General features: G+C 49.4%; 95 protein-coding genes and 1 other RNA gene (2 of these 96 running past the window's edge). 42 read left to right on the plus strand and 54 right to left on the minus strand.

All coding sequences use genetic code 11. From position 1 onward, the window contains the following. Positions 1–150 carry the end of a hypothetical protein gene (locus ACN0S4_RS05805; RefSeq protein ID WP_417656767.1) on the plus strand. The gene continues 318 nt to the left of window position 1, outside the view, so the window shows 150 of its 468 coding nt (coding positions 319–468); its start codon lies off the left edge, out of view; it ends in the stop codon at positions 148–150. A gap of 3 nt (positions 151–153) precedes the next feature. Here the strand turns inward: ACN0S4_RS05805 and ACN0S4_RS05810 are convergent, their stop codons facing one another. The 4 genes from ACN0S4_RS05810 to ACN0S4_RS05825 all read right to left on the minus strand — a co-directional run bounded on the left by ACN0S4_RS05810 (position 154) and on the right by ACN0S4_RS05825 (position 4,213). Then, positions 154–909, minus strand: coding sequence for an SDR family oxidoreductase (locus ACN0S4_RS05810; RefSeq protein WP_417656768.1), 756 nt, complete (start codon positions 907–909; stop codon positions 154–156). Positions 910–912: 3 nt separating this feature from the next. Next, positions 913–1,989: a phosphotransferase family protein gene (locus ACN0S4_RS05815; protein WP_417656769.1), complete on the minus strand. Its 1,077-nt coding sequence runs from the start codon at positions 1,987–1,989 to the stop codon at positions 913–915. Then, positions 1,986–3,218 carry an acyl-CoA dehydrogenase family protein gene (locus ACN0S4_RS05820; protein WP_417656770.1) on the minus strand — a complete coding sequence of 411 codons (1,233 nt, stop codon included), beginning with the start codon at positions 3,216–3,218 and terminating at the stop codon, positions 1,986–1,988. The genes ACN0S4_RS05815 and ACN0S4_RS05820 overlap by 4 nt, the downstream gene beginning before the upstream one ends. Positions 3,219–3,286: 68 nt before the next feature. Next, positions 3,287–4,213: a LysR family transcriptional regulator gene (locus ACN0S4_RS05825; protein ID WP_417656771.1), complete on the minus strand. Its 927-nt coding sequence runs from the start codon at positions 4,211–4,213 to the stop codon at positions 3,287–3,289. A gap of 197 nt (positions 4,214–4,410) precedes the next feature. Here ACN0S4_RS05825 and ACN0S4_RS05830 point away from each other — a divergent pair, with 197 nt between their 5' ends. Then, positions 4,411–4,974 (plus strand): FMN-dependent NADH-azoreductase, encoded by a 564-nt coding sequence (locus ACN0S4_RS05830; protein ID WP_417656772.1) that lies wholly within the window; start codon positions 4,411–4,413, stop codon positions 4,972–4,974. A gap of 18 nt (positions 4,975–4,992) precedes the next feature. Here ACN0S4_RS05830 and ACN0S4_RS05835 read toward each other — a convergent pair whose 3' ends face one another. The 4 genes from ACN0S4_RS05835 to ACN0S4_RS05850 all read right to left on the minus strand — a co-directional run bounded on the left by ACN0S4_RS05835 (position 4,993) and on the right by ACN0S4_RS05850 (position 9,152). Then, entirely contained in the window at positions 4,993–5,943 is a 951-nt protein-coding gene (locus tag ACN0S4_RS05835) for an MBL fold metallo-hydrolase (RefSeq protein WP_417656773.1), read from the minus strand. Between the two features lie 116 nt (positions 5,944–6,059). Beyond that, a complete protein-coding gene (locus ACN0S4_RS05840; RefSeq protein ID WP_417656774.1) occupies positions 6,060–7,319 on the minus strand; it encodes a hypothetical protein in 1,260 nt (419 codons plus the stop codon). Between the two features lie 32 nt (positions 7,320–7,351). After that, complete coding sequence (locus ACN0S4_RS05845; protein ID WP_417656775.1) at positions 7,352–8,230, minus strand: DMT family transporter; 879 nt, start codon at positions 8,228–8,230, stop codon at positions 7,352–7,354. Next, entirely contained in the window at positions 8,223–9,152 is a 930-nt protein-coding gene (locus ACN0S4_RS05850) for a M14 family metallocarboxypeptidase (protein WP_417656776.1), read from the minus strand. Before ACN0S4_RS05850 ends, ACN0S4_RS05845 begins: the two co-directional genes overlap by 8 nt. A gap of 108 nt (positions 9,153–9,260) precedes the next feature. On the opposite strand from ACN0S4_RS05850, the gene ACN0S4_RS05855 reads away from it, so the two are divergent. After that, positions 9,261–10,196, plus strand: coding sequence for an alpha/beta fold hydrolase (locus tag ACN0S4_RS05855; protein ID WP_417656777.1), 936 nt, complete (start codon positions 9,261–9,263; stop codon positions 10,194–10,196). 60 nt (positions 10,197–10,256) lie between these two features. On the opposite strand, the gene sucD is transcribed toward ACN0S4_RS05855, so the two are convergent. The 8 genes from sucD to sdhC form a co-directional block, all read right to left on the minus strand. Beyond that, entirely contained in the window at positions 10,257–11,129 is an 873-nt protein-coding gene (gene sucD / locus ACN0S4_RS05860; RefSeq protein ID WP_169929586.1) for a succinate--CoA ligase subunit alpha, read from the minus strand. Then, positions 11,129–12,295 (minus strand): ADP-forming succinate--CoA ligase subunit beta, encoded by a 1,167-nt coding sequence (gene sucC, locus ACN0S4_RS05865; protein ID WP_417656778.1) that lies wholly within the window; start codon positions 12,293–12,295, stop codon positions 11,129–11,131. The genes sucD and sucC overlap by 1 nt, the downstream gene beginning before the upstream one ends. Before the next feature lie 137 nt (positions 12,296–12,432). Continuing rightward, positions 12,433–14,004, minus strand: coding sequence for a 2-oxoglutarate dehydrogenase complex dihydrolipoyllysine-residue succinyltransferase (odhB, locus tag ACN0S4_RS05870; RefSeq protein ID WP_417656779.1), 1,572 nt, complete (start codon positions 14,002–14,004; stop codon positions 12,433–12,435). 13 nt (positions 14,005–14,017) lie between these two features. Further along, positions 14,018–16,825 carry a 2-oxoglutarate dehydrogenase E1 component gene (locus tag ACN0S4_RS05875; protein ID WP_417656780.1) on the minus strand — a complete coding sequence of 936 codons (2,808 nt, stop codon included), beginning with the start codon at positions 16,823–16,825 and terminating at the stop codon, positions 14,018–14,020. Positions 16,826–16,926: 101 nt separating this feature from the next. Beyond that, the gene (locus ACN0S4_RS05880) at positions 16,927–17,646 is read right to left on the minus strand and encodes a succinate dehydrogenase iron-sulfur subunit (protein WP_417656781.1); all 720 of its coding nucleotides are present in this window, start codon (positions 17,644–17,646) and stop codon (positions 16,927–16,929) included. Positions 17,647–17,661: 15 nt separating this feature from the next. Continuing rightward, entirely contained in the window at positions 17,662–19,428 is a 1,767-nt protein-coding gene (sdhA, locus tag ACN0S4_RS05885) for a succinate dehydrogenase flavoprotein subunit (RefSeq protein WP_417656782.1), read from the minus strand. Further along, complete coding sequence (gene sdhD / locus ACN0S4_RS05890) at positions 19,429–19,785, minus strand: succinate dehydrogenase, hydrophobic membrane anchor protein (protein WP_169929580.1); 357 nt, start codon at positions 19,783–19,785, stop codon at positions 19,429–19,431. After that, positions 19,779–20,153 carry a succinate dehydrogenase, cytochrome b556 subunit gene (gene sdhC / locus ACN0S4_RS05895; protein ID WP_417656783.1) on the minus strand — a complete coding sequence of 125 codons (375 nt, stop codon included), beginning with the start codon at positions 20,151–20,153 and terminating at the stop codon, positions 19,779–19,781. The genes sdhD and sdhC overlap by 7 nt, the downstream gene beginning before the upstream one ends. A 526-nt stretch (positions 20,154–20,679) precedes the next feature. On the opposite strand from sdhC, the gene ACN0S4_RS05900 reads away from it, so the two are divergent. The 4 genes from ACN0S4_RS05900 to ACN0S4_RS05915 all read left to right on the plus strand — a co-directional run bounded on the left by ACN0S4_RS05900 (position 20,680) and on the right by ACN0S4_RS05915 (position 29,647). Continuing rightward, positions 20,680–21,960 carry a citrate synthase gene (locus ACN0S4_RS05900; RefSeq protein ID WP_417656784.1) on the plus strand — a complete coding sequence of 427 codons (1,281 nt, stop codon included), beginning with the start codon at positions 20,680–20,682 and terminating at the stop codon, positions 21,958–21,960. 270 nt (positions 21,961–22,230) lie between these two features. Beyond that, positions 22,231–23,319 (plus strand): efflux RND transporter periplasmic adaptor subunit, encoded by a 1,089-nt coding sequence (locus ACN0S4_RS05905; RefSeq protein ID WP_417656785.1) that lies wholly within the window; start codon positions 22,231–22,233, stop codon positions 23,317–23,319. After that, complete coding sequence (locus tag ACN0S4_RS05910) at positions 23,316–26,582, plus strand: efflux RND transporter permease subunit (protein WP_417656786.1); 3,267 nt, start codon at positions 23,316–23,318, stop codon at positions 26,580–26,582. The genes ACN0S4_RS05905 and ACN0S4_RS05910 overlap by 4 nt, the downstream gene beginning before the upstream one ends. Continuing rightward, complete coding sequence (locus tag ACN0S4_RS05915; protein WP_417656787.1) at positions 26,579–29,647, plus strand: efflux RND transporter permease subunit; 3,069 nt, start codon at positions 26,579–26,581, stop codon at positions 29,645–29,647. The genes ACN0S4_RS05910 and ACN0S4_RS05915 overlap by 4 nt, the downstream gene beginning before the upstream one ends. Here the strand turns inward: ACN0S4_RS05915 and kdsB are convergent. Genes kdsB through ACN0S4_RS05940 form a run of 5 tightly spaced genes read right to left on the minus strand, consistent with a single transcriptional unit; the run spans position 29,625 to position 35,756 of the window. Next, positions 29,625–30,377 carry a 3-deoxy-manno-octulosonate cytidylyltransferase gene (gene kdsB, locus ACN0S4_RS05920; protein WP_417656788.1) on the minus strand — a complete coding sequence of 251 codons (753 nt, stop codon included), beginning with the start codon at positions 30,375–30,377 and terminating at the stop codon, positions 29,625–29,627. The two genes, ACN0S4_RS05915 and kdsB, sit on opposite strands and share 23 nt — an antisense overlap. Before the next feature lie 16 nt (positions 30,378–30,393). Next, complete coding sequence (locus ACN0S4_RS05925) at positions 30,394–30,579, minus strand: Trm112 family protein (protein WP_417656789.1); 186 nt, start codon at positions 30,577–30,579, stop codon at positions 30,394–30,396. A gap of 9 nt (positions 30,580–30,588) precedes the next feature. Then, complete coding sequence (gene lpxK, locus ACN0S4_RS05930; RefSeq protein ID WP_417656790.1) at positions 30,589–31,596, minus strand: tetraacyldisaccharide 4'-kinase; 1,008 nt, start codon at positions 31,594–31,596, stop codon at positions 30,589–30,591. After that, complete coding sequence (gene msbA, locus ACN0S4_RS05935; RefSeq protein ID WP_417656791.1) at positions 31,596–33,359, minus strand: lipid A export permease/ATP-binding protein MsbA; 1,764 nt, start codon at positions 33,357–33,359, stop codon at positions 31,596–31,598. Before msbA ends, lpxK begins: the two co-directional genes overlap by 1 nt. A gap of 60 nt (positions 33,360–33,419) precedes the next feature. Continuing rightward, complete coding sequence (locus ACN0S4_RS05940) at positions 33,420–35,756, minus strand: DNA internalization-related competence protein ComEC/Rec2 (RefSeq protein WP_417656792.1); 2,337 nt, start codon at positions 35,754–35,756, stop codon at positions 33,420–33,422. Between the two features lie 39 nt (positions 35,757–35,795). On the opposite strand from ACN0S4_RS05940, the gene ACN0S4_RS05945 reads away from it, so the two are divergent. Continuing rightward, complete coding sequence (locus tag ACN0S4_RS05945; RefSeq protein ID WP_417656793.1) at positions 35,796–36,365, plus strand: DUF2062 domain-containing protein; 570 nt, start codon at positions 35,796–35,798, stop codon at positions 36,363–36,365. Here the strand turns inward: ACN0S4_RS05945 and ACN0S4_RS05950 are convergent. From ACN0S4_RS05950 to ACN0S4_RS05960, 3 genes are read right to left on the minus strand one after another with little or no spacing between them, the layout of a single operon-like run. Continuing rightward, positions 36,350–37,576 (minus strand): lipoprotein-releasing ABC transporter permease subunit, encoded by a 1,227-nt coding sequence (locus tag ACN0S4_RS05950; protein ID WP_417656794.1) that lies wholly within the window; start codon positions 37,574–37,576, stop codon positions 36,350–36,352. The two genes, ACN0S4_RS05945 and ACN0S4_RS05950, sit on opposite strands and share 16 nt — an antisense overlap. Next, positions 37,576–38,283, minus strand: coding sequence for a lipoprotein-releasing ABC transporter ATP-binding protein LolD (lolD, locus tag ACN0S4_RS05955; RefSeq protein WP_417656795.1), 708 nt, complete (start codon positions 38,281–38,283; stop codon positions 37,576–37,578). The genes ACN0S4_RS05950 and lolD overlap by 1 nt, the downstream gene beginning before the upstream one ends. A gap of 8 nt (positions 38,284–38,291) precedes the next feature. Further along, positions 38,292–39,539 carry a lipoprotein-releasing ABC transporter permease subunit gene (locus ACN0S4_RS05960; protein ID WP_417656796.1) on the minus strand — a complete coding sequence of 416 codons (1,248 nt, stop codon included), beginning with the start codon at positions 39,537–39,539 and terminating at the stop codon, positions 38,292–38,294. 125 nt (positions 39,540–39,664) lie between these two features. On the opposite strand from ACN0S4_RS05960, the gene mfd reads away from it, so the two are divergent. The 7 genes from mfd (at position 39,665) to ACN0S4_RS05995 (ending at position 48,457) form a co-directional block, all read left to right on the plus strand. Further along, the gene (gene mfd, locus ACN0S4_RS05965) at positions 39,665–43,135 is read left to right on the plus strand and encodes a transcription-repair coupling factor (RefSeq protein ID WP_417656797.1); all 3,471 of its coding nucleotides are present in this window, start codon (positions 39,665–39,667) and stop codon (positions 43,133–43,135) included. A 2-nt stretch (positions 43,136–43,137) separates the two neighbouring features. Continuing rightward, on the plus strand, positions 43,138–44,304 hold the full coding sequence (locus ACN0S4_RS05970; protein ID WP_417656798.1) for a CsiV family protein: 1,167 nt from the start codon (positions 43,138–43,140) through the stop codon (positions 44,302–44,304). A 17-nt stretch (positions 44,305–44,321) separates the two neighbouring features. Then, on the plus strand, positions 44,322–44,807 hold the full coding sequence (locus ACN0S4_RS05975) for a MarR family winged helix-turn-helix transcriptional regulator (RefSeq protein WP_417656799.1): 486 nt from the start codon (positions 44,322–44,324) through the stop codon (positions 44,805–44,807). Further along, positions 44,785–46,605, plus strand: a complete 1,821-nt coding sequence (locus tag ACN0S4_RS05980) for an ExeM/NucH family extracellular endonuclease (protein WP_417656800.1) — start codon at positions 44,785–44,787, stop codon at positions 46,603–46,605. Before ACN0S4_RS05975 ends, ACN0S4_RS05980 begins: the two co-directional genes overlap by 23 nt. A 69-nt stretch (positions 46,606–46,674) precedes the next feature. Then, complete coding sequence (locus ACN0S4_RS05985) at positions 46,675–47,217, plus strand: RNA polymerase sigma factor (protein ID WP_417656801.1); 543 nt, start codon at positions 46,675–46,677, stop codon at positions 47,215–47,217. Further along, on the plus strand, positions 47,214–47,597 hold the full coding sequence (locus tag ACN0S4_RS05990) for a hypothetical protein (RefSeq protein ID WP_417656802.1): 384 nt from the start codon (positions 47,214–47,216) through the stop codon (positions 47,595–47,597). The genes ACN0S4_RS05985 and ACN0S4_RS05990 overlap by 4 nt, the downstream gene beginning before the upstream one ends. Further along, positions 47,594–48,457, plus strand: coding sequence for a PDZ domain-containing protein (locus ACN0S4_RS05995; RefSeq protein ID WP_417656803.1), 864 nt, complete (start codon positions 47,594–47,596; stop codon positions 48,455–48,457). Before ACN0S4_RS05990 ends, ACN0S4_RS05995 begins: the two co-directional genes overlap by 4 nt. Positions 48,458–48,501: 44 nt before the next feature. On the opposite strand, the gene ACN0S4_RS06000 is transcribed toward ACN0S4_RS05995, so the two are convergent. Continuing rightward, complete coding sequence (locus ACN0S4_RS06000; protein ID WP_417656804.1) at positions 48,502–48,957, minus strand: Hsp20 family protein; 456 nt, start codon at positions 48,955–48,957, stop codon at positions 48,502–48,504. A 200-nt stretch (positions 48,958–49,157) separates the two neighbouring features. On the opposite strand from ACN0S4_RS06000, the gene ACN0S4_RS06005 reads away from it, so the two are divergent. Further along, positions 49,158–50,510: an alkaline phosphatase gene (locus tag ACN0S4_RS06005; protein WP_417656805.1), complete on the plus strand. Its 1,353-nt coding sequence runs from the start codon at positions 49,158–49,160 to the stop codon at positions 50,508–50,510. Positions 50,511–50,528: 18 nt separating this feature from the next. Here the strand turns inward: ACN0S4_RS06005 and asnB are convergent, their stop codons facing one another. The 4 genes from asnB to ACN0S4_RS06025 form a co-directional block, all read right to left on the minus strand. Further along, a complete protein-coding gene (gene asnB / locus ACN0S4_RS06010; RefSeq protein ID WP_417656806.1) occupies positions 50,529–52,544 on the minus strand; it encodes an asparagine synthase (glutamine-hydrolyzing) in 2,016 nt (671 codons plus the stop codon). Between the two features lie 19 nt (positions 52,545–52,563). Beyond that, positions 52,564–53,628 carry an aspartate/ornithine carbamoyltransferase family protein gene (locus ACN0S4_RS06015; RefSeq protein ID WP_417656807.1) on the minus strand — a complete coding sequence of 355 codons (1,065 nt, stop codon included), beginning with the start codon at positions 53,626–53,628 and terminating at the stop codon, positions 52,564–52,566. A gap of 122 nt (positions 53,629–53,750) precedes the next feature. Next, positions 53,751–55,184, minus strand: a complete 1,434-nt coding sequence (locus ACN0S4_RS06020) for a sodium:solute symporter family protein (RefSeq protein ID WP_417656808.1) — start codon at positions 55,182–55,184, stop codon at positions 53,751–53,753. Then, a complete protein-coding gene (locus ACN0S4_RS06025; protein ID WP_417656809.1) occupies positions 55,177–55,674 on the minus strand; it encodes a hypothetical protein in 498 nt (165 codons plus the stop codon). The genes ACN0S4_RS06020 and ACN0S4_RS06025 overlap by 8 nt, the downstream gene beginning before the upstream one ends. A 176-nt stretch (positions 55,675–55,850) precedes the next feature. Here ACN0S4_RS06025 and ACN0S4_RS06030 point away from each other — a divergent pair, with 176 nt between their 5' ends. From ACN0S4_RS06030 to ACN0S4_RS06040, 3 genes are all read left to right on the plus strand, one after another. Next, positions 55,851–56,261 carry a 2-amino-4-hydroxy-6-hydroxymethyldihydropteridine diphosphokinase gene (locus tag ACN0S4_RS06030; RefSeq protein ID WP_417656810.1) on the plus strand — a complete coding sequence of 137 codons (411 nt, stop codon included), beginning with the start codon at positions 55,851–55,853 and terminating at the stop codon, positions 56,259–56,261. Continuing rightward, entirely contained in the window at positions 56,258–56,968 is a 711-nt protein-coding gene (locus tag ACN0S4_RS06035; protein WP_417656811.1) for an SDR family NAD(P)-dependent oxidoreductase, read from the plus strand. The genes ACN0S4_RS06030 and ACN0S4_RS06035 overlap by 4 nt, the downstream gene beginning before the upstream one ends. A gap of 68 nt (positions 56,969–57,036) precedes the next feature. Then, positions 57,037–60,282, plus strand: coding sequence for a S41 family peptidase (locus tag ACN0S4_RS06040; protein ID WP_417656812.1), 3,246 nt, complete (start codon positions 57,037–57,039; stop codon positions 60,280–60,282). 84 nt (positions 60,283–60,366) lie between these two features. On the opposite strand, the gene acnA is transcribed toward ACN0S4_RS06040, so the two are convergent. Next, on the minus strand, positions 60,367–63,048 hold the full coding sequence (gene acnA, locus ACN0S4_RS06045) for an aconitate hydratase AcnA (protein ID WP_417656813.1): 2,682 nt from the start codon (positions 63,046–63,048) through the stop codon (positions 60,367–60,369). Positions 63,049–63,296: 248 nt separating this feature from the next. Between acnA and ACN0S4_RS06050 the strand changes: the two genes are divergently transcribed. Together ACN0S4_RS06050 and tesB are read left to right on the plus strand one after the other, a co-directional pair. Then, positions 63,297–64,370, plus strand: coding sequence for a diguanylate cyclase domain-containing protein (locus tag ACN0S4_RS06050; RefSeq protein ID WP_417656814.1), 1,074 nt, complete (start codon positions 63,297–63,299; stop codon positions 64,368–64,370). A 9-nt stretch (positions 64,371–64,379) separates the two neighbouring features. Continuing rightward, positions 64,380–65,237, plus strand: a complete 858-nt coding sequence (gene tesB / locus ACN0S4_RS06055; RefSeq protein WP_417656815.1) for an acyl-CoA thioesterase II — start codon at positions 64,380–64,382, stop codon at positions 65,235–65,237. Between the two features lie 57 nt (positions 65,238–65,294). On the opposite strand, the gene ACN0S4_RS06060 is transcribed toward tesB, so the two are convergent. Both ACN0S4_RS06060 and udk read right to left on the minus strand, forming a co-directional pair. Beyond that, on the minus strand, positions 65,295–66,539 hold the full coding sequence (locus ACN0S4_RS06060) for a NupC/NupG family nucleoside CNT transporter (RefSeq protein WP_417656816.1): 1,245 nt from the start codon (positions 66,537–66,539) through the stop codon (positions 65,295–65,297). Between the two features lie 35 nt (positions 66,540–66,574). Further along, complete coding sequence (gene udk, locus ACN0S4_RS06065) at positions 66,575–67,207, minus strand: uridine kinase (RefSeq protein ID WP_417656817.1); 633 nt, start codon at positions 67,205–67,207, stop codon at positions 66,575–66,577. 192 nt (positions 67,208–67,399) lie between these two features. Here udk and ACN0S4_RS06070 point away from each other — a divergent pair, with 192 nt between their 5' ends. From ACN0S4_RS06070 to ACN0S4_RS06090, 5 genes are all read left to right on the plus strand, one after another. Then, complete coding sequence (locus tag ACN0S4_RS06070; RefSeq protein WP_417656818.1) at positions 67,400–70,189, plus strand: M16 family metallopeptidase; 2,790 nt, start codon at positions 67,400–67,402, stop codon at positions 70,187–70,189. 152 nt (positions 70,190–70,341) lie between these two features. Further along, the gene (locus ACN0S4_RS06075; RefSeq protein WP_417656819.1) at positions 70,342–71,466 is read left to right on the plus strand and encodes an S-(hydroxymethyl)glutathione dehydrogenase/class III alcohol dehydrogenase; all 1,125 of its coding nucleotides are present in this window, start codon (positions 70,342–70,344) and stop codon (positions 71,464–71,466) included. Continuing rightward, positions 71,456–72,295, plus strand: coding sequence for an S-formylglutathione hydrolase (fghA, locus tag ACN0S4_RS06080; RefSeq protein ID WP_417656820.1), 840 nt, complete (start codon positions 71,456–71,458; stop codon positions 72,293–72,295). Before ACN0S4_RS06075 ends, fghA begins: the two co-directional genes overlap by 11 nt. A gap of 77 nt (positions 72,296–72,372) precedes the next feature. Continuing rightward, a complete protein-coding gene (locus tag ACN0S4_RS06085) occupies positions 72,373–73,890 on the plus strand; it encodes a putative bifunctional diguanylate cyclase/phosphodiesterase (RefSeq protein ID WP_417656821.1) in 1,518 nt (505 codons plus the stop codon). 20 nt (positions 73,891–73,910) lie between these two features. After that, on the plus strand, positions 73,911–76,826 hold the full coding sequence (locus ACN0S4_RS06090; RefSeq protein WP_417656822.1) for a diguanylate cyclase domain-containing protein: 2,916 nt from the start codon (positions 73,911–73,913) through the stop codon (positions 76,824–76,826). Here the strand turns inward: ACN0S4_RS06090 and ACN0S4_RS06095 are convergent. Then, positions 76,823–77,239 (minus strand): VOC family protein, encoded by a 417-nt coding sequence (locus ACN0S4_RS06095; protein WP_417656823.1) that lies wholly within the window; start codon positions 77,237–77,239, stop codon positions 76,823–76,825. The genes ACN0S4_RS06090 and ACN0S4_RS06095 overlap by 4 nt on opposite strands. Positions 77,240–77,280: 41 nt before the next feature. Between ACN0S4_RS06095 and alkB the strand changes: the two genes are divergently transcribed. Next, entirely contained in the window at positions 77,281–77,949 is a 669-nt protein-coding gene (gene alkB / locus ACN0S4_RS06100; protein WP_417656824.1) for a DNA oxidative demethylase AlkB, read from the plus strand. On the opposite strand, the gene ACN0S4_RS06105 is transcribed toward alkB, so the two are convergent. After that, a complete protein-coding gene (locus tag ACN0S4_RS06105; protein ID WP_417656825.1) occupies positions 77,950–78,465 on the minus strand; it encodes a SixA phosphatase family protein in 516 nt (171 codons plus the stop codon). A gap of 129 nt (positions 78,466–78,594) precedes the next feature. On the opposite strand from ACN0S4_RS06105, the gene ACN0S4_RS06110 reads away from it, so the two are divergent. The 3 genes from ACN0S4_RS06110 (at position 78,595) to ACN0S4_RS06120 (ending at position 83,415) form a co-directional block, all read left to right on the plus strand. Beyond that, positions 78,595–79,002: a thiol-disulfide oxidoreductase DCC family protein gene (locus ACN0S4_RS06110; RefSeq protein ID WP_417656826.1), complete on the plus strand. Its 408-nt coding sequence runs from the start codon at positions 78,595–78,597 to the stop codon at positions 79,000–79,002. Positions 79,003–79,073: 71 nt separating this feature from the next. After that, the gene (locus ACN0S4_RS06115; RefSeq protein WP_417656827.1) at positions 79,074–80,369 is read left to right on the plus strand and encodes a patatin-like phospholipase family protein; all 1,296 of its coding nucleotides are present in this window, start codon (positions 79,074–79,076) and stop codon (positions 80,367–80,369) included. 118 nt (positions 80,370–80,487) lie between these two features. Beyond that, positions 80,488–83,415 carry an EAL domain-containing protein gene (locus ACN0S4_RS06120; RefSeq protein WP_417656828.1) on the plus strand — a complete coding sequence of 976 codons (2,928 nt, stop codon included), beginning with the start codon at positions 80,488–80,490 and terminating at the stop codon, positions 83,413–83,415. A 3-nt stretch (positions 83,416–83,418) separates the two neighbouring features. On the opposite strand, the gene ACN0S4_RS06125 is transcribed toward ACN0S4_RS06120, so the two are convergent. The 3 genes from ACN0S4_RS06125 to ACN0S4_RS06135 all read right to left on the minus strand — a co-directional run bounded on the left by ACN0S4_RS06125 (position 83,419) and on the right by ACN0S4_RS06135 (position 87,182). Beyond that, positions 83,419–84,537: a methyltransferase gene (locus ACN0S4_RS06125; RefSeq protein ID WP_417656829.1), complete on the minus strand. Its 1,119-nt coding sequence runs from the start codon at positions 84,535–84,537 to the stop codon at positions 83,419–83,421. A 134-nt stretch (positions 84,538–84,671) separates the two neighbouring features. Continuing rightward, positions 84,672–86,588: a S8 family serine peptidase gene (locus ACN0S4_RS06130; protein ID WP_417656830.1), complete on the minus strand. Its 1,917-nt coding sequence runs from the start codon at positions 86,586–86,588 to the stop codon at positions 84,672–84,674. 174 nt (positions 86,589–86,762) lie between these two features. Further along, entirely contained in the window at positions 86,763–87,182 is a 420-nt protein-coding gene (locus ACN0S4_RS06135; protein ID WP_417656831.1) for a MerR family transcriptional regulator, read from the minus strand. Positions 87,183–87,246: 64 nt separating this feature from the next. Between ACN0S4_RS06135 and ACN0S4_RS06140 the strand changes: the two genes are divergently transcribed. Together ACN0S4_RS06140 and ACN0S4_RS06145 are read left to right on the plus strand one after the other, a co-directional pair. After that, a complete protein-coding gene (locus tag ACN0S4_RS06140; protein WP_417656832.1) occupies positions 87,247–87,987 on the plus strand; it encodes a glutaredoxin family protein in 741 nt (246 codons plus the stop codon). A gap of 20 nt (positions 87,988–88,007) precedes the next feature. Continuing rightward, positions 88,008–88,151, plus strand: coding sequence for a DUF2256 domain-containing protein (locus ACN0S4_RS06145; RefSeq protein ID WP_169929531.1), 144 nt, complete (start codon positions 88,008–88,010; stop codon positions 88,149–88,151). Between the two features lie 33 nt (positions 88,152–88,184). On the opposite strand, the gene ACN0S4_RS06150 is transcribed toward ACN0S4_RS06145, so the two are convergent. Continuing rightward, complete coding sequence (locus tag ACN0S4_RS06150; RefSeq protein ID WP_417656833.1) at positions 88,185–89,579, minus strand: serine hydrolase domain-containing protein; 1,395 nt, start codon at positions 89,577–89,579, stop codon at positions 88,185–88,187. A gap of 127 nt (positions 89,580–89,706) precedes the next feature. Here ACN0S4_RS06150 and ACN0S4_RS06155 point away from each other — a divergent pair, with 127 nt between their 5' ends. Then, a complete protein-coding gene (locus tag ACN0S4_RS06155) occupies positions 89,707–90,207 on the plus strand; it encodes a GNAT family N-acetyltransferase (protein ID WP_417656834.1) in 501 nt (166 codons plus the stop codon). A 12-nt stretch (positions 90,208–90,219) separates the two neighbouring features. Here the strand turns inward: ACN0S4_RS06155 and ACN0S4_RS06160 are convergent, their stop codons facing one another. The 3 genes from ACN0S4_RS06160 to ACN0S4_RS06170 all read right to left on the minus strand — a co-directional run bounded on the left by ACN0S4_RS06160 (position 90,220) and on the right by ACN0S4_RS06170 (position 92,658). Then, entirely contained in the window at positions 90,220–91,047 is an 828-nt protein-coding gene (locus ACN0S4_RS06160) for a hypothetical protein (protein ID WP_417656835.1), read from the minus strand. Between the two features lie 13 nt (positions 91,048–91,060). After that, positions 91,061–91,963: a pepsin/retropepsin-like aspartic protease family protein gene (locus ACN0S4_RS06165; RefSeq protein ID WP_417656836.1), complete on the minus strand. Its 903-nt coding sequence runs from the start codon at positions 91,961–91,963 to the stop codon at positions 91,061–91,063. Between the two features lie 110 nt (positions 91,964–92,073). Next, a complete protein-coding gene (locus ACN0S4_RS06170; RefSeq protein WP_417656837.1) occupies positions 92,074–92,658 on the minus strand; it encodes a hypothetical protein in 585 nt (194 codons plus the stop codon). A gap of 190 nt (positions 92,659–92,848) precedes the next feature. Between ACN0S4_RS06170 and ACN0S4_RS06175 the strand changes: the two genes are divergently transcribed. Next, a complete protein-coding gene (locus tag ACN0S4_RS06175; protein ID WP_417656838.1) occupies positions 92,849–93,370 on the plus strand; it encodes a hypothetical protein in 522 nt (173 codons plus the stop codon). Between the two features lie 110 nt (positions 93,371–93,480). Beyond that, positions 93,481–93,930: a GNAT family N-acetyltransferase gene (locus ACN0S4_RS06180; RefSeq protein WP_417656839.1), complete on the plus strand. Its 450-nt coding sequence runs from the start codon at positions 93,481–93,483 to the stop codon at positions 93,928–93,930. A 107-nt stretch (positions 93,931–94,037) separates the two neighbouring features. Here the strand turns inward: ACN0S4_RS06180 and ACN0S4_RS06185 are convergent, their stop codons facing one another. The 8 genes from ACN0S4_RS06185 to ACN0S4_RS06220 form a co-directional block, all read right to left on the minus strand. Continuing rightward, positions 94,038–94,343 carry a hypothetical protein gene (locus ACN0S4_RS06185; RefSeq protein ID WP_417656840.1) on the minus strand — a complete coding sequence of 102 codons (306 nt, stop codon included), beginning with the start codon at positions 94,341–94,343 and terminating at the stop codon, positions 94,038–94,040. A gap of 16 nt (positions 94,344–94,359) precedes the next feature. Beyond that, a complete protein-coding gene (locus ACN0S4_RS06190; protein WP_417656999.1) occupies positions 94,360–95,433 on the minus strand; it encodes a tyrosine-type recombinase/integrase in 1,074 nt (357 codons plus the stop codon). Between the two features lie 178 nt (positions 95,434–95,611). Then, on the minus strand, positions 95,612–95,956 hold the full coding sequence (locus ACN0S4_RS06195; protein WP_417656841.1) for a hypothetical protein: 345 nt from the start codon (positions 95,954–95,956) through the stop codon (positions 95,612–95,614). A gap of 80 nt (positions 95,957–96,036) precedes the next feature. Next, the gene (locus ACN0S4_RS06200) at positions 96,037–96,291 is read right to left on the minus strand and encodes a hypothetical protein (protein WP_417656842.1); all 255 of its coding nucleotides are present in this window, start codon (positions 96,289–96,291) and stop codon (positions 96,037–96,039) included. A 236-nt stretch (positions 96,292–96,527) separates the two neighbouring features. Continuing rightward, positions 96,528–98,090, minus strand: a complete 1,563-nt coding sequence (locus ACN0S4_RS06205; RefSeq protein WP_417656843.1) for a replication endonuclease — start codon at positions 98,088–98,090, stop codon at positions 96,528–96,530. A 56-nt stretch (positions 98,091–98,146) separates the two neighbouring features. Further along, positions 98,147–98,506: a transfer-messenger RNA gene (gene ssrA, locus ACN0S4_RS06210) on the minus strand. A 116-nt stretch (positions 98,507–98,622) separates the two neighbouring features. Beyond that, positions 98,623–99,696: an NADH:flavin oxidoreductase gene (locus tag ACN0S4_RS06215; RefSeq protein ID WP_417656844.1), complete on the minus strand. Its 1,074-nt coding sequence runs from the start codon at positions 99,694–99,696 to the stop codon at positions 98,623–98,625. A 68-nt stretch (positions 99,697–99,764) separates the two neighbouring features. Continuing rightward, a complete protein-coding gene (locus ACN0S4_RS06220; protein ID WP_417656845.1) occupies positions 99,765–100,916 on the minus strand; it encodes a peptidase C39 family protein in 1,152 nt (383 codons plus the stop codon). A 197-nt stretch (positions 100,917–101,113) separates the two neighbouring features. On the opposite strand from ACN0S4_RS06220, the gene purM reads away from it, so the two are divergent. Continuing rightward, on the plus strand, positions 101,114–102,160 hold the full coding sequence (gene purM / locus ACN0S4_RS06225; protein ID WP_417656846.1) for a phosphoribosylformylglycinamidine cyclo-ligase: 1,047 nt from the start codon (positions 101,114–101,116) through the stop codon (positions 102,158–102,160). Beyond that, complete coding sequence (gene purN / locus ACN0S4_RS06230) at positions 102,157–102,804, plus strand: phosphoribosylglycinamide formyltransferase (RefSeq protein ID WP_417656847.1); 648 nt, start codon at positions 102,157–102,159, stop codon at positions 102,802–102,804. The genes purM and purN overlap by 4 nt, the downstream gene beginning before the upstream one ends. A 76-nt stretch (positions 102,805–102,880) precedes the next feature. On the opposite strand, the gene ACN0S4_RS06235 is transcribed toward purN, so the two are convergent. Continuing rightward, positions 102,881–103,582: a DUF3108 domain-containing protein gene (locus tag ACN0S4_RS06235; protein ID WP_417656848.1), complete on the minus strand. Its 702-nt coding sequence runs from the start codon at positions 103,580–103,582 to the stop codon at positions 102,881–102,883. A 282-nt stretch (positions 103,583–103,864) separates the two neighbouring features. On the opposite strand from ACN0S4_RS06235, the gene fadE reads away from it, so the two are divergent. Both fadE and ACN0S4_RS06245 read left to right on the plus strand, forming a co-directional pair. Continuing rightward, positions 103,865–106,339: an acyl-CoA dehydrogenase FadE gene (fadE, locus tag ACN0S4_RS06240; protein ID WP_417656849.1), complete on the plus strand. Its 2,475-nt coding sequence runs from the start codon at positions 103,865–103,867 to the stop codon at positions 106,337–106,339. A gap of 112 nt (positions 106,340–106,451) precedes the next feature. Then, complete coding sequence (locus ACN0S4_RS06245) at positions 106,452–108,011, plus strand: AbgT family transporter (RefSeq protein WP_417656850.1); 1,560 nt, start codon at positions 106,452–106,454, stop codon at positions 108,009–108,011. 91 nt (positions 108,012–108,102) lie between these two features. On the opposite strand, the gene ACN0S4_RS06250 is transcribed toward ACN0S4_RS06245, so the two are convergent. The 3 genes from ACN0S4_RS06250 to ACN0S4_RS06260 all read right to left on the minus strand — a co-directional run bounded on the left by ACN0S4_RS06250 (position 108,103) and on the right by ACN0S4_RS06260 (position 112,032). Further along, on the minus strand, positions 108,103–109,302 hold the full coding sequence (locus ACN0S4_RS06250) for a Bcr/CflA family multidrug efflux MFS transporter (RefSeq protein ID WP_417656851.1): 1,200 nt from the start codon (positions 109,300–109,302) through the stop codon (positions 108,103–108,105). After that, the gene (locus ACN0S4_RS06255) at positions 109,299–111,017 is read right to left on the minus strand and encodes a bifunctional metallophosphatase/5'-nucleotidase (protein ID WP_417656852.1); all 1,719 of its coding nucleotides are present in this window, start codon (positions 111,015–111,017) and stop codon (positions 109,299–109,301) included. Before ACN0S4_RS06255 ends, ACN0S4_RS06250 begins: the two co-directional genes overlap by 4 nt. 82 nt (positions 111,018–111,099) lie before the next feature. After that, positions 111,100–112,032 (minus strand): isopenicillin N synthase family dioxygenase, encoded by a 933-nt coding sequence (locus ACN0S4_RS06260; RefSeq protein ID WP_417656853.1) that lies wholly within the window; start codon positions 112,030–112,032, stop codon positions 111,100–111,102. 204 nt (positions 112,033–112,236) lie between these two features. Here ACN0S4_RS06260 and ACN0S4_RS06265 point away from each other — a divergent pair, with 204 nt between their 5' ends. Both ACN0S4_RS06265 and argE read left to right on the plus strand, forming a co-directional pair. Further along, positions 112,237–112,824, plus strand: coding sequence for a porin (locus ACN0S4_RS06265; protein WP_417656854.1), 588 nt, complete (start codon positions 112,237–112,239; stop codon positions 112,822–112,824). 89 nt (positions 112,825–112,913) lie between these two features. Next, positions 112,914–114,068 carry an acetylornithine deacetylase gene (argE, locus tag ACN0S4_RS06270; protein WP_417656855.1) on the plus strand — a complete coding sequence of 385 codons (1,155 nt, stop codon included), beginning with the start codon at positions 112,914–112,916 and terminating at the stop codon, positions 114,066–114,068. Here argE and rnhB read toward each other — a convergent pair. Next, the gene (rnhB, locus tag ACN0S4_RS06275; RefSeq protein WP_417657000.1) at positions 114,043–114,687 is read right to left on the minus strand and encodes a ribonuclease HII; all 645 of its coding nucleotides are present in this window, start codon (positions 114,685–114,687) and stop codon (positions 114,043–114,045) included. The two genes, argE and rnhB, sit on opposite strands and share 26 nt — an antisense overlap. A gap of 47 nt (positions 114,688–114,734) precedes the next feature. Here rnhB and ACN0S4_RS06280 point away from each other — a divergent pair, with 47 nt between their 5' ends. Next, on the plus strand, positions 114,735–115,343 hold the start of the coding sequence (locus ACN0S4_RS06280; protein ID WP_417656856.1) for an AbgT family transporter. 936 nt of this gene lie beyond the right edge of the window; 609 of the gene's 1,545 nt are visible here — the first part of the coding sequence; its start codon is at positions 114,735–114,737; its stop codon lies off the right edge, out of view.

A 115,343-nucleotide genomic window follows, 5' to 3' on the forward strand; every position in this document is an offset into this window, starting at 1 on the left:
GCAGACAATGGCGCGTTAGAGGTGTTTCATAGCGCTGGCCGTGGGCATTTGAACGTAGCTCGAAGTTCTGTCATTTATCGTGATGTCGACGGCAATCCACATACGTTGAGTATCAATACCGAACGTGTTGTGGACTGCCCTCTCGATTAAAAATCAGCCAAGTTTCATCACAATCTTGAGTGGTAGGCGTTTCATTAAAAAGGCTACCAAAGTCCAAGGCCAACCCGGGACATAGGCTTGTACTGGCTCTTTCTCAATGGCCTTAACCAGAGCCTTACAGCCAGTCTCGGTATCCACCATAAAAGGTGTGTTTTTCACCTTTTCATTAATTTCAGAGCGAATAAAGCCCGGCAATATGGTACTGGTTTTAATCTTCGAGCGAGACCGTATTAAGTCCGCTCGAATCCCCTCTGTTAGCGCCGATAAACCTGCTTTAGTCGCGGCATAAACCGTCATTGCGCGCGGCATCCCGCGAAGCGCAGAAATAGAACTCACCGTCACTAAATGGCCATCCCCTTGTTCACGAAAGATTTCGAGAGCGGCTTCACATTGTGCAACAGCAGCAACAAAATTAGTTTGCGCCGTTTGTACGTTGGCGTGGAAATATCCGGTACCTAAAGACGCCCCCTTACCCATTCCAGCGTTGACGATAACACGATCGATACTACCAAATTCCTCGCGAAAGGCTTTGAACACGCTAAAAACCTGATCGTGATCATTCACATCTAACGCTTTCACCGACACGCGGGTTTGCGGGTAATCCGCTTCAAGTTCTGTTTTCAGTGCTTCCAGACGGTCGGTGCGACGCGCACACAATGCTAAATTGCGGCCGAGCTTTGCAAACTCACGCGCCATGCCCTCGCCCAGTCCAGAGCTTGCACCGGTAATAATTATTGTTTGACGTACCATGCTTTATCCTTGCTTGATGAGCTTGCGCGCTCGCCAATGTAAATAATTCACCAAAAACCAGAAATTCTTGAACGCGGGGTTACTGGTCTGCTTATGGTGATAACGATAATAAATTTGTTGTGCGATAACACTCAGTCGGAATAATCCGAAGACTTCATAAAAGGTGAAATCACGGACATCGACATTCATTTTTGAGCAGTAATAATCAATCACTTCCTGCCGTGTAAACATGCCCGGCAAGTGGGTAGGCTGCCGGCGCGTCGATTGAGCAATCCGGTCGTCGTCTGCTTCAATCCAGTACGCCAACATATTGCCGACGTCCATCAATGGATTTCCCAACGTCGCCAATTCCCAGTCTAGGACTCCGATTATTTCGGTTGGGTCATTGCTATTGAGTACCAAATTGTCGAAGCGGAAGTCATTGTGGGTCATACAAATGGTTTCGTGTTGCGGTTGATGCTCTGCTAACCACCGCATAATGCCTTTGCCACTCGGCACGTTCCAAGTCTTGGCGCGGCGATAACGATCGCTCCAACCGCTCACCTGTCGCTCGGTATAACCTGCACCTTTCGCCAGATCGGTGAGACCGGCTTGCTCAATATCCACTTGATGTAGCTCAATCAAGCAATCCAATGCGCGTTGGCACAGGGTACGCGTTTGCGCTTCACTTAAGGTTAGCTCGCGCGGCATATTCTTCCGCGGGATAATGCCAGCGATGCGCTCCATGACATAAAATTCAGCGCCAATCACGGTTTCATCGCTGCAATGCAGGAGCATTTCGGGAACATGCGGAAACACTGGCTTCAGTGCTTTTTGAATGCGGTACTCACGACCCATGTCATGCGCTGATTTGGCCTTGGTTCCGGCAGGTGGACGCCGCAAAATCAAGTCAGCATTGTCGAACTGCAAGCGATAAGTCCAATTGGACGCTCCACCAGCGTATTGGGTAATGCGTACATCACCCTCTAATTGCGGCAACTGTTGCTTGAGATACGCCACTAATGGAGCTTCAGGCAGCGATTCACCATCACGCACTCGGCCGGCTTTATCTTCCACCGTCGCGAGATTGGTTTGGCTCATGACTCACGCTCCCGATATTTGTTCAGTTCAACTTTCGCAATAGTGGCGCGGTGCACAGCATCCGGACCGTCCGCAATGCGCAGTGCACGAGCAACTGCAAACAAACTGGTGAGTGGCACATCATGGGACATGCCCGCACCACCATATAGTTGGATGGCTTCATCAACCACTTGCTGTAACACACTGGGCGCTGCCAATTTGATCGCTGAAATCTCAGCGAGCGCTTTCATCGCCCCAACTTGATCGATTTTCCACGCTGCGTAAAACGTCAACAGACGCGCTTGATCAATAGCAACACGCATGTCAGCAACCCGTTCCATATTGCCGCCAAGTTGCAATAGCGGCCGCCCAAATGCAATTCGTTCTTGCCCACGCTGCATGTACAGTTGCAATGCTTTTTCTGCGGCACCTAAAGCGCGCATGCAGTGATGAATACGTCCTGGCCCTAGACGCCCTTGTGCAATTCGAAAGCCATCGCCTAAGCCACCAATTACGTTCTCCTTGGGCACTCGAACTTGATCAAACAATACTTCGCCGTGGCCGTATGGTGCATCATATTCACCAAAAGCCGGCAACATACGCTCAATGGTCACGCCAGGCGTATCCAGCGGCACAATCACCATACTATGCCGTTGATGTTTCGCCGCATCAGGGTCGGTTAACCCCATCACAATGGCGAACTTTGCATCGGGATGACCCAATCCAGTTGACCACCACTTGCGCCCAGAAATCACAACATCGTCGCCATCTCCAATAATACGAGCCTGCATGTTGGTGGCATCTGACGACGCTACATCAGGCTCTGTCATACAAAACACAGATCGGATATCACCGGCTAGTAAAGGCTGTAACCATTGTTGCTGCTGTTGTTTGGTACCAAAGTGATACAACACCTCCATATTCCCGGTATCGGGAGCATTGCAGTTAAAAACCTCTGGCGCTAACAAGCTATGCCCCATTACTTCAGCTAAAGGCGCGTACTCCAACGTGGTGAGTCCAGCCCCAAGGTCGTCATCCGGTAAAAAGAGATTCCACAAACCTTGCGCTTTGGCTTTGGCTTTCAACTCCCGCACCAGCGGTGGTACCTGCCATGTGCGCCAATCAGCCGAGCCGTTTAAGCGCCGACATTCCTTGTGATAATTCGCTTCATTCGGCTCAATATGCTCGCGCATAAATTGAATGAGGCGCTGCCGGTACTCGGTCGTTTTCGCACTTGGAGTAAAATCCATGAGAATCCTGCCTTGCTACTAAAGTTAAACGCATGTTTGAATGATTGTAGAGAGCCTGCTCGCAACATTCAATACGAATGCTCATTGTAATAGAGTTGCTGAGCGTAACTGGGTAGGCGTTCAACGAGAAAATCGACAAACACCCGTACGGCAGGTAATAAACCTCGTCGATAGGGATACACTAAATGCATAATTCCTAACGGCAAATTCCATTCCGGCAACACCCGCTGTAGTTGCTGCTGTTGCACCGCATCCGAACAGATGTAATTGGGTAAAGCCACCATCCCTTGGCCGGCAATTGCTGCTTCGCGGAGAACGAACATGTCATCGGTAATGAGTCGTGGTTGATAGCTGATACTCAGTTTATCGCCGCTGGTGTGCGTCAGCTCATAGCGGTAACGACCACTGCTATAATGCATCGATAACAACGGCACCTGCAGAATATCTAATGGGTGCTCGATAGCATGCTGATTGAGTAGAGCTGGTGAGGCATACAAGGTTGTCGGCGCTCGACTCAAGGTCCGTGCAATCAGCGAGGAATCTTCGATGGTCGGCCGCACTCGCAACGCAACATCGATGCCCTCCTCAATGAGATTGACCGGTTGATTGGTTACCCGCCAGTGAATCCGAACTTCAGGATAGAGCGCCATAAACTCTGGTAATAAATGCACCAATAAGCTCTGGCTAATCGCATATGGACACGACACATGAATATCACCTCGCGGCGTTTCCTGCACCATTTGTGTGACTTGCTGAGCAGCCTCTGCCGCCGCTACTAAGCTTTCACAATGTACCAAAAAGGCCTGTCCAATATCGGTCACCTTCAAGCCCCGCGTGCTGCGATGTAACAGCCGTACACCTTGCACATTCTCAAGTTCGGTCAAGCGTCGACTTAATGTGGACTTAGGCATGCCAAGCTCGCGCGCTGCCTCGCTAATACTGCCAGCGGCAACAGTTTTGGCAAACAACATATAGTTGGTCAAATCAGGCAGCATCCGCTCCTCCCGTAAATAAATCACAGTTTGTGTGTTTTATTCACCTTTCACTATTCACTATTTACTTGCTCTTTGTTCCATTATTGGAACGATTGATTCTAATTTAGCCTACTACCGCTATGAATGGAACAGTTTAGTATAGTCACCAGATTACACAGCGCACCTTTGGCTTCGGCCATTCTTTGTTTGGAGGTTGTATGAACATATTACATTTAGATTCTGGATTATTTATTGGCCAATCGGTCAGCCGCAAGTTAAGCGCAGGTATTGTTGAGCGTTTGCAGAAAACGGGCAGCCATGATGTGACCTATCGTGATTTAGTCACTCAACCTGTCCCGCATTTAGATGCTGAGACCTTGATGGATGGCGACAATGCTCTCAGTCAGGACTTGATTGCTGAGTTACAGGCTGCTGATATTATTGTCATTGGCGCTCCAATGTATAACTTCACCATTCCAACTCAGCTCAAAGCTTGGCTTGACCGCGTATTGAAAGCTGGTGTTACGTTCCAATACACCGAGCAAGGTCCACAAGGGTTGTTGACCGATAAAACGGTATACATTGCGTCAGGTCGTGGTGGTATCTATAGCAAGGGCGAAGCCGCAGCGATGGATCATCAGGAAAGCTACTTGCGTCAAGCGCTAGGCTTTATCGGGATTACCAATGTTCAAGTGGTTCGCGCAGAAGGCGTTAACTTAGGTGAAGAACCGCGTGAGCAAGCTCTGCAAGCAGCACAAGCGGAAATTGAGGCGCTCGTGTAGCGCCTCAACCAAAACACGTTAAAGCTGGGTGCTGTAATTAATCGGTACCCAGCGATAGCCCTGCTCTTCCTCACGTAAATGCCCGATGCCGGGGAATGCCACATGAGCTCCAGCTGCCCAGTAGCCTTGCTCAGCCACTTCCTCAAAAATCCGCTGGCGCTGAGCCAAAGCTTGTTCACTGTTGGTATCAAAGGCAATGGTAACCGTTGGATCTTCAAACTGAACACTGGCTACATGCATAATGTCACCCCACACCACGAGTGTCTCACCTTGACTCTCAACGTGATAAACACTGTGACCCGGCGTATGTCCGGGAGTTGGGTTCACCGTTACGCCTGATACCAGCTCATCACCATCGGCAAAGGTAACGAGTTGATTGCTGTCACGATAAGGTAACAAGGATGCCTGAGCACCTTGGAAAAAGCCTTTGTCACTCTCGGCAGCTGCATTCAAATTGGCTTCGCTCAGCCAAAAATCAGCATCATCTGCGTCCACATAGACCGTCGCTTGACTGAACACCTTCTCACCGTCGTGCATCAAGCCACCGACATGGTCAGGATGCATGTGCGTAATCAAAATCACGTCAATGTCTTCGGGCTTGTAGCCAGCCATCCACAGGTTATCGCGAAAGAATCCCAGCGTCGGACCGAATAATGAACCGGCCCCAGTATCAATCAGAATTTGTTGTTCACCTGTATCCACTAAATAGCCATTGACAGACGTCTCTAACGGACTTGCAAGAAAGTCTTCGGCAAGACGCTGTTGCACTGCGTCTGCGTCCATATGAAGTAGATCGTGTACTGGCAAGGTTACGGTGCCGTCGCTAATGGCGGTTACTTTAAAATCGCCGAGCGTCATTCGATAGAAACCAGGCGCTTGTTTATCGCCCTCTGATCCATCCATCGCTGCGACCGTTGAAGATAGAGTTAATGAGACAATAACGCCTACTGTGGTCAACACTTGCTTCATTGCTTTCATCTCCTGTCGTTAAACATGTTAATCAACAACTTAGTTTAGACAATGTACCGTCCGCCTGAGTATTTAGATCGCGCATAGTCACTATTTTTCAGATCAACGTAACAAGTTTATGGTGCACTTCGCAGCAACGCACTCGCAAATTGATGGTGGGTCAATTCCTCAAGCGTTTCTTGAAACACCGTATATTGTTCCGAATGTTCATTCGAGCGTGCTAAGAATTCCTGCCAAAAGTAATAGATCCCGAATGGATACTCGCGCAATAGAGCCTCATCAATTCGCTTAGCTAACAACATGCCGCATGCATAGTCTTGCCGAATCCTGTCATCCGGATTCGCTTCAGCACATAACCGCTCTGCACGCGCTAACCGCGATTCTAAATAGCTGGCGGACACACCGATACTCTCCAAATAGCGATAGGCCATCCACTCCGCGCTGCCTTCATGGATCCAAGCATGATCATTATCGAATAGATTGCGCTGATAGAGATGAGCAACTTCGTGAGCAAAAAACCACAAGGTGTCATTGACGAAGGTAGGCTCAATCATTCTGTCTTCCAGAGCCATACCATACCAATGCACGAACAGTTGACTGCCAATCACGCCCCCTTGGTTACCGTAACGCCCATTCGAGGTGCTGCTGTATGAGGCGAACACCATCGGCGCGGTTTCTAGGGCGCCTAAGCGCGCCGCGAAGTAATTCAACATTGGCTCCAGACTGTTTCGCAGCTCACTTTGTAACGATGCGGGAATACCTTGATCAATCAACAACGGCATTCCGCTTTGACTCGGCCGTTGTTCACCAACATAAACCATCAAACCGTCATCAGCACTTTCATACCAACTGAGTGCTTCAGTGGCAGATTCGGTGGGAATCACAATGGAATCAGTGGGTGCGCTTTGCATCGTGAAATAGAAGCGAAATTGGCCGGCAAATTCACAGGATTCAGGGCAAACTTTGAAACGACCGCTAAACCAAGCCATGCCACCATCCGAATAAGGCGAGAATGGCGCATAATCCTGCTCGAGATAGGTATAGGTTGGGGTCAATTCGAAACTAACAAACTGGAATGGCTGTTGATCGACGCGTTGAATATATTCATTACCATTTGCGGCAACAGCAATCATAAACTCGCCCGACTCAGGAGACCAACGAGCAACTCTGCTTTGATCTGGGGTACGAATAAATTCGAGTCGTGTAACTGGCTCTGCTAACTGGTATTGAACCCACCATCGATCGGTCAGATCCGTTTGTTCGCGGTACACATTCACATTGATTTGTTCGCGCGGCTGCTGTGCGTATAGGTATAGCGCAAGCACGCCTACTGCGCAGAAGAGCAACACTAACAACCGAATGGAACGATTCTGCATAGGTCCTCACCACGAACTGGTCGGTACGTCATTCACCTCGACTGTTGTCGGCGACTCATGACCACCCAAGCGATACCGCTGACAATTAAGACAGTGGCAATAAATAAACGCATAGTCAGTGCTTCGCTGGCAAACAACACACCACCCAACGTCGCCACTACCGGCACCGTCAATTGACAAACAGCGGCAATAGTCACCGTCAAATGAGGCAGCGCTAAATACCAAATGGCATACCCTACACCTGAGGTGAGACTGCCCGATAAGATCGCCAGCCAAATACCCTGAGCACTCCAGACAGAGTGCTCGATTGTCACTAGCAAAAGCAAGCCCAACAGGGGTAAGGTTCGCGTAAAGTTACTGGCTGTATCGAGCAAAGGCTGCTTCGAGCCGCGTCCAACCAATGAGTAGATGCCCCAACAACAGCCTGCTGTGATCATCAAAACAACCCCAAGTGACGAATCCGGCACACTTAACTGCGGCTGAATCAAATAAACAAATCCTATGAACGCCAATCCGACGCCAAGCCATTCACGCAACGTGACCCGATTACCCTGCCACCAGCCAATCAGCAGCATGGAGAGTTGTACCGAAGTAAACAGAATAAGCGCGCCAATGCCGGTTTCTAACGTGACATAAGCATAGGAAAAAGCGATGGCATAGCCTAACAATGCAAAAGCGCCACGCCAACTTCCACCGCGCGTAAACTGCCGTGGCCAGTGCCCACGAAGCGCTAGGATAAAACACAATGTCACAATCCCGGCGAATAGTCGCAACCACGTGAACGTCCCTGCATCAATCGCATCATCCTTGAGTGCCAGCCGCGCCAAAATGGAATTACCCGCGAACGCCACAATGGCGAGCACAGTCATCAGCACGAGGATGAGCGGACTTAACGGTCGTGTTTTAGTCACTGCTATGCGTGCTCAGCAGATAATCGAGACCACCAGTAATAGCTGCAACTTGCGCAACAATGCATTCTTCAGGGTTGGTTTTTGGGCTATCTGGGTATACCTCAGTAGTCGTCACATAAGGAGCATTGGTCATCCCCATACACAAACCCAGTGGCTTCGCAGCGTAATTAATGACTCCCGCTTGTTCCATTGGCACGCCAATAAAATTACCTTGATTGTCAGGTTCAGCAATATGCGTAATCGCACCAACGCAGCGAATGATAGCGCCTTGAAAATCAGCCTCTGGGCGGTCGGCGTCCCCCACTAAATAAAAGCCATCTGGAATATTCCAGTTGGTATTCACCTTCCCTTCTTTCGCTGCCAGCGCCGGGCGAAACTCCGAGTTATCGGTATCCGTCGTCTCATGCAGGTCAACATGCATGGCGAAAGGAGTCTCCAGTTGTGCCAGATACTGCATGGGCAACTCTGACTCCAGTACGCCGCTGCCAACCTTAAAGGAACGGTTCGGGTCAGCTGCAGCAGGATTCCAACGGTTGATGGTTTCATAGCCCCACGGACTCAAACAGGGAAACACGACAACATTGACGCGGTCTTCATAAGCGGTCGCAGTCGTTTGCAAGAATCGTAAAGCACCATGCACACCACTCGTTTCATAACCATGCACACCGCCAGTTACGACAATCGTTGGCAACTCTGGTTGCCACTGACGCGTCTTGACTACGAACAAATCATACCGCCCCACCGCATAATCAAGATGACCATAACACTCCACGGTAAACTGATCTTTTAACGCATCGATAGCAGTCACAACATCATCTACATAAGAGCGTTTCTTGTGTTGTTCACTCAACCATTGCTGCTTTTCCTCCACGCCCCAGGGTTGCCCTTTTGTGCCGATGTGATAGACAAATGCCTCTGCCATAGAATCCTCTTTTTTTGCGTTGCTGTTTCTGCTCTACTAGATGCTACTAGCGCTTATGGAATAAGCGTATCATGGTTCCGCCAATCACGGCAGCAGGAGATCAATTCAATGCGTATGATGGGACAACTGGCTTGGTTGTTGTTTGGTGGTATTGCTGTGCTGCTGATTCTTTGGTGGGCGCCAGATAAACCGGTTCAACAACTCTACACACAATACGCCCAAGCACCCTCGCAATTCGCTCAAGTGAATGGCTTAACAGTACATTATCGTATTGAAGGAATGACTACAGCAGCACCTCCTCTGATACTGCTGCACGGCACGTCAGCGAGTCTCCATACCTGGGATGGTTGGGTGAAAGAACTGCAGGATCAGCGCCAAATTATCCGCTTAGATTTACCCGGATTTGCACTCACCGGCCCACGCCAAGATGATGATTATCGCGTCGAAACCTATGCGAATTTTGTTGCTGACTTTGCCAGTGCACTTGGTATCGAGACCTTTGATTTAGGCGGCAATTCCCTCGGTGGTTTTATTGCTTGGAAAACAGCGGAATTTTATCCAGAGCGCGTTTCCCGGCTGATTCTTGTCGACCCAAGTGGTGGTTACGAGTGGAACCCGGAAGAATTACCTTTAGGTTTTCGCATTGCTCAAGCCCCAATCCTAAGCTATTCCATGGAGTATTTTACGCCTAAGTTTATGATTCGTCGCAGTGTCGAGAATGTCTATGGTGACCCAAGCTTAGTTACCGATGAGCTGGTTCAATTGTATTACGATATGACGCTTCGTGAGGGTAATCGGCGTGCCTTGCGACTGAGATTTAAATTGCAGCAGTCTCGCGATGAAAGTGAGACATTGCGCACCCTGAGCCAACCGACACTCATTCTTTGGGGTGGGCGTGACACACTTATTCCGGTAGCCAACGCACACAAATACGCAGCAGATATACCCAATAATGTTTTAGTGATTTTTCCAGAACTGGGTCATGTACCGCACGAGGAAGCTCCGGTTCAGACAGCCGATGCCGTCAGAGCTTTCTTACGCTAAAACGAAAAAAGCCACTCCGCATTCGGAGTGGCCTTTGTAGTCGTGAACACTAAACTAGGCTTACCAGCCTGTTTTTTCACGTAATGCTTTACCTATTTCTGCAAGACTACGTACAGTTTTGACGCCTGCTGCTTCTAATGCTGCAAACTTCTCATCCGCCGTACCTTTACCACCAGAAATGATAGCGCCCGCATGACCCATGCGCTTACCCGGAGGTGCAGTGACACCAGCAATGTAAGACACAACCGGCTTAGTGACGTTGTTTTTGATGTATTCCGCAGCTTCTTCTTCTGCAGTACCACCAATTTCACCAATCATGACGATCGCTTCGGTTTTAGGATCTTTCTCAAACATCGCTAAGATATCGATAAAGTTTGAGCCTGGAATCGGGTCACCGCCGATACCAACACAGGTAGACTGACCAAAACCTTCGTCAGTTGTCTGCTTCACAGCTTCATACGTCAATGTACCTGAACGTGAAACGATACCAACTTTACCTGGCTTATGAATGTGACCTGGCATGATACCGATCTTACACTCACCCGGAGTGATTACTCCTGGGCAGTTTGGACCAATCATCCGTACGCCTTTGTGCGTCAAATATTCTTTCACATACAGCATATCCAACGTTGGAATGCCTTCAGTGATACAAACGATCAGCTCGATACCAGCGTCTGCAGCTTCAACAATAGAGTCTTTACAGAATGGAGCTGGTACGTAGATAACTGATGCAGTAGCGCCCGTTTGTTCAACAGCTTCACGCACCGTGTTAAATACTGGCAAACCTAAATGCGTTTGACCGCCTTTACCTGGAGTTACGCCGCCAACCATTTGCGTTCCGTAAGCAATCGCTTGCTCAGAGTGGAACGTACCTTGGCCGCCGGTAAAACCTTGGCAAATAACTTTAGTATTCTTATCGATCAAGATAGACATTATTGACCTCCTGCCGCAGCAACCACTTTATCAGCAGCATCAGACAAGCTCTCAGCTGCAATAATATTGAGGCCACTTTCCGCTAACTTCTGACGACCCAATTCTGCGTTGTTACCTTCTAGACGTACAACTACAGGAACTTTCACGCCGACTTCTTCCACTGCACCCATAATACCTTCGGCAATCATGTCGCAACGGACAATACCGCCAAAGATGTTAACGAGTACGGCTTTGACAGCCTTGTCAGACAGGATGATTTTAAATGCTTCAGTAACGCGCTCTTTGGTCGCACCGCCGCCTACATCAAGGAAGTTTGCTGGCTGACCGCCTGCTAACTTAACGATGTCCATGGTACCCATAGCCAAACCTGCACCATTGACCATACAGCCAATGTTACCGTCCAATGCTACGTAGTTAAGTTCCCATTTTGCAGCTTGTGCTTCACGCTCGTCTTCTTGCGAAGGATCGTGCATTTCACGAATCTTCGGCTGACGATACAATGCGTTACTATCAATGTTGATTTTGCCGTCTAAGCAATGCAGGTTGCCTTGCTCAGTGATTACCAGCGGATTGATTTCCAACAACGCGAAATCATACTGCTCAAACATTTTGGCTAAACCAAGGAAAATCTTAGTGAACTGCTTCACTTGATCCGCGTTCAAGCCTAATTTGAAGCCAAGCTCACGACCTTGGTATGGCTGTGCGCCAACCGTTGGGTCGATGATCGCTTTCAGAATTTTTTCAGGCGTTTCTTCAGCAACTTTCTCAATCTCAACGCCACCTTCAGTTGATGCCATGAACACGATTTTACGCGTCGCACGGTCAACAACAGCACCGAGATAAAGCTCTGAGCCGATATCAGTCAAGCTCTCAACCAAAATTTTGGCAACTGGCTGGCCATTTGCATCCGTTTGATAGGTCACAAGGTTTTTGCCGATCCAGTTGTTCGCAAATGCGCGAACGTCGTCGAGGCTAGAGACCAATTTCACGCCGCCCGCTTTACCGCGACCGCCTGCGTGTACTTGGGTTTTCACTACCCAACGCTCACCACCAATTTTCTTTGCAGCTTCAACGGCTTCTTCCGCAGTGTCTACTGCGTAGCCTTCTGATACTGGCAAACCAAACTCTCTAAAAAGTTGTTTGGCTTGATACTCATGCAAGTTCATGATGCTCTTCCGATTCGTTTGAACAACTTAAGCAGCCACCGTGGCCACTACCCGAAAATCGCGCGCATTTTACAGCTTTGCGTGCGAAAAAGACAGCCGCCGGGAAGATTTCTCTTGGCGGCGGCTGTGTATTTTCTTTACACGTCTAACAACAGACGTTGTGGATCTTCCAGTAACTCTTTGATGGTTACCAAGAAGCCGACAGATTCTTTCCCGTCGATAATACGATGATCATAAGATAAGGCTAAATACATCATCGGTAGGATTTCAACTTTCCCATCTACCGCCATTGGGCGATCTTGGATTTTGTGCATACCCAAAATAGCGCTTTGTGGTGGATTTAAAATAGGCGTCGATAACAATGAACCAAACACGCCACCGTTGGTGATTGTGAAATTACCACCCTGCATATCGTCCATGGTCAATTTACCATCACGACCTTTCAGAGCTAAATCACGAATCCCATTTTCGATGTCAGCGATGCTCATTTTATCGGTGTCACGCAATACCGGTGTAACCAGACCACGCGGCGTTGATACCGCAATGCTGATATCGAAATAGTTGTGATAAACAATATCATCACCATCAATCGATGCATTGACGTCAGGGAAACGTTTCAGGGCTTCAGTCACCGCCTTCACGTAAAAGCCCATAAAGCCTAAGCGCGTATCGTGGCGTTCTTCGAATACGTCTTTGTATTTTTTACGCAAGTCCATGATTGGCTTCATGTTGACTTCGTTGAACGTTGTCAGCATTGCTGTGGCATTCTTCGCCTCTAACAAACGCTTCGCAATAGTCTTGCGCAGACGCGTCATTGGAACGCGTTTCTGGTCACGATCGCCCGCTTTCGCTGGTGCCGCAGCTGGCTGAGCAGCTGGAGCTTCTTTCTTACCACCGTCTTTCATGTGTTTCTCTACATCTTCCTTCGTGACTCGACCACCTTTACCGGTGCCCTTGATATCTGCAGCTTTCAAGTTGTGCTCAGCGAGTAAACGGCGCACCGCTGGGCCTGCGACATCGCTATCCGAGTCATCATCTGAACTCGACTCTGGTTCCGCTGCTTTGTCGTCACTTTGATTCGACTGAGCGTCAGCACTACCGCCTGCTTCAACGATACCAATCACGTCATCAGCACCAACAGTGGCACCTTCTTCGTGTTTAATTTCAGCTAATACACCATCAGCTGGAGCAACCACTTCAAGCACAACTTTGTCAGTTTCGATATCTACTAGGTTCTGGTCACGCTTCACCGCGTCGCCAGCCTTCACATGCCAAGTGGCAATAGTTGCATCCGCAACAGACTCAGGCAATGTAGGTACTTTGACTTCCAGCTTTTCACCACTGCCTGAACTTTTCGCAGCAGGCTTTGGAGCTTTCTCGTCCTTCGATTCGTCTTTTGACTCTTCTTTCGGCTCTTCTTTAGCGTCAGCTTTACCGTCTTGCTTCGAGTCAGATTTCGCGGCTGCGCCATCACCCTTCTCAAGCTTGCCGATCACTTCTTCAGCACCGACGGTTGCACCCTCTTCAGCGATAATCTCGCCAATGACACCATCTTCTGGCGCTACCACTTCGAGAACCACTTTATCGGTTTCAATATCGACCAAATTCTGATCGCGCGACACTTTGTCACCTGGCTTGACGTGCCAAGTAGCGACTGTTGCATCAGCAACAGATTCAGGGAGTTGAGGAACTTTTATATCAATAGCCATGGTCAAATATCACCTATTTAATGGTTAGCGCGTCATCGACTAATTGGGTTTGCTGTTTCGTGTGCTCTGACAAATAACCCACCGCTGGAGCAGCCGACGCCGCTCGTCCTGCGTAAGTCAATGCAGCACCCTTTGGAATTGCTGCCCAGAAGTTGTGTTGGCTACTGTACCAAGCACCTTGGTTCTGAGGCTCTTCCTGACACCAAACAAAATCTTTTACATGCTGATAATCTTTCAAAATTTCAGCAACTTCTTCAGCTGGGAACGGATACAACTGCTCTATCCGCACAATCGCAACATCGTCTTGTTCACGCTTGCGACGCTCTTGCAGCAGATCGTAGTACACTTTCCCCGAACAGAACACGACTCGTTTGACTTTCTTCGGCGCCAACTCATCCACTTCCGCAATAGCGTTCTGGAATACACCGGTTGTCAATTCTTCCAGCTCAGAAACCGCTAACGGATGACGCAGAAGTGATTTCGGCGTCATGACAATCAACGGGCGCCGCACTGGACGCAATTGCTGCCGACGAATCATATGGAACACTTGTGCAGGCGTCGTTGGCACACAGACTGACCAGTTGTGATCAGCAGACAGCTGCAAGAACCGCTCTAAGCGCGCAGAACTATGCTCGGGGCCTTGGCCTTCATACCCATGCGGTAGCAACAACGTGAGGCCACACAAACGACCCCATTTCTGCTCACCCGAACTCAAGAACTGGTCAATGACCACTTGCGCGCCATTTACGAAGTCGCCGAATTGCGCTTCCCACATCACCAGTGCTTTTGGCTCTGCTGTTGCGTAGCCGTATTCAAAAGCAACGACTGCAGCTTCTGAGAGTACGGAGTCATAAATTTCAATCTTGCCTTGGCCATCACGAATATTATTCAACGGCATGTAGGTCGATGCATCATCTTGGTTATGCAGCACCGCATGTCGATGGAAGAACGTTCCACGACCACTGTCTTGACCCGTCAGACGAATATGAACGCCTTGATCAACCAAAGTGGCGTAAGCCAAGGTTTCCGCAAAGCCCCAGTCGGCTGGCTTGTCACCGGCAGCCATTTTCAGGCGTTCGTCGTAAACCTTACCAACCCGAGAATGCAATGCGTGCGAGTCAGGAACCGTACTGGCTGCTTTCCCTAATGCTTTCACTTGTTCGAGACTGATTTTCGCGTCGTATTCAACGTTCCATTCGTTATCAATGAATGGTTTCCAGTCCGATGAATGACTCTTCATCTCACGGAATTCATCAACGACAATCTCACCCTTATCGAGCAAGTCGCGATAATCACTGACCAGTTGTTCCAGGTCTTTGTCTTTAATGACACCGTTGTTCAACAAGCGCTCAGCGTAAACTTCGCGCGGCACTGGATGCTGTTTCACTTTTGCATACATCAACGGCTGCGTAGCACTCGGCTCATCCGCTTCGTTGTGGCCATGCCGACGATAACAAACCAGGTCAATCATCACGTCGCGTTGGAACGTGTTGCGATAATCTAATGCTAACTGAGTGACAAACACCACGGCTTCAGGATCATCCGCATTCACGTGGAATATTGGCGCCTGCACCATCTTTGCAATATCCGTACAGTATTGCGTAGAGCGGCTATCTTCACGTTTAGATGTGGTGAAACCGACTTGGTTGTTGATCACAATGCGAATCGAGCCGCCCACTTGGAACGCGCGGGTCTTCGACATGTTGAATGTTTCTTGCACGATGCCTTGCCCAGCAATAGCGGCATCACCGTGAATGGTAATCGGGAGGACTTTCGAGCCTGTGCTATCGCCAAGGCGATCCATACGCGCTCGAACTGAGCCCATCACAACCGGGTTCACAATTTCTAAGTGCGACGGGTTGAACGCGAGCGCTAAGTGAACATCGCCACCTTTGGTCGCGAAATCAGATGAGAAGCCCATGTGATACTTCACGTCACCCGAGCCTTTATTAACCGCATGCTTACCGGCAAACTCGTCGAATAAATCGGCTGGCTTTTTACCCAACACGTTGACTAACACGTTGAGTCGGCCACGGTGGGCCATACCGATAACCACTTCCTTACTGCCTTGCTCACCGGCACGGTGAATCAATGCTTTGAGCATCGGCACCAAGCTGTCGCCGCCCTCTAAACTGAAGCGTTTAGCGCCAGGGAACTTAGAACCTAAATATTTTTCGAGACCATCTGCTGCAACCAACTCTTTAAGAATACGCTGCTGCAGGTCTTGACTGAATTCAGGACGCCCCAACACACCTTCTAAACGCTGCTGAATCCAACGCTTCTCGCGCGTGGAGACAATGTGCATATATTCTGCACCAATAGAGCCGCAATAGATTTGGTTGAGAGTCTTGTGAATATCACCGAGCTTCATCGTGTCTGTGCCAACGGCTAAAGACCCAACGTTAAATTCTTTATCATAATCGTCTTTCGACAATTCATGATGCTCGAGCGTTAAATCTGGAACTGTAGGCTGCTTCCATAAATCGAGCGGGTCCAGATTCGCATGCTGATGACCGCGGAACCGGTAGGCATTGATGAGCTGGAGTACTTTGACTTGCTTTTGATCGGGCGCTGCTGCAACCGCGGTTCCAGCTTGCTTAAACTTATTTTTTGCAGCTTCACGAAATTGTTCGCGAATCGTGCTCAGTTTGGTATCTGCACGACCGTCATCGCTCGGCAACTGATCAAAAAAGTGGCGCCATTCGTCGCCTACCGCCGTTGGATCGTCAAGGTAAACCTCAAATAGCTCCTCAACATAGGCCATATTACCACCAGCCAGGTGGGAGGATTCTAGCCAGGCTTGCATTACGCCATCTTGCATCGCTGTTCCTTCACACTCGTTTCACAAAAAAATAGCCATCCGGGCTGGATGGCTATTTCGATACAGCACGCCCATTACTATAGCAAATCATCGCCAAATGATTAAATGGCGCGATTCAATAGCATGGATTTGATGTGTCCAATAGCCTTCGTCGGATTCAATCCTTTCGGGCACACGTTTACACAGTTCATGATGCCGTGACAACGGAACACACTGAATGCATCATCAAGGTCGTCGAGGCGCTGCTCAGTGGCTGTATCACGGCTATCAATCAAGAAGCGATAGGCGTGTAAGAGACCGGCAGGACCGACGAACTTGTCTGGATTCCACCAAAATGATGGACACGACGTCGAACAGCACGCACACAGAATACACTCATACAAACCGTCGAGCTTCGCACGCTCTTCAGGAGATTGCAGACGCTCACGTGCTGGTGGTGTCTTGTCGTCATTAATGAGATAAGGCTTAATTTTTTCGTACTGCTTGTAGAATTGACTCATATCTACAATCAAGTCACGGATAACGGGTAAGCCCGGTAACGGCCGAACCACAACTTTCTTGCTGCCACCATTCAGAGCTGACAACGGTGTGATACATGCCAAACCATTTTTGCCGTTCATATTCAAACCGTCAGAACCACACACACCTTCACGGCATGAGCGACGGAATGCTAAAGTCGGATCTTGCTCTTTTAACTTCAGCAAGACATCCAGCACCATCATGTCACGCCCTTCTTCCACTTCCAGCGTGTAATCTTTCATGTAGGGTGCGTTATCAACATCCGGGTTGTAACGATAAACTGAAATTTTCAACGTCTTCATCGTTTTCACCTAATCTTAGTAAGTCCGCGCTTTCGGCGGGAATGCTTCACGCAACTTCGGCTGCATATTCACTTCACGAGTGGTCATTGACTCATCGCCTGGACGGTAAACGGTATGCACTAACCATTTCTCGTCATCCCGGTCTGGGAAGTCAGCACGACTGTGCGCGCCACGGCTTTCGGTACGGAAGTTTGCAGCAACCGCAGTTGAATAAGCAGTTTCCATCAAGTTATCGAGCTCTAAACACTCGATACGTTGCGTGTTGAATTCTTTACTGGTGTCATCCAAGCGTGCGTTTTGTAGACGCTCTCGAATTGCCTTGAGCTCTTTCAAGCCCTCTGCCATAGCGTCTCCTTCACGGAATACCGAGAAGTTCAATTGCATGCATTTTTGCAGGTCTTTCTTAATTTGCGCTGGATCTTCACCGTCTTGGTTGTTTTCCCAACGATTCAGACGCGCTAACGCTGCTTCAACATCATCGTTAGTGGCTTCACGCGCTTCGGTATTCGCAGCGAGTGACTCGCCCAAATGCAGACCAGTCGCACGGCCAAAGACAACCAAGTCAAGTAACGAGTTGCCACCGAGTCGGTTAGCACCATGCACAGACACACAAGCAATTTCACCACACGCGAACAAACCTGGAATTGGCGTTGCTTTACCGTCGGCATCGACTTGTAATGCTTGCCCGTTCACATTCGTAGGAATACCACCCATCATGTAGTGACAGGTTGGGATAACTGGAATCGGCTCTTCTGCTGGATCAACGTGGGCAAACGTTTTCGCAAGGTCACACACACCCGGTAAGCGACTTTCCAAAACATCACGACCCAAATGATCGAGCTTCAGTTTAATGTGAGTACCCCATGGGCCTTCACAACCACGGCCTTCACGGATTTCGGTCATCATTGCCCGAGCAACAACGTCACGTCCCGCTAAGTCTTTGGCGTTTGGCGCGTAACGCTCCATGAAGCGCTCGCCATCTTTATTCAGCAGGTAACCACCCTCACCACGGCAACCTTCCGTCACCAGCGAGCCGGCTCCGGCAATACCTGTGGGGTGGAACTGCCACATTTCCATATCTTGAACTGGCACACCTGCACGCAGAGCCATGCCAACGCCATCGCCGGTGTTAATGTGGGCATTCGTGGTTGAGGCATAAATCCGGCCTGCACCACCAGTCGCCAAAATCACTGCTTTGGCTTTGATAAAAAAGACTTCGCCCGTTTCGATATTCAAAGCAGTTGTGCCGACAACAGCGCCATCTTGATTTTTCACCAAATCAAGTGCGAACCACTCCGAAAAGACAGTCGTTTTGTTCTTCACGTTTTGTTGATACAACAAGTGCAGCAGTGCGTGTCCAGTCCGGTCAGCTGCCGCCGCAGTACGCGCTGCTTGCTCGCCACCGAATGCTTTTGACTGGCCGCCGAAAGGACGTTGATACACTTTACCGTTTTCGAAGCGTGAGAAAGGCAAACCTAAGTTCTCCATTTCCAAAATCGCTTCGGGGCCGGTTTTACACATATACTCGATTGCGTCTTGGTCACCGATGTAATCGGAACCTTTCACGGTATCGAACATGTGCCATTCCCAGTTATCTTCGTGCGCATTACCTAAAGCAACAGTAATACCACCTTGAGCAGACACTGTGTGCGAGCGTGTCGGGAATACTTTCGACATCAAAGCACAGGTCATGCCTGCTTGAGAAATTTGTAATGCAGCGCGCATACCCGCGCCGCCAGCGCCGATGACTACAGCGTCAAATTCGAGTGTTTGATAACTCACTTACACACCCTCCACTGGCCACACGACCAACAAACCGGCAAGCCAGTAAGCCATCAGTGCAACACAGACAACGAATTGAATGAACGCCCGTAAGCCTGAGTGTTTGACATAGTCAGTGAGTACCTGCCAGATACCAATCCAACCATGAATCAACACTGAGGTCAGTGCGAGCATCGTGAATATCTTCATACCTAAGCTGGCAAACAAGTTCGTCCAAGCAGCATAGGTTAATGGCTCCGCTGTAACAAAGAAGCTCATCAGAAAAATAGCGTACAAAGCCATGATAATGGCAGACGCCCGAATGAGGATGTAATCGTGGGTACCGCTACGCCCAAATGTTGAAGCTACCTTTACCATAACCAGACTCCTGCTAATGCTGAGAGGACAACTGTCAGAACAAATACAAGCTTAGCGCTGAGGCCGCCTGATTTGATTTCTTCCCAATAGCCGAGGTCCATGACCATGTGACGGACACCCGCCAACAGGTGGTAGCTCAATGCAGTGAGAATGCCCCATGCAATGAATTTGGCGAACCAGCCAGTAAACAAACCTTGCACTACGGCAAAGTCGTTTGCGGACTGTAACGATACGGCAAGCGCCCACACCAACAAACCGATCGCGACCAACATGATCACGCCAGAAATACGATGTAAAATGGAACTAATGGCTGCTGCCGGGAAACTAATTGTAGTAAGGTCTAAATTTACAGGTCTTTGTTTTTTCACGATTGTTGTGCCTTTCAGAAAAGCATTTTTAACATGCTCGGAACTTCAAACATCCTCTCGTTGGAGGACCCTGTGAGATCGCCGCCAAAGTATATAAGCCATGGCCTTGAATTACAATTCTCCAACGCCTTCAATTACGAAAAAAGCAAAGAAAAAGATTACCTAACGTAAAGCCAGTGCCTAGGCTGGTCCATAGCTGGACTAGAGCTGAGCTCAACGTTCAAGTTTCGCGAGATTTGGCCGTCATTGTGTATAGTTTATTATCCATGAGACGTGAGATAAGTTTGAATCCTACCTTAGTCTGATTTCTTTCTGGGACGAATCAGCGTATAACCAGCCAACGCCTGTAATCCAAGCGTCACAATTCGGCGTAATAATGCCCTGTTCACCGCTGTGATTATTCACTCGAAAGCTACCTCTCGGTTTTGGTTCAAACACTCGTTTGAATTGACAAACGGGGTTAAGATCGAGTAAAACTAGCGTCCTTTTTTAGTGATGAAGCAGACTCAAACAAGGAGATTTCCTTATGGCTGATCGTAAAGCCACCCTGCAGATTGACGGCCAATCCATTGAATTACCAGTGCTTACTGGTACAGCCGGCTATGATGTAATTGACGTGCGTACTTTAGGTAAACATGGGTACTTCACATTCGACCCAGGCTTTTTAGCAACGGGTTCGTGCGAATCAAAAATCACCTATATTGATGGTGAGCAAGGCATTCTTCTGCATCGCGGATACCCTATTGATCAGCTTGCTACTCAAGCAGATTATCTCGAAGTATGTTACATGCTGCTCCACGGTGAAGCTCCAACTGAAGATGAATACGCGAAGTTTAAGCAAACTATCACCAAACATACGATGGTCCATCAAGGGTTACACAACTTTTTTAATGGCTTCCGTCGTGACGCCCACCCAATGGCGATGTTGTGTGCTGTAACCGGTGCGTTGTCGTCGTTTTATCACGATGACTTAGACATTCATGACCCAAAGCAACGCTTGCGTAGCGCTTATCGTCTGATTGCGAAAATGCCAACCATTGCTGCGATGGCCTACAAATTCAGTATTGGTCAGCCGTTTGTCTATCCACGCAATGACCTGTCTTACTCTGAGAATTTCTTGAACATGATGTTCTCGGTTCCAGCAGAAGATTACAAGATCAGCCCAACTATCGCGAAAGCAATGGACCGGATCTTCACTTTACATGCGGATCACGAGCAAAATGCATCAACCTCAACCGTGCGTTTAGCCGGTTCGTCGGGTGCGAATCCATATGCATGTATCGCCGCTGGTGTCGCTTCATTATGGGGACCTGCCCACGGCGGTGCCAACGAAGCCTGCTTGCGCATGCTGAAGGAAATTGGCTCGGTCGATAACATTCCACGTTATGTAGAGAAAGCAAAAGACAAAAACGATCCATTCCGCTTGATGGGCTTTGGTCACCGTGTTTACAAAAACTTTGACCCGCGCGCGACCGTCATGCGCGAGAGCGCTCATGAAGTACTGAAAGAGCTTAATATTCAAGATCCGTTGTTAGATGTAGCCATGGAACTCGAACGGATTGCTCTGGAAGATCCATACTTCGTTGAGAAGAAGCTCTATCCGAATGTTGATTTCTATTCAGGTATCATTTTGAAAGCTATCGGTATTCCAACCAACATGTTTACAGTCATTTTTGCGCTGTCGCGGACTGTGGGCTGGATTTCGCATTGGCATGAAATGATGAGTGAGTCGAACCAGAAGATTGGACGTCCACGTCAACTCTACACTGGCGCTGAACAACGCGAATTTAAACCGTTGAAGCGCTAATGACAAAACTGCCAGTTGGTCAAATTCACTAACTGTTACCAAAAAGCACCTCTCGAGGTGCTTTTTTTTATTCATTTCCACACTAAACTACGCACCATCAACTCACCACTCAATATCCTAAATCAATCGCAATCCCTCAGCAGACAAGCGCTAGCGACTGAACACTGAGATGACTATGTAAAGTTGGCACAGTACCTGCATAGCCATAGATACCAAAAGCTTGGGTACTTTAACCATTTAACTGATTTTTGTTTGACGGGACTAACTAAAATGAACACCAATACTCGTTTCCCAATTCGTACTAGCCTCATGGCCACTTTGCTTGTTGTGAGCTTCGGATTAAGCGGTTGTGGCAATGCCGGCGCGCAAAACCCTGAACCTGAAACCGAAGTTGCCGCACGTATCCCAGTTGCCACGCAACAGGTTGAATTGAGCGCCATCACTTCCAGCTTCCGCACGACCGCCACTCTCGAGGCACGTGAGGAAACCGATGTCGTGAGCAAGGCAAATGGACTGGTTGAAGAATTATTGGTCGAAGAAGGCGACTATGTCCAAAAAGGTCAGGTATTGGCACGCATTCGTGATGAGGAATACCAAATACAAGCTGCACAAGCTCGCGCCGAACTGAACAGTATTCAACAAGAACTCAGCCGTATGAAAGAAATGGCCGAACAAAACATGATCAGCCAAGACTCATATGAAAAATTGCGCTTCTCAGCCGATTTGATGCAAGCCCGCTACGATATGGCAGCATTGAACCTTGCCGAAACTGATATTCGCGCGCCAATTAGTGGTTATATTGCCAAACGCTATGTAAAAACCGGCAATTTAGTCAAACAGTACGAACCGCAGAAGTTATTCCACATTATCGCGCTGGATTCGCTGCAGGGTAATGTCTATTTACCTGAACGTGAGCTCCGTCACGTCAAGGTTGGGCAAACGGCGCAATTGCGTGTCAGTGCACTGCCGAATGAAGTGATCCCAGCAACGGTCGAACGTATCAGTCCGATGATCGACACGCAATCGGGCACCTTCAAGGTTGTGTTAAACGTCGCCAACCCAGAATTGAGTTTGAAGGCGGGTATGTTTGCGAACGTCAACTTGAACTATGCAACACGCGAGCAGACCGTCACTGTACCCCGCTATGCCCTGCAAAGCTTGGATAATCAGCACACTATTTTTACGGTCGATGCTGAAGGTGTTGCACACAAAATCGACGTCAAAATCGGCTTTGAAGACGAAACACACATTGAAATTATGGAAGGTTTAAAAGCCGGTGATGAAATTGTTGTGAATGGGCAATCGAATTTGAAAGATGCTGCTCTGGTCGAGGTCATCCGTCGTGAGCAACAATCATGAGTATTGTCACCTTAGCTGTGAAACGTCCGGTGACCATCACTATGGTCACCTTCGCGATACTTCTGTTCGGAATGGTTTCACTGGGTCGTATTCCAGTGACGCTACTCCCCGATTTAGCTTATCCAACACTGACAGTGCGCACCGATTATCCGGGCGGCGCACCTAGTGAAGTTGAACAATTAGTCAGTAAACCGCTTGAAGAGAACCTGGGTACCGTCAAAGGGATCCGTCGCATCGAGACCATTTCTCGTGCCGGACAAAGTGACGTTGTGCTCGAATTTGCTTGGGGCACCGACATGGACATGGCCAGTCTTGATGTCCGTGAAAAGATTGATCTGGTGGAATTGCCATTGGATCTCGAGAAGCCAGTGCTGCTGCGTTTTAACCCAGCCGAGGAGCCTGTCTACCGATTAGCTCTGGGTCTTACCGAAGGCACTGATGGGGCGTCTATTAGCACCTTAAAGCGCCTGCGTACTTTTGCAGAAGAAGACCTCAAACGACAGCTGGAAGCGGTTGAAGGTGTGGCTTCAGTCCGCCTCGGTGGTGGTTTAGAAGATGAAATCCAAGTTCTGGTGAACGAACAGCGGACGAGTCAATTACAGATTCCGATGACGTTGATCATGGAGCGTCTGCGTAGTGAAAATATCAATCTTTCGGGTGGCCGTCTTGAATCAGAACGCGCCGAGTATTTGGTTCGCACGCTGAATCAATTTGAAGATTTGGATGATATTCGCAATATCTATATCGCCACACGTGACGGTCAGTCGATTCTGTTGCGCGACATTGCTGAAGTGAACAACAGCTACAAAGAGCGTGATTCGATATCACGAGTGGGTGGTTTGGAAGCGGTTGAGGTCTCTCTCTACAAAGAAGGTGACGCCAATACAGTCGCAGTCTCCAAAGCGATTCAGTCGAACTTGACCCAACTACAAAATGCCAAACTCATTCCGAGCGAATACACCGTAAAACCTATTTACGATCAAGCTGTCTTTATCTCTGCCGCAATAGCCGAAGTTCGCGATGCCGCCATTATGGGTGGTTTGTTGGCGATGGTGATTATCTATCTGTTTTTGCAGCGCGTGTGGCCGACAGTCATCATTTCGATTGCAATTCCAGTGTCCATTATTGCCACTTTCAACTTGATGCATGGCTACCAAGTTTCATTGAATATGATGTCGCTCGGCGGCATTGCATTGGCCGTGGGTATGCTCGTCGATAATGCCATTGTGGTACTCGAAAATATTGCCCGCCGCGCTGAAACCGATAATCCAGAGCAAGCGGCGGAAACTGGCACCAAAGAAGTTGCTGGGGCAATCACCGCGTCGACATTAACTACCATGGCCGTGTTTTTCCCCTTAGTTTTTGTTGAGGGTATTGCCGGACAACTCTTCCGCGATCAAGCACTGACTGTAACATTTTCGCTCGCGGCTTCACTCTTAGTTGCTCTGACTTTAATCCCGATGCTGTCTACGAAAGGCTCTAAAAAGCAAAGTGAACCGGCGGCGGAAATCAGTGCATCGAACGATTCAAATCAGCCGCTAACGCGCTGGCAAAAAGTCGGTAATGTACTCATGTGGCCATTGCGGATTCTGTTCCACTATATTCCACTCGCTATCACCATGCTGGTGACACTTGTTTGGCGCCTGTTGAGTCGTAGCTTCCTAATTATTACTACACCAGTGTTAGTTGGCTTCAACTGGCTTTATCAACGCTTATCGGGCGGCTACGAGAGACTTCTCAGCACTGCACTGAAGCAGGCGAAGCTAACACTGGCATCAATCATTTTGGTCGCCTTGGCATGTTATGCCCTACTGCCGCAGTTGCCTGTGGCACTACTACCCGATATGGCCCAGGGTGAATTCTACGTAGAAGTGGAACTCCAACCAGGCGCTACCATTACTGAAACGGATGCAGTCCTCGCGGGTCTTGGCACTGTAGTCGCAACCGATGAGCGAGCTACGGCAGCTGTCGCACGTTATTACAGCGTGGCTGGAACCGGTAGTCTACTCAATGCAGCACCGGGTCAAAGTGGTAACCAATGGGGCCGATTCAATGTGGTGATGCATGGCGGCTTAGCGGACTCTGAAGAAGTATACGTGCGTGAAGCATTACGTCAGTATGCTGCGCAACAACCGGGTGTCATGGTGAAATTTGGACGTCCTGAACTATTTAACTTTAGTAGCCCAATCACCATTGAAATCACTGGCTACGACCTAGCATTGCTTCAACAATCTGCGGAGCTATTAACCACTGAACTCGGTGCTATAGACCGCTTTACTGATATCCGTGTCAACATGACTGATGGTCAACCCGAGCTGGCGGTCTTCTTTGACCACGCTCGCTTGGCTCAGTATGGACTCACTAGTGCCGATGTTGCTGAACTGCTAGCAACCAAAATCGGTGGGCGTGTTGCCACTCAATTTAGTCTGGCCGATCGCAAAATCGATATCCTCGTCCGTAGTCAAGAAGTGGACCGTGATTCGATTCGTGATTTGGAGCAGCTGATCATCAACCCGGGTGCTGAACGTGAAATCCCACTTACCGCGGTAGCCACTGTCACGCCGATTGTGGGGCCAAGCGAAATCACCCGGGTTGACCAACAACGTACCGCACTGGTGGAAGCCAACTTCACCTATGGCGACCTCGGCGCTGCCGTCGCAGAAGCGCAGCAAGTGCTGAACAATACGACGCTACCACTGACGATTACGGCGCACGTCGCCGGTCAAAATGAAGAAATGCAGGCGTCATTCCAGTCATTGCAGTTTGCGCTCATATTGGCGGTATTCTTGGTCTATTTAGTGATGGCCTCGCAATTTGAGTCCCTGTTGCACCCACTCTTTATCTTATTCACCGTTCCTTTGGCGGGCGCTGGCTCGGTGTTGGGGCTTTGGTTACTCGGCACCGAGCTGAGCATTATCGTGTTCATCGGTTTAATTATGTTGGCTGGTATCGTGGTGAATAATGCCATTGTCTTGGTCGATCGAATCAATCAATTGCGGGCTGAAGGTTTAGATCGATTTGACGCAGTATTCACGGCGGCTCAAAACCGCCTGCGGCCGATTCTCATGACCATGCTGACGACGGTGCTGGGGCTGTTGCCGTTGGCTCTTGGACTCGGTGAAGGTGCAGAAATTCGTGCGCCTATGGCGATTAGCGTTATCGCCGGCTTGGTCTTCTCGACCTTATTGACCTTACTCTTCATTCCCTGTTTGTATTTGCTCGTTGACCGTAAACAGGTGAAAACTGAGGAGAAGCCAGCATGAACGCCGCTGAGATAGGTTCCGCTCTGGCTCGTTGGGCGCTCCGGCGCCCTGTCACCACCTGCATGATCTTCGTATCTCTGGTGCTGCTGGGCGCGATAAGTTCGCGATTATTGCCACTTGAAAAATTCCCAGGCATCGAAATACCAGAAATTGTCGTCATTGCACCCTACCCCAATTCGACTCCCGCTGAGGTCGAGCGCTTAGTCACGCGACCACTGGAAGAGGCACTGGCGACACTCAGTAATGTGGAGCGCTTGCGCAGTTCCTCCAGTTCAGAGGGTGGTCAGGTATTTTTACAATTTGCTTGGGGCGTTGATATCAATGCCATCAGTATTGAAGCACGAGAAAAAGTCGATGCCGTCAAACATCTACTCCCTGATGATATGGAGCGACTGCAGGTACTCCAGTTTAATACTGAAGATATGCCAGTCTTTCAGCTCCGAATTTCCAGTCAGCGTGACCTGTCGAATGCCTATGATTTGCTCGATCGCAGTCTGCGCCGTCCCATTGAACGCGTGGACGGCGTGTCACGAGTTACGCTCTATGGGGTGCAACCGCAACAGATTGTCATCCGTTTAGATCAAGCTCGCTTACTCAGCCACAACTTGTCGGTTGCGGAAATCACGCGCTTGTTGCAACGCGCCAATTTCTCGCTCACCGCAGGTTACATTGAGAATGCCAATGAGCGTATTTTGGTTAATCCGGTAGGCGAATTCCAGAGCGAATATGAGATTGAACAGTTTCCGATAAAGCCAGGCTTAAAACTCGGAGATATCGCTGAAGTTGGGCGTGAAATGCCGCGTCGCCAAGACGGCCGGCACCTCGATCAACGCTACGCGATAGGAATGGAAGTCTTCAAAGATTCGAGTGCGAATTTGGTCGACGTGTCGCAACGAGTCATGAACGTGATCGAGGAGATTCGTGACGATCCGCAATTCGATGGTATCAACTTGTATGTCATGGACGACACCGCAGACGGCGTCACCACGTCATTAAGTGACCTCGTCAACGCCGGCTTGGTGGGCGCTGCTCTCTCATTTATCGTCCTCTTTATCTTCTTACGCAATTTAGTCACGACGCTCATTGTGGTGCTATCGGTGCCGATTGCGATGTTCGTGGCATTGGGTGGCATGTATTTCTTAGGGTACTCGCTCAATGTGCTGTCCCTCATGGGATTGATGTTAGCCATAGGGATGCTGGTCGATAACGCGGTGGTAATCACTGAAAGTATTCAATACGAACGTGAGCAAGGCGCCGAGGGCGAAGAGGCTACTATTAAAGGTGTGGGAAGTGTTTCTCTAGCCGTTGTTGCTGGAACGTTAACCACCGCTATCGTGTTTTTACCGAATATTTTTGGTAAGAAAATTGATGTGACGATATTCCTCGAGCACACCGCGATTGCCATTTGTCTCTCGCTGTTGGCCTCGTTGTTGATTGCACAAACACTGATTCCATTGCTCACTAGCCGACTTGCCAAGCATATGGGTAGCAAAGCGAAATCAGCCGTAACACCGACAACGCCGTCTAGATATGAACGTTCACTGAATTGGACGTGGCGGCATCCGCGATGGACAGGCTTCTTTGCGGTTCTGTTGTTGCTCAGTATCGCATTGCCATTCGCCGGTGTGAGTGGTGATTCCGCACCACAAGGATTTAATGATCGAATCTTTATCAATTATCGGTTGCATACGCAGTACAGCTTGGCCGAAGTTGAGAACGAAGTATCGATTATGGAAGACTATCTGTATCGCAATCAGGAAGCCTTTGATATTGACGCCGTGTACAGCTACTACACGCCCAACTATGCGATCTCGACGGTCCTCCTAAAACCCGAGCGCGAGGGTAAATTGGCGGACCTTATGGAAAAGATCCGCTCTGATTTCCCCAAAATGTTGCGTAGTCAGCCACAATTCGGCTTCGGCGGCGGTGGTGGCGATCAGGTCCGTATCACGCTGTCTGGCAACTCTACTGACGTACTGCAGCAGTTAGCAACAGATATCGTGCCACGCATTGCCGGCATTGAAGGTTTTACCGATGTGCAAACCGAGATGGATGCGGGTCAATTCGAACTCTTGATCCGAATCGACCGTGAACGTGTGCACCGCCTTGGTTTGAGCTCCGAAGACGCTGCACGCTCGGTTGCGACGGCCTTGCGTGGACAGCGGCTACGTTCTTTCCGTGGCGATCCTAATGGTGAAGTGCCGCTGCGCGTCGCATTCGATAAAGAATTGGAAACCTCGCTAACAGCACTTGAGAACTTACCCATTGCTCAAATAGATGGACGAGTCATACCGCTCGCGGCTGTTGCCACTATCGAGAAGCAGCCACGCCTTGGTGAAATTCGTCGAATTGATCGGCGAACCTCATTGAATATTGAGGCGAACTTAGTGGATATCACCACCAGCGAAGCACGTACCCAAGTTACTCAGGTACTGAATCAACTGGCATTGCCGCAAGGCTACGCTTGGTCACTGGATGGCAGCTTCCAACGCCAACAGGAAGCTGAGAACGTCATGCTGGTCAATACGTTGTTAGCAGTGGCGATGATTTATATTGTCATGGCAGCTTTATTTGAGTCGATTTTGCTCCCAACAGCGGTGATTACGTCGCTATTATTCTCGATTGTCGGTGTATTTTGGGCATTGTATATCACCGGACAGTCCATTGATGTGATGGCGATGATTGGCATTCTGATCTTGATGGGAATTGTCGTAAACAACGGTATTGTTCTCGTCGATAGGATCAATCAGTTGTTAGCGCAAGGACAGAGTCTGGAACGAGCAGTTATTGACGGCAGTGTGAGTCGCTTACGACCGATATTAATGACCGTAGCCACCACTGTTCTCGGCTTGGTTCCGTTGGCGTTCGGCACCACCCAAATTGGTGGTGACGGACCACCCTACGCGCCTATGGCTATTTCCATTATTGGCGGTTTGGTGTTTTCAACCATCACCAGCCTCTACTTGGTGCCTTACGCGTATGTTCGGTTACTCAGCATTCGCGCTCGCTGCCGTCGCTTACGACTCAAAGCGGGTCAGAAAGTTAGTCGAGTAATTGCTGGTTAGCACGCACTAAGTCGGCGGGTGTATCTATACCCGCCGGCGGCGTTGCAATGGCCTCAGCAACATGAATACGTTCGCCGTACCAAAGCACCCGCAACTGCTCAAGTGACTCAATTTGTTCCAGTGGGCTTGGATCCCACTCAATATAGCGCCAGACAAAACCGGCTCGATACGCATAAATACCAATATGACGACGGTAATCGGCAAGTGCGGCTAGCTTGTTCTGACTTAATCCATCACGCTCATAGGGAATCGGAGCGCGACTGAAATACAGTGCATAGCCATTCACGTCCGTCACCACTTTCACGGCGTGCGGGCTCAACACTTCTTCTAGGGAATGAATCGGCACTGCCAACGTGGCCATTTGTGCTTGCTTTTGATTTGCTAGGTTATCGGCAACTTGGCGAATAATCTCTGGCGGAATAAAGGGTTCATCACCCTGCACGTTCACCACAATGTGATCATCGGCAATCGCCAAATAATCGATGACTTCTGCAATCCGCTCGGTTCCTGATTGATGATGAGTCGACGTCAACATCGCGCGGCCGCCAAATGCCTCTACAGCGGTCACAATCCGCTGATCATCGGTTGCCACAATCACTTCAGCGGCACCCGCTGCTGCGGCACGCTCGTAAACGCGCTGAATCATGGGCTTATCCCCTATCATGGCAAGAGGTTTGCCAGGCAGGCGACTTGAGGCATAACGCGCTGGGATGATCACCGTAAAGCTCATATCAATCGGTACTCCATTACTTAAGTTCGTCTGAGGACATTTCTCGTGCTGCGGACAACAGCAAATGTGGAATGTCATCAATCACTGGAAATGCTAGCTTTTCGCCACGACAAATCAGTTCTTGTTGCTCTTCACGCCATTCCAAACGGCCCTTGCATTGCGGGCAAACGAGCAAGGCCAACGTTCTTGAATCCAAACTCATACCAATTCCTTACTGCTGTCTACGCGCGACTACCGCGTCTACACACTGTTGAAATGCCGACCAAAAATCGCTACTAAACTTCGCCTCAACAGGCAGATAATACCAATGTTCTTGCGCGAATGATTGACACTTTACCGCATCCTTTTCGGTCATGAGTATAGCGTCTACATGCTGCCAGTCAGCAAAATCAGCAGGCGTAAATGGGTGATGATCCGCGAACGCACGGTAGTCACTGATCTGTTGATTCTGTGCCCTGAGCGTCTCGAAGAAACGAGTTGGGTTGGCAATACCGGCAATGGCGACTCGTTCGCCAGCAGGTAATTCGGAAACCTCGACATTATCGCTCACTCGACGCCACTGGAGCGGCGCTAATTCGAAGCGATAATAGGAGTCCCCCCCATGCCGAAAAGCCTGTTCAGCACCACCATTTTGCACCACCAAATCGACTTCACTCAAACGTTGCTGCGACTCTCGTAGTGGACCCAGCGGCAGTTGATGTTGATTCCCCAACAACCGCTCACCGTCCACGACAACGAGTTCAATATCACGCGGTAACGCATAGTGTTGTAGGCCGTCATCACTGACAATAATTGATATCTGTGGATCTAGCTCTAACAAGGTTGCTGCTGCGCGCACGCGGTCTGGGTCAACGACCATAGTCACGCCCGTTCGCAGCACAATAAGACGCGGTTCATCGCCCACTGCTGCGGCTGTTGATTGTGGTGTCACCGCCTGTGGAAATGGTCCGTTCCCACCATAGCCTCGAGCAATGACGCCAGGTCGATGCCCCTGCGCTTGCAACCATTCCACTAAAGCAACCACGGTTGGCGTCTTACCGGCGCCGCCCACAGTAATGTTGCCGACGATCACAACGGGAACAGCGAGAGATTTAGGTGGGTTTTGTAAGAAGCGTTGGCGGCGGCGTTGTACCACAAAACGATACAGAACTTGCAGTGGCCACAGCAGCCACAGTAAGGGATGCACACCGGAACGATACCAGGCGCGCTGCCACCACATTACTGTTCCTCGCCGCTAAATTGCAGCCGGTAGAGTTGATGATACGCACCTTGAGATTCAAGTAACTGTTTGTGGCTACCGCGCTCAATAACTTTACCATCTTCCAGCACCAAAATTTCATCAGCACTTTCAATGGTAGATAGCCGATGCGCGATGACAATCGAGGTGCGATTTTGCTGCAAACGACTCAGCGCATGTTGAATGTGCCGTTCTGACTCGGTGTCCAATGCTGAGGTTGCTTCATCCAAAATAAGAATGGGGGCATCACGCAACAAAGCGCGTGCGATGGCAATACGTTGGCGCTGACCACCAGAGAGCATCACGCCGTTTTCACCAACCATCGTATCTAAACCCAACGGCAAATTATCGGTAAACTCGGTCACATAGGCTTGTTCTGCAACTTCACGAATGCGTTCTGGGCTAATTTTTCCAGACGCGCCGTAAGCGATGTTGTTCGCAATCGAATCGTTGAACAAAGTCACATGCTGCGACACCACTGCAAATTGGCGCCGAAGGCTTTTCAATTTATAGTCAAAAATATCGACGTCATCGAGCAAGATCACGCCGTCTTGTGGGGTATAAAACCGTGTCAACAAATTGGAGATAGTTGATTTACCGCTCCCAGAACGACCGACCAGGGCTAGTGTCTTCCCTTCGGCAACCGAGAAACTAACGTGATCTAAAGCGGGTGAATCCGCTTCGTCATAAGCAAAACAAACATCCCGAAATTCGATATTTCCAGCAACTCGGTCCACTCGGTTCTTACCGGTATCTCGCTCGATTTTTTGATCCAGTAGCTCAAAAATACTCTGTGCCGCCGCAATCCCGCGCTGAAAATCACTATTCACTGTGGTCAGTTGCTTCAGCGGGCGTAACAACATAATCATGGCAGTCAGTATGGTGGTAAAACCACCTGCGGTAAGCTGCGCAAACATCTCTGGGAAACTGGCGAGCACCAACACCATCGACAAACTGAATGAGGCAATCAATTGAATCACCGACGTACTGATGGTCTGCGCATTCACCAGCTTCATATTCTGATTTCGAGTAACGTTGTTAATGTGCTCGAATCGCTTCGATTCGCGCTTCTGCCCTTCGTACATGACGACTACTTTGTGGCCATTGAGCATTTGCTCTGCCAGTGTCGTGACATTGCCCATAGCCGTTTGGATGCGACTCGATACGCGGCGAAAACGCTTTGATACTACGGCAACGACTTTGGCAATAAGTGGCCCGATAACCAAGAATACCAGTGATAATTGCCAAGAGTGGTAGAACATCAAACACAGCAGTCCGAATACAAATGCGCCTTCTTTGATCAGTATAGAGACGGCGCGACTGCTCGCTTCGGCAACTTGCTGGGTAGTGTAGGTAATTTTTGAGAGTAACTCACCGGTGGAGTGTCGATCGTGAAACGATACGGGTAACTTCATCATGTGATCGAAGAGTTCCTGCCGCATAGTTGTCACAACACGGAAACCCACCCAATTTAAGGCATAGCTGGAGATGAAGTTAAATAAACCTCGGGCAATGAATATCACCGGCACAAAAATAGCACCGTAGATCATGATTTGGGCATTGCGATCAGTTAAGCCATCATCAATCAGCGTTTCAATCTGCGATAAGAAAAACGTATCGACAGCGGCATAGCCGAGCATTCCGATAATGGAAACAATAAAGGCCACTTTGTAAGGCTTTACATAGCCCATTAAGCGGCGGAAGGTGCGGTCGCGCACCTCTGGATTAAGTTGAGTGTCGTTCATTGACAAGGTCATGATCCGAAAACAATTTCAGCTATTCTATACGTTTTTGCAGGCAACTGGCTAGTTATCCCGATCAAACCACCCGCCATTTTTCGCAGCTAGGGGTTGCTTAACGCTCCACCGGTAGCCATTCGTTCGCAATTGTACTTGTCCGCCTTGTGCCGTATCGAATAGTGCTAGAGCGCGCTGCTGAATGCGCCTGCGTACGCGTTCGTCAACCATTCCGTAAGCATTATTTCGACCACGACTGGCAATAGCGATGGAAGGTCGAACATGATCGAGGAAATAGGACTCCGATGAACTATTGCTGCCATGGTGAGCCAGCACTAGCACATCCGCTTGCACGGGTGCGCTGTGCGCCAGCAAGTTACGCTCCGCAGCTTGCTCAATATCACCTGGAAATAGAATAACCATATCTCGGTAAGTCATTTGAATGACACAGGAATTATTATTGTGATGATTATTGTAACTCCGTCTCGGGTGTAACACGCGCCACTGCACTCCGCGCCATTCGCCTGTTTGTCCAGCGATACATAAATGACCGTCAGGTGGTGTTCGACCGAACCAACGTACCTTCGGATAGGTTCTCTGAATGGTTTCAAATCCACCACTGTGATCCAGGTCAGAGTGACTGATGAATGCTAATTCCGGCTTCAATCGCTGCTGTGCTAGATATGGCAAGACAACGCGTTCCGCCATATCGCCCCCACTCGGCCATTTAGCTCCCGTATCAATCAGCAACGCATATCCTTGTCGTTCCAGCACAGCGGCGCTGCCTTGCTCTACATCAAGCACGGTAACGATAAGATCCGAGTCATAAGTCCGTAAGGTTTGTCCAATTGAAACTGCAATGAACAAAGAACCGAAAATGGCTGCTCGCGATCTCCATGCAAGCGGCCAAGCGGCCGCCAATAGTGCCGCTATCACTGCCCACAGCGGCCACGTTTCCGCGGTCGTCAACCATTGCCATGAGCTAGCACTGAGCCACTCCAACAATGGCCATACAATACGGAGCGGCCACTCCGCTAGCCACCAGATAAAATGAGTGACCGCTGGCAGCCCAATCAGCGTAAAACACAAACCGACCAGCGCCAACGGCAAAATCCATACAGCAAACACAGGCACCAATAGAAGATTCGTCAGTGGCGCAGCCACTGGCAGGCCTCCAAACCACAGCAACATAAGCGGCCACAAAGCAGCGGTAATGACCAACTCCAATCGCCATAGGGCACGGAGTTCTCGCCAAGAACCGTTGATCCGGAGCCAGCGCCAGTGCATCCACAGAATAATACCGACTGCACAGACCGACAGCCAAAAGCCGCTTTTTAAGGGTGCCATAGGCTCAAACAGCAGCACGATAGCGATAGTTCTCACCAGTACACGCCAAGCCGACACCCGTTGCGCAAAACGCTGATGAAGAACAAAAACTAATACCATCACGAGCGCACGCAAGGTGGCTGTCGCAAAACCTGCCAACCAAGCGTACATCACCGCCAATAGCACCGCGAACCACCATGCCCAAATCAATGAGTTAGCTCCATCGCGACGGCTACGACTGCGCGACAGCCACCAGCGTATCGTTTGCCCAAGCCACAACGCAGCACCGACCAACAAGGTTAAATGCAGACCAGAAATGGCAATCAAGTGCGCTAAGCCGGTTCGCTGAAACACTTCTCGATGAGGATCTGTCAGATGCTCCCGTTGCCCCATCACCAAGGCCAAGGTAACGCCAAAAAAGGGTAAGTCACCCGCTGTTGATGAGAGCTTGTCATACAATTCTTGGCGCCACGTCGCAGCCGCGTGGAGTTGTTGCCCATGGCGCACGGTGCCGAGTATTTGAATGCCCTCAGCCATTAAATAGCGATGATAGAGAAAGCCGCCCTGATTTCGGGGGCCTTGCGGCGCCCGTAATTTGACTGCTAGCAGCCAAGTATCACCGGCGCGAGGTGGTGTGAGGTGTGGATCGGGGTCATACCAATTCAGTCGGGCTGAAGGTTGCTGCGCCATGGACTCGCCCGCAATCGTCGGCACGGTCCCTTCCAACTGCCAATAGCCTTCTTCAATACGCGGAATTTCAGTAATATCAAGTTGCAACGTTGCCGTGGTGCCGATTACGGATGCAGGCAATACGTATTTTAATGCCAAAGTCGCATTGCCAATCCCCCAGGTTATGCCGCACAATACCGCCGCCAAACAGGATAGAGCGAAAGCAAGACGTCTCGGGTGAGTTTCTGTATAATTTACCGCACGGATAGATTTCGAGTGGACGCAAATCGTCATTCCCAATATGACGAGCGTGCTGACCAACAGGCACAACCAAACATCCCACGTGGGTGTTGAGGGTAATAAAAATGCCACGGCATAGCCGCATAATAGAGCGCACAACCACCGATCCATGGACGTTGTACCTTCACGTAGTAATAAACTAGGTTAGACATGCCAAAGAAGTTTATGAAAAGTATCATGCCCAGCCACGACAGCATTAAACGCAGTCGGAGCATGAAGATCTTTGGTCGTTTATTGCATGACGCAAACCTCTGGCATCTGAATCGTCGTTCCGCAGCGGGAGCCTTTGCTGTTGGCCTGTTCTGTGCGTTTATTCCAGTTCCATTTCAGATGTTTTTAGCTGCTGCAGCCGCTATTCCATTTCGCGTCAATTTACCGCTTTCAGTAGCTATGGTTTGGGTATCCAACCCGATAACCATGCCGCCGTTGTTTTACCTGTGCTATAAACTGGGAGCGTGGATTTTAAGTCAACCACCCCAGCCGTTTGCCTTTGAGCTGTCCTGGGCCTGGCTTGCTACTAGTGTCTCGACTATCGGGCCTGCATTTTTATTAGGCTGCCTAATCTTTGGAGTGGTCAGCAGTATTACTGGCTACTTCGCTATTCGAATTCTCTGGCGTCAATCGGTTATCGCCGCGTGGCAAGAGCGCGCAAAACGTATGCGCAAACGCTTGCCACACCCGAAAGCGAAAGTGAAATCAGACCATCAGTCAAGCGATTGAACAATTTCGAGACGCGCCGCTCGCCAAGCCGGGTATAGCGTTGCTAATAAACTCATTAACAGAGCCACCCCGGTAACAATGAGTACGTCCTGCCCTTGCAAAGCGACTGGAATCTCCGCCACAAAATAGACATCGCTCGCGAGTAAACTTTCTCCAGTCAGGCGTTGCCAACCTGCAAACAAAGCAGGCAGTGAGGCGGTTAGTGTCAGTCCACCCAGTATTCCAAACACAATACCCCATAGTCCATTGAGCAGCCCATGCCAGATAAACAATCGCTGCACTGTCGACGCACGCATCCCCATCGTGCGTAAAATGCCTACTTGTCGCTGCTTATCTTGAACGGTCATGATGAGCGTCGAGACAATATTGAAGCAAGCCACCGCCAGCACTAGAGAAAGCACTATATACATGACTATCCGCACCAGTTGAATGTCGCGATATAAATGACCTTGCGCGCGCATCCAGTGGTCTAGATACACATGCTCACGAATCGATTGTCCAAGTTCATAAGCGACAGATTGTGCGGCATAGATATCGCGTACTGAAATTTCTATCGCTGCTGCGGTTTGCTCGATACCCGCCAGTTCTCGGGCTGTCGCTAAGCTGGTATACGCCATTTGATGATCAACCTGACCACCAAAGGTAAATGTACCCGCCACTTGCACTTGGATGCGTCGCGGTTGCCGGAAACTATTCTGTTCAGCAACCAGTAACGTCAAGGTATCGCCTTGCTCCACTTCAAGCTTGTCCGCAAGACCACTTCCGATAATCACTTGCCGTGGTTGAGTCAACTGTTGCCAGCTCTCAGCATCTGTATATTGTTCAATCGGTTGCGGTTGATTCAACGCCACACCTTGTAACTGCATACCGACAAAATCACTGCCCTGCTGCACCATCGCTTGGCTTTTGATAACCGGCCGCGCAGTCGTGACCTGCGGATGAGCCTGAACTTGCTCAACGAGCGCGGGAACATCGTCAAGCTCACCGTCAACAGCGGTAATCTCGATGTGCGGAATTAATTGCAGGAAACGATTCTCTAGTAGTTGCGAGAATCCGTTCATCACACTGAGCGCCGCTATAAACACCGTACATCCCAGCGCAATACCCAGCGTTGAAGACGCTGAAATAAAGCTCAAAAAGCCCTGTGCCGGACCATCACCACTGGCACGGTATCGACGAAAGCGCTGGGCAATTGACCAATCTAAGCGCATCAGTCAGCGTCCACAGTAGCAGTAACGAGTTGCCCATGCTGCAAATGCAACGTTCTGGGGAGCGTCGCAGCTAACGTTTGATCGTGAGTCACAATCACAAAAGCGGTATCCAGTTCAGCATTCAGTTGCAACATCAGATCGAACACTTGGTTGGCTGTGGTGGCATCAAGATTACCTGTCGGTTCATCGGCAAGTACCATCGCCGGTTTATTGACTAGGGCTCGCGCAATAGCGACACGTTGGCGCTCGCCACCCGATAATTCACTGGGACGATGATGTTGACGTGTCGCCAAGCCCACCTTGGTGAGCCATTGCTCTGCCTGCTCCAGCGCTGCCGTGCGCTGTTTACCTGCAATCCAGAGCGGCATGGCAACGTTCTCAAGCGCAGTAAACTCGGGCAATAAATGATGAAACTGATAAATAAATCCGAGTTCTTGATTACGCCAATCTGCGAGTCTATTGCTTGACCAACGGCTGATCACCTCATTCCGAAACAATACCTCGCCGCTGGTTGGTTTATCTAACCCACCGAGCATATGCAAAAGTGTGCTTTTCCCGGAACCTGAGCTGCCAACAATCGCCATCAACTCGCCAGCAGCAATGCTGAAGTTCACATCTTTGAGCACTTCTAATTGGTGTTGCCCATCGGCATATACACGTCCCAGCTGACGACACTCCAGCAGCGGTCCTGAACTAGTTGTAGTCATAACTTTCCTTATTCATAGCGCAGTGCCTGAGCAGGCAAGATACGGCTGGCTCGCCATGCTGGGTATAGCGTGGCAACGATACTCAATAGGCACGCCGCGGTCAGAATCCAGACTATTTGCTCTACTTCAATCACCACTGGTAGCCCAGTACCACCCACCAAACTCATGTCGATACCAAGAATCCTGAGAATGTCATTCATCCACCAACTTCCGGCAAGACCCAGCACTAAACCGAAGAAGCTACCGATGACGCCATTGTGGATGCCCTGCATTAAAAACACACATTGAATGCCACGCCGCCTCATACCCATGGTTTGCAAAATCGCGATATCCGCCCGTTTGTCTTGAATCATCATCATGAGCGCCGACACAATGTTAAATGCCGCAACCGCGATAATTAGGCCAAGCATTAAACTAACCATGCGCTTCTCAAGTGCAACCGCATCAAATAGCTCGCCGTATGCCTCACGCCAACTCAGTGACGTCAGTCCGGGTTGATTCTCCGCAAACCATGGGCTCAATTGTTGTTGTGCGGGCAGCGCCATAAAGGGGTCATCAAAGTAATAGCGTAACTCAGTCACCTGACTTGTTGCCATCCTCAATAAACGCGCGACATCGGCACCATGTAAGAGCAGCAATTGACTATCAGCTTCAGACTGCATGGCGACAATTCCAATCACCGTAAACTGGCGTTGCGCAGGGACTAAACCGAGCGGCGTAAATACACCACCGCCTGCAGCAATTAAACGAACGCGATCACCTGGCCAGACATCAAGCTCCTGTGCCAATGCTTGTCCCAATACAATTTCGTAGTCACCCGCTGTCGGTTCAAAACGGCCAACTACTAAATGCTGACGAACCGCTGATAATGCTCGTTGACTCTCGGGATCGGCGGGGAAAATACCTTGCAGCAATACCGGTCTTAAACGCCCCTCCGCTTGAATCACGCCCGCGGTCGACACCTGGGGTACCAACGCTTGCTGACCGGAGATTGCGGGAAGTTCACTGCGCAATTGCTGCCAATTGGATAATGGCTCACGATCGGTTGAACTGACCGTCAGTTGTGGGACAACCCCCAAAATTCTTTGCTTCAATTCGGTTTCAAAGCCGTTCATGACTGAACCCACAATAATAAGGGCTGCAGTGCCGACCACAATGCCAGCTAATGCAAACCTATTGATGAAGCGTGTAAAACGTTGGCCATGTCGAGCACGACTAAAACGCCACGCCAGAAGTGTGGGAGCAAACAGTGGCATAAAACCTCAAATGAACAATCTCTTGCGCTGCAAGCATAAAGAAAAGCACGCACTGATCCAAGCGCCAAGTTCAGGTATACTTAGCCCTTTCCAACCAATGACCGACTAGAGATGTAACCGGGGCCATGACTCGTACTTCCATTTTGATGCCACCGATGCCGACTGATGCCAGTAAAGACATGACTTGGCAAGAGCTCGCAGGGAGCAGTGCTGCATTGGCATTAGCTCAACTTATTGAGACGCATTCGGCACCTATTCTGATCGTGACGCCCGATGCTCCACAAGCGCATCGGCTGGAACAAGAAATTCGTTACTTTGCGCCACAGTGGGCAGACCAAGTATGGTTGTTTCCTGATTGGGAAACCCTCCCCTACGACAGTTTCTCGCCTCATCAAGACATTATTTCCGAACGCTTGAGCGTGCTGGCAAACCTGCCGGGAATGCAACGCGGTGCACTCATTGTTTCGCTGAACACGCTACTCCATCGCATTTCACCAACCGATTACGTTGCAGGCCAAGCTCTGCAAATGCAAGTCGGCCAACAGGTTGATGTGCATGGCATGCGACTCAGCCTCGAGCGCGCCGGTTATCGTTATGTTGCGCAGGTCATGGAGCATGGTGAATTCAGTGTGCGGGGTTCCATCCTCGATTTATTCCCGATGGGGAGCACACAGCCATTTCGGATCGACTTTTTCGATGACGAAATCGACACCATCCGTGGATTTGATCCGGATACGCAATTATCGACCGAGCAAGTCGACACCATTAACTTGTTGCCTGCACACGAGTTTCCGACAACGGCAACAGCTATTGAAGGGTTCCGGGCGCGCTATCGCGAGCGTTTTGGCGCTTCCAACGAGCGCGACTCGGTCTATTATCAAGTGTCGCAAGGTCAGTTCCCAGGCGGGGTTGAGTATTATTTGCCACTATTTTTCGAGCACACAGCCAGTTTGTTCGACTTTCTCCCCGACCAAGCCATGATTGTCACATTCGGTGACTTGCAAGGTAGCTTAGAGCATTTGTGGCACGATATTTCGAGTCGCTATGAATCGCGCCGCTACGACCCGCTACGCCCCCTCCTGCCGCCGCATGATGTATTTCTCACCGTCGATCAGTTGCACAGTGAGTGGAAACGACGCCCGCGTATTCGTGCTCATGTACCAGCGGATAAACCTCAGCCGGGACCACGTAAATTCGGTTTAGAAGCAGTCAGTGACATTGCCGTAGAGCCGCAGCACAAGCAACCACTGCAAAAGCTTGCAGACAAGCTGCAGCAGTGGCGCCAAGACAAGTATCGCGTGATCTTTATCGTGGAGTCAGCAGGTCGGCGTGAATCCTTACGTGAACTGCTCGCTCCGTTGCAACTTGGACTGGAAGAAGTGGATTCGTTTGCGGAGTTTAGCCAAGCTGACACCTTCGCGGCTATGTCTATTGGACCCGTCGTACACTCATTTGCTTTACCCACAGAACGTCTGATCGTCATTACCGAAACCGAGTTACTCGGTAACCGTATCGTACAGCGTCGTCGCCGCGACCAGAAAGCCACCGTCAGCACTGAACACATGGTGCGTAATTTGGCGGAACTACGGATCGGCCAACCGGTAGTTCATATCGATCATGGTGTCGGGCGCTACCAAGGACTGCAAACTCTAGAAACCGGTGGTGTCACCACCGAATTTGTTACCATTGAATATGCGGGTAGTAGCAAGCTCTACGTGCCCGTCGCAGCGCTCCATCTGCTCAGTCGCTATAGCGGTGGCGAAGAAAGTAGCGCGCCACTCCACAAGTTAGGCAACGACCAATGGGAACGCGCCAAGCGTAAAGCGGCAGAGAAAATCCGTGATGTTGCGGCCGAACTCCTCGATGTCTACGCACGCCGCGAAGCCAAACCCGGTTATGCATTCCAATTGAACGAAGCGGAATACAAACGCTTTGCCGGTAGTTTCCCGTTTATAGAAACCGACGATCAATTGGATGCGATTGCGCAAGTTTTAGCCGACATGGAATCCGATCGCGCCATGGACCGTCTGGTTTGTGGTGATGTTGGTTTCGGTAAAACCGAAGTCGCCATGCGTGCTGCATTTGTTGCTGCGAATGATGGCAAGCAAATCGCCGTGTTGGTCCCGACTACCCTGTTAGCACAACAGCATTATGAGAATTTCAAAGACCGTTTTGCCGATTGGCCATTCCGCGTGGAAGTCCTGTCACGCTTTCGTAGTGGAAAGCAAACCACCCAAGTTCTTGCAGATTTAAAGGATGGCAAGGTGGATATCGTGATTGGTACCCACAAGTTATTGCAGAACGATATTCATTTTCACGACCTCGGTTTGCTGATTGTTGATGAGGAACATCGCTTTGGCGTTCGTCAAAAAGAGGCTATCAAGCGGCTCCGTGCTGACGTCGATATTCTGACCCTCACCGCGACGCCAATTCCACGCACCTTAAATATGGCGATGAATGGCGTTCGAGATTTATCGATTATCGCGACGCCTCCAGCTAAACGACTAGCGGTGAAAACTTTTGTGCGTGAGTATGATGAGCCAACCATTCGTGAAGCGGTTTTGCGCGAAATATTACGTGGTGGCCAAGTGTATTTTCTCCACAACAATGTCGAAACCATCGAGAAAACCGCACGTGATCTAGAAGCGCTCATTCCAGAGGCTCGGGTGACCATAGCTCATGGGCAAATGCGCGAACGAGACCTCGAGCGCATCATGTCCGATTTTTATCATCAACGCTTCAACGTGCTGGTGTGTACGACCATTATTGAGACGGGCATTGATGTGCCAACCGCCAATACCATTATCATGGACCGCGCCGATCACCTTGGTTTAGCGCAGATGCACCAATTACGCGGTCGTGTGGGTCGCTCTCATCATCAAGCCTATGCCTATTTATTGACGCCACATCCCAAGCGGATGACTAAGGATGCACTGAAACGCCTGGAGGCGATATCACAACTCGAAGACTTGGGTGCGGGCTTTATGTTGGCGACGCATGATTTAGAGATTCGTGGTGCAGGTGAACTCCTCGGGGATGATCAAAGTGGCCAAATTGAAAGCATTGGATTCACCTTGTATATGGAAATGCTGGAGCAAGCTGTACAAGCCCTGCGCGATGGCAAAGAACCCGCATTAGATACGCTATTGCGTCAACAAAGCGATGTCGATTTGCGCGTGCCTGCATTACTGCCAGACACCTATATCGCCGATGTGAATACGCGTCTGAGTCTCTACAAGCGCATTGCCAGCGCAGACAACTCACAAGCATTACGAGAACTGCAAGTCGAGATGATCGATCGCTTTGGTTTGCTACCGGACTCTGTGAAAAATCTGGTGCGAGTCACTGAGCTACGCAATCGTGCTGGCCAATTGGGGATCCGCAAAATTGATGGTGGCCCGCAAGGTATCACCTTTGAATTTGGTGCAGACACCAAGGTTTCTGTTGAACTTCTGATTCAGCTGATTCAGGAACATCCGCAGTATTATCGACTCGAAGGTGCAAACCGTTTACGTATTCTTGAAAAAATCGAAGATACTCAAGCACGGTTGAAACTGGTAGAGTCTTTATTAGAAGCATTTTCAGGAAACTCATAAGCATGCGTCAATCTTATCTGCAACAGTTTTGGCGATTGACTGTCACTAGCCTTGCGAGTTTGTCGTTTCTTGTTACGGCAGGTCCCGCGCTAGCTCAGACCAATGTCACCACCCAACCCGTCGACCCATCGCAATGGCGCTGGTTTGATGTCGAGGTGCTGATATTTAAACATTCGAGTAGTGACGTCACCGAGCAATTCCCGTGGCTACCGCCGCGTCCTGTCCAAAATGCGCGCAATGATTTATTGACCTCTTACTATGCACCAAACTTTGGTAGCTTCCTGTACGAGACAGATCCGTGCGACTACGATAATGCGCTGATAAAAGGCGAAGCCATTTGGTTATGCCACCAGCCTAATGAACTCGATTTAAGCTACAACAAAACGCTGACAATGGCGCTCGCCCGCCTCAACCGATTTGATGCTGCGCCGGTCAACGTGGTTGATGGCTTTGGTGGTGAAATGGAGAGGTCTCCACGGCCATTTTTACTGCCCTCAACGGACATGGAACTGATTGAGCTGCGTGAAAACTTAGTGCGCCGAAATGTCGGCAAACCTCTATTACACCAAGTAGTCCGGCAGCCGGTATTCAACCGTTCTGATAGCTATACATTCCGTGTGTTTGGGGGCGCGAACTTCGGCAATCGCTTTGCTGAGGACGGCTATTTATTGCCCCAATCTGACGCCGAATCACAGTCTGCAGAATGGTCTGCTCTTGAGCAACCTGCACTTTCGAGCGTAGCTCCGCAAGAGGAGCTGTTCTCACAACTCGAAGAACTGCTCCAAATGGCTGATCAGGGTGACTTACAACTAACCTTGCGTGAGCAAAAAACGCCGCCACCACCGCCCGCGAATCGTCCCGATGTCATTGAGAAGCAACCCTTGTGGGAACTCGAAGGCTTACTTCACATCTATTTGGTGGCAAACTATCTGCATATTGAAAGTGACTTACAGCTCCGACAACCAGAGACCGTGCGGTTCAGTGCTGGCAACTTAGCCGACCAAGCGCAACTCGCTATTGATGGACAAGAGCAGACGCAACCTTTTTTACGGCGTTATGATTTGCAGCAATTACGCCGAGTCATTAGTCATGAGACGCATTATTTCGACCATCCGAAATTCGGAATCGTCGTGCAGATTCGCCGCACTGATTTGTCAGCGCGGCGTTAATCAAAACAGGCAGAAAGATGGAGAAGCACGAAGAATTATTGCTGGCATTACGGAAAGTTATCCGCGCCACTGACCTCTATTCGAAGCAACTCAATAAGCTCGCAGGGCTCACAGCTCCGCAGTTGCTTATATTGCGTGAAGTTGCTGCTGCGCCAGAGGGTATTACCGCCAGTGCCGTCGCACAAAATATTACGTTAAGCCCAGCAACCGTGAGCAACGTGATTGATCGCCTGGAGCACAAACAGTTGATTCGCCGCGAGCGAAGTACGCAAGACCGACGTCGCGTCGTACTATGGTTGACTGCGGCAGGTGCCGAGCGCATGCACGCCGCACCACGCCCTTTACAGGAAGATTTTATTGAACGTTTCCAAGATTTAGAAGATTGGGAACAATCACAATTACTGGCGGCGATGCAACGCATTGCTGCCATGATGAACGCCGAACGGCTGGATGCAGCTGAAGTTCTTGATGTAGGAAGTTATGTTGAAACACAATCAGACTAGTACTCACTTGAAATTACGCTGGCTACTAGCCAGTTCCGCTGCCATTGGTCTTCTGAGTGCCTGCAGTTTTTCAGCAGCACCGCCTATCTGCGCCGAATCGACAATGCCGATTCATGCAATACAAGGCAATCAAGCGCAGTCACCGTATCTCGACCAAGTGCTCACGGTCCGGGGCGTGGTCACCGCGAACTTTCAAGGTGAAGCGGAGCTTGGCGGCTTTTTTATGCAGAGCCTAGCTGAAGATGCAGATAACGACCCAACAACCGCTGAAGGATTATTTGTTGCTTATGCGGCCATCCCTTCAAATACACTCGTGCAACCCGGTGAAGTTGTTAGCGTAACCGGCACCGTGACAGAAGATGAACAACTTACGCAACTGCAGCAAGTCACTCAAGTGACGGCCTGTGGTACTGCTGAACAACCCCAAGCCGCTGAGCTCTCCCTACCAGTAGAGAGTCTGACTCAATTTGAGCAGTATGAAGGCATGTTGGTAACGACCACATCTTCGTTGGTGGTAAATGGCAACTATAACTTGGCGCGCCATGGTCAGTTCCAAGCGGCGCCGGAACGTTTATTCACACCAACGCAGCGGGTTCAGCCGGGTGCAGAAGCGCAACAAGTCGCCGATTACAATCGCCGAAGTCTGATCACGATTGAAGATAATCAAGCACCGAATCCAGAATTAGTTCCTTATCCAGCACCTGCTCTCACGGCAACCAACAGCTTGCGAGCCGGAACGACCATCGAACCCGTAACCGGCGTGTTTAGCGAATTCAACTCTGATTATCGAATTCAGCCAACACAACCCGTGGTCGTTGCGGAACTTGCACAACGCCCTGCTGCTCCGCCGGAGCCTGCAACACAAACCATCCGTATCAGCGCATTTAACGTGTTGAATTACTTCAATGGTGAAGGTAGCGAGAAATCGTTCCCAACCGAGCGAGGCGCAAAAAATCTGGCAGCTTTTGCCTTGCAAGAGAAGAAAATCGTGCACGCCATTGGGGCAATGAATGCGCACATTGTCGGACTTATGGAAATTGAGAACGATGGATATGGCGAAGCCAGCGCAATTGTTCAGTTAACGGCAGCATTACGAGCAGAGACCGGCCAACCCTGGGAGTTCATTCGGACGACTGAATCGGGTCCATTTGGTACCGATCAAATCACCAATGGTCTTCTTTATCGCGCTGATAAAGTCACTCCCGAAGGTGATTTGTTGACAGTTACTGAATATCCATTCGGTGCTCGGAGTCGATATCCACTGATTCAGCAGTTCACGCCAACGCATAATCAAGAGTCGTTCCTGGTCGCAGTGAATCATTTCAAATCTAAAGGTGGCTGCCCACGTACGCCAGACCCGATGAATCAGAATAATTCGGACGGACAAGCCTGTTGGAACGGTGTGCGAGTGCAATCGGCACAACTGCTAGCCGACTTCTTGGAGAATGACCCACGCACAGCTCGAATAGAGGCCCGTGTGCTCCTTGGTGATTTCAACGCCTATGCTCAGGAAGACCCGATGCAATTGCTCTTGCAACGCGGCTATCACAATCGGGTCGATGTCTTTGAGCCAAATGGTTATTCCTATGTGTTTGGCGGGCAAGCCGGCAGTCTTGATCACTTATTAGTGTCGACAAGTTTACACAATCGTGTTGTGCGTCAGCATCATTGGTCCATCAATGCCGACGAACCGACAGCATTGCAGTACAATCAAGCGATCGATAATCCAGAATGGGCAAGTGAATCACCATTCCGATCATCTGATCATGACCCGGTGTACGCCGACATTCAGTTTTAGTAAAAGTCTTGTCACAACGTCTTCGTTTCAGGCATCTTGTTGCTAAGAACAAGGAAGAGGACGAAGGCGTTGAGCACAGGATTTGGTAGTGAAATCAGCCCAGACACAATTCGCGCGGCGCAAGAAGGTCGACGTGATGCCCAACGTGTTATCTTCGAAGTGTTTCAACGTCCCGTCTTAACCTTATTGCGTGGTCTTTGTAGAGAGCCTGAATTAGCTCGTGACCTGGCCCAAGATGTCTTTGTTCAGGCATTTGCAAAATTGAACCAATTGCGAGAAACCTCAGCGTTTGGCGGTTGGTTAAAACAATTGACGCTGAATACTGCGTTTGCCTATTTTCGGCGACCCACAAATCAAAATCACAGTATCGAAGACGAAGCTGAGAGTGAGTCGGATGACTGGCATAGCCAAGCGGATTGGCTCAGTCGAGTTGATGATATTGAAGCATTATTTAGCGTATTGAATGATGAAGAACGTCTCATAGTCTGGTTGTTTGTGGTTGAAGATTACACGCATCAAGAATTAGCAGAGCAGTTTGCCATTTCAGCGACAGCGGTTCGACAACGATATCATCGAGCGCTACAGAAATTGAAAGATAGGAGTCAATCATGACCTTACCATCAACGCCAAAGAGTCCAGCAGAACAAGCGTTGAAAGCACGCCTTGAAGCCTGGGTGGACCAAGAACAATCGGAGCTCACTCTGCGGTGGCAAGATGTGCAGCCACAGTCAACTTTGGCAAAGCAACGTCGTTGGTTATGGTTTGCACCTGTCGCAACAGCTGCTGCGGTCGCTTGGTTCGTACTGGCACCTATGACGCCTACAGCGCCTGCATTGGAGCCCTTACCACCCATGCTGTTAGCAGATAATTATGCGTTGGATGCACTCGACCAGCGCATACAACAAGCTTATTTAAAGGGTGCAGAACCTCAGCACATTGAACAACTTTGGCAAGAACGCGACTATTTGCAAGCGAAGGAGCAAATTTTATGAAGCCATTTTCTCGTCTTACTCTCGGCATAGTAGCCGCCCTGACCTTTAGCAATACGCTCCTGTTTACTGCAGCTCAAGCGGCAGAGCCGCAAGAAGACCGAGCTCGTGAAATGGCTCGCTCAGCTGCCGTGGAAGCCGCCAAGTCTGGCGGTAAAAACGACACTGTCGTTCTCGAAGAGCCAGCTCGCAGCTATTTTGAATGGGGTGCTATCGTACGTCCCGATGGTGAAATCCTCAGCGTTCGTCCGGGGACCGTCGCAGCTGATATGGGCGTTGAAGCGGGTGACCACCTCACGCATATCAATGGCACATCGGTTGAGCGAGAGTCATTACAATCCATTCTGCAAAAATTTGATGATCTGGAGCACGGTCGCACATTTAACATTACCATCGAGCGTGATGACAAAAGTATGACGCTCGAGAGTATCGTCCGTGCCACTGTGGTACCTGGTTGGCGTCTTGAAGTTGATTCAACCTTTGAAGAAACGGCCCATGCAATTCAAAATGCGAGCGCCTGTGGACGCGTAAGTATATTTCTGCAGCCACCAGTGACACGAGACTATTACCCCGCGTTTATCAACACGATCAATGGCGAAGATACACGCATCAAGAATCCAGTGATTAAGTTGGGAGTTGGTGAGCACATTATTGGTCTCCATGAAAAAATCGGCGACCCACGAGCGACTCGCTCACCTAGTTTACGGACTGAGAAATTGCTTCGCTTAGTTGTTGAACCCAACAAGAAGTATCATTTGGCCGCTCATTTTATTGCGGACAAACGTTACGACCGAGTGAATGCCGGTTATTGGGAACCCATTGTATGGAAAGTCACCGAACACAGTTGTGACCCGAACGACTAAAAAAACAGCCAGCTTCAAGCTGGCTGTTTTCATTTCAGTACGAGTTAACTCGACTTTTTCTCAAGAAGATTGAGTGATTTGCCGATTTTGATTTGTTTTGGCTTCATTGCCTCTGGCACGATTTTCTCGAGCCCAATGGTTAATAAGCCATTTTTCATTTCGGCGCCAATCACTTCAACATGATCAGCTAAATTGAATTTCCGCTCAAAGCTGCGAAACGCCACACCTTTGTGTAAATAGTGACGCTCTTCTTGATCTTCAGCTCTTTTGCCTTGCACTTTGAGTATACCGTTCTCGACTTCGATACTCAGTTCATCTTCCTCAAAACCAGCAACCGCGAGAGTAATTGCATAGCGGTTCTCATCAATCACTTCGATGTTGTAGGGAGGATAACCACCGGCACCATTTCCATCTGCACGCATTGCGGCATCAAGCAAACGAGCCATACGGTCAAAACCAATCGAACTACGGTATAACGGGGATAAATCAATTGTTGCCATCATCATTCTCCTAAGAAGCAATAATTTAAGTGGCCAAGACTCTCTTGGAGACATCTTGGTACTCATTATTTGTGGCTGCTTGATTCACATTTCAAGTGTCTTGATTCGAAATTTTTATGCGTGTGCAAAGTCCATATTGTCACTGCATTGTCACGCAGCTGTGCTAGGATATTCGCACTTATGTTGACGGGGAATTAGTCATGAAATCCAGATCTCTACTGGCCTTAGCAATCACAGCTGCACTCAGCACTGCCAGTTGCGCCACCACCGATTCAACCTCAGAATCGACTGCCGAAATAACACCACCGAATATCATTTTCATGATTGGCGATGGCATGGGCTTTGAGTATATCTCCGCCTACCGCTACGCCATGAGCGAACTGGGTGCTGATGCCCTCGCATCAACACCTTTTGATGATTTGTTGGTTGGTGCAGCAACCACCTATCCAGATGATGACACGTGGGTGACTGATTCAGCCTCCAGTGCAACCGCGTTAGCGACCGGAATCAAGAGTTATAACGGTGCCATTGGGGTTGATACTGAGCAACATCCACAGCAAACGTTAATGGAATTGGCGCGTCAAAATGGTTGGCTAACCGGTGCCGTATCTACATCACAAGTGACGCACGCCACTCCTGCTTCATTCTTCACCCACCACCCTTCACGTAATATGTATCATCAAATTGCCGATTCCATGGCAACTCCCATTGCTGATGGACAATGGAGCTTTGATGTCATGTTGGGTGGCGGTTATGCGCACTTTAATCGTGACGACAAAAACTGGTTACCAGAACTCGAAGCGCAAGGCATGACCATAGTAACTGAGTTTGCGGAACTCCCTGAACTTCAGCAGCTACCGGCCATGGGCCTATTCGCGCCAATTGGCTTACCGCATGCAATTGACGATGAGCCACGTTTAGCAACGATGACCGAACACGCCCTGCGACTCCTGACAGATCAACAGACGGAGGGACAACCTTTCGCCTTGATGATCGAGGGAAGTCAAATTGACTGGTGTGGCCACGCGAATGATATCGCTTGTGCGGTGCATGAAATGGCTGATTTTGCCGCTGCCATTGAGGTTGTTAAAGCCTTTCAAGCAGAGCATCCAAACACCCTATTGGTTATCACAGCGGATCATTCGACTGGCGGTTTAACATTGGGCCAAGGCGGCGAATACGCTTGGTACTCGGAGCGCGTGATGGGTATTCAAAACTCGCTCGCGTTTCTGACTGAACAATTACTCGGAATGCCGCGCGAGCAATGGCGCGAGTACTTGCAACCGCGGTTGAATCTCGACTTTAGCGATGACGACTGGCGACAATTGATCGAGGCGGAATTGCCTGAATCAGAGCGTGCTCGTGACAAGCAGTATGCTTTAGGCGCTGTGTTGGTGCCGCTGATTAGCAAGCATTCTCGCACCGGCTGGACCACGACCGGTCACACCGCTGTTGATGTGCCGGTTCTCGCCGAAGGTCCGTACGCCGAGCAACTGCGCGGCTATCAAGACCACACCGATATTGCCAAGGTCCTCCTCAATATCGTGAAGTAGAACCCAAACGGGCTGGCACTATGCGTGCCAGCCTAATTCTTTCGCTCGCGTTGCGGCCAACGCAGGCACATCAGTCTGCACAAAGTGATGGTGCAGAATCTGTACCCCTAGCATGTGATTAATCACTGCATCCAGTTGTACTTTCTCATCAATGGGCACGGTTTCATCTTCATGCTTGGCAAAAGTGGCTTGAACCATCTCATAGTCCAACAAACCGGCTTGAGTAACCGCCTCTTCAGACAAAAACTGCTCCGCTAATTTTAGCACGGCTTGCCATTTCTTCGGATCCGTATGCGCCGGCGGTGCCATAAATGCAAACTTCTCGCGCTTATACAGCGTTTCTGGAAGCAACCCTTTCATCGCCTCACGCAGCACATATTTCTCTTTATTACCCTTGATCCGCAAATGTGGCGGTACGGTGAAAGCATACTCAGCCAAATGGTGGTCCAAAAACGCCGGCCGAGCTTCCATGGAGTTCGCCATATCGACACGGTCTCCACCCCAAGTCAGAATTTGCCCTTCCAACATGGTTTTTATCCACACATACTGCGCGCGATCGAGCGGGTGTCTGCCCTTCAGCATTTCTTCATCGAGTGTTGCTGCAATAGCCGAGCCTGGGTCGTAATCTTCGACATCAGCACGCCGCTCAGCCGCAATCAATGGGAGTGCGACATCAGCGCAAGATAACCATGGCTGGACACAACTTGGGGTGAATCCCATCTTGGCGTTAAACGCTGGACTGACAAATTCTTCACGCGCCAACATAGCGCCCTTAAAGAGCTTATTATTTTTCTCCAACAGCTCTTGCCAGGCTTTACGTTCGCTATCGGGTAGATGATCTAAGCCGTGTAAGAACATGTCCTTGCGGAATGCCGGATAACCCGCAAATAATTCGTCTGAGCCTTCCCCAGTCAACACCACCTTATAATTCACATCATGAACCTGTTGGCTCATTAAATATTTTGCGACGCCAAGGGTGTTGTAGATAGTGCGTTCAGTATGCCAAATCGTCTTCACAAAATGGTCATACAGATCATCAGCTTTGAGTCGCATGATGTGATGATCAGCACCGGTGGCCTCTGCCATTTCCTGCGCAATAGGTGTCTCATCATAGTCACTGGAGTCAAAGCCAATGGTAAAGGCCTTCACGGAAGTCTGTGTAGACGCTGCAGATAGCCCCAGAATCGCACAGGAGTCAATACCGCCAGAGAGGTAGCACCCAACTGGAACATCGGCTGTTAAGCGGTGTTGGACGGCTTCCAATAGATGCTTACGCACCCCTTCAATATAAGGCGCTTCGTCCACTTCATCGCCCGGGTATTCGTGCGCTAGAGGAAATTTCACATCCCAATATTTGCTCGTTTCAATCGCTAGTTTGCCCGACTTCCGAGTCACTTTTACCACATGACCTGGCGCAACTTGGTGAATGCCCTCGAACGCAGTCGAACCCGGCACCATCACTTGAATAAGCTGGTGCAGAAGACCTTCGGTAGAAAACTCACGTTTGACATCGGGATGCGCGAACAGGACCTTCAATTCCGAACCAAATACTAAACCGTTGTCGGTTTCGGTGTAATACAACGGTTTGATGCCGAAACGATCCCGCACCAGATACAGCGCATCTTCGTCGCGATCAAAGAGTGCAAAAGCAAACTCACCACGCAGTTCTTTCAGTGTTGCTTCCAATCCCACGCGCTCAAACAAGTGCAACACAATCTCAGAGTCGCTCTTCGTCCGAAACCGTGCGCCCTGAGCCGTCAGGTCAGCACGAATTCGTTTAAAATCGTAGAATTCACCATTATGCGCCAACAGTAATCGATCGTTGGTCGACCGAAATGGCTGCCGAGCCCGATCTTCATCTAAGTCAATAATCGATAGCCGCGCATGGCTAAATCCAACACCACACTCCTCCATACGGTCATAACCAAAACCATCGGGCCCGCGGTGATGCATAATAGCGGCCATATTGACGAGCGTTTGCGCTTCAATCGCAGCATTGGGTTGCTGCTGAAAAACTCCTGCAATTCCACACATAAATTTGACTCCTTACTGCTTAAACGACGTCAATAACACGCTCTGCGCGTTCGACCATACAAGTGAGTAACGCCATTCTGAGGAATACGGCACCGCGCGCTTGGCTGAAATACCAATTGTGTGCGGTATGATCTAAATCGGTTGCTAATTCTTCGCCACGTGCCAAAGGGTGAAGAATAATTGCGTTGTCTTTGAGAGGCGACTGCGCATTCAAATGAAACTTGCTGCCGTAAGTATTAAAGGTATCGCCTTCCCATGAAATCGCATTGATATACACCACGTCTAGCGACGGTAGACAGGCATCCAAGTCGTTGGATGTCGTGACTTTTAAGCCGCGACTTTCTAATTCCTCGCGTTGCCCTTGCCCGAATAGCTCGGACTCGCTCGCGCTATCGTGAATCACCACGACTTCGCTCACCGCATGCGGGAATACCGACAAACACTTCAGAAAACTGCGTACGGTGCGCATTTTGTTCGGAACACCGATAATACCCAGTTTGATTGAAGTGTTATTGGCTGGATCAATTAGTTCTGGTCGCCATTTAAAAATGGCATACATGTCGGATAGCGCTTGCGTCGGATGCTCGTCCACACCATTGCCTGCATTAATAATTGGGATCCGCAACGCGTCCATCATTTCAAACAGCGAGCTTTCTTGCGTATCCCGCAACACCACACAGTCGCCATAGTTATTAAACATTTCCGCGACATCGGCTAAGCATTCACCTTTCGCAATCCCGGTGGTAGAGCGGTCAGTAATAGACATAATGTCGCCACCCAGACGATGCCAAGCACTCTCAAATGACAACCGCGTGCGTGTACTCGGCTCGTAGAATGCACTAATCAGAATTTTGTTCTGCAACGGCGAGCTAAACCGCTTAGGATTACTTTCTATTTTTGCAGCCAAACGAAACAGTTGTTTCATGGTTTCTTGATTAAATTGATCACCAGAAACAATGTGTTGATTGGCCAATTGCACCAAGTAATCACCATCCTCCTGGATAGCTCGTAGCAGGGCTTTCGGATGTGCATCACCATAGACATCCGGACGCTCTCGCTCAAACGAAACGTCATTCACGTTCATAATTGATTACCATAATTGTTTAGAAATGAAATCCTTGAGCCATAGCCCCAGTAAAATAATCGGCGCACAGGCAGTCAATGCGAGACATACGTAAACTAATACACTAAAACCCGTTAGACTCATCATAGTGACTCCTCGCGTTCCGCAAGCTGATCCCACTCAAATGCTGCTTTGCTGCGCCACAGGCTTATCGCGCAAATACTGGCAGAAACTGCACAGGACACCAGAGCTGCAACATAGAACCCAATCATAAAGTAGCTGATTAATCCGAGTACTGTACCCAGTGTCATGGCAACTGCGGCATAGCTTCCCGTTATTCGACGGCTATACAAACCGAGAACAACGGGGAAAATAGTACTAGCGACAAAGGCACCGGCGAAATTCAGTAATGCGCCCAATGTTGCGATTTGTGGCAAACAAAATAGCCAAGTCAGCACGCCCAAACCGATAATACTGTAGCGATTGACACGCATTAGTTGCCGATCACCCGCCTCTGGATTGAATTTCTTGTGGTAGAAGTCACGAGTGACCAAATCGGCAGTCGCAGCCAACAGCGAATCTAAGCTTGATGCCAATGCGGAAAACACCACCACAAATACCACCACGGCCCCTACTTTACCCAGTACTTCGGCCGCAACCATAGGTCCAACCATATCAGCGCTTGGCGGGAAGATTCCCAACTGCGGTGCTGCAAGAGCAATAAACCCCGTGACAATCGGGATCGGTAGCCACAACAAGCCACCCAATAGAAATGCCTTCATGGCGACTTTGCCACGAAAAGCGAGTGCACGTGACCACCATACATTCGAATGGAAAATTTCGCCCAAGCCAAAAAAGATATTATTAAACAAAAACATGATGGCCGCTGGGAACAGTAGATCGAGTAACTGCGGATGTTCACCGCTGAGCTCACTATGAATCGAATCCAAGCTGACGGTATCAATCAAAAACCAAGCGATGAGCACGACACCAATAATGATAATCACTGCTTGAATGAAATCAGTCGCGATGACCGCTCGCAAGCCGCCAAAGAGTGTGTAGCCAACACAGATCAGCAAAATAGCTGACATGCCGATGTGATAATCCAAGCCGCTCAAGGCTTGCAAGAGTATGCCACCAGCCATACCCAACGACACTAACCAACCAAACGCATAAACTACGGAGATAACAATAAAGGCCCACCAAGCAGCGCGACCATATCGGAGTCGAATAAAGTCACCCGAAGTGTAGCCGTTCGGCATCAATTGCTTAATACGTGCCGCCAGCGGCGCAAATAGAATGAGGCCTAGCGCGGCGAATGAATATCCCACCATGCCCCAAATGCCGAATTGATAGGTGAGTTGCGGTGCAACCAAGGTGGTATTGCTGGTCACCCAAGTAGCCATAGCGGTTGCCGCAGCGAGTGCCATGCCGACATTTCGCCCAGCTAGGGCAAAGTCCTCATGACTTTTATTTGCGCGCCCTAAGTACCAACCAAAGGCTATCCAAGCGCCGCCAAACAGTACCACCAGCCAGAGGCCTAGCTCGGTGCTCAGCGCAAAGCCAGAATCACTCATGCTTCACCCCTTGGCTCGCTTGCGTTGTTGTACGTTTGAAGAAATAGAATTGTGTCGCGACGAGAGTCACGAACAGCAGCAAGCCAATACCGAACAACGACAAAGCCTGCCACAGTGGATAATGGTCGACAGTGACTTCAATCACATTGCTGTGCGACTGCCCCTGCTCATCCACTAGGCGCAAGAAATAGTGACCCGATGGCACACCCGTAGCGGTGAGCTCCGAAAAATCGCCGAAAAAGCGATAACGCTTCGGGTTGTTAAAATCGGTAGAGGTCGCTTGCTGAAGTTGAAGTTCAGAAAGTGATACGGGCTCTTCTGCTGATTCTCGTAAGGACGCTTCGACTACGAAGTATCCAGCGCGCACAGATCCGTCAGGCCCACTCAGTTGATAATCTTGAGCAGCAGCCTGAGTTGCAGTGAAAATCACTGCTACTAATGCGGTCATCAGACCACAATATCGACGCACTAACCGAGTGACCTTCGGCACGAATCCTTCCAAATTGAACGTGACTTTCAAGCCTACCAACCCCAGCAACTCTTTTCAACTCGAACTGTTTTAGCAAAACGGTGCAGTCATAGCGTTTGTGAAAGATCGTTCTGGCGTGGTAGTTCGTAATAGGTTCAGGTATCCTTTTTTCAGACTCACACAGCGGTAGTAGCGAGATGATGTACGTATATCTTTGCAGTATGGGAGCAAATTTAGCTCCAGAAGAAAACTTCGCCAAAGCACGGTCAAAACTGACCCCATTGGGCGAGGTTCATTACTCGCGTGCGGTCTACACCAAACCTGTCGATATCGACACCGAACATGATTTTTTAAATTCACTCTTCGTGATAGCGACCCAGCTTGATGCGGAAGTGTTGAAGATGGCATTCAACAAAATCGAGACCGAGTTAGGTCGTGATCGCGATGATCCCGAATGCAGCAAGAAAGATCGACCGATGGATATCGATATTCTGGGAGCTATTGATGAGGATGTATGGGAATCCGTTCCTGATTATCTAGCGAGCGCCATCCCATCATTACGGCCTATCGCACACCGATTAACCGAGCAGGAGCAAGTTACTTTATGACGCAGCGTGTCGCACTTATCACTGGCGCTGGCCGCCGCTTTGGTTTCGAGTTAGCGCAAGCCCTCCTCGCCGAAGACTATCTCGTTTTTGCTCACTACAATACGTCCAAAGCAGGCGTTGAAGAGCTGGAATCAAAAGGTGCGATTGGCGTGCAAGCCGACCTCGCTGATTTAGACCAAGTTCAAGCATTGATTCAAACGGTGCAGCAGCACACGCTGAAGATCGATCTGTTAGTGAACAATGCGTCCTGCTTCTTTAACAATGAAGCGGTCGATGACAGTCTGGCCAATCTAGATGCAGTATTTCGCGTGCACACCATGGCGCCCTATTTACTGATTTCGGGTTTGCAGCATGAGCTCAAAGAGTCTGGAGAAGCACTAGTTCTAAATATTACCGATATCTATGTCGACAGTCCGTCCACTGAGTACTTAGCCTACTGTGCGGCGAAAGCTGGCCTCGCGAATCTCACCCAAGGTTTTGCTAAAGCATTGGCACCTGAAATTCGTGTTAACGCTATTCAACCTGGCCCGATTTTATTTTTACCCGAGCACGACTCTGAACATCGGCAAACAGTCCTCGCACAGACTCCGTTGAAAGTTGAGGGTGGCTTGCAACCCATGATTGATACCGTCAGATTTCTGCGCGACAACCCCTTTATTACTGGGGAATCTATTAAAGTGGATGGTGGTAGAGCACTAAATATTTAAAGGCATTCCTGACTTAATGTGCTAAAACTTAAGCGTTAAATTCGTTTTATCACAGCAAGGAATTCGCCATGAAAGTTCAAGCCTTGACGTTAACGGGGATTCTCCTCGGACTCGTCACAGCCCCTGTTATAGCTGATGAATCAGCGCGATTACTTCGTCAGCCAGACCTATCCGCTAGCCATATCACCTTTGTTTACGGTGGTGATATTTGGTTGGCCGATCGAGATGGCTCCAATCCACGCCCATTGACCACCTCACCGGCGCCGGAATCGAATCCTAAATTCTCGCCCGATGGTAAGTGGATTGCCTTCACGGGTAATTACGATAGCAACGCAGATGTATATGTGATGCCAATTACCGGCGGGCAACCAACGCGCTTGACCTATCATCCGAGCGGTGACGTGGTGAATGGTTGGAGCCCAAATGGCGATAAAGTCCTATTCGCTTCCAATCGTGAAATACTCAATTCACGCTCCAATCAACTATTTGAGATTGCGGTCGACGGCGGTTACCCGACGAAAGTGATGACCGCGGTAGCTTATGAAGGACAATGGTCTGATGATGGCGAGCGACTCGCGTATCGACCTAACAATATGGCTTATTCAGGCGCGAGCGGTTGGCGTTTGCATCGGGGTGGCAGTACGCCACCCATTTGGATTATGGATGTCGCAGATAATAAACTTGAGCGAGTGCCACATCCCAATGCCAACGAGCACAATCCATTTTGGCTCGGCGACTCCGTTTATTTCCTGTCCGATCGCGACAATGTCGCCATGAACCTATTCCGCTATGAAGACGGTGACGTGGAACAACTCACCCAGCATAGTGACTGGGATATTCAAAGTGCCAGTGGCCATGGCAACCACGTCATTTATGAAGCGGGTGGCTATTTGTACCTGATGAATGTTGATTCAGGTGCTCGGGATGTCCTGACGGTGCAATTGAATGCGCAATCCGAACAACGCCGTCCACAATGGAAAGATGCGTCACGGCAACTAACCTCTGCGCAGCTTTCAACAACCGGACAGCGAATTTTAGTCACGGCACGAGGTGATATTTTTACCGTTCCAGCCAAAGATGGCAGTACTCGTAATCTCACAGCAACCTCTGGTGTTCGTGAGTTTGACGCGCTGTGGAGTGCTGATGGCACGCAAGTGGCTTATATTTCTGACCAAGGCAATCGACATAGTTTAGTGATTGCTGCTCAAGATGGTTCAGGTGAACCGAAGAAATTCTTATTGGGTGAAACGGGCTATTTTAATCTTTTAGCGTGGTCTCCAACTGGTGATCGCATCGTCTATCAAGACAATCATCTGAACCTGTATAGCTTTGATGTAGCCTCTGAATCGATGCAACGCATTGCAACCACGCCACGTCGAGCCGATTTCCAAGTCAGCTTTACCAGCGATGGCCGCTACTTAGCATTCACCACGTCTGAAGCAAACTACTTCAGCCAAATTACCATTCATGATTTCACTACGGGTGACCAACATCGTCTCACAGACGGTATGAGCCACGCACAAAACCCGGTCTTTACAGACGACTACTTATATTTTGCAGCTTCGGTTAATACCGGTCCAAGCCAAGTTGGCCTCGACCTGTCCACGCAGGAACGTCCGGTTCGACTCGGCATCTATGCAGCGGTGCTCAGTAATGACGGTCAATCACCGTTATTTCCGAAAACTGGCGATGAGCCTGCAGCATCGGCTGACGATAAACCGGCAACTGAAGAAGATGCGGATAAATCAGTAACCATTGATTTTGACTCGATTCAAAATCGTATTGTTGGCTTGCCAATTGCTGAAAAGAATTACGGCAAACTTGGCGTTGGAAAAGACGGTGGACTCTTCATTCTCGAATCACCGCAAGCAGGCGCTAGCAATGAGCCCCCAGGCTCTGGTGGTCCAGGCGACGCAACCTTGCATCGTTTCAACTTTGAAGAGCAGAAGCTGGAAACCGTTGAGTCCGGAATTTCTACTTTCGAGTTGAGCCCCGATCGCAGCAAACTGTTGCTGATCACACGTCCGAATCAACTCAAGCTCGGTGACGCAGCGGCTAAACCCGATGCGAAACCAGTCAAACTCAGTGATGTCCGCAGTTTCATTGATCCAGCGGCAGAGTGGCAGCAAATTTTCGATGACACTTGGCGGATGCAGAAGGAATACTTCTACGACCCGAACATGCACGGTATTGACTGGGATGCTATGTACGACAAGTACCAACCCATGTTAGCGCATGTGCAGCGCCGTGAAGATTTGAACGATGTGCTCGTTCAGCTCATCGCAGAACTGCAAGTCGGTCACAACCGCGTCGGTGGTGGTGATGTCTATCGCGGTGAATCGACCAACACCGGTTTACTTGGTGCTGATTTTGCGATCACCGATGGTCACTATCAGGTCACACGTGTCTATCAAGGCGACCGCTGGAGCCCGTATTTGGATGCGCCATTAGCGCAGCCTGGCGCTACCGTGGAAGCGGGTGAGTTCATTCTTGCTATTAATGGCCAAGCTATCGGCAGCCAGACCAATATCTTCCAGCATTTGGAACAAACTGCTGGCCAGCAAGTGACCCTGACCGTTGCGAGCGATGCCTCTGGCTCAAACTCGCGAGAGGTTCTCGTGAAACCAACACAATCCGAGTCCACCTTGCGACTATGGCATTGGGTTGAGCAGAATCGTCAGTACGTGGATGAGGAATCGAATGGGCAAGTCGGTTACATCTACCTCCCCAATACTGCTGATGGCGGGTTTTACTTCTTTAACCGGATGTTCTTTGCGCAAGTCGACAAACCGGCTCTCATTATCGATGAGCGTAAAAATGGTGGCGGACAAGCAGCAAACTACATCACCGAAATATTGGCGCGCCCATTCTTATCCGGTTGGAAAGACCGTGATGGTTTGACGTTCAGTACGCCTGGTGGCGGTATCTATGGCCCGAAAACCATGCTGATTGACCAAGACGCTGGCTCTGGCGGCGACTTCCTGCCATGGTCCTTCAAGCGGTTGGGCTTAGGTAAGCTCATTGGTACGCGTACTTGGGGTGGTTTAATCGGTATCTCTACCAATCCATCTTTGATTGATGGTGGTGGCCATGTGGTTCCATTCTTCCGCTTCTATACGCCTGATGGCGAATGGCGCGTTGAGAATGAAGGCGTTGCGCCAGATATCGAAGTCATCCTTGATCCAACACTGGTCAATCAAGGTCGTGACCCACAGTTAGAACGCGCTGTAGCTGAAACTCTCAAAGAGTTGCAAGCGAATCCGCCCGCTGATCATAGCGAAGCGCCAGCAATGCCAACCAAACTCGGCCTCTAACGTCCTCTGCTGTAAGAAAATGCTGTAATAAAAAACCCCGTGGCACAAACCACGGGGTTTTTCTTATCACCAACTACAAGTGCTCTACGCAGCCAGCATTTGCCGTAATACGTAATGAAGAATGCCACCATTTTTGTAGTAAGCGAGCTCGTTGCCAGTATCGATACGACACTTCACTTCGAACTCAACAGTCGAGCCATCTTCTTTCTTCGCTGTTACCGTAAGCATCTGCCCTGGCTTCAAGTCTTCATTGATGCCCGCAATGGAAATTTCTTCCTTACCAGTTAATCCGTGTGCTTGAACGCCCTGCCCGTCAACAAACTGCAACGGTAACACGCCCATTCCCACCAAGTTGGAACGGTGAATACGCTCAAAACTCTCAGCAATAACAGCTTTCACACCAAGTAAGGTGGTGCCTTTGGCAGCCCAGTCACGGCTCGAACCAGTACCGTACTCTTTACCGGCTAATACCACCAGTGGCGTGCCTTCTTGCTGATACTTCATGGCTGCATCATAAATTGACATCTGCTCGCCTGATGGCACATGAACGGTATAACCACCCTCAACATCGTCCAACATTTGGTTTTTGATACGAATGTTGGCGAATGTACCGCGCATCATGACTTCGTGATTACCGCGGCGCGAACCATAAGAGTTGAAATCAGCGACATCGACGCCGTTTTCTTGCAGATATTTACCCGCCGGCGACGAATCCTTGATAGAACCCGCTGGCGATATGTGGTCCGTCGTAATGGAATCGGCAAACACTGCCAACACGCGCGCCTCATCAATGTTACTAATAGGCTCCAACGGCTTATCAATACCATCGAAATAAGGTGGATTCTTCACATAGGTCGAATCATCACTCCAGGTGTAGGTATTCCCTTCACCAATTGGAATAGCGCGCCATTCATCATCACCTTTGAATACTTCCGCATATTCACGGCGGAACATATCGCCGTCCACAAACGCCACAGCTTCGGCAATCTCCGCGCTGCTTGGCCAGATATCCTTCAAGTAGACTGGATTACCGTCTTTATCGTTCCCAAGCGGATCGCTACTCAAGTCGATACGCGTAGTTCCGGCGAGAGCATAGGCAACAACCAGTGGCGGTGACGCGAGCCAATTCGCTTTGACGTCAGAGTGCACTCGTCCTTCAAAGTTTCTGTTGCCTGACAGTACCGATGACACCGTCAAGTTACCCTGATTAATCGCCTTGCCAATTTCCGGTGGCAATGGACCTGAGTTACCGATACAAGTCGTACACCCATAACCGACCAAGTTGAAACCCAACTCATCCAGATACTTCGTGAAGCCTGCCTTAGCGAGATAATCAGTCACCACTTTTGAACCTGGTGCTAACGATGTTTTCACCCACGGCTTCCGGTCTAAACCTTTCTCAATGGCTTTCTTAGCCACTAAACCAGCAGCCATCAACACGCTCGGATTTGAGGTATTGGTACAAGAGGTAATGGCGGCAATCACTACATCACCGTGTGACAGCGCGTAATCCGTACCTTCTACTGGAATTTCTTTATCTTTCTCGCCCGCTTGACCTGAGCTTTCGAGTAACAAGTCAAAATTTGCGCCTAACTGTGGCATCGCGACACGGTCTTGCGGACGTTTCGGTCCCGCTAGTGACGCGCCAACAGAACTTAAGTCTAGTTCCATTGAATCGGTAAACACTGGCTCTACACCGGTTTCACGCCACATTCCTTGTGCTTTGCTGTACGCCTCGACTAAATCAATTGTTTCTTGATCGCGACCTGAAAGCTCCAAATAACGCAGTGTTTCGCCATCAACTGGGAAGAAACCACAAGTCGCACCGTACTCTGGCGCCATATTTGCGATAGTCGCACGGTCTGCAAGAGGTAAGTTATCCAGACCCGGACCATAGAATTCAACGAATTTACCGACTACGCCATGCTTCCGTAGCATCTGCGTTACCGTAAGGACTAAATCTGTAGCAGTCACGCCTTCTGGTAATTTACCGGTCATGCGGAAGCCGACCACTTCAGGAATCAGCATCGAGATCGGTTGCCCCAGCATGGCAGCTTCAGCCTCGATACCGCCCACACCCCAGCCTAATACACCTAAGCCATTGATCATGGTCGTATGCGAGTCAGTACCGACCAAGGTATCTGGCAGCACATAAGTCTTGCCGTCTTGCTCTTTCGTCCAAGCTACTTTCGCTAAATATTCCAAGTTCACTTGGTGACAAATACCGGTACCAGGCGGAACCACACGGAAGTTTTCAAAGGCACTTTGGCCCCAACGCAAGAATTGATAGCGCTCAAAATTACGCTCCATTTCAATTTTCACGTTCTGTTTAAACGCTTCTGGGGTCGCAAACTTGTCCACCATCACCGAGTGGTCAATAACTAAGTCTACCGCCGATAGCGGGTTGATTTGATTTGGATCTTGTCCAGCTTTGGCTACGGCATCGCGCATCGCTGCTAAGTCAACGACCGCTGGAACACCGGTGAAATCCTGCATTAACACACGCGCAGGACGATATTGAATTTCGCGGTCAGACCGCTTATCGGCTAACCAATGCGCAACAGCTTCAATGTCGGTTTTCGTGACCGTGTCATTGTCTTCATTGCGCAATAAGTTCTCTAACAAGACTTTCATCGACACAGGCAGTGTCGCCGCATCACCGATAGCACTCAGTGCCTCGGTTGCCTTAGGTAGGCTGAAATAGTGGTACGTTTTACCGTTTACTTCTAGGGTACTCAAGGTCTTCAGGCTGTCGTGGCTCGACATAGCTCTCTCCTTTTCCACGCACAATATCATTCCATAAGCTTAGCTGCTCAGAGCCAACTAGGCTATATTTCTTACTTATAATCACTATGGTAGTGGTATCGTTCAAGATCAACCTTCATCCTGCCACAGGCGGATTTAAATAGCAGGATATTCGCTTGAAACTCGTAGGTTTTCCTTTCACTGAACAGAAATTTGCGATTTACTATAAAGGTTGTCGCACCACACTCATCTAGGACTTTACCACTCACATGGATAAACCGGCACTGGAGTCATTAGGTCGTTACATCGATTTACTCCTCGATGTCATCTGCGTTGTCTCATCCAATGGCGAATTTGCCTACGTGAGTAAAGGCAGTGAGATTGTTTTTGGCTATCGCCCCGATGAAATGATTGGTCGACAAATGATCAATTACGTCCATCCCGATGACCGTGAGCGCACTCTCAACGCAGCGCGCGACATTATGTCGGGCCATCATAAAATTAACTTTCAGAACCGTTATATTCACAAACAAGGCCATGTGGTCCATGTGCTGTGGTCAGCACGTTGGTCCGAAGCCGATCAACGGCGAGTAGCGGTGGCGCGCGATATAACGAAACAGTATCAAGCCGAACAGCGCCAACAATTATTACTCGAAATATCGCAAGCAGCGCACGAAGCCAGAAATGTAACTGCACTCAATCAATCGGTACAGAAGCTCCTCGCGAACTACCCCGACCAAACTATGGATAACGATTTGGAGAGCTTCATTGCTCGCCATATCGACACTTTGCAAGAACGCCAAGCACTCTTGAATCGACTGCAAAACTTGGCGCACACGGATGTCTTAACCCAACTACCCAACCGCGCAGCGTTCTATACCACCTTCCAACAAGCGGTCGAGCACGCGCATCAAAAGCGTCAGGCGCTCGCGTTGTTATATCTCGATCTGGATAACTTCAAAGCTGTGAATGATCAACATGGCCACAAGTCAGGCGACCGAGTGTTACTTCAAGCAGCGCGGCTTATCCGCCAAGCGGTTCGCTCAACTGACACTGTCGCTCGCATCGGTGGTGACGAATTTGTGGTGTTGCTGGAATACCTCGAGCACCCCAATGATGCCGCCGCCGTAGCAAAGAAAATAATTGCGGCCTTTGACAATCAATCCGGCGATGAATTGCTGAATCAAGTGAAGCCGAGTATTGGAATCGCTATCTGGCCGCGACACGGGGCAGATTTAGATGATTTATTGCAAGTTGCCGATACTGCTATGTACGAAGCTAAACATCATGAAACAGAGTCGTTTATAATGGCGAGTACGAGCCCACCTATTCACAAAGCATAGGACTAATTGATGAGCAAAGTACTCAACGACCTTTTAAATTTACTTCGTTTAGAGACCATTGAACACGGACTCTATCGCGGTCAAAGCCAAGACTTGGGGTTTGGCGCCGTATTTGGTGGCCAGGTTATCGGGCAAGCCCTCTCTGCCGCCAAAGAAACTTTGCCCGAAGATCGGAAGGTACATTCGCTCCACACCTACTTTTTACGACCTGGCGATCCAACGCGTCCGATTGTGTACGATGTCGAAAACATCCGCGACGGCAAGAGTTTTTCAACACGACGCGTACAAGCCATTCAACATGGCAAGCCGATTTTCTATATGACCGCGTCGTTCCAAATTTCTGAACCTGGTTTTGAACATCAAGATGCGATGCCAGAAGTTCCCGGGCCAGAAGGACTGGTTTCAGATATCGATATTTACCGAGAACATGCTGACCTGATTCCAGAGCAGATTCGGAATAAATTCACTTCTGAGAAGCCCATTGAAATGCGCTTTGTGACTGCGTTCAATCCGTTTAAGCCGCACAAAGAAGAGCCCAAGCGTTACGTTTGGTTGCGTGCCAACGGACCCATGCCAGATGACCAGCGCGCTCATAAATATCTGTTAGCGTATGCGTCGGACTTCAACTTCCTGCCGACGGCAATGCAACCGCATGGACACAGCTTCGCGGAACCAACCATCCAAATGGCAACCATTGACCATGCTATGTGGTTCCACCATGAGTTCAGAATGGATGATTGGTTGTTGTATGCCATCGATAGTCCAGTCGCGTCCGGCGCGCGTGGCCTTGTGCGCGGGCAGTTCTTTACCCGCCAAGGTAAATTGGTGGCATCGACTATTCAAGAAGGTGTCATGAGAAAGCGCTAAATGAGATGCTGCGGGCCGAATCGTTCAGCCCGCAGCTGTTCGTAATAAGTAATGGAACTAAGAAATACTGAAGAAGAATCCTGCGATTGCTGCGCTCATCATATTCGCCAAAGTTGCTGCCAAGAGCGCTTTAATACCCAACCGAGCGATATCGTGGCGACGACTTGGCGCCATACCACCCAATCCACCTAGTAAGATTGCAATCGACGAGAAGTTCGCAAAACCACACAGCACGAAAGTGATAATGACTTGGCTGTGCTCACTGAGCTGGTCTTTGTAATTCACGAAATCGAGATACGCAACGAATTCATTAATGACTAGTTTCTGGCCAATAAAGCTACCCGCTAATTGAGCCTCGTCCCAGCTCACGCCCAACATGTAAGCAACGGGCTGGAAGATATAGCCAAAGAGCTCTTGCAACGACAATTCTGGATAACCGAACCAGCCGCCCACCCAGCCAAAGATGCCGTTAATTAATGCAATTAAGGCGACAAAAGCAATCAGCATAGCGCCAACATTAATGGCCAACTGAACACCGCTTGAGGCGCCCGCAGCTGCTGCATCAATAACATTCACTGAGCGGTCTTCAACTTGAACGTCACCCGCCTTTTGGGAATCTGTGCCTTCGATGATGTTATCCAGGTCTTCGCGCGGTTTTTGCGTTTCTGGCATGATCATCTTGGCCATCAACAGACCCGCTGGAGCAGCCATAAAGCTCGCCGCAATCAAATACTTTAACTCCACGCCTACACCCGCATAGCCGGCCAATACCGAACCCGATACAGATGCCATGCCACCGACCATCACCGCAAATAATTCGGAGCGAGTCATACTGGCAATAAAGGGCCGCACCATCATGGGTGCTTCGGTTTGCCCAACGAAGATGTTCGCTGCAGCTGACATCGACTCGGGCCGACTACTGCCGATGATTTTTTGCAGCGTTCCACCCAAAATTTTGATGATCCACTTCATGATACCGAGGTAATAAAGCACCGAAATCAATGAAGAGAAGAACACGATAACGCTGAGTACTTGAATGGCGAAGACAAAACCAAAGTCTGCGGAAGCGAGGCCGCCGAACATAAATTGAATGCCGGCATTAGTGAACGAGATGATCTTCGCGACCCCTGCTGCGACCGCATAGAGTACGTCTTGTCCAAACGGCACGTACAGAACAAAAGCGCCCAACAATACTTGAATTGCAAATGCGCCACCGACGGTGCGCCAACGGATGGCTTTACGATTTGCAGAAAACAAATAGGCAATCAGCAAGATGATCGCGATACCAAGAAAACTATTCATATATTCAGACCATGTGTTGTTTTTATCATCACTGCTTATTCAGCAAGCAGTTGACGTATTTTTGATTTAATAAGGTCGATTGCGATTTCATTTTGACCGCCGCGGGTGACTACTAAATCAGCAAATTGCTTCGACGGCAAGATGAACTCGAAAAAAGCTGGCCGAACCGTCTCTTCATATTGGTCAGCGACCGACTGAATGGTTCTGCCCCGCTCTTCGACATCACGCCGCATGCGTCGCAGCAGACAAACATCTAAGGGGGTATCCATAAACACCGAAATATCAAATATTTCACGTAGTTTTGGATCGGTTAGGAGAAGAATCCCTTCCACCATAATAACCTTACCAGGATTGACCGAAATCGTCTCTGGCAAGCGGGTATGGGTTTTGTAACTGTATTGTGGCATGTCGACCGAGTGGCCGTCGCGAAGTTGAATGAGGTGCTCAACTAACAACTCATGTTCAAACGCAGAGGGATGGTCGTAGTTGGTCAGTTGACGCTGTTCGAAGCTCAAATGACTTTGATCTCGGTAGTAGGCATCTTCCGCCAAAATGGCAATACCACGGCCCCCAAGCTCAGCTACCAACTCTTGGTAGACAGTTGATGCAAAGAGACTTTTCCCTGATGCTGAAGCGCCAGCAATGGCGATAATGGTTGTCTTTCCCACGCGTCCGATCTTCGATTGCCCCACAACAGCCGAGAATTATCCTTGATCCGCTTTGGAATTGGAAGCGTTGTAACGGTTTGACCAATCTTGTTACATATTCGATTGGCTCGACACATTACAATACGAAGTCAAGTTGTCTATTATCGACGGGTTAATCTCCCAAGTTTTATTCAGAGCAATAGGAAACACATAATGCGATTTGCTAAAACGTTAACGGCCGTAGCCGTTGCCACGGTTCTACTCGGTGGTTGCCAAGCCACTGCTAACACCTCGAAAGCAGCAGCGGCACAACAACAAACCGTACAGCAAAACCTCCCTGACGTATCTATTCCATACGAAACATTCAAACTCGACAACGGCTTAACAGTAGTTGTACATACTGACCGTAAAGCGCCTATCGTCGCCGTCAACGTTTGGTATGGTGTGGGTTCAAAAGATGAGAGCGAAGGCCAAACCGGTTTCGCCCACTTATTTGAACACCTTATGTTCAACGGTACTGAAAACTACGACGACGAGTACTTCGGCCCGTTTGAACGCGCTGGAGCGACTGACCAAAACGGTACCACCAATAGCGACCGGACCAACTACTTCCAGAACGTTCCAACCCCAGCGCTGGATATGGCACTGTGGATGGAATCGGACCGTATGGGTCACCTGCTTGGCGCCGTCACGCAAGAAAAACTTGACGAGCAACGTGGCGTCGTACAAAACGAGAAACGCCAAGGTGAATCACAGCCTTATGGCCGCGTATTCGGTTTCCTAGCAGAACAGACATTCCCTGAAGGACACCCATACTCGTGGTCGGTTATCGGCTCTATGGAAGATTTAAATGCAGCATCGCTTGATGACGTGCATCAGTGGTTTAACGACTACTACGGCACCGCCAATGCGGTGGTGGTATTAGCCGGTGATATCGATGTCGAAACTGCCAAAGAAAAAATGAATCACTTCTTCGGTCACATCGATGCTGGTAAGCCACTACAGAAAATGAAGAGCTGGATTGCTAAGCGCGATGGCGAAAAACGCGCTTCAATGGAAGACAATGTACCAGTTCCACGTATCTACAAACTGTGGAATACCGCAGAGATGGGTACGGAAGATGGCGAATACTTAAGCCTGTTAACTGACATTCTTGCTGGCGGCAAAAACTCACGTCTGTATCAGCGTTTAGTCTATGACGAGCAGATTGCTAGCTCAGTATCAGGTTTCCAGTATGCCCGTCAGCTCGCCGGACAATTCTTTGTGATTGCTGATGCTAAGCCCGGTGTTGATTTGCGTGACATCGAAGCTATTCTTGATGAAGAAATGGCTCGCTTAATTGCGGAAGGCCCAACCCAAGAAGAATTGAATCGCGTGCGCTTCTCAAGCGTTGCTGGTTTCGTTCGCGGCGTTGAGCGTATTGGTGGTTTCGGCGGTAAATCAGATGTCTTAGCTGCAGGTCAGGTCTATCACAATGACCCAGGCTACTACGAAAAAACCATGGCGACTTTGAAGGGTGCTACTCCTGAGAAAATTCGCCAAGCAGCAGAGCGTTGGTTATCAGAAGGCGCCTTTGTATTGGATGTAAATCCACAACCGCGTTACACCACTATTGAAGCGCAAGCTGATCGTTCTGGTGTACCTCCAGTAGGTGATTTACCGACTCTTGATTTGCCAGAGCTGTCTAGCTTCACTCTATCCAACGGACTCGAAGTGCATTTAGCGACTCGCAGTGACGTGCCAACGGTTCAAATGAACTTAGTATTTGATAGCGGTTATGCGTCAGATGTCGATGCCAAAATTGGTACCGCGAGCTTTGCAATGAGCATGTTGCGTGAAGGCACGCCGTCACGTCCTGCCCTCGAGTTGAGCCGTGAACTGGAAACCATTGGTACCAACTTGTTCACTTCTGCAAGTCTAGATACGTCTAACATCCGGATGGATTCCTTAACCACGAACCTAGACCAAAGCTTGGATATCATGGCTGACCTGATTCAAAACGCCGCATTTGATCAAGAAGAGATCGAGCGTAAGCGTGGCATCTGGTTAGAAACCATTAAGAAAGAAAAAGCGTCACCACAGTCGCAAGCGTTCCGCATTCTGCCGAGCATCATGTTCCCTGAAGATCACCCGTACAATGCACCATTTACTGGTTCAGGTACTGAAGCTTCAATCAACTCGCTCGAGCGCACTGACTTGGTAAACTACCGTGACACTTGGTTGCGTCCAGATATCGCTCGTTTAGTGGTAGTTGGCGATACTACCGAAGCTGAACTGAAGCCGTTGTTAGAAAAATATTTGGCCTCATGGGAAGCTCCGGCAAGCGCAGCACCAGAGAAAGTGTTTGCTGATGTTACCGCACCAACACAGCCACGAGTCTTCTTAATTGACCAACCGGGCACCCCACAATCAACCATCATTGCAGGTCAATTTGCGCCTTCAGGCAAAGCCGACAATGCTGAGATTGTAGACGTGATGAATACCATCATCGGTGGTAGCTTCACCAGCCGTCTGAACATGAACTTACGTGAAGACAAAGGCTGGTCATACGGAGCTCGCTCAGTTTGGTTTGATGCTGAAGCGCAAGGTCTATTGCTAGCGTTAGCACCGGTTCAAACCGACAAAACGGCTGAATCAATTCAAGAAATCTTGAAAGAATTCAACGGTTACATTGGTGATGAGCCAGCCACGACTGAAGAATTGGATAAAGTTAAATCCAACAAAACAGCTCGTTTGCCAGGTGCTTATGAAACCAAAGGCGCATTGTTAGGCGCTGTCGTTGATATGCTCGAGAAAGAGAAAGACATGGCTTGGTTAGAGTCATTTGGACAACGCGTCAACGCGATGGAATTGGATACTATTCAAGCCACCGCTCAAGATGTGCTGACTCCAGGTGCACTGACTTGGGTCATTGTTGGTGACCTCAGCCAAATCGAGGAAAAAGTTCGTGAACTGAACCTCGGTGAAGTTACGAAGCTCGACGCAGATGGTAACGTGCTTTAATCTCTCCCATATTCTGCATGGGATTTTTGAGCCGCTCATTTGAGCGGCTTTTTTTATCCCATTCACAAGTACACTAAACTTATGTCGTATGGAATGCGTACTGTGATTTGTTACTCTTAAGCATTACTTGAATTCTAAACAAGGACACACCCATGGAAATGATTAAAACACGTGCTGCAGTTGCCTGGGCTGCTGGCGAACCGCTGAAAATTGAAGAAGTCGATTTGATGCCGCCGCAGAAAGGCGAAGTTCTGGTTCGAATCGTAGCCACCGGTGTTTGCCACACTGACGCCTATACGCTGTCGGGCGATGATCCTGAAGGTATTTTCCCAGCTATTCTGGGGCATGAAGGTGGCGGTATTGTCGAGGCGGTTGGCGAAGGCGTTACCTCGGTTGAGGTCGGCGACCATGTCATTCCTCTCTACACCCCAGAGTGTGGCGAATGTAAATTTTGTACCTCAGGCAAAACCAATCTGTGCCAAGCGATTCGTACAACGCAAGGCAAAGGCTTGATGCCGGACGGTACCACCCGCTTCTCGAAAGATGGACAGCCTATTTATCACTACATGGGCACATCGACTTTTGCAGAACATACGGTAGTACCTGAAATTGCGCTGGCCAAAATTAGTAAAGATGCGCCATTGGAAGAAGTTTGTTTACTCGGTTGTGGCGTCACTACTGGCATGGGCGCCGTGCGCAATACTGCTAAAGTACAACCGGGTGATACCGTTGCAGTATTTGGTTTGGGTGGCATTGGACTGAGCGTCATTATTGGTGCTGTCATGGCGAAAGCCAGCCGGATTATTGCTATTGATATCAATGAGTCTAAGTTTGATATCGCACGTAAACTCGGTGCGACCGACTGCATCAATCCAAATGATTACGATAAACCTATTCAAGAGGTCATTGTTGACCTGACCGATGGCGGTGTGGATTACTCTTTTGAATGTATTGGTAACGTCAAAGTCATGCGCTCTGCCCTTGAATGTTGCCATAAAGGCTGGGGCGAGTCGGTCATTATTGGCGTAGCTGGAGCTGGCCAAGAAATTTCAACGCGTCCGTTTCAATTAGTTACTGGCCGGGTTTGGCGTGGCAGTGCGTTCGGTGGTGTCAAAGGTCGCACTCAACTCCCTGAATATGTGCAGCGCTATTTGAATGGCGAGTTTGAGCTCAGCACCTTCATCACCCACACCATGGGGCTTGAGGACATCAATAAAGCCTTTGACCTCATGCATGAAGGAAAATCGATTCGTTCGGTGATTCATTATGCTAAATAAACTCAGCAGTGTGACCTGTTTTGGTGGGCAGCAACTGCGCTACGAGCATCAATCCAAGGTCCTTAATTGCACAATGCAGTTCTCGGTTTATTTGCCGCCGCAAGCAGAGCAAGGACCGGTTCCAGCTGTTTATTGGCTGTCTGGTCTCACCTGCACTGACGAGAACTTTAGCAGCAAAGCGGGCGCGCAACGCACGGCAGCCGAACTTGGTCTAGCACTCATTATTCCAGATACGAGCCCGCGCGGTGATGAGGTGCCGGATGCTGACGATGGCGCCTACGACTTTGGTTTGGGCGCTGGCTTCTATGTCAATGCGACCCAAAATCCGTATGCCAAGCATTACCACATGGACCGTTATATTGTGGATGAGCTCCGAGAACTAGTCGAAGCAAACCTACCGCTGAATGGTGTTCGCAGTATATCCGGTCACTCTATGGGTGGTCATGGTGCGTTGGTCTTAGCGCTTCGCAATCCAGGCTTGTATCGCAGCGTGTCAGCCTTTGCCCCGATAGCTAACCCGACGACGTGTCCGTGGGGCCAGAAAGCGTTTCGCGGCTATTTGGGCGACGATGTTGAAGCATGGCGCGACTACGATGCTGTCGAGCTGCTTCGTTCAGGTAAAGCCTGTCCACCGCTGTTTGTGGATCAAGGCAGTGCCGATCAATTTCTTGCCGAGCAACTCGGTTTTGATACCTTGAAAAGTACCTGCGAGTCGGCGCAAGTTGACGCGACACTAAGGCTGCAAGCCGGCTACGATCATAGCTACTATTTTATTGCCACTTTTATAACCGACCATTTGCGTTTCCACGCACAATATCTCGTTGATTAATGGTCAAAAAAAATTGGTTAAAACACGCCCCCTCTGCTAGCTTTAAAGAGTGAAGTAAATGCAGCAGTGGGGGTTCTATGTCGCCACGTAAAGCTGCCGCAATAGTCGCAAGTATCTATGTAGTAATGGGGCTTCTTTGGATCCGCTTTTCAGACCAAGCTCTCTATGCGATTGCGGCAGACTCCGCGTTATTGACAGAATTACAAACGTTCAAAGGGTGGGCCTATGTGGTCATCACCGGCGTTCTGCTGTATTTTCTCGTCTTCCTCGCGCTGATTCGCGAACGCAGCCTCAGCGAACGTGACAATCTTACGCAGCTCGTAAATCGGCATATGTTCCGACGTGAACTCGAAGTTGAACTTCAATTTGCCGAAGAACATGACCAACCACTCGCCCTACTGCTCGTCAATCTTGATGGTTTTAAGCAAATTAACAACAACGTTGGGCTCAAAGCGGGCGATGAGTACTTGCAGGATGTCGCTAATGTATTGCGCGAAACCTTTGTTCAGCAGAGCCTCATTGGCCGCTTTGATGGCGATGAATTTGGTATTGCTTTGTCCTCGGCGCTATGGCCCCAGGCGGTGATACCGTTAGTAGAACAACTACAACAGCGTATTCGCGCTATCCAAGTGCGAGAGCGACCCAATTTAAGCCTAACGGCATGTGTCGGTATTTCCCTGTTTCCCCGTGATGGTCAATCCATACAGACACTCATTGATGCCGCGACCTTGGCACTAGATGAAGCAAAATCGGCGGGACCGAATCAACAGCGGACTTATAAATCTGCATACGGTGAATTTGCCACCCAACGTTCTCGCTTATTACTAGATTTGAAAGCGGCACTTGCCGAAGACCAACTTTCAGTTGTGTATCAACCGCAATTTGACTCGAAAAAGCACACCGTGACCGGCGTTGAAGTTTTGATCCGCTGGCAGCACCCACAACAGGGCTTTATTCCACCGGATCAATTCATCCAAATTGCCGAACAAAATGGACTCATTACTGAAATCACCGACTTCGTGATGCGTCAGGCGATTACAGAACTGAATGAACAGGGGCTGCTATACAACGATGTTCCGCGCGTATCTTTCAATGTATCCGCGGCGGACTTTATTAGTGACCGCAGTCGTGACCGATTTGCTCGTAACTTAAGTTTACTCCCAGGCGACTGGTCCATTGTGCAATTAGAACTCACAGAAACCGCAGCACTCTTAAATTTTGATAGTGTACGGCGGGTTTTACAGAGCTTGCGAGAGCGCGGCGTGCAAGTATCAATCGATGATTTTGGTACCGGCTATTCCTCACTGAGTACCTTACGTCAATTACCTATTCAAGAGCTGAAAATCGACCAATCGTTTGTGCGCGATATCGCCTCCAACATGAACGACGCCAAATTGGTACGCACCATCTTGGCCATGGCGAAAGCACTGCACATGCGCGTCGTCGCTGAAGGCGTAGAGACCTCAGCACAAGCCAGCTTTTTAATTCACGAAGGTTGCCACGAACTGCAAGGGTATTTGTATGCCAAGCCTATGGGGATCATTCAACTTGCAACCTTCTTGAAGAATCTTCGCTCCAATAAGAACCAAGTATAATGAAAAGGCGACTGTCTGAGATGCGCTCTGTATTCATTGGTATCAGCTTGATTCTCTGCAGCTTGTCAACATCAACCGCTGCAAGCTCCAACCTTGTGCGCCCCTTGAGCATGGATGCCACGCGCATCTGGAATACCCATGATGGGCTGCCACACAATACAATTAATCATATCCATCAGGATGAGCAAGGCTACCTTTGGCTAGCCACTTGGGAGGGCCCAGTTCGCTTTGACGGTCGGCGCTTCGAAGTGTTTGGTGCTGAAAGTGGTGTTCCCGATGTCAGTACCTTGTTCGTGACCACGCATCCTGGTTCTGGCAACCTTGTCGCAACCGGTGGTCGCGGCGCAGTCAGTCACTTCGATGGTCAAAACTGGCAAGTAAAGCCAAGAATCTCCAATCGTGTCGACGTTGCAGTGTATCAATCGAATGGACAAGCTTGGTACGGCACCGTCGATGGCGGTGTCGTATTGGAGCGGCCTGACGGCAGTCGCCAAAGTTATTCGGTCAAACATGGCCTCCCCAGTGCTATGGTGCTGCATCTGAGTTTAGATTCAAATGATAATCTTTGGGTCGGTACTAACCGTGGGATTGCCCTATTTAATCCGTATGAGCAACGATTCGAGGTTCCGCAAGGACTTCCCAGTGCTATTAGCTTCTCGGTAGAAGAAGATAGCCTTGGCAACATATGGGCTTCTGTCGGCACCCATATCTATCGCCGTCCGTCAGTGACAACGAAGAACGCAACGACCTTTGAAAAAATACCTGTCACTTTTCCGAGCACGATTACCGAGCTCCATTTTGATGGGCAAGATCGATTATGGGTGGGTACTCACGAACATGGCATCACCGAATTACGCAAGGCCAATATTGATGGTGAACCATTACAGTTCACCACCACTGAAACTGGGCTTCCGAATAACCACATTATCGATATATTCAGTGATAGGGAAAACAGTTTGTGGCTGGGCACACACGGCGGGTTAGTGCAGTTCCGACGAGCCTTAGCACACTCTCATACACAGCAAGATGGGCTCGGGTTCCAGTTCACTCGTGCCTTAGCAACGCTAGATTCTCAGCGCGTGCTGGTTGCAGGTCTTGGCGGTATTGCTCTAATTCAAAATGAGCGCATCACACCTTTTGCGACGAGCACAGTTGTTGGCAGCGAATCCATTTTGAGTTTAGCCGTCGACGCAAGTCAGAGAGTGTATGTGGGCACCTTCACCAATGGCATTTTTGTCGTCGAAAATGAACAAGTCATAGCACATTATAACGATAGCAACGGCTTTCCCGGCAATGATGTTCGCGATATTCTATTAACCGATGATGGTCATCTTTTCGCGACAACCGCCATTGGCTTGCTCGTTGCTGTCCGCAACGCCGATGGCACTTTGAGTGACCCGCAATACTTTGGTGCTGAAAACGGTCTTCCCGACCAGGTTGTCTATGCGGTTCATGAAGACCAATCTGGACAAATTTGGATCGGCAGTATGCGGGGCATCTCCGAGTTCCAGCGGCGCGATGACAGCACTCAGTCACTGGTTAAATTTATTGATATTAGCGACATCAGTAACAGTGAATTCGTGTTTCAAATTCGCGAAGACTCCAATTACGTCTGGTTTGCGAGTGACCGTGGCTTAGTGGCTTGGTCTAAATCTGCAGAAACCTGGCATCAGCTCAGCCGTGAACATGGCCTACCGTTCGATAAAATCTTCGACGTGATCATCGACGGCCGCGGTGACCTCTGGCTCGGTACCGGTCGTGGTATTGCTTATGTGCCTCGCGACAAGGTAGAAGCAGTGTTTGCGGGACAGCGCTCCACTGTGGATGCGCAGCTATTTCATGAGTCCCACGGCCTCACCAGTGCACAGGTCAATACAGGTGGTCCCAGTATGTTGCAAGCCAGCGATAACTCAGTATGGGTTGCGACTGCTCGTGGCGTGGGCCATTTTAACCCCAACGAACGCGCTAGCCTGTATCCTCCCCCTCCGCCAGTCGTCATCAGTAAAGTTATTGCCGACGATCGCTTGCTGGAAACTGGTAGCTATCTGACCGCCGACACCCTGCGCTTAAGGTTCGAATACGCTGCACTGGGCTTCCAACACAACGAAGGGATTCGTTATCAGATTCGCTTGCGCGGTCTTGACCCGGATTGGATCAACCGAGACAACGGTCGCTATACCGAGTACACCGAGTTACCTCCCGCCAACTATGTATTTGAGGTACGAGCAGCCTACCCTGATGGTGAATGGAGCGAGGCCGCGACCTTTTCATTCACCCAGTTACCCAGCTTGTGGCAACGTCCAGTAGTCTGGCTGATAACAGTGCTACTGAACTGTGCTCTGATTGCCCTACTGGTCAATTGGCGTATGCGTACCCTGGCACGTTCACGAGCCCGCCTCAGTCAACTCGTCAAGGCCCAAACCCGCTCACTCGAACGCTTGGTGAATCAAGATACATTGACGCACTTAGCGAATCGTCGTGCGTTTGACTTAACTTTAGAAACGGCAGTTGAGCAGCAACATATTCAACATCAGCCGATGGCCTTGTTGATTCTGGATGTCGATCACTTTAAACGTATCAACGATCAATACCTGCACACCACGGGTGATAAGGTCTTGCAGCGCATAGCGGAAGTGTTGAAAAGCACTTCACGTGACAGTGATTTAATTGCCCGCTGGGGTGGTGAAGAGTTCGCGGTATTGTTGAGTGGTCCGAATGCGGATGCCGCAGCGTTGATTAGCGAACGAATTCGGCACGCCGTTGAAAAAGCAGATTTCAGTGACCTTGCCCCACAACTGCGCGTAACTATCAGTATCGGCTACGCCGTCTACATTCGCGATGAATCACAAGCAAACTTTGTCCGCCGTGCCGACCAAGCGCTGTATCACGCCAAGGCTAATGGCCGTAACCGCGTCGAACAAGCAGCGAATTTCTAGCTAGCTGTGTGCGGGTTATAAACAATTTCCCACAAGTGGCCGTCTGGATCTTGGAAAATAGCGCCATAACCACCCCAAAACAATTCCCGCGGCGGCTTTTTGATGGTGGCGCCGGCATAGCGTAATTCGGCAACCAAATGGTCCACCTGCTCACGGTTGGACACATTATGCGCCAGCATCAAGCTACTTACATCGCGCGGTTTAACCTCAACACCACAGTCTTTTGCTAGACTCTCACGTGGCCACAACGCGAGAATAAGTCCGGATTGAAGTGGAAAGAATGCAACGGCTCCCGATTCAAACTCAGTCCCTACAATGCCATCGGTCGGAAAACCGAGCACATCGCGATAAAATGCGACCGCTCGATCCAAATCATCAACGCCAAGCGTTATATAACTAATAGATGGTTTCATAAGTCGTCCTGTTCAAATGAATGGAGTGGTAGGTACACCCAGTGTCACAAACCGAATTGTTCCAACAACGATTACCAGAACATACGCTGGAGCATGAAATCATGCAACGGTGGAGTCCGGATACGCTGCTGTGGAGAGGCTTAGCACGGCGTTATGAAACGGACATTCTCACTGCACTCGAGAACATTTTTATCGCGGCCCCGCCACGTCAACTACAAACACCTGGCGGTAAAACCATGTCCGCCGCCATGACCAATTCGGGTGACTGTGGCTGGGTGTCTGATCGCAAAGGCTATCGTTATGAGCCAAATGATCCGCTCAGTGGTGAGCCCTGGCCGCAATTGCCCGACTCTTTTCTCGCGGTTGCGCAAATCGCTGCACAAGAAGCCGGCTACGCCAACTTTGATCCGGATGTTGCACTGATCAATCTGTATCAACCCGGCACCGCCATGAGTCTTCATCAAGATCGTGATGAGGTCGACTTTTCACAGCCTATCGTATCGATATCACTCGGCTTACCAATGACCTTTCTTTGGGGTGGTCATCAGCGCCGCGATAAGCCCGAGCAATACTTGCTCGAGCACGGTGATGTTTTAGTGTGGGGTGGTGCTGATCGCTTGCGCTTTCACGGCGTCAAAAAACTAGCCGCCGGGGAGCATCCACTGCTCGGTTCAAAGCGCATCAATATCACGCTGCGGCGCGCGCGATGATTAGTGGCTATCGATGTAAAGCCGATTAGTCACAACCTGATCATCGGTAATAATGAGTTGAAAGAGATCACCATAGTCCTTCTCCGTCAAATCAGGGGCTTCACCGCCTGCAGCGCGGACAATATCTGGCACTGTATTGCTGTGGCCGACAATCAGCACTGGATGTTTTAGCGCTCGCGCTTCGGCTATCACAGCTGCGGCATCACCAGCATTATAAGTGGCGACATTAACACCCAATTGCGCCGCCAAAGGCGCTGCAGTTTGTTGAGTGCGCGCATACCGCGTACTAAAAATCGATTGAACACCTGCATCTTGCAGCACTGAAGCCAACCGCTGCGCACGCATCTTACCCTGTTCATTCAGCGAGGGATTATCCGCCGTATCCGCCTTTTCAGCATGCCGAATCACATAAATAATCTGCATGTTCATAGTAGTTGCCTCCTTTGCTACCGCTACTGGTATGCTCGTCATCACCAGCATTAACGCAATCAACATTCGAACGAGTTGCGGTGTCATCCGTTAGTTCTCCTCGAAAACCCATCGTTATGACCGATAGTATCCATGAAAATCAGCCAATTGCGAGAAGTGAATCTAAAGCAATCCAGAACTGCTCGGGTTACGTAAAACGTTTATAAGTTCCTACTAATGATGGTGACGACCCTGCAAGCTCCCGAACTGATTATCTTTTACGATGGTGGTTGTCCGTTATGTCAGCATGAAATGCTGCAATTGCGTAAACGCGACCCGAATCGTCGTATTCAAATTGAAGATATTCTTGCTGTCGACTTTTCTGACCGGTTTCCGCAAATCGACCCGGTGGAAGCTGACCGAATCTTGCATGGACAACTTGCCGATGGCACGGTCATCTATGGCCTCGATGTTACTCATAAGGCGTGGAGCTTAGTTGGACGTGGCTGGATGACGGCACCTTTGCGTTGGCCCTTGATCCGTCTGCTGACAGATAAGATTTATCTGTGGTTTGCGCGCCATCGCAATACGATTTCTCGTGTTTTGACCGGAAATGAACGTTGTAGTCGTTGCCGAATTGACTGACTTTATGCCATTCTGCAGGCATGAACACAGTCAAACGCGTTAAATCTTCGATCTCTGCTCTCCTAGCGTGCATGCTCGCTGGATGCACTACCTATGGTGCAATTGAGAATCAGTCTGTTGTCGTGACTGAAAATCATCAAGGCTACTCACTCGAGAATTATCAAGCCAATACCACCCGTTCCGATGAAATCACACTAGTGGTCGCGTTTTCGGGCGGTGGTAGTCGTGCATCGGCATTATCCTATGGCGTCATGAAAGCGCTGCGTGATGCTGAGATTGAAATTGATGGCAAGACGGAACGTCTCATCGACCAAGTCGATTTAATCACCTCAGTCTCAGGTGGTAGCTTTACTGCCGCCTACTACGGGCTCTATGGTGATCAGCTATTTGAGCGCTTCGAAGATGATTTTCTCCGCAAAGACTATGTGACCGAATGGATATATGGTCTCGCTAGTCCCCTGTTATGGTTCTCGTCACAGGGCCGCACTGATATCGCGACTCAACTGTATGAAAGCCAATTATTTCGCGGCGCTACGTTTGCTGATTTGCAACGTAGGGATGCACCACTGATTCTGCTCAATGCAACCGATTTAGGCGGCGGCATTCGCTTCTCATTTATCCAGGAGTACTTCGACTTACTTTGCTCAGATATTTCGTCGTATCCCATAGCTCGTGCGGTTACCGCAAGTTCTGCGGTACCAATTATGCTAAACCCAGTGGTCCTAAAAAATCACAAAGGATGTATCAATCCAGCACAGAATCACCTCCGCAATCTTGATGATGACAAGCTCAAATCACTATCACCTCACCTTACAGACACATTGCGCTCATTACGCAGCTATGAAAACAAAGATGAACGTGAATATATTCATCTAGTCGATGGTGGTATCACTGACAATCTCGGGTTGATGGCATTTTATGAGATGGTCGAGCTAGCTGGCGGAATTCAGCCATTTATGGAACGCATCGGCACCCGCCCGTCTGAACGTTTGGTAATTATTTCGGTAAACGCTTCAGCGAAACCGCGTTACAACATCGAGTCGACGAATGAAATTCCTGAACTTGAAGATACGATTAATGCTGTAACGGATACCCAGCTCCACCGCTATAACGCCGCTACCATCAATCTCATAAGAGACAGCATGGAACGTTGGTCCGACGAACTGGGAAGTTGGTGGAAGCCGGTCGATCCCTTCCTGATTGAAGTTAGTTTTGACGGTGTCCAACAAGAGCAACGGCGCCTGTTTCTCAATCAAATACCCACCAGTTTGTCGCTGTCGCCTGAGCAAGCGGATGCTTTGATTCAAGCCGGTGAACAATTGGTCAAAGAAAATCCAGAGTTTCAGCGCCTCATCGCTGACTTTTAGACCATTCGACCATTTGCTAACAGATTCATCTCGATATCACTTGTACGCTTGCCGAGGTACTCTTATAGTGTAGGTCGTTCAGTCGAAAGTCTAAGCTAAACCAGCTAGGTTAATGGATGTGCGTGATATAAAGACAATAATAACCAAACACGCTTTCTGGTTTGTCGTTACTGCCCTATTATTTGGTAGTCTCGCGGCCCTATCTCTACACCTCTCGCAGCAAGCCAATAGTATCTCGTTAATTTGGTATGCCAACGCTGCCTCGGGTGTTGCTTTCGCGATCGCCGCAAAACGCTTCTGGCCAACGATGGTAGCGGCGATGATCATCAGCAATTTCGTGGTTGATTATCTGTTCGGCACACCTCTCAGTGTCTCGGTAACCTTTATTCCGGGCAACTTGGTTGAAGCGTTGCTAATTGGTTATCTCATCCATCTTTGGTTTCGCTCTGATCCGGCACAGACATCGATTCAGACCACTCTAGAACGCCTAGCGGTATTGTTTATTGCACCCGCATTGATTGGAGCTAGCCTTGGCGCCGTGGCCGCAACCACGCAATTTCAAACACCTTATGGCACTGCATGGTTTAGCTGGGCCGTCAGTTCTTTGTTTGGGAATATCACCATTATCCCGCTGGGTTTGGAGGTTTTGCGCAAGCATCTTCGGGACGATAAGGTTCGTCTAATCAGTGCGAGCGATCTCGCTATCGCGATGGTCTTTCTGGTGCTGGCGTTGCTAGCATTTAGCTTCATGCCTTACCCGTTCGTTTATGCCGCATCTTGTTTGTTAGCCGTTGCTCTGCTTACGCATAAAGCAGAATTATCCATCATCGTAGTGCCATTTAGTATCGGGCTGGTTGCGCTAGTGGCCTACGGCCATCATGAGCCTGCCTACTCTAATTTTGAGCTAGCGGAGAGCCTCTTTTATTTACCCATGGCCATTATTGTAGCGATGGCGTTATTGTTATCTTCCGTTTTACGCGCCCACAACAGTGCCATTCGCCAACTGGAGGTGAACAGTTCGCGGTTTCGGTCATTGTATGAACGGACTCCCGTGCCCCTGCATTCAATGGATATCAACGATGAGCTTATTGTCGTTAGCGATGGCTGGCTTGACTTGTTGGGTTATGAACGCAGCGATGTTGTGGGCAAGCGTGCTCTTGATTTCTTTACTGCAGAGTCAGCTGAATACGCTGTCAGTCATGTATTTCCTGAGTTTAAGAGGCACGGCATCGTTAAAAATGTTCCTTATCGGATGATTCGCAAAGACGGCACGATCATCCATGTTGAAGTTTCGTCCATTTGGGAATATGACCAGCAGAATAAGCCATTCCGAACACTCGCCGCTATTCGTGATGTCACGAATGAAACCCTCTTGAGTGATCAGCTCGCGCGTGATCGTGATTTGATTCAGGTCACCCTCGATTCGATTGCTGATGGCGTTATTACCACTGATATCCGTGGCAAAATCACCTATATGAACCCTGTGGCTGAACAACTCTTGGGAGTGAAGCATCAAGCGGCGGCAGGTAAAGACTTTGATGCAGTCGTTGAAATCTTTAACGAAGTGACCTCGGAGCCTTATCACGATCTCATTTCCAGCAGTCTCCGACAGCGCCGTAAGCGCGAGCTTAGTGAATTTGCGGCTATTCGCGACCGCCAGCATCGGGTTAGAGCCATTCAAACCACGATCGCACCAATTATTAATCAAAAAGGCCTGTTACACGGCGCAGTCATGATTTTCCAAGACGTCACCGAGTTTCGTGCCAACGTTCAGCACATGCAGTATTTAGCACAAACCGATACACTCACGCGGTTACCGAACCGAGTGAAGTTACTCGATCAGCTCGCAGATGCCTGTAAACGAGCCGCACAAGGTCGTTATCACTGCGCCCTGCTCTATATGGATCTGGATAACTTTAAGTCCATCAATGACTCCTTAGGACACTCGATTGGCGATGAACTGTTAAATGTAATCGCCGCTCGGCTACGCAGCAATGTACGCAACGGTGACACGGTCGCTCGATTGGGTGGCGATGAATTTGTCATCTTGCTCGGTGCAACCAGTGATCGGAGCGTTATCGACAGTATTTGTCAGAAGGTTATTCGCGAGGTCAACCGGCCCATCCAGCTTCATAATCACGTGCTCGAGGCGTCTGTCAGTATTGGTATTACGCTGTGTCCGGAAGACAGTGAAGATGCGGAGACCCTGTTACGACAGGCTGAATCTGCCATGTATGTCGCCAAAAAACAGGTGCGTAACGGTTTTCATTATTTCTCCGAAGCGATTGCTGCAGAAATTCGCTCGAAATTCGATGCTGAGCAAAAAATTCGGTACGCTATTCAAAATCAGTTATTTACGCTGCATTACCAGCCCATTGTTCAAGCCACAGATAACGCGATTGTTGCCTATGAAGCCTTGTGCCGGTGGCAGCCAGAAGCGGAACTGGATCTCACGACGTCAGAAATCATTCACATTGCAGAAGAAAGCCGTTTGATTGTGCCACTTGGCTATCAACTACTGGAACTGGCTTGTGCCACTATCCATTCACTGCCAAAAGTATTCGCGGAAGGCAATGTCCGCCTCACGTTCAATGTCAGTGCTATTCAACTCAATGAAGCTGACTTTGTCGATAATTTACTGAGTATTCTGAATGATTATGACGTGCGACCCGATCAATTCATTTTTGAGCTGACCGAAACCGCCTTGATGGTGAATCCGACCGAGTCTTTGCAAACACTGCAGCGCTTGCAAGATTTGGGCGCCGAAGCGGCCATCGATGATTTTGGTACGGGCTACTCAAGTTTGAGCTATCTTGCCAACTTACCGGCGACGATGATTAAAATTGATAAGTCTTTCACCAGCGCAGAATCATTGAACGTTCAGAGCAACATTGAGATGGTTAAAGCCATTATTTCCATTGCCAATACGATGAATTTGCAAGTGGTAGCCGAAGGTGTTGAGTCACAAGCGCAAGCCGAACAGCTAGCCGAATTGGGCTGCACCCTACTCCAAGGCTTCCACTGCGGTAAGCCTGCTTCATTTTGACGGCTAAGCTGTCTGCCTGTGTGCTCGTAGCAGGAAATTTCGAGGTGTCATGTCATAGTTACAGAATTCGATGACGTCGACATGGTAACCCTGCTCTTCGAGAAAACAGACTCGATCCAGTATTAAGAGGCACTCTAGAGGTCGCTTGAGTGGCGCTTGCACGCGTTCGATAGCATCCACCAGCTGCTTGCGTTCTGACGCGGCGCTAAGTATTTTTCCTTCGTTTTTCGCTTCATACTGCAACCCTTGTTGCGCTGCAGCCCATTTTGCAAACTCGCTAAACGTTCCACTGAAGTAATGCTTCGCAACGGAGCGCAGCGGTTGATACTCGCGGCTACCGGTTTGTTGTTCCCGCCAAATTTGATAAGCCAACCGCCAGAGTACTTCGGTGTGGCGAAGCTTTTCGATTCGCTGGCCGCCCGTCACTTGCTCTTGAACAATAAACTTTAGCTCGCGACGCGTGAGTGGAAAATCATGAGAACGCATTGCGGCAGATAGCGGCTGATAGTGTTCGTCAGAAATCAGTTGATAGCAGCAAGGAACCACATAAATCGCGTCCGCTCCGGTTGCTGTAGCAGACTTCAGTAATTGCATGTGCAACTGGCCACAGGCATGCAGAGCCATGACTTGCGCATGGCTTTGAACTGCAGCAAACCCTGCGGCAGCAAGCGCATCTCCATGAATAAAAGTCTGTGGGAGTTGGTGTTGCTGTGCAGCCAGTCGGCCTGCAGCACAGAGTTCTGCATTCCATTCTAAACTGGTGACCGAACGTTGCTGCTGAAAGCTGAGTAACTTGCCTAAATGCCCTTTACCGGAGCACCATTCTAATAGCGGCACTTGGCTCAGTGGTATCTGTCCAACAAAGGCTTGAATTTGCTCCAGCTTACGACCGCCGATGCCTGCTGTTAACCAGAATGGTACTGGTGGACTGGCAGGTTCTGGCAGGCTCGTCACGATGTCCGGAAGTGCTGCTAATCGTTGCTGATTGCGTTGAAGTAATGTCGACTGGTCATCTGCCCATGGCCACTGCTGCTGCGCAAATGCAGGCAGACGCCACACGTGCTGTAAAGCAGACAGTGTTTCAACGTACTGGCGAAGTTTAAAAGCAGATGCGGCTGGCATGCATGGTATCGAGTGTGATTATGGAGCGGCGGATTATACTCGAATTCTGCAGAATCGAAGTGTTTTCTCGTGATGAGGACATAAAAAAAGCGGCCCGAAGGCCGCTTCACACAGGGAGTTGAGATATAGACCGTTTACGGTTGCCACTCAACAAAAAGATCGGCACCTGAGTACGCACTGTAACCTCGAATGCTGACATACCAGCGACCCTCTTGTGGATCCGAGATACTGCAGGATTCATTATTCCCTTGAAGGAATGGACGACAGTTGTACGAGCTTGTGGTTGGCTGCGAGTTATAGCGAACATACAAGTCTGCATCACCTGTACCACCGGACAAATCAACATCCAATGAGGTCATACCCGCTGGAATATCCACGTAGTAATGCGTGAAACTGCCGCTCGCACCTGATAGGTCATTGGCTGTAGCCGAACCGCCGCTGCCACCGCTGGTTGGCTCATTATATGAACCTGTGAGGCTTACACCAGAGTAGCTGGAATAACCACGGATCATGACATGGTAAGTACCTGCCTGAACCGAACTAATGTCACACGACTCATTGTTGCCACCGAGGTATGGACGGCAGTCGTAGGTTGATGTAGTGGGTTGTGAGCCATAACGTACATACAAGTCCGCATCACCGCTGCCACCCGCCATCGAAAAGTTCAAATCCGATGCGCCGGCAGGCACTTCCAACGTGAAGTAGCTAGTGCTACCCGTGCCGCCAGACAAGTTACTCTTCGCGACGCCGTTGCTTAATTCTGAATTACTTGGTGGTTGCGAGCCACCACCTCCGCAACCATTGGCTGCTAGGTAATCCATTGCATCTTTCGCTTGTACCAAGCCGAAGCCATAAGCGACATCGCGACCCGATGCACCAAGGTCCTGCGCAGACGCATTCAAGGCATTACGAATCTGCGAAGCTGAACAGCTTGGGTAATTCGACCACACCAGTGCAGCCACACCTGCGACGTGTGGCGATGCCATGGAGGTTCCGCTCATGTTGCCATAGTTGCCACCGCCAGAACCTGTGCCTGTCGGGTATGTCGACAAGACATTAACACCAGGAGCTGCAATTTCTACCTGTGAGTTCTTCTGTGAGAAGCCTGCGAGGTTCTTATTGCTATCGACTGCTGCTACTGACACTACCGCGTTATAAGACGCAGGATATGACAGCGCATCGGTTGAGCGGTTCGGGCTACCATCATTACCCGCGGCAGCAATCAGTAGCACGCCGCTATTTGCGAGCTGTTGCATTGCATTTGCTTCAGTTTGTGAGGCGCCGCCGCCACCTAAACTCATATTAACAACGTCAGAACCGTTGTTCGCACAGACTTCAATGGCTGCTACCAGTGAAGAGGTGTACCCCCAACCACTGGCATTAAATACTTTGACGATATGCATACTTGGATTACTACCAATGACACCACGCACACCCGTGGAGTTATTGATAGCAGCAATGGTGCCGGCTACGTGCGTACCATGCGGTCCACCTTGATCGTACCAATTACCCGTACCTGAATTGTTCGTACCGTTAATGGTGCCGCCAAACGACCCCATGTCTTCATGTGGCATTTCTAGACCCGAGTCGATCACACAAATCTTTTTACCGCCTGCTCCCGCAGATGCGGCAGCATCACTGACTTGGTCCGCTTGCACCATGCTAATGCCATAAGGTTGCGTTTGCGCCATTAGGCGACGTGGATGGTCAACTTCGACATATTCCACATTTGGATTTTTAGACAAGCGTTTCAGTTGCGCTTTATCAAGTACCGCGGCAACAGCCATATTACCGCGCATAGCCAACTTCATCTGGCCACCGACAGCTTGTACCGCACGTTCAGCAGCTTGAACATTTAGTTCGCGTTTACCATTCGCTGCGGCGACGGCAAGGCCCGGTGCATCTTTAAATTTGATGATGTATCGAGATTCGACAATCTGATCGGCTTTGACGGGAGTTAATAACTGCGAGTTATCAGCGGGTTGCTGCGCGAGAGCAGCAGAAATGCTTCCTGCGACCAAGGTGGTCAACAGCACTTTGGATTTATTCATTATTATTTGACCTTGTTGATGTGTTCTTATTATTGGCACCCGCTAACCACAGTCCCTTGTGCAGGCTAAATTTCATCCATCTGTAACAAAACTTAGCAGCCTGTTGTCAGATCAACAAGTAAAGATCGTGTTAATTTACTTTGTTAATAGTAACTCACTATTTTTTATACAACTTTATTTTTTTGAAGATGATGTTTCGAAGGATTCAATGATAGGACAAGGTCCGGCGTGACCGGTTTGACAGGCGTTTACGAGTTGGCTAAGCGCGTCTCTCGCGTCGTGTAAATCAATGATCTTGCGTTCAATGTCGTGCAGTCTTTCACGAGCCAAAGCAAGCACTTGTGCGCGTTCGTCCGTGCTATCGAGCGCAATCAGTTGTTTGATTTCTCGCAGTGTAAAACCAGCTAACTGTGCTTTACGAATAAAATGGAGACGCTCAACATGCGCTTGACCATAACGACGCGTTGCACCTTGTTGAACTTGCGGGACTTCCAACAACTCATTACGCTGATAGAAGCGCACCGTTTCGACACCGACGCCACAGTGGGCAGCCAGTTTGCTAATGGTGAAATTTAGGTCTTGATTCTGTACCATGGTACGCAGTTTAAGCTAGTCACTCGACTCCAACAAGAGTCTTCTACTACGAAGGAGATGTGTTATGAGTAAAAAAGCAGTGATTTACCGCATGATGACTGAGCACCATACCTGTCCGTATGGCTTAAAAACTGTGGATTTATTGAAGCGCGAAGGGTTTGAGGTTGAGGATCATCATCTCACCTCACGCGAAGAAATTGATGCCTTTAAAGAAAAGCATGATGTGAAGACAACACCACAAACTTTTATTGATGGTGAACGTATTGGTGGTTATGAAGCGGTTCGCAAGCATTTAGGCAAGTCGGTTCGCGATCCCAACAAAACAAGCTATCAGCCGGTCATTGCCCTGTTTTCCATGACTGCGTTGACGTCATTGGTGCTGAGTTTTTCGATCTATGGCAATGCACTGACTATTCAAACGGTTGAGTGGTTTATTGCCTTGTCGATGGTAGTGTTATCGCTATTGAAACTACAGAATGTGGAAAGCTTTTCCACCATGTTCTTGAACTATGATCTGCTGGCGAAACGATGGGTGCGTTACGGTTATGTTTATCCGTTTGCAGAGGGATTAGCCGGTATTCTGATGGTTGGTGGCATTCTGAACGTGATATCGATACCGGTTGCCTTGTTTATCGGTACTATTGGCGCCGTATCGGTGTTCAAAGCGGTCTACATAGACAAACGTGAGTTAAAGTGTGCCTGTGTGGGTGGTTCAAGCAATGTACCCTTGGGTTTCGTCTCACTCACTGAGAACTTGATGATGATGGCCATGGCCGTGTGGATGCTTTTCGCCCACGGAATGTAAACTTTCAAAAAGGCTTATGAATGAAGAAGCAACACCTGCCCAGCAAAGTTTGTCCGGTATGCCAACGTCCGTTTAACTGGCGTAAGAAGTGGGAAAAATGCTGGGATGAGGTGGTGTATTGTTCGGAGCGTTGCCGTCGCAATAAGCAGACGGCAACGTCTTAGCTGGTGTTATTTCAGTGCGGCCTTTAGTGCCACCTAGAGTGCTGCAAGAATATCACGCACGAAATCATGCTCGCTAAAGCCAGGCTCGCCCGCAATGTCATAGCCGCGGCGCACCACCACTAGGTTCTTGCTCGGGATCACCACCAGAAACTGACCACGGTTCCCGCGCGCCGCAATAGTGTCATTCGGCAGCTCTGGGAAACGTTCGTTATACAACCACCACTGTGCACCATAGCCGGGCGCACCCTCATTCGGTTGCGCTGGAGCAGGCGTACTGATGTACTCAAGCCAATTCGCTGGCAACAAACGCTCGCCCTGCCACTCACCGTTATTCAAGTGCAAAACGCCCAAGCGCGCGAGGTCACGCGCAGTCGTCCAGACTTGTGATGACAAGATAAAATCATCATTCCAGTCCGATTCTAAGAACGTGTGTTGCATGCCAATTTTGTCGAGCAACGCCTCATACGGGAACTTTAGATAGTCTTGCGGATCTTCGAAGGTTTCGCGCACCGCTCGCATCACCAGCATGGTGTCATTATTGGCGTATTTCCAACGACTACCTGGCTCTACTTCCAATGCTGTTGCAGTAGCAGTATCGGCTACGCGGCCGCCGCCCATATACACTCGGTCGGTGCGATTTCCTGCGGCATTGCTATCGAGCCCTGAGGCCATGTGTAATAAATGTTCTAAGGTAATGTCGCCGCGCGGATCCAGTGGTGACTGCCAATTCGCAATCGTTGCCGGCGCCTTCACATCTAGCTCGCGTTGGTATACCGCTGCCCCAACAATGCTGGCAGCAATGCTCTTGGCTACCGACCACGTGCGTTGCGAGGTTTCAGGTGTGAAACCATCAATGTAATGCTCCGCAAGAATGCTCTCGGGTGTTGCAATTAGCACCGCTGAAGTTCGCGCACCAGATCCGTAATGCTTACTAAAAGCCTGTGCAATGACTTGGTCTAACTCAGTATTACCTGTTGGTGTATTTATTGGGTGGCGTTGCTGCCAAGGCGCGCCACTGTCTTTAGCCGTGGGTTGTTCGGTAAATGGACGACTGACTAGCTTCGCGTCGTTGACCGTTGCACCAACTGGCAGATCCACACAGCCCAAGCGTGGTCGCCACACCGAGATCCGCTCACGAGCGCCGTTATCATACTTCACCCGCACCCATTGATGCTCTGAGTCGACTTCAGCCTGTAGCGTGTTCACTCGCTCCTCAATCAGAGAATAAATTCCCGTCAGCTCATGCTCGCGAATTTGCTCCGCCGATTTGTTCGCGTTAAACACTGCACTGCAGGTAAACCCGGCCACATACCCTGCCGCATAACTGTTGACTGTGGTTTCGGTCTCGTCTGCTTGCGCTTGGCTAGCGGTGAGCGCTGCTAAAGCGGTCATCATACCGGTCAAGCAAAACTGTTGAATGCGATGCATGCCAGACACTCCTGAATTATTTGATTAGGTTCACGTGGATTCGATGTTCAAACTAGGGTACAAGGACTGTAGGTGTTTGCCACTGTTGTTTTAGACGAATCGCGCGAAAAAGAGGAGAAGTAACTGCGTGTACCAACTGATTCTGCCCACTGCTGACTTGCAGCAAAGCTATATCGACTACATCACCGAATTAGGTGATGAAGAGCGCTACCCGTTCCCGCTCGACTTTGACCATAGCGACTTCCCTGCACTCTTGCAGCGCATTGAGAACTTTCGGCTGGGTATCGACATCCCCGAAGGCTTTGTGCAAAGCACCACACTCTGGCTAGTATCGGGAAATGATATTGTCGGCTGCACCAATATTCGGCACCGCCTCAACGCAAAAATAGAACATTGTGGCGGCCACATTGGCCTTGGCATCCGCCCGCGTTACCGCGGACAAGGTTTAGGCATTGAACTGATGCAACGCAGCATAAACAAGGCACGCGAGTTCGGAGTGCAAACCGTGCACATCCACTGCCACACCGACAATGAACCTTCACGGCGCATGATTGAAGCCTGCGGCGGCCTGCTCCACTCCACCATCACCGTCGGCGAGGAACACGTCAGCCGCTATTTGGTCAGGTGAGCTAAAGCTTCTTTAATTTTGAAGGCGAGGATTGACGCGGATTAATTCGACACGCTTGGTCTCACTGGCCTTTTCGTGCTTGAGCAATGTTTTTACTTCCATGCCTTCAAATGTTGAATGCTCGAGCATTTCGAAAAGATGAAATGTAATGTTTTGGATTCTATGGTCACCAGACAAAATGAGAGCATTAGTCGGATGAACCAGCCTTTCTACGCTCAACTCCACTTCATTACTATATTCGAAATCTGCAATGTACTGCTGTAAGCGTGCCTTATTGTCGCCAGTAAATTCGATTGCAATAAGGTGAGGCCCGATATCACCCTCGCTATATCCAATATAAACAGACCCAACCTCATTGGACTTGTCATTGTTAGGTGACGCAGGTTCATATAAACCTTTGTTTCGCTGCACAAATTGAATACCTAAAGGGGTTTTACTGTTTTGCCGTAATTTATATTGAAGGCTGAATTCTTCATTAGATTTGATCTTGTGTAATTCAACAATATCCCAGCCAACTGCAGCTGGAATTAGTGTTACCTGAGTAACATACTCGACCTTCTCATCCGCGGGTAAAGTGATAACACAACGAACAGCCGAGCAAACCAAGTCATCAGGTCCAAAAAAGCGGGATTGCGTATATCGGAAGCCCGATGCCATATTGCTGGTAACCAATCGGTGTTTACCATCCTTATCTATGATCAATGTCTTGTAGTCAAAGAACCTTGTATAGATGCCCTCATAAATACCAACCGGAAGTTCAAGCTCAGACTGTTCCTCGCTCGACGCAGTACTCATGAACAAAAATAGGGTTGCGAGAAGCAACCCTTTGCAGTAATTCATAGATATCTTGCCATTATTTCGGGACGTAGATGTGTCCCTCACCATTCCGATAATCGATAGTCAGTACAAAGTGCTTGAGCAGGTCATAACCCACTAGGCCACTGATTTGGACGCCGCGCATGCGGGTGCCCAAATCACGAGAACCTTCGCCAAACTCAATCGGACTGCCTTCGGCTGGCAGCGTTACTTTGACGTTCTCAAGGACAAATGGACCAAAGCCGACGGTGGGCATACGGAACGTCTCAACTGGCGCCATACCATTTACCCCCATCGACATTCCGGTTTCAATTGGGTATTTTTCCAGCCAATCGTGACTAGTAACCACATTGCGCGGCATCATCAAACCACCACTGCTACCCGTATCGAGCAGGAACCAACGGTCACTTTCACCATTCAAGTTCACTTTGACCAGAGGCTTGCCCGTGCCATCTTGAGCACGCATCTCTAGATTACTGATATCACGTAGGTTAAAGGTGCCCGGATTCGCAAAACGTAAGCGACTATTTGGGTAGTCAAACTGGACTACAAACTGATTCAATACAGGCGCACCAATCAACAAACTGGTCACTGAGCTGCCGAAATCAATCCCGACCAGCTCCATATTCAGCTCTAACCCAAGAATTTTGGTAGGGATATCTTTGAAAATATTGCGATCTTTGATCTCATACACACCTTGGACTTTAATCGTCGAATGGCTTTTAAACTCAAGGCCATGCTCCTCCAAAAAATCCATGTTGATGCCGTTTAACTGGGAGCCCGAATCAATAATGGCCCAAGACTCGATACCCGCAACTTCAACCTTGATTCGTACATGTCCATTCTTATGCTCAAACGGAACCCAGCTGGTTGCCTGAGCTAACACCGCATTCGAACCAAACAAAGCCAGCAACACTAAACCTAAAAGTAATTTGCGCACAAATCATCCTAATTCGTTGTTATATTCCTGTTGCCGAGATTATCCTAAAAGTTTGCAATGCGCGAGAAGTAAAAAGTAAAGATTGTTAGATTCCTGAAATGTCGCGAATGCTACTCGCACTGGGTGCTGTAGGCCTCGAGATAAGTCTTACCGAAGCATGCAACGTAGTTATCCACGATATGTAAATTTGGTGGCCATCTCATTTCCACTGGATTCCCATCAGCGTCAGTCATATTCAGGCTGGATGGCTTTTCAACCGCCGCCAGTAGCTCGCGTGCTTCGAGTAACTTCTCTTTGTCTTTCTCGATAAACGCAATGGTTGCAGTGACGTAGTAGTTCCAGCCAAAGCTGTCGTTCTCGGGGTCCTTATACGTTTGATTAAACAGCGCCACCGCTTGCTCATACTGCCCCGCTTCCGCACGCATTTGCCCTTCATGCCAACGCAACACACCGAGCCTGCCCTCACTTAAATCAGAATGTTCAGTGTAATACGTTTTTATCAAATCAGCCGCCGCCAGTTCACAACCTTCACGGTCAGCGACTTCACGCCAACCTTGCTCCTGAGTTTGGTCAAAAGCATTAAACTCCATCGCCAAATAATCCGTGTCCGGCGTGAGACAGGCTTCCGCTTCATCTGCAGCTTGGGCGTTGAAAGTAACGAGTGAAATCAATAGTGGTAGAAGAAATTTGCGCATAAGTAGTCCCTTATCAAAGCGATTTGCATTGGACTTACCCTAGCGAAAATTGTTGAAAAGTGGAAACTATTTCGTTGCAATAAATATACAATCAGTTACGCTTCGCTAACAAATCAAATCGCTGGCTTGGCGAGTGCCAACTCAATGCCAGAAACGAAGGGGTAAATCGATAGTGTTAACGAGCTTATTTTTGACAACAACGACTATGTTTTACGTTTTGGATACCTCTTATTCCGAAACAGTAAACATAGAACGATTCAAACCAACCGTCGAAGTCTCGCTTGAATCGCATACAGATGGGCGCGTGCACAATTTCCTCTTCCCAGACCTCCCCGTTTTCTATCTTGAGAGAAACTTAGGTACATGCTTTTATCAGACGCTTCAGGGCTCGCCCAACGTGTTGCTGAAATCTAAAAGCCCAAATAAAGCACTTACTGTTCTTGATGACCAAAAGGATGGCGTAATCGACAATAGTGATGTTCTTCACAAGCTCATTCGATTCATAGATCCAAGTGAAATCGACGATTGCGTTGGACAACCTCAACTAACCTCAAACGACTATGACATCGCCATTAATACCGACAAGCCACAGCGCATCAATCAACAGATCGACAATGTGAAAGTGCACGACCGCGTGCGTGTCTCTTTCGACAAAGAAGGTGAAGTAAAGAGAGGCGCTTGGTTATACTCGATTGAATTGACCGCGAAGTAGAAAATTCTCTACTTTTCGACGATAGATTCTAATAGTCAGGTGCCATGATATTCAGCTTCTGACTACAAAAGTACTGCTTAGAATACTAAGAACTCGTTCGTTGTTTCGATATGAATATAAAAATAAAAATTGGCACATTAGCTGACATTGTAACCATCGGTGCTCAAATACCCGAGTTTGATCGAGTAACCACTCTTGAGCGTTTAAAAGCGCGGCTGGACGGCGCCGATCATCTGATCCTAGTAGCAAAAATAGAAGACGCTATTGTTGGCTACAAGGTCGGATATCAACTAAGTGATGAGACGTTCTATAGCTGGATAGGCGGTGTCATTCCCACACATCGAAACCACGGCATTGCCACGCTATTGCTCAAGCACCAAGAACATTGGGCAATTGAAGCCGGCTTCAAGAAAATCAAAGTTAAATCCATGAATCGCTATCCCCACATGTTGAAAATGTTGATATCAAATGGATACAAAATCGTCTGCGTAGAAGGTGGTGCTGATACTGAAGAGCGTAAAATCGTATTTTCAAAACCCTTAGGCGACAAATGCGAGTAAAACAAAAAAGGCCGCTCGTGAGAGCGGCCTTTTGATGTTTGGTGGAGCTGGCGGGAGTTGAACTCATTTTTTTCTCTTATTTTTCAATACATAATAAACAAGAATTGTTACTTTGCATTCAAACTTGTAAAGTTAAACATGATTGTGAAAATAGTATATGCCCAAAGTAAAAGATTCCACCATCCATCAACATGATAAATGGTGAAATATAGGCCAAATAAAATTGGGCTAAACATTATCGCCAGTACAGGAATAAAAAAAATAGCAGTAATAAATCCTATATCTATTTCTGTTGAGATTTTTACCATTCCACTCGCTAGTATATTTAACAACCCCATCACCACGAAGTACAAAATTATAAATTGTACCCACGGCGCGAACTCGCCAGTCAATTCTCGCACTAATTCATCCATAAATAATCCCTTTAAACTACGAAGCAACCCACCTGCCGTAAACTTTTCGAATCATTCCCCAATCTTTGTGACCTAACTGACTTGCAACCCACATTGGGTTTTCACCGTTAGTAAGCATCGTAGATGCGTAGGTATGGCGGCAAGCATAAGGTTTTAAGTATCTGACTTTAGTCTGTTTTATGGCAGGTTGCCAATATCGTTCTCGGGGTACACCATCATACTTCCACCGCTTGCCAGTGTTCGGATCAAGAAACACATGGCCGGTACGGTGAGGTAATCGGTTAAGAACCGCCAAAGCTTTCTCATGCAATTCGTGAGTTCGATTGCTGCCAGCAGTTTTAGTGCCAGCCTTGCGCCCTTTAACGATTGATTCACGAATGAAGATGACACCACGTTCAAGATCAACGTTTTCCCATCGTAAGCCAATTTGCTCACCCGTTCTTAAGCCTGTCCAGAATGCGAACTCGTAAAAGTCACGAGCATAACCCTCTGGTAGAGCAGCCAGAATTCGCTCGCGTTCGTCAGCATTGAATGGTTGAACTTCTTCACTCTCAGTTCTCATCCGTTTAACGCTTTTCATTGGATTGCGCTCAATGATGTCGTCATACACCAAATAATCGAACGCTTGGCTCAATAGGCTATGCACTTCATTGGCTGTTTTGGGGTTTAGCTTGGTTTTGCGTTGCCAGTCGCGAAAATGAGATGGCTTGAAGTCACAAACGAGAAGCTGACCAAAATTCGGTAAAATGTGATTATCCATCCGTCCGCTGTTTGCCTTTTGTGTGCTATACGCCCAATTCTTATAACTTTGGGTAAACCACTTCTCGCACATCTCAGCAACGGTCAGAAGTGCCGCTTTGTTATCGGAAAATTCGAATGCATGTTTGCTCTCGGGAAACTCAGCCGCATAGTCGAATTCACCAAAATCAATTTTCATTTGAACACGGTCGCGCTTTTGCTTCACCAGCCTTATATTTTCAGGGGTTGGCTCAACACGAACAGTTTCACGGCAACGTCTACCGTTGAATAGAAATTCCATTCGTATAGAGTGTTTGCCAACACTGATACCAGGGTATTGAGACGCTTTAATGGTTACCCCCTCTCAACCCAACGTTCGAACTCAAGGATATTAATAAAGTAACGGCGATTACGTTTCGTAAAGTGTTTATCAATCACCCAACGACCATTTCGAATTAATCCGTATACTGACTTTTTGGTAAAGCCTGTGAGCTCACAGAAGTGACCTAGTAAAACCCAACGAGGTTGATTCATCGCTGCACCTCACCATCGTCTAACTCTGCTTTTCCGTCAATCTTATGGCGGCCCATGACAATATCCCAATATTTTCCAATCGCTCGGGATGCACGAAAGCCAATATTACGTTTACTCAATTCCGTGGTTTCAGGACAAATATCCTCGTACGACAAGCCTATTGCTGCTTCATACTTCTTCAATGTGTTAGCACTGTGAACCATTCGTAAGACACGCCAACCATAAAGTTGACCGAAGACAATAGCGCCAATTGCGGTTTCGAGGGTACTGGCATGCCCGTTAAAATCAGAAATTGAACGTTGCAGTTTTTTATTTTGCTCATCAGTTAAAAAATTAATCATAGGTTTTGCCTTTATCCAAAGTTTAACTTCAGGTTAACTATATAACCTCACATCAAACATTGTCAAACCTCATGTTAAACTTATTCTTCTGAAAAATGCTCTTCTACATATTCACCAATGAGCTCTTTCCTTGTGAACTGCTTGATTCCATCATGAAACTTAACGATGACTTCAATCTCATCATTCATAGCTAATACACCAACTATAAGACCTATATCCTTGATATCAGGTTTAGCAATCTCAGCGCGGTGGATTACCATATGAATCAATGCCGTTGCTTCGTCTAAGTCAAACTCTGTCTTTTGAGCGTCTATTAGTAGCGATTGATGCTTCATGTCTTTATTCCGTACAGTTATTTACACAAGTCCAAGGCCACTTCACCGATTCACCCGACCTGCGGTCGTCTGAACCGCTTCAGCGGCTCAATTTAAAACACTCTTGGTTTAAATTTTCACCCAAACCTTGGGTGATAACTTCAATTACACCTGTAATTTCACGTATTCACTCATTTGGGCACTTAGCAGAAACAGCTACACCTCTCGCTTAGCAAGATCTTCTGCAATCCGATGCTCTAATGCATTGTTTGTGTATCGCTATTATGCGGCGACATTCGCTGCTCCCAATACCATTTCCTGTACCTCGTGCGTACTCCAAACAATGAGTTTCGTAGTCCCACGATACGAGGCCGACGAGGTTCACCATATTGATTTAAGTTCGCGTATTCATGCTCTTCATTAGCTTCAAAGTTTTTTGAGTACACAGGGTGTATTTCACGCTTTGATATACCACCAATACCGCCCATCGCTAGACAAAACGCTGCCCAATTGGCGGAGTCTGCTGCCAACCTTAATTTTTCTAATGTATGGTCAGGAATAGGTTTACTGAGTCGTCGCAATTCACGCCATACAGTTACGCTCGGTCCACCTATTTGAGCGAATTTGCGGATTCCATGAGCAGATGCCCAAGCGCGAGTGCGACGCGCGGCTGACAGCCTTCCCGCGTCGCCCTCGTCTGCGCCCTTTATGCCATTTATGTTCTTTGCAATGTATTTCGCAAGATAACCTGCTGCTGATCCTCGTTCTTTGTCGATATCAACAAAGTGTGTTCTGTACTTGCTTGCACCTTTCTCATTGGGGCTATCCTGCATTGCGTATCGTTTTACAATACGCTTAAGCTGTTTGAGTTTGTCAGGCTCAACAAAAAGCAAAATATGCCAGTGTGGTGTGCCATCATGATTAGGTTCAGCAACGCGCATGCCGTAAGGAGTCAATTCTGAACGACAGAATTTCGCGCGAATAAGCTGCCAAACGTGGTTAAGGTATTCGTTAGCTTGCTTTGGTGAAGTTCCGTCAAACTTTGGATTCGGTTTGCCGCTAGCTTTCAGTATCGGATGCATACGCGACGGGGTGCTGAGCGTTACCATGACCCCTACATGACCTTGATAGTCGGCTATCTGCTCAAAGCCTTTTATACGAACCATCCACTCAGCAAACAGCACATCGGGATTAGCTATGGTATGTTGGCTCACTTCTGCCAGACTTACGCTTTCACCGTCCTCACTTACCAACATTGTACGTTCGAGAAACTCTTGGCTTTTACGCTGCGACTCTTCAAAACTGTCGAAGGTTCGATCACCACAGTAAAGACCACGACGTGAACTCACCAGTTGCAAAGCGCGCTCTGTTTCAGCCAAAACTTGATTACTTTTGTTTCGTAACCGACGTTGCCAGAATCGTTCATCACACAGTCGTTTGAGAATTTCATCGTCGGTGAATTGAAGCTCTCCAAGCTTATATTTCTGAAAAATCTGATTACACTTCTGCACTGCCATAAACGATGGGTATACGCTTCGTAAGCGACGGCATTCAATGACCTGACGTTTTGCAAAGGCATGGTGGGTTGAATGTTCAAATAGGTCGAGATCATCGATGCAAGAGAACGATTTTATGTTCTCAAGTAGGGCAACTGCTTTGTTGATATCGAAGTTTTCATAGTCGCGCAAAACACGGTTGAGCAACGTATTTGCCACCGAAAAGTTGGCGTCAGGCGTACTTAAAGGGGGTGTTTTTTGGCTATTTCGGGGGTATTCAAGGGTACTCGCACGAACTTCATCGACTTGGCGAAAAAGCTGCAATGCCTTGTTATTGCTTGGAAAAATAGAGCCAGCGCGTGATGCGCTGACTCTGGTATTGGTGGAGCTGGCGGGAGTTGAACCCGCGTCCGTAATACCTACATCCTCGGTCCTACATGCTTAGTCTGTCATTTAGTTAATCACCAAGTCGCCGACAGACAGGCTACTTAAGGTGACGATCCCGATTGGTTTTAACGCTTTGGCTACGGGCGAAGCCTCCACGCGAGTCTGCTTTGGGGTGAACCGACTGATCCTAGTCTCACAGACAAAGCGCTAGGGGTCGGACTCAGCGGGTTATTAAGCCGCTAAAGCGTAGTTGTCGTCGTTTGCAACTATTAAGTTGAGGCTTTTTACGAGGCCAGCCTCACCTCGGCATGCACCTTGGGTTTCGTGTATCCCGTCGAATCCAAATCAGCCCCAGATTCTTTCGAGTGCACCCTTGATATGGTGGTCAAGGGTGCGAAACTCAAGTACCCGTCTATGATACGCGATCAAGCGGGTTCATTACTAGAGCCATCTTGGCTCTCGGTCAAAACTATTGGCCGTTGTCCTTGCGCCACTGCCACTCGTTCTCCAGCGTAGCTTTGGGCAGTAACATTTGAAAATCTAAGTCGGCTAGCGGTTTGTCGTCTCGAAAACGCTCTGGAAAGTCTGGATTCGCGAGCGCTTTCTTGCCGATTGCCAGCAACGCATTCGGGAAGGCTGCCGCGTAATCAGCGTAGTTGGTTTCATCAATGCCACCATTGATAATTAGCCCTACTTCGCTTTCATGCGCAACCACTTGTGCGAGAGTGCGTTCACTGCCGCAAGCAAACGGCTTACGGTCAATCGAGGTATCAGTGGTGTGAATAAAATCAGCCCCTGCTGCTTCTAGCGCTTTGACCAATTTCACCGCCGCTTCCTCGCCTTCCGGCCATTGGTACTCGTTGTCGGTGACGGTAATTTGGCTAATCCGGATACCCACCACAAAGTCAGAGCCAACAGCAGCGCGCACCGCCTTTACAACCTGCGCCACGTATGCAATACGCTTCTCTAACGAACCGCCAAAGTCGTCTTCGCGCTGGTTAAAGTGCGTGCTCAAAAATTCATTTAATAGATAGCCGTTCGCACCATGCAATTCGACGCCGTCGAAACCAGCTTCTTTGGCGCGTTGTGCTGATGCAACAAAGCCATTCAATGCTTGCTCGAGGTCACTGGCGGTAGCTTCACGCGGCTCCAACCAGCCCGGCACGTCACCGTAGAGATTCAGTGGCTCGCCCTTAGGTTGCACGGCACTGGGACCAATCGGCTCATCGACAAAGCGGTTGTATTGCATCTGCGTGCCAGCATGCATCAATTGCATAATGACTTTAGAGCCTTGCGCGTGAATACGTTCGACAATTTGCTGCCAAGCGTCGGTTTGATCGGCATTAATCATGCCCGGTTGGTTCACGTAACCTTGCGAGGCGCGATCATCGGTGTACACACCCTCGGTGATGATGAGTCCGAAGCCACCTTTGGCAAAGCGCTCGTAATAATCGCCCATTAATGCAGTAGGAACGCCGTGTTCGTCGGCGCTGGTGCGTGTCATGGGTGCCACGGTGAAGCGATTCGATACATCTATAAACATAAACCCTCACTTTCAATCAGAATATTGACTTAATGTGCGGTCAAATACGCTGATTTCAAGGGAAGTGATCACGGTCGGTTGAGAACAATCGCCGCTTTTTGCTTACGTTTACCGAAGCCAAAGGCCCGCCGAAACACGGCTAGCGGTATCGGCAAGTACTGACGTTCTGTGGGAGATTGCCAAGGATAATCTTCTTGGTCGGGATCGTTTATATAAACGTAGTTTTCGTCGGCGGCACACAGCAGCACCCAATGCGGCGCTTTGCTGGCATCAAATACATAGGTACTAATCAACGCTACCACTAGCTTGCCTTGATTAAGGTCTTCAAGCAGCTGTTGTAGCGTGTATTCGCCAACATGAATCGGAATATTCTGCGCTTTGAGTGCGGCGATATCGGTTTCTTGCACCCGCGCCATAATCATTTTCTTGTCGTTGCTTCGCACTGAATCGAGCAGCAATGGCCCCTCTTCCGACACATGCAGTTCTACCGACAAACCTCGCCGCAGCGCAGCACGGGCTAATCCATGCGGTCCACAACCACCGTGTCCGGAAGTCATAAAAATGGTGGTCGACTCACGCCAAATCTCGAGTTCTTCATGATGCGGATCGGCCGAAGGAATATCAAAATAAGCCATAGCCATCAGCAAGCTTGCCGGGCCACAGGTGAACTCGGTAGTTTGTGTGCGATACGGCACCAGTCGCTGATCACCGTTCGAACCTTCAGGAATTTCGTAACGCGGTAGCAGCTTTTGCAGCACTAAAGCGTCACTGTCGTCCTCGTAGTATTCGGGACGAATTTCCATGTCGTAGTAATCCGCCTTGTGGTACATGGCCTGCGCAGCAAGGTTGTCGGTCTTGACTTCGAGGCGCATAAACAAGCAATGACGGTCATCGGCGTCATCTTCCGCCGCTTCCAGTAACAGCGTGCCATACCCCTTGCGGCGATGCTCTGGCGCTACCGCCAACGAGTACAACCGCGCCAATTGCGTCGCCTGACGATACAACACCATGTAATAGCCGACTACTTCACCGTCGACCAACAACACTTGAAAATCACCAATCGACTGGTCGATAAAACGACGGAAACTTCGACGACTGATGCGGTCGGTCACAAAGCTTGTCAGCTCAATTTGCTCGAGCGCATCCAAGTGCTCTCGCGCAGCTCGCATGAGCTGCGGACGCGTCGTTTTCAAACGGGTCGAAACAGGAGCCAAAGACATGTAATTGAACCATCCAAGTGAGTTCGGACTAAAAGTGCGCAAATTATACGCAGAAAAAACGTAAAACATATGCACGAATAGAAATAATTATAGCGTGGTATGGCTCGTAAATATCGCACCGCTGTAGCAAAAGTGATAAACTTGCGCGCACATTTTTCGCACGACTTTTAAATTTTAGACACGTTGAGGATCTATCGGTGAGCGACCAGAAACCTTCCCTAAGTTACAAAGACGCCGGAGTCGATATCGACGCTGGTAACGCCCTGGTGGAACGGATCAAAGGCGTCACCAAACGCACCAAACGGCCGGAAGTCATGGGCAACATTGGTGGTTTCGGCGCACTGTGCGAATTACCAACTAAATACAAGCAACCTGTGCTGGTCAGCGGTACTGACGGCGTGGGTACGAAATTGCGCCTCGCCATTGACCTGAAAAAGCACGATACCGTCGGCATCGACCTCGTTGCCATGTGCGTGAATGACCTGATTGTGCAAGGTGCGGAGCCACTGTTCTTCCTGGATTACTACGCCACTGGCAAGCTCGACGTTGATGTCGCTGCCGATGTAGTTACTGGTATCGGTGAAGGCTGTGTGCAAGCCGGCTGTGCGCTGATTGGCGGCGAAACTGCTGAAATGCCGGGTATGTATGAGCACGGCGATTACGATATCGCAGGCTTCTGCGTCGGTGTGGTGGAAAAGGCCAATATTATCGACGGTACCAAAGTGGCTACGGGCGATGCTTTGATTGCGCTGGGTTCAAGCGGCCCGCATTCCAACGGCTACTCGTTAATTCGTAAAATTATTGAAGTCAGTGGCGCTGATGTCGCGGCTGAAACTCTGGACGGCAAGCCATTGGCAGAACACCTGCTGGCACCGACCAAAATCTACGTGAAGTCTGTACTGAAGCTGCTGGAAAGCGTTGAAGCACATGCTATTTCACATATTACTGGTGGCGGCTTCTGGGAAAACATCCCACGCGTATTGCCTGACAACGCTAAAGCCGTGATTGACGGTAGCAGCTGGCAATGGCCTTCCATTTTTGGCTGGTTGCAAGAACAAGGCAACGTCAGCACCAAAGAAATGTATCGCACCTTCAACTGTGGTGTAGGCCTAATCATTGCCCTACCCGCCGCACAAGCTGAACAAGCGGTCAGCATTTTACGCGACAACGGTGAGAATGCTTGGGTAATTGGCCAAGTTGCTGAGCGCGATTCTGAAACGTCTGCACAGGTAGAAATCAATTGAAGTTACGCCGCAAATTAGTGGTCCTCATCAGCGGCTCGGGGACCAACCTACAAGCCATTATGGATGCCTGCGAAGACGGTTATATTGCCGGTGAAGTGGTTGGCGTGATCAGCAACAAGCCTGGTGTGAAGGGTTTGGAACGCGCCGAAAAGGCAGGTATTCCAACCGCAGTATTGCCACATACTGATTTTGATACGCGTGAAGCTTACGACGCTGAACTGCAAATGGTGATTGATTCGTTCCAGCCTGATTACGTGATTCTTGCTGGCTTTATGCGGATTTTAACGCCGGGTATCACCGAGCACTTTGCGGGTCGGATGCTGAATATCCATCCGTCATTACTGCCAAAATACAAAGGTATTAAAACCCATGAGCGCGCTCTCGCTGCCGGCGACCGCGAACATGGCGTCAGCGTGCATTTTGTCACTGCCGAACTCGACGGCGGCCCCGTCATTCTGCAAGCACGGGTTCCAGTCTTTAAAGGCGATGAAGTAAGTGACTTGCAAGAACGTGTCCACGAGCAAGAACATCGGATCTACCCGCTGGTTATTCAATGGCTCTGCACTGGAAGGCTGGTGTTGACTGATAAAGGCGCGATATTGGATAACGAAGTGCTGGGGCCAGCCGGCTACGCAGCCGACTAACTGAAAGTAAATAGTGAAAGGTGAATAGTGAACCGAGTGGTCACTCGCACCATCTGCGCTCTAGCTTGTTCACTATTTACTTAAAAGATCTGAGCAGCAGTGTGGCTACTTCGTCGCGGTCTTCGCGTTGCTGCATTTTGACTAGCACGCCGTTGAGTTCTGGAGCGAACCAGAAGTCGGTTTCACGATTGGAGTTTTCACGGATGCGGGATACTTTTACAGCTTCGACTTCACCGTAAGGGAGACGGAGGGTTTCAGTGCCGACGCGCTGGAACACTTGCAGGTCTTTTTGCCCCTTTTCATCGACGGTGTGATAGGTCTGTTGTTTGCCATCTTCAAGTGCCAACATGTCGTGTGACAGTTGCTCGATCAAACTCGCTTCATCGAGCAGGTCTTCGCGCCAATCGATGGCGAGTGTGGCGCCCGACTCTAAATCTCGGACTGCTTCACCTTCACGGTCAAATAAGCCTTCAAAACTCCGGTTTTTGCCGGTTCCGTTACGCTTAAACGCAAATGTCAGCGGCCGAATCACGCCATCTTCCACCTTGAAGCTGGACCAATAGCGGCGCCGGTCAGAAAGGAACAGCCAACTGATTTCGGTTTCGGTGGCTAGCTCAAATACGCCATCGTCGGCCTGAATCAACTCCCGCATGGCCTCTCCATATTGAGAACCGCCACGCTCAACTGCGTAACTAGCCTTATATGGCGTCACGTCCGCAACTGCCACCCCGGCAACCGTTGATATCAGCATAGCAATCGCTACCATTCCAACCCGCATCGCGTTCTCCACTTAAGCATTGGTAAAATGTGAACCGTGAATAGATAATAGCACTGACGTCGCGCTAACCTGTTCACTGTTCACTGTTCACTGTTCACTGACCTTGTGACCACAACTTCCGCGCTAAGTTTAAAGATCTTTTGCGAGTAACTAAGCGCCAATCGCCAGTCGCGAAATATTCAAACACCTGTTCAAATTTGACTTGAAAAAAGTGATCAAAACGACTACTCTCAACGTAACTAATACTGGTCAGACCTCTAACAGAATAACGGAGTCCAAGCTATGAGCGTCGCCTTATGGATTATCGCCACCCTAGCCGTGCTAGGAGGCTGTTTATACTACCGCGCATCATTACTCGTGAGCAGCTTAGCGCTCGTGGGAATTTTTGCTGTTGGTAGCTTTTTCGACATCGTCGGTGTGGTGTTATGGGTGCTGCTAGCCATCGTGCTGGTGCCGCTGAATTTCACCCCGATTCGCCGCGGTGTTATCGCGAAAAAATTACTCGGTATGTATCGCAAAGTCATGCCAGAAATCTCAGAAACTGAGAAAGATGCCATTGATGCCGGTACCACTTGGTTTGAAGGTGAACTGTTCCGCGGTGCGCCTGACTGGAACAAGCTGCACAGCATTCAGAAAGCTGAATTGACTGCTGAGGAGCAAGCGTTCCTCGATGGCCCGTGTGAAGAAGTCTGTAAAATGATGGACGACTGGCAAGCCACGCATGAGCTGGCTGATATGTCGCCGGAAGTCTGGCAGTACCTGAAAGATAAAAAATTCTTCGCCATGATCATCAAGAAAGAATTTGGTGGTTTGGAATTCTCTGCCTACGCGCAATCACGCGTATTGCAGAAATTGGCAGGTGTCAGCACTATTTTGGCGTCAACCGTTGGGGTACCTAACTCATTAGGCCCAGGCGAGTTGTTACAGCACTATGGTACGCAAGAGCAGAAAGACCATTATCTGCCGCGCCTTGCCAACGGTGACGAAATTCCATGTTTCGCATTAACCAGCCCTGAGGCAGGTTCAGATGCGGGCTCTATTCCAGATACCGGTGTCATTTGCAAAGGTGAATGGAACGGTGAGGAAATTGTCGGTATCCGCTTAAACTTCAACAAGCGTTACATCACGTTAGCGCCAGTTGCGACTGTATTGGGCTTAGCGTTCAAACTGTATGACCCTGAGCACCTGATTGGTAGCAAAGAAGAGCTCGGTATTACTGCTGCGCTCATTCCACGCGAAACCAAAGGCGTAGAAATTGGTCGTCGTCACTTCCCATTGAACGTGCCGTTCATGAATGGCCCGATTAAAGGTAAAGATGTATTCGTACCATTAAGCTACATCATTGGTGGCGAGAAGATGGCCGGTAAAGGCTGGAGGATGCTGGTTGAGTGTTTGTCAGTCGGTCGTGCTATTACCCTGCCGTCAAACAGTGCCGGTGGCGTGAAATCTATTGCTCTAGCAACGGGTGCATATTCATACATTCGTCGTCAGTTCCGCTTACCGATTGGTAAAATGGAAGGCGTTCAGGAAGCTCTGGCTCGCTTAGCCGGTAACGCATACCTGATGGATGCAGTAACCACCTTCTCAACCAAAGGCGTTGATTTAGGTGAGAAGCCGTCGGTTATCTCAGCTATCGCCAAATATCACCTGACCGAGAAGTTACGTGCTTGTATGGACGACGCCATGGATGTTCATGGTGGTAAAGGTATCTGCTTAGGTCCAAACAACTACTTAGGCCGTGGTTATCAAGGTGTGCCGATTGCGATTACGGTTGAAGGTGCAAACATCTTGACTCGTAACCTCATGATCTACGGTCAAGGTGCGATTCGCTGCCATCCGTATGTACTAGAAGAAATGCTAGCGTCTGCTGAGCATGGTCCAGAAGCGTTGGCACGATTCGACAAAGCTATTTTTGGTCACATCGGTTTTGGTGCCAGTAACTTTGTCCGCTCGTTGGTGTTGGGTTTAGGCGGTTATCGCTTCAGCAAAGCTCCATTTAGCGACAGCACCAAGCGCTACTACCAGCAAATGAACCGTTTCAGTGCCAACCTAGCGTTGTTGTCTGACGTTGCTATGGGCGTATTGGGCGGTGAACTGAAGCGTAAGCAGCGTATTTCTGCTCGCTTGGGTGACATGCTGAGCTATCTTTATATTGCATCAGCAACGCTGAAACGCTTTGAAGACCAAGGCCGTCAACGTGATGACTTGCCACTGCTGCATTGGGCAATGCAAGACAGCTTGTACAAGCTGCAAGAAGCACAGTTATCGTTATTGGATAACTTTGGCGCCGTCGGTAGCACCATGCGCGTCGTTATGTATCCATTCGGTCGCTTCGTGAAGCGTCCAAGTGATTCACTGGATCGCAAAGTTGCGAAAATCTTACTGCAACCGAATGCCAGCCGTGACCGCTTAGGCGAAGGTCAGTTCTTATCAGCGGATGGTCAGTTTGGTTACTTAGAGCAGACCTTACGTGATGTGATTGCTGCTGAAGCGTTGGTCGCTAAAGTTGGCAAAGCGCAGAACAAACGCTTGGCGTTTATGTTCCTCGACAAGATTGCGGAAGAAGGCAAAGAGTTGGGCGTTCTGAATGACGACGATGTCGCATTGTTGAAACGCACCGAGGAAGGTCGTCTGCGCGTTATCAATGTTGATGACTTCGCTACTGAGGACCTAATGGCAGGCAAAGCAGCGCACGAATGGGCGCTCGAGAATGCCGAAGCACAGGCCAAAGCCTCAAAAAAGTCTAACGCTGCGTAGTCTGCAGCAACCGTCTAAATCGGATGAAAAGGCCAGTCACACGACTGGCCTTTTTCGTGTACAATCGCCTGCACGCTAACGTAAATTATAAGAACGAAGGAGCCGGAGCTGCATGACGCAACCCAACCCGACCCCAGCACAACGTGGTGCTTTTACGCGCTTTTTGGATACCGTGGAATGGTTAGGTAACCTACTCCCACACCCAATTACCCTATTCGCTATATTCGCTTTGGGCATTGTCGTGCTCAGTGGCATTGCGAGCTACTTTGGCTTAAGCGCACTCGACCCACGTCCGGGTGGCGAGATGATTGAAGTGGTCAGCCTCTTCAATGCGGAAGGCCTACAACGTATTGTCACCGGCTTAGTCACCAACTTCACTGGTTTTACCCCGCTGGGTACCGTACTGGTTGCGTTATTGGGTGTTGGTATCGCTGAGCGCTCAGGTATGTTGTCTGCGTTGATGCGTGGCTTGGTCATGAATGCGCATCCGCGCGCGGTAACAGTTGCAGTTGTCTTTGCTGGTGTTATTTCTAACACAGCTGCTGAGTTAGGCTACGTGGTCTTAGTGCCCCTCTCTGCCATGATTTTCCATTCCCTCGGGCGACATCCGCTTGCCGGTCTAGCCGCAGCGTTCTCCGGTGTGTCCGCAGGTTACAGCGCAAACCTATTGATCGGTACCGTCGACCCGTTATTAGCCGGTATTACTACGCAAGCGGCGAATCTGATTGATCCAGATTATTACGTTGGGCCCGAAGCGAATTGGTTCTTCATGATGGTATCGACCTTCTTGATTGCCATTATGGGTACCTTCGTTACCGAGAAAATTGTCGAGCCGAAGCTCGGGAAATATGACCCTAAAGAAGCGACGATTAACCTTAGTGAACAAAAAATTGAATCGTTAACCTCTGAGGAAAAGCGAGGACTGCTTGGAGCGGGTTTAAGCTTCTTATTCCTCGGTATTCTGTTAGCGCTGACCATAGTTCCAGAATGGGGTATTTTACGAAACCCAGAGACCGGTGAAGTCGCTGGCTCGCCATTCTTAAAAGGCATCGTCGCCTTTATCTTTATTACTTTTGCCATTCCGGGCTATGTGTACGGTCGCATCACCAAGGTCATGCGCAGTGACCGCGATGTCATTGATGCCATGTCAGACAGCATGAGCACTATGGGTATGTACATCGTGTTGGTGTTTTTCGCCGCGCAGTTCGTGGCCTTCTTTGGCTGGACCAATTTCGGCAGCATTCTCGCCATTAAAGGCGCAGAATTCTTGCAAACGGCCGGCCTCACAGGACCATCGGTATTTATTCTGTTCATCTTTATGTGTGCATTCGTCAACCTAATGCTCGGCTCAGCCTCAGCACAATGGGCCATCACCGCGCCAATTTTTGTGCCGATGTTAATGCTGATTGGTTATGCACCAGAAGTGATTCAAGCGGCTTATCGTATCGGCGACTCGGTCACCAATATCATTACGCCGATGATGAGTTACTTTGGCCTCATACTCGCAGTCGCGGTGAGGTATAAGAAAGATACCGGTATCGGCACCATGATAGCGATGATGCTGCCTTACACTATCTTCTTCTTGATTGGCTGGAGTGCGTTGTTCTTCCTCTGGGTATTCGGTCTGGATATGCCGGTAGGACCAAGCGCACCAACCTACTACACCCCTTAAAAACTAGTGAATAGTGAACGGTGAATGGTGAACAGAGCAAGATGGTGAATGGTGAACAGGACTGAGTTTTGATCGGTTCACTGTTCACTATTTACTGTTCACTAGGTCTTCTCATCAGTGAATACACCGTCACGGCGGCGAGTCCGCAGCACCCCATCACGATTGCCATTCCCAGTGGTGTCCATTGGCCGACAATATTCACTATAGCAGACACAATACCCGCAATAAGAAACTGCAATGAACCGGTGACGGCGGAGGCTGCGCCTGCCCGTTCTTGCTGCTCAGCAAGCGCGCCAGCCATTGCATTCGGGAACACCATACCCAAGGTACTGATATAGAGAAATAAGGGGATTAGAACCGCCCAGAAGCCCCAGTCCATAAATCCTGCGACCAGCAATACCGACGCAATCACACCAAGCACTGGCAAGGACTTGTTGAGGATTTTGCGTGAGTCACGTCGGCGTAACAACCACGCATTCAACTGAGCCATGCCAATAATGCCGATAGCATTTGCGCCGAAGAGCCAGCTGTAGTGCTCAGGCGATAGCCCAAAATGGTCAATAAAGACGAGCGGCGAGCCGGAAATATAAGCGAACAACCCTGACTGTGCGACGCCACCAGCCAGCGAATAACGCAAAAAGCTGGGATCCCGCAATACGCTCCAATAAATGGGTAAGCTACTGCGAATACGCACCGAAGGGTTCGGCAGACGCGTTTCTGGCAGCCGCACATGAATGAGAGCCAAACAGGCCACTGCTAGAACGGCGATGATGGTGAAAATAGACTGCCAGCCGAAGTACTGCGTGACGTAAGCGCCAGCTAACGGAGCCAAAATCGGCGCAATACCCATCACCAAAATTAAGAATGAGAAGACTTGTGCAGATGCCTGCGGGGTATACAAATCACGCACCATGGCGCGGGCAATCACCAAGCCAGCACAGGAACCAATGGCTTGGAAGAAACGCAAGACAATCAGTGACTCTAAATTAGGTGCGTACGCGCATGCTAACGAAGTCGCAATATAAAGCGCCAAACCGAAATATAACGGCGGCTTGCGACCAAAGCGATCTGCGACAGTGCCATACAGCAACTGCCCGATAAACAATCCGAGAAAGAAGGATGTTAGTGAGAGCTCGACCCGATGCGAGTCGGTTTGATAACTCGCGGCGATATCACCAAACGCAGGCAGGTACATGTCGATCGACAACGGACCGAACATAGTTAAAAGCGCCAGCACGACGACGGTTAGGTCAAATCGTGCCTTATCGGAAACTGCGAAGCGCGCGGTCACGAGCCCGACTCATAGCGCTGAGTGCTATGGTCGGTGGGTCGTTTTATTGTTTTTGTTGTACGGATCCAGTCGACAAAAGACTGCGCATAATTGACATAAGTATCGGTGACTTTGCCCGCAAGCTCGAGTTCACCCAATAAGCGCCAGCCATCGCTGCCACCGGCCAAAAAGCTATTCGTAATCATAGTGTAGGTCTGCGCGTCATTTAGCGGTTGCCAAGCGCCCTCTTGCCACACCTGAATGTTACTAAAGCGCGAGCCAAACTCTGCAGTGACATCGACATCAAAACCAATGCCAGCACCATGCGGATAGGCACCATCAGAGCCGGAGTCCGACAACGCATAATCCAATGCTTGTTCGAGCACGGTATGTAACTCTGCGCCGGTTATTTGTACTTCTACGAGTGTGTTTGCGAACGGCAATAATCGGTAAGCATCGGCAATCGTAAAGTCACCGGGTGCGATTTCTGCTCGAACGCCGCCGCCATTTTGCAGCGCGAAGTCAGCTTGCGGTGCACTCGCTAAAAAGGCTTCGGCCACTACCCGGTGTGCATCGGACTGCCGGCCAATACCACAACTGTCACTGGTAGCTGGACCCATACGGCGCAAACAAAGACGCTCCTCAACCGTGGCAATAACCTCGGTCGTCAATGAATCCAGTTGGTCTTGAAATGAGACAATCAGCTTTTTGGCTTCGGCTTGCTCAGCAATCGCTGCAAACTGCGGCAACTCGGCAATAGCCGATGGCGCGTTCTCCGCAACCAACAGATGTGCTTGACCGCCACAATTGGCAACATCGTCACCTGCGAACTCAACCACCATCTCACCTACCGCTTGGCTGTATTCCCATGCATGACCGATACACACCAGTTGGTTGTCGGAATTCATCACTTGCATCGGATACGGACCAACAGCGCTCAAGCCATGCTTGGTGTAGTCACCTAGCAAAGTGTGAGAATCACCGCCAATAATAAAATCAACCGCAGGCAAACGCGCCGCTAAATCTAAATCATTCTTGTATTGAATGTGCGTCAGCAAGCCGATCTTCTCGATACCTAAGCCTTGTAACTCACGAATGTAATACAGTGCTGTTTCGTATTCGTCGGCAAACTCAGTGGTACGATCCGGCTGTGACGACTGTTTGGTTTTTACCGCAATATCCAAACCAATCAAACCGATCTTCTCACCACCACGTTCGAAAACAGCATAGGGTTTGAAGCTATCCCAACGAGTCTTCTGTGTCAGCGCAGATACACCCACTTCCGGCTGCACGTTGGCGCCTAACACGACAGTCGCGCATTCGCTTAACGACAAATAATCTAGGAACTGCTTTAGACCATCATCACCATTATCGAACTCGTGATTGCCCAATTCCATGGCATCGAAACACACATGATTCATCAGGGCTGCATCGGCCTCCCCTTTAAACAAGGTGTAAAACAGGGTGCCAGTAATCGCATCGCCCGCATGTAGCGTGAGCATATTTTCATGACGTGCACGAATCACATCAATCTGAGCAGCTACGCGCGCAAAACCACCGGTTTCGACTTTGTAGGTCTCGGTACCGACACGAATCGAACGATTGGCGGTTGGCAGTAAATGCGAATGATGGTCGTTGATATGCGCTACCGCTAAGGTATAAGGCTGCGGCTCATTGGGTGTACCCGAACAGGCTGCTAATAAGACAATCAACGAACTAATCAGAAATGGTTTCACGAGGTCACTTTTTTAACAATGAAGCGATGAGGACGAAGTAGCAGACCCGATTCACAGGCGTCAATCGGGTCTGTTCTGAGATTTACTTCACGAGGCCAATTTCGCGGAGGCGCTCAAGTAAAAAATCATGCGAGCCAATGGCTTCAAAGCGCTTCGGGTTTTCGTCGCTAATGCAGCTATCCAACGGATCAATCATAAAATCCGGATTGAAGTGCAAGAAGAACGGAATTGAATAACGCGATTTACTATTGAATGGCGCCGGCGGATTTACCACACGATGCGTCGTTGATGGCAAAACACCATTGGTCAACCGTTGCAGCATGTCGCCAACGTTACAAATAATCGCACCTTCAATAATGGTCACTGGAATCCATGAACCATCTTTTGCTAAGACTTCCAAGCCAGGCTCACGTGAACCGATCAATAAGGTCAGTACGTTGATGTCTTCATGTGCACCAGCGCGAACCGAAGGCGTGCCTTCATCAATAATCGGCGGATAGTGCAGCGGACGCAAAATAGAGTTGCCCAATTGCACTTTGTCACGGAAATATTCGCGCGGCTGCTTCAGATATACCGCCAATGCGTCTAAGACCTGCATTCCCAAGTCATCCAGAGCTTCGTACAAGCGCAGGATCTTGGTTTTGAATTCTGGCATTTCTTTGGGCCAGACATTCGGCGTTAACTGCGGATACGGCGGCTCGCCTTCCACTTCACGCCCCACATGCCAAAACTCTTTCAAGTCGACATGCTTCGCGTCTTTGGCAATCTCGGTGCCAAACGGCGTGTAGCCGCGCGCACCGCCGCCACCAGGAATGTGGTATTGCTTCTTCACGTCCTCTGGCAACGCGAACAGATCGCGGCAAATGTCTAGCGCTTCATCAATCAGTTTTTGGTCTACGCCGTGGTTAGTTAGCGCTACAAAACCATTCTTTTCATAGCCTTCGCCAACCGTCTGCGCAAAGGATTCAAAATTCTTGCCATAGAGGCTCATATCAATATGTGGAATCGACTTCATCGTTAGCTTTTCCAAATGCTCTAAATTAAGTGTATATGCTACGTATTTCGGCGCTTTTGCACAAGCTGAAAGCATCGAATATGCGACAGTTAACACCCCGCCTACAGAGTAAAACTCACGTAAACCCGCTGTTCTCCCGAACTGATTCTCGGCACACTCCAATTCAGGTTTTATCAACGGTTCCACAGACAAGGAGTAATTCATATGAATTTACGTTCTGGAGTAGTCACGGGATTAATCGTGTTAGGTAGCAGCGTTGTCTGCATGAATGCAGCGATGGCGCAGCAAAGCGGTTCGCCGCAAACTGTATCTGCTTATGATTACATTGGCCTGCAGTTAAACGATCACGATCAAGGTGATGATAGCCTCTCAGTGCAAGGAAGTTACACCTTCCAAAACCCCTATTTCGTCAATGGCTACTATCGTAATCTCGATTCCGATGACTTTGGTAGCGATCGCCATTCCTATGGCATCGGCTTGGGTCGCTACTGGTGGCTCAATAACGGCATCGGTAATGGTCTTTGGTTTGACGTACAAGGTCGTTTAGGCCGCATTGATTTTGGCCCAGCGGATACTAATTTCTGGGGTGTCGATGCCAACTTACGTCAGCGTATCGACCAATTCGAGATCTACGGCGGTGTTGGCTATCGTGATTACAGCGATGCTGGCGACGATACGGTATATCAATTTGGACTAGATTATTACCTAAATTCGGACTTCTCAGTCGGTGTAGGCTATGAAGATAGCGAGTTTGGGGATGGTCTGCGACTCAAAGCTAGCTACCATTTTTAAGCCGTAACAAAAGCGTCTAGTGACGTTTTTTAACCAAATCAGGTATGCTGTGGCATCAGTCGCATGGAGCACGGAATCAGGAGTCCACGATGTCACAGCTACCTTCCTTTCTGCATATGTACCGCGAGCTTATCGGCACCCCGTCGGTATCCTGTCTCGATCCGAGCTGGGACACCTCGAATTTAGGTGTCATTGATAAGTTATCGACTTGGTTGCGAGCTCTCGGATTTCAAGTATCCGTGAATGAGTTGGAGCGCCAACGCGGCAAATACAATCTCCTTGCATCCTATATTCCACCGGGAAGTTCTGGCGGTCTACTGTTGGCAGGTCATACAGATACAGTGCCGTGGGATGAAGGTCGTTGGACTCGTGACCCATTCGAACTCACCGAAGCGGACGGCAAACTCTACGGCCTCGGTAGCGCCGACATGAAAGGCTTCTTCGCATTTGTCCTGGAAGCGCTGCGGCATATCGATTTAAAGCAACTAAAGAAACCGCTCTACGTATTGGCAACCGCAGACGAAGAGACCACCATGGCTGGGGCGCGTGAGCTGAATAAATTTGGCCAACTGAAGCCTGACTTCGCCATTATTGGTGAACCGACGCGAATGACACCTGTGGTCATGCATAAAGGCCACCTCACCGAGAGCATTCGCGTGACCGGTAAAAGCGGTCATAGCTCCAATCCGGCAGCTGGCATCAATGCCATTGAAGTGATGCACGACGTGATTACCGAGTTACGCGAATTGCAGACCCATTTTCAAAAGCACTACCACGACGGTCATTTTGCGGTGCCCTACCCAACTCTGAACTTCGGTAACATTCATGGTGGGGATGCCGCCAACCGTATCTGCGCCTGTTGTGAGATGCATATCGACCTGCGCCCATTACCGGGCATGAAGATGAACGAACTCTATGGTCTGATTGATAGCCGCCTGGCGACAGTGAATGCCAAATACCCGGGTGCCGTGTGTCTCGAGCACATGCACGAACCGATTCCGGGCTATGCCTGTGCTGCTGATGCGGCCATCGTATCGTTGGTGCAAGAAATCACTGGCAACGCCGCTGAACCCGCAAATTACTGTACTGAAGCGCCTTTTGTGCAGGACTTAGGCTGCGAAACCATTGTGATGGGTCCCGGCTCTATTGCACAAGCGCATCAGCCGGACGAGTTTATCCGGCTCGACGACATTGCACCGGCACAAGCGCAACTGCGCACTATTGTGCAGCAGGTTTGCGGCTAGCCAACGCTCGTGTGACGGGCGCAAAGCTCTGCCGATGAATCCCACAAGGGCCATATTCCACTAACGCCGCGAGATGCTGCGGCGTTGGATAACCCTTGTGTTTAGCGAAGTCATATTCCGGATGCTGGGCATGCCAAGCAAGCATCTGCCGATCACGTTCAACCTTCGCTAGAATCGACGCCGCACCAATACAAGCTTCAATGCCGTCACCACCCACTATGGCTTGAGCCGGAACTTTTAGTTTCGGCAACTTATTCCCATCAACCAATACCAATGTCGGCGCAATTGGCAACGCTTCCACAGCGCGCTGCATAGCTAATAGTGATGCCTGCAGAATATTAATTGCATCAATCTCGTCGGCATTGCACTGCGCAATCGCCCAATACAGCGCACGTTCCTTGATCAAGGCGCTGAGCGCATTGCGCTTCTTCTCCGACAATTTCTTCGAGTCATTAATGCCCTCAATCGGTTGGTTTGGATCGAGAATCACCGCTGCCGCCACTACCGGCCCGGCAATGGGCCCGCGTCCGGCTTCATCGGTACCACATATCATCTGTTCCATGTGCGCGTATATCCGTGGTTGTGTCTGAACTAGCTTTGTATGATACTTTCGTCGAATAACAAATTCGAACGATAATAAATTAAAACTAACAAGGGAACGTTCTCATGTCCGAAGCTGCAGAAAATACCTTGCTCAACCGCATCCTCGACAAGGTCGAGAAGGTGGGCAACAAACTCCCCGACCCCGCGGTCATGTTTTTCGGTCTACTCATTATTGTGTGGGCTTTCAGTTGGGCATTATCTGGCGTCAGTTTTGATGCCATCCACCCGCTCACAAATGAAAATGTTGGTGTGAAGAATCTGCTCAGTGGTACTGAAATGGCAGACTTCCTCGCCAACATGGTCAACACCTTCATGGGCTTCGCGCCACTGGGCGTCGTGTTAGTCGCTATGCTCGGTGTCGGTGTTGCGGAGCGCAGTGGCTTTATCAACGTCGCCATTAAACTCATGTTGAACGTGACGCCAAAAGTCTTACTGACTCCAGTTCTTATTCTGATTGCGATTGTATCGCACACGGCGGTCGATGCGGGTTACGTTCTTGTCATCCCACTCGGTGGCGTCATCTTCTATGCAGCCGGTCGTCATCCGCTCGCTGGTATCGCGGCGGCATTCGCTGGGGTATCGGGTGGTTTTAGTGCCAACTTTGTCCCGTCGGCTATCGACCCACTATTACAGGGCTTTACCCAGTCAGCGGCGCAAATTTTGGATCCCGCT

The organism is Pseudidiomarina aestuarii (genome assembly GCF_048263735.1).
Lineage (GTDB): Bacteria > Pseudomonadota > Gammaproteobacteria > Enterobacterales > Alteromonadaceae > Pseudidiomarina > Pseudidiomarina aestuarii_B.

Bases quoted from the DNA above. Each gene is read 5' to 3' on its own strand.
- ACN0S4_RS06050 (WP_417656814.1), top strand. From the start codon at position 63,297: ATGGATAAACCGGCACTGGAGTCATTAGGTCGTTACATCGATTTACTC.
- ACN0S4_RS06115 (WP_417656827.1), top strand. From the start codon at position 79,074: ATGCTCGCTGGATGCACTACCTATGGTGCAATTGAGAATCAGTCTGTT.
- ACN0S4_RS05995 (WP_417656803.1), top strand. From the start codon at position 47,594: ATGAAGCCATTTTCTCGTCTTACTCTCGGCATAGTAGCCGCCCTGACC.
- argE (WP_417656855.1), top strand. From the start codon at position 112,914: ATGTCACAGCTACCTTCCTTTCTGCATATGTACCGCGAGCTTATCGGC.
- ACN0S4_RS06005 (WP_417656805.1), top strand. From the start codon at position 49,158: ATGAAATCCAGATCTCTACTGGCCTTAGCAATCACAGCTGCACTCAGC.
- asnB (WP_417656806.1), bottom strand. From the start codon at position 52,544: ATGTGTGGAATTGCAGGAGTTTTTCAGCAGCAACCCAATGCTGCGATT.
- ACN0S4_RS06245 (WP_417656850.1), top strand. From the start codon at position 106,452: ATGACGCAACCCAACCCGACCCCAGCACAACGTGGTGCTTTTACGCGC.
- lpxK (WP_417656790.1), bottom strand. From the start codon at position 31,596: ATGTGGTGGCAGCGCGCCTGGTATCGTTCCGGTGTGCATCCCTTACTG.
- ACN0S4_RS06200 (WP_417656842.1), bottom strand. From the start codon at position 96,291: ATGAAGCATCAATCGCTACTAATAGACGCTCAAAAGACAGAGTTTGAC.
- ACN0S4_RS06220 (WP_417656845.1), bottom strand. From the start codon at position 100,916: ATGTCTTTGGCTCCTGTTTCGACCCGTTTGAAAACGACGCGTCCGCAG.
- kdsB (WP_417656788.1), bottom strand. From the start codon at position 30,377: ATGAGCTTTACGGTGATCATCCCAGCGCGTTATGCCTCAAGTCGCCTG.
- ACN0S4_RS05910 (WP_417656786.1), top strand. From the start codon at position 23,316: ATGAGTATTGTCACCTTAGCTGTGAAACGTCCGGTGACCATCACTATG.
- ACN0S4_RS05970 (WP_417656798.1), top strand. From the start codon at position 43,138: ATGCGTCAATCTTATCTGCAACAGTTTTGGCGATTGACTGTCACTAGC.
- ACN0S4_RS06035 (WP_417656811.1), top strand. From the start codon at position 56,258: ATGACGCAGCGTGTCGCACTTATCACTGGCGCTGGCCGCCGCTTTGGT.
- ACN0S4_RS05875 (WP_417656780.1), bottom strand. From the start codon at position 16,825: ATGCAAGATGGCGTAATGCAAGCCTGGCTAGAATCCTCCCACCTGGCT.
- ACN0S4_RS05900 (WP_417656784.1), top strand. From the start codon at position 20,680: ATGGCTGATCGTAAAGCCACCCTGCAGATTGACGGCCAATCCATTGAA.
- ACN0S4_RS05960 (WP_417656796.1), bottom strand. From the start codon at position 39,539: ATGCCACTGTTTGCTCCCACACTTCTGGCGTGGCGTTTTAGTCGTGCT.
- sucD (WP_169929586.1), bottom strand. From the start codon at position 11,129: ATGTCTATCTTGATCGATAAGAATACTAAAGTTATTTGCCAAGGTTTT.
- ACN0S4_RS05835 (WP_417656773.1), bottom strand. From the start codon at position 5,943: ATGAAGCAAGTGTTGACCACAGTAGGCGTTATTGTCTCATTAACTCTA.
- ACN0S4_RS05855 (WP_417656777.1), top strand. From the start codon at position 9,261: ATGCGTATGATGGGACAACTGGCTTGGTTGTTGTTTGGTGGTATTGCT.
- msbA (WP_417656791.1), bottom strand. From the start codon at position 33,359: ATGAACGACACTCAACTTAATCCAGAGGTGCGCGACCGCACCTTCCGC.
- fadE (WP_417656849.1), top strand. From the start codon at position 103,865: ATGAGCGTCGCCTTATGGATTATCGCCACCCTAGCCGTGCTAGGAGGC.
- ACN0S4_RS05810 (WP_417656768.1), bottom strand. From the start codon at position 909: ATGGTACGTCAAACAATAATTATTACCGGTGCAAGCTCTGGACTGGGC.
- ACN0S4_RS06130 (WP_417656830.1), bottom strand. From the start codon at position 86,588: ATGAATAAATCCAAAGTGCTGTTGACCACCTTGGTCGCAGGAAGCATT.
- ACN0S4_RS05950 (WP_417656794.1), bottom strand. From the start codon at position 37,576: ATGCGCTTAGATTGGTCAATTGCCCAGCGCTTTCGTCGATACCGTGCC.
- ACN0S4_RS06000 (WP_417656804.1), bottom strand. From the start codon at position 48,957: ATGGCAACAATTGATTTATCCCCGTTATACCGTAGTTCGATTGGTTTT.
- fghA (WP_417656820.1), top strand. From the start codon at position 71,456: ATGCTAAATAAACTCAGCAGTGTGACCTGTTTTGGTGGGCAGCAACTG.
- ACN0S4_RS05990 (WP_417656802.1), top strand. From the start codon at position 47,214: ATGACCTTACCATCAACGCCAAAGAGTCCAGCAGAACAAGCGTTGAAA.
- ACN0S4_RS06185 (WP_417656840.1), bottom strand. From the start codon at position 94,343: ATGGATGAATTAGTGCGAGAATTGACTGGCGAGTTCGCGCCGTGGGTA.
- ACN0S4_RS05925 (WP_417656789.1), bottom strand. From the start codon at position 30,579: ATGAGTTTGGATTCAAGAACGTTGGCCTTGCTCGTTTGCCCGCAATGC.
- tesB (WP_417656815.1), top strand. From the start codon at position 64,380: ATGAGCAAAGTACTCAACGACCTTTTAAATTTACTTCGTTTAGAGACC.
- ACN0S4_RS06140 (WP_417656832.1), top strand. From the start codon at position 87,247: ATGAGTAAAAAAGCAGTGATTTACCGCATGATGACTGAGCACCATACC.
- ACN0S4_RS05975 (WP_417656799.1), top strand. From the start codon at position 44,322: ATGGAGAAGCACGAAGAATTATTGCTGGCATTACGGAAAGTTATCCGC.
- ACN0S4_RS06075 (WP_417656819.1), top strand. From the start codon at position 70,342: ATGGAAATGATTAAAACACGTGCTGCAGTTGCCTGGGCTGCTGGCGAA.
- ACN0S4_RS05915 (WP_417656787.1), top strand. From the start codon at position 26,579: ATGAACGCCGCTGAGATAGGTTCCGCTCTGGCTCGTTGGGCGCTCCGG.
- ACN0S4_RS06135 (WP_417656831.1), bottom strand. From the start codon at position 87,182: ATGGTACAGAATCAAGACCTAAATTTCACCATTAGCAAACTGGCTGCC.
- ACN0S4_RS06015 (WP_417656807.1), bottom strand. From the start codon at position 53,628: ATGAACGTGAATGACGTTTCGTTTGAGCGAGAGCGTCCGGATGTCTAT.
- ACN0S4_RS06070 (WP_417656818.1), top strand. From the start codon at position 67,400: ATGCGATTTGCTAAAACGTTAACGGCCGTAGCCGTTGCCACGGTTCTA.
- ACN0S4_RS06150 (WP_417656833.1), bottom strand. From the start codon at position 89,579: ATGCATCGCATTCAACAGTTTTGCTTGACCGGTATGATGACCGCTTTA.
- ACN0S4_RS06090 (WP_417656822.1), top strand. From the start codon at position 73,911: ATGCGCTCTGTATTCATTGGTATCAGCTTGATTCTCTGCAGCTTGTCA.
- ACN0S4_RS06110 (WP_417656826.1), top strand. From the start codon at position 78,595: ATGATGGTGACGACCCTGCAAGCTCCCGAACTGATTATCTTTTACGAT.
- ACN0S4_RS05825 (WP_417656771.1), bottom strand. From the start codon at position 4,213: ATGCTGCCTGATTTGACCAACTATATGTTGTTTGCCAAAACTGTTGCC.
- ACN0S4_RS06125 (WP_417656829.1), bottom strand. From the start codon at position 84,537: ATGCCAGCCGCATCTGCTTTTAAACTTCGCCAGTACGTTGAAACACTG.
- ACN0S4_RS06180 (WP_417656839.1), top strand. From the start codon at position 93,481: ATGAATATAAAAATAAAAATTGGCACATTAGCTGACATTGTAACCATC.
- ACN0S4_RS05840 (WP_417656774.1), bottom strand. From the start codon at position 7,319: ATGCAGAATCGTTCCATTCGGTTGTTAGTGTTGCTCTTCTGCGCAGTA.
- lolD (WP_417656795.1), bottom strand. From the start codon at position 38,283: ATGACTACAACTAGTTCAGGACCGCTGCTGGAGTGTCGTCAGCTGGGA.
- ACN0S4_RS06105 (WP_417656825.1), bottom strand. From the start codon at position 78,465: ATGACACCGCAACTCGTTCGAATGTTGATTGCGTTAATGCTGGTGATG.
- sdhD (WP_169929580.1), bottom strand. From the start codon at position 19,785: ATGGTAAAGGTAGCTTCAACATTTGGGCGTAGCGGTACCCACGATTAC.
- acnA (WP_417656813.1), bottom strand. From the start codon at position 63,048: ATGTCGAGCCACGACAGCCTGAAGACCTTGAGTACCCTAGAAGTAAAC.
- ACN0S4_RS06085 (WP_417656821.1), top strand. From the start codon at position 72,373: ATGTCGCCACGTAAAGCTGCCGCAATAGTCGCAAGTATCTATGTAGTA.
- odhB (WP_417656779.1), bottom strand. From the start codon at position 14,004: ATGGCTATTGATATAAAAGTTCCTCAACTCCCTGAATCTGTTGCTGAT.
- ACN0S4_RS06095 (WP_417656823.1), bottom strand. From the start codon at position 77,239: ATGAAACCATCTATTAGTTATATAACGCTTGGCGTTGATGATTTGGAT.
- mfd (WP_417656797.1), top strand. From the start codon at position 39,665: ATGACTCGTACTTCCATTTTGATGCCACCGATGCCGACTGATGCCAGT.
- ACN0S4_RS05940 (WP_417656792.1), bottom strand. From the start codon at position 35,756: ATGGATCGGTGGTTGTGCGCTCTATTATGCGGCTATGCCGTGGCATTT.
- ACN0S4_RS06170 (WP_417656837.1), bottom strand. From the start codon at position 92,658: ATGCGCAAATTTCTTCTACCACTATTGATTTCACTCGTTACTTTCAAC.
- ACN0S4_RS06235 (WP_417656848.1), bottom strand. From the start codon at position 103,582: ATGCGGGTTGGAATGGTAGCGATTGCTATGCTGATATCAACGGTTGCC.
- ACN0S4_RS05945 (WP_417656793.1), top strand. From the start codon at position 35,796: ATGCCAAAGAAGTTTATGAAAAGTATCATGCCCAGCCACGACAGCATT.
- ACN0S4_RS06260 (WP_417656853.1), bottom strand. From the start codon at position 112,032: ATGAAGTCGATTCCACATATTGATATGAGCCTCTATGGCAAGAATTTT.
- ACN0S4_RS05850 (WP_417656776.1), bottom strand. From the start codon at position 9,152: ATGGCAGAGGCATTTGTCTATCACATCGGCACAAAAGGGCAACCCTGG.
- ACN0S4_RS06195 (WP_417656841.1), bottom strand. From the start codon at position 95,956: ATGATTAATTTTTTAACTGATGAGCAAAATAAAAAACTGCAACGTTCA.
- ACN0S4_RS05980 (WP_417656800.1), top strand. From the start codon at position 44,785: ATGTTGAAACACAATCAGACTAGTACTCACTTGAAATTACGCTGGCTA.
- ACN0S4_RS06160 (WP_417656835.1), bottom strand. From the start codon at position 91,047: ATGAATTACTGCAAAGGGTTGCTTCTCGCAACCCTATTTTTGTTCATG.
- ACN0S4_RS05830 (WP_417656772.1), top strand. From the start codon at position 4,411: ATGAACATATTACATTTAGATTCTGGATTATTTATTGGCCAATCGGTC.
- ACN0S4_RS06145 (WP_169929531.1), top strand. From the start codon at position 88,008: ATGAAGAAGCAACACCTGCCCAGCAAAGTTTGTCCGGTATGCCAACGT.
- ACN0S4_RS05820 (WP_417656770.1), bottom strand. From the start codon at position 3,218: ATGGATTTTACTCCAAGTGCGAAAACGACCGAGTACCGGCAGCGCCTC.
- ACN0S4_RS06020 (WP_417656808.1), bottom strand. From the start codon at position 55,184: ATGAGTGATTCTGGCTTTGCGCTGAGCACCGAGCTAGGCCTCTGGCTG.
- ACN0S4_RS06215 (WP_417656844.1), bottom strand. From the start codon at position 99,696: ATGTTTATAGATGTATCGAATCGCTTCACCGTGGCACCCATGACACGC.
- ACN0S4_RS05905 (WP_417656785.1), top strand. From the start codon at position 22,231: ATGAACACCAATACTCGTTTCCCAATTCGTACTAGCCTCATGGCCACT.
- sucC (WP_417656778.1), bottom strand. From the start codon at position 12,295: ATGAACTTGCATGAGTATCAAGCCAAACAACTTTTTAGAGAGTTTGGT.
- ACN0S4_RS06265 (WP_417656854.1), top strand. From the start codon at position 112,237: ATGAATTTACGTTCTGGAGTAGTCACGGGATTAATCGTGTTAGGTAGC.
- ACN0S4_RS06040 (WP_417656812.1), top strand. From the start codon at position 57,037: ATGAAAGTTCAAGCCTTGACGTTAACGGGGATTCTCCTCGGACTCGTC.
- ACN0S4_RS05880 (WP_417656781.1), bottom strand. From the start codon at position 17,646: ATGAAGACGTTGAAAATTTCAGTTTATCGTTACAACCCGGATGTTGAT.
- ACN0S4_RS06060 (WP_417656816.1), bottom strand. From the start codon at position 66,539: ATGAATAGTTTTCTTGGTATCGCGATCATCTTGCTGATTGCCTATTTG.
- ACN0S4_RS05815 (WP_417656769.1), bottom strand. From the start codon at position 1,989: ATGAGCCAAACCAATCTCGCGACGGTGGAAGATAAAGCCGGCCGAGTG.
- ACN0S4_RS06030 (WP_417656810.1), top strand. From the start codon at position 55,851: ATGATGTACGTATATCTTTGCAGTATGGGAGCAAATTTAGCTCCAGAA.